The organism is Sphingomonas sp. 22176 (assembly GCF_052045505.1).
Taxonomy (GTDB): domain Bacteria; phylum Pseudomonadota; class Alphaproteobacteria; order Sphingomonadales; family Sphingomonadaceae; genus Sphingomonas.
Genome location: NZ_JBQEPL010000003.1, coordinates 1 through 113,216 on the forward strand (window position 1 = coordinate 1; position 113,216 = coordinate 113,216).

The following is a 113,216-nucleotide window of genomic DNA, read 5'->3' on the forward strand; positions in this document are numbered from 1 at the left end:
GCGCTCGGCAACAAGGACTGCCTCTACGTCACCATGGGTGCACAGGAGGTGATCTTCTCCGGCGAAGGCGCGCGTTTCTATCTGGCGTCCTGCCCGGCGCACAAGGCGTTCACCACCCGGAAGCTCGGCATCGCCGATGCCAATGCGCTGGAGCGCGGGAGCCTCGCCGAGTCCAACGAGCGAACGATCTACCAGCTGGTCATCCCCGGCGTGTGCGACAGCGCGCAGCTGGTGATGGGGCTGACCGTGCTCAAGCCGGGCAGCGTGTGGAACACCATGCCGCCGCACGTCCATGAGCGCCGCAGCGAGATCTATTTCTATTTCGAGCTCGACGACCTGGAGAAGGATCGGGTGATGCATTTCATGGGCGAGGGCGAGGCGACCCGGCATATCGTCCTGGCCAACGAGGAAGCGGTGATCAGCCCGCCCTGGTCGATCCATATGGGTGCGGGCACCAAGGCCTATGCCTTCATCTGGGCGATGGCCGGCGAGAACCAGGATTATACCGACATGCAGGTGCTGGATATCTGCCAGCTGGCTTGAGCGCCTAGCTCCCCCTCCCGCGCGCGGGAGGGGGCTGGGGGGTGGGCCCCCGGCCTTCGCGCGCAGTGGACTTCATGGATAGCGGGGGCCCACCCCCCGACCCCCTCCCGCAAGCGGGCGGGGGAGAGGGATATGCCATGACCAACCCCTTCGATCTCACCGGCCGGGTCGCCATCGTCACCGGCGCGAATACCGGTATCGGGCAGGCGATCGCGGTCGCGCTGGCGGCGGCGGGTGCCGATGTCGCCTGTGTCGGTCGTACGCCTGCCGAGGAAACGGTCGACAAGATCGCCGCGCTGGGCCGCCGCGCGGAGATCGTCTCCGCCGATCTGTCCACCATCGCGCCGGTCGAGCAGGTGGTCGACCAGACGCTGGCGCGGCTCGGGCGGCTGGATATCCTCGTCAACAATGCCGGCATCATCCGCCGCGCCGATGCGGTCGACTTCACCGAGGCGGACTGGGACGCGGTGATCGACACCAACCTCAAATCGGTGTTCTTCCTCTGCCAGGCGGCCGGGCGCCACATGATCGCGCAAGGCAGGGGACGGATCATCAACATCGCGTCGATGCTCACCTTCCAGGGCGGTATCCGGGTGCCGAGCTATACCGCGTCCAAGGCGGGGGTGGGCGGCCTCACCAAGCTGCTCGCCAACGAATGGGCGCGGCACGGGGTGACGGTCAACGCGATCGCGCCCGGCTATATCGCCACGAACAACACGGCCGCGCTGCAGGCGGACGCTACGCGCAACGCCGCGATCCTCGATCGCATCCCGGCAGGTCGATGGGGCGACCCGGCGGATCTGGGCGGCGCGGCGGTGTTCCTCGCGTCCGACGCTGCGGCCTATGTGCAGGGCCACATCCTAGCGGTCGACGGCGGATGGCTCGCCCGGTGAGCCAGGGCTGGACTCGGCGCCGGGCGCTCGGAGCAGGGGCGGCGCTGGTTGCCGCGACGACCGCACGGGCAGCCCCGGACGGCGTGGTTCGCACCACGGCGGGCGACTTTGTCGGTACCCGATCCGGCAGCGTGCGGGCGTTCCGCGGCATTCGCTATGGCACCGCCCCGCGCTTCCGCGCGCCGATTGCCTTCGCGGCGCCGGGGCAGACCTTCGCGGCCGACCGCTTCGGCCCGGTCTGCCCGCAGCGCGGCCCCTATGGCCCGCAGGACGAAGACTGCCTCTACCTTAATATCTGGACCGCCGAAGCGGACACCCGGGCGCGCAAGCCGGTGATGCTCTACATCCATGGCGGCGCCTATTCGAACGGCAGCGTCACCGATCCGCTCAATGACGGCGAGGCGCTCGCGGCGCGGGGCGATGTGGTGGTGGTGACCGTCAACCACCGGCTGAATGCGCTCGGCTATCTCTATCTCGCGCGGTTCGATCCGCGATTCGCCGACAGCGGCAATGCCGGGCAGCTGGACCTGATCCTGGCGCTGCAATGGGTGCAGGCCAACATCGCCGCGTTCGGCGGGGATCCGCAGCGCGTGATGGTGTTCGGCCAGTCCGGGGGCGGGGCCAAGATCGCGACGATGATGGGCATGCCGGCCGCGCAGGGGCTGTTCCACCGCGCCGCGACGATGAGCGGCCAGCAGGTGACCGCGTCCGGCCCGCTCAACGCGACCGCGCGGGCGCGCGCCTATCTTGCTGCGCTGAAGCTTTCGGAGCGCGACCTTTCCGCTTTGCTCGACCTGCCGGTTGCCCGGCTCGTCGAAGCGCTCGACGCGACGGACCCGATCCTCGGCGGCGGCCTGTATTTCGGGCCGGTGCTCGACATGAAATGGCTCACTCGCCATCCCTTCTGGCCGGACGCCAATCCGCTGGGCAACGCGATCCCGATGATGCTGGGCAATGTGCACGACGAGACCAGGGCGTTCCTGTCGCCGGATTCGGAAAAGGTGCGCGGGCTCGACTGGGACAATCTGGCCGCGCGCATGGCGCCCGAGCTGAAGATCGACATCCTGCCCGAATGGGTGGTGGCGCAATATCGCGCGCATTTTCCGGACTGGTCGCCGACCGACATCTTCTACGCCGCCACCACCGCAGGCCGCAGCTGGCGCGGACAGGTGATCGAGGCCGAGGTGCGGGCTGCCGCAGGCGCACCCACGTTCGTCTATCAGGTCGATTTCACCTCGCGCACCGATCCGCGGCGCGGCGCCTTCCACACGATGGACATCCCACTGGTGTTCGGGACGCTCGCTGCCAAGGGATCACAGACCGGCGCGGCGGCCGACGCGCGTGCCGCGAGTGCGGCGATGCAGGATCGTTTCGTCGCCTTCGCCCGGACCGGGGATCCCAATGCTGCGGGGATGCCGCGCTGGCCGCGCTACGATATCGCGACCCGAGCGACGATGGTGTTCGACACGCACAGCCACGTCGAAAACGATCCGCGCCGCTGGCAGCGTGAGCTCTTCGCGCGCGTGCCTTATATCCAGCCGGGTAGCTGACCGGCGATCGCCGGGAAGCGACCGAACGGCTGACACACCGCGGCATCGTGCCTGCGGTGCGATCCGCCCTGTCTACGACGCTCCAAACCAGTGACGGAAAAGACAGCATCCGCTGTGCGAAACGCCTGTTGACACCGGTTACCATAACGCGCAGAAAAGGCGTGGGGACAGCGGGCGAAGACCCGTGGACCCCGGGGAGGATCGAACAGACACGCGGATATCGCGTGCAGAGGCCCTCCTCACGGATTGGACGACGGTAGCGCGCAGGCGCGCGCGGCCGCTTTCAGAACGGACCGTCCTGCGGGGACGAAGGGAGAGAGAAATGGCTGAGGGGTTCTCGGTGCCGGGACAGGCACGCATGCGGCACTTGCGGGGTGTTTCGGCGGGTGCGCTGATCCTGGCGCTGGCCGCGCCGACGGCAGCCGCGGCGCAGGTGGCGTCGGGTAGCCAGCAGACGGACCCGTCGGCTGGGATCGAAAGCGGACAGGCCGAAAATCAGGAAATCATCGTCACCGGCTTTCGTCGCTCGCTCGATGCGGCGCTGAACGTGAAGCGCGATTCGGTGGCCGCGGTCGACGCGATCGTCGCCGAAGACATCGCCAAGTTCCCCGACCAGAATCTGGCGGAATCGCTCCAGCGCATCCCCGGCATCTCGATCCAGCGCGATGCGGGCGAGGGGCGGGCGATCACCGTGCGCGGTCTCGGCGCGCAGTTTACCCGCGTCCGGGTCAACGGCATGGAAACGGTGGCGACCTCGACCGACGGTGCCAGCGCGAACCGCGATCGCGCGTTCGATTTCAACGTGTTCGCCTCCGAGCTGTTCACCTCGATCGTCGTCCACAAGACGGCTGAAGCCTCGCTTGACGAGGGCTCGCTGGGCGCGGTGGTCGACCTCAACACCGGCAATCCGCTGGCCGGCAAGACCGGCTTCACCGCGGTCGGATCGGCCCAGGCCAGCTACAATGATCTCTCCAAGAACGTGCGGCCGCGCCTGGCGGGCCTGCTCTCCTGGAAGAACGAGGCCGGAACGTTCGGCGCCTCCGTGTCGGCGGCCTACAGCAAGACCAACAATCTCGAGTTGGGCAACAACACCGTGCGCTGGGCCCAGGCGCGCTTCGACTCGGTGAACGGCACGCCTTGCTTCTACAACAGCGCGACCGGCACCACGCCGGTGCGCAACAGCGGCGGCACCTATCGCTCCAGCGCGGCGTGCAACCAGGCGGCGCTCGCCTTCCATCCACGCATCCCGCGCTACGGCGAGGTGCGGCACGATCGCGAGCGGCTGGGCATCACCGGCAGCGTCCAGTTCGCACCCAGCGACCGGACCAAGATCTCGATCGACGGCCTTTATTCGCGCTTCAAGGAGACGCGCGAGGAGAAATGGGGCGAGGTGCTCCTGCGCTCCAACGAACGCTCGATCGACCTGCTCAACCCGACCTATGACACCAAGGGCAACATGGTGTCGGCCACGCTCAACGATGCCTGGGTCCGCACCGAGCATTATCTGCGCAAGTCGCAGACCGAATTCTACCAGATCGGCGGCAGCTGGGACCAGGACGTCACCGACAAGCTCCGCTTCACCTTGCTCGGCGGCATCTCGAAATCGGCTGCGAACATCCCGTTGGAGACGACCTTCGTCTTCGACAACCGCACCGCGCAGAATTACAGCTACGACTATACCAACATGTGGCAGCCGAAGCTCACCTTCGGCACCAGCGTCACCGATCCAGCGAACTTCCAGCTGGCCGAGATCCGCGATCGCCCCTCCAACGTCACCAACAAGTTCCGCACCGCACAGCTGCGCGGGGAGTGGGACGTGACCGACGGCTTCCAGGTCAAGGCGGGCGGGGTCTATCGGCGCTTCTCCTTCGATTCCGTCGCATATACCCGTGACGCCGTGGTGTGCCCGACCAATGCGGCCGCCGCGCGCGATGCGGTGCTGGGCAACGTGACTTGCTCGGGATCGGGCCAGGTTTTCGCGCCGGGCGCGGTCTATGGCTATCCGGCGGCGGGGCTGGGCGAGACGTTCAACCTCGGCAATGCCGGCCAGCCCTCGGGCACGACCACCAGCTTCCTCATTCCCAATATCGACGCTTCGGCCAAATATACCGGCCTCTACAATCGCCCGCTGGCGATCGACGCGGGCAACATCCGCAACGTCGTCGAGGCGGTGAAGGGCGGCTATCTCGAATTCGACGTGAAGGGCGACCTGTTCGGCCTGCGCTACGCCGCCAATGCCGGCATGCGCTATGCCCGCACCGACCAGACCTCGACCGGCCTCAACAACGGCGTGGCGGTGACGGTGAAGCGCAACTACGACGATTGGCTGCCTGCGCTGAACGTCGCGCTGTTCCCGACCGAGAAGGTGATCCTGCGCGGCGCCGTCTCCAAGGTGATGACCCGGCCGACACTGGGCAACCTGACCCCGGGCGGTTCAGTCGACGGCTTCAACTACAAGATCAGCTTCGGCAACCCGCAGCTCGATCCGTTCCGCGCGACGTCCTACGATCTGGCGGCCGAATGGTATTTCGCCCCGCAGTCGATCTTCTCGGTCGCGCTGTTCAAGAAGAACGTCGAGAGCTTCCCGGTGTCGGTGACCACCTCGGGCACCTACGCCTCGACCGGCCTGCCGCTGTCGATCATCCCGCCGAGCTCGCCCGCGGCGTCGAATCCGGAGGGACAGCTCTGGCAGATCAGCTCGATCACCAGCGGTAAGGGTGCGTCGCTGAAGGGCATGGAAATCTCGTTCCAGACCGCCTTTCGCTTCCTGCCAGGGTTCCTCAAGAATTTCGGCATGATCGCCAATGCGACCTTCATCGACTCCGATGCCGCCTACACCCAGAGCGGACCAGCAGTTGCGCCCGGCGGCGCGCTGGTCGCGGTGACGCGGACCGAGACGCTCTACGGCCTGTCGAAGCGCGCCTATAACGGCACGCTCTATTATGAGGACCAGAAGTTCAGCGCGCGCGGCTCGGTGAGCTATCGCGGGCCGTATATCGATGGCGGCTCGGGCACCGGCAACATCTTCGAAGGCTATAATTCGTCGCTCAACGTCGATGCCTCTATCCGGTACAAGATCACGCCGAATGTCGAAGTGTCGCTGGAAGGCACCAACCTCACCGACGACTATCGGGATCGCTACACCGATCTCGATGCCAACCGGAACTATGAATATAACCACTTTGGTCGCACGATCCTGATCGGCGCCCGCTTCAAGATGTGAGCGACGCGCGAGGGAGGAACGGCATGCCGGGGATAGACCGCAGAAGCGCCCTGTTCGGAACGTTTGCGCTCGGCATCGGCGGCGTAGCGGCGGCGCAGACAGCGCCGCCTGCGGTGCCCGGCAGGCCGGTGCCGGGTCCGGCGGATCCGCAAGAGACGATCGAACTGTGGCCGGGCGGCGCGCCGGGGGTGCCTGCCGTGCCGCCGGTCGAGTCCGTCGACGAGCGGAGCAAGGACGCGCATTTCGCAGATCGTGCGGTCCATGGGATCACCCGTCCAAGGCTCGTCGTGTTCCGGCCGGAACGGCCCAACGGGACGTCGGTGCTGCTCTTTCCCGGGGGCGGCTATCGCTGGGTGGTGGTCGACAAGGAAGGCTATGAGATGGGCCGCTGGCTGGCCGCGCGCGGCTACACCGCCTTCGTGCTGTTCTACCGGCTGCCGGGCGAGGGCTGGGGTGCGGGCCCGGATGTCGCGCTTTCCGATGCGCAGCGGGCGACGCGGATACTTCGCGCGCGCGCCGGCGACTTCGGCATCCGACCCGACAGAGTGGTTGCCATGGGCTTCTCGGCGGGGGGGCACCTTTGCGGCGACCTCGCGACCCGCTTCGATGTCCCCAGCTATGCCGCGGTGGATGCGGCGGACCGTCTCTCCGCCCGCCCGGACGGCGCGGCACTGCTCTATGCCGTCCAGTCGATGACACTGCCGACCGCGCATTCCGGCTCGCGCACACAGTTGCTGGGCGCGCAGGCCAGCCCCGCGCTGGAACGCGCCCACACGCCTGCGCGGAACGTAACGGCACGGACGCCACCCTGCTTCCTGCTCCATGCCGAGGACGATGCGAGCGTGCCGGTGGAAAACACGCTGGAGATGCGCGCGGCGCTGCGGGCGGCGGGCGTGCTTGCGGAGACGCATCTCTTCCCCGAGGGCGGCCACGGCTTCGGGCTGCGGCTGGCGGCCGGAAAGCCCGTCCAGGTCTGGCCCGAGCTGTTCCGGCGCTGGGCCGAGGCGCGGGGTCTCGCGTGATGCGGATCGGCCGACGCGATTTGTTGGCGGGCGCCGTTGCCGGGGCGGGGGCGCCCGCGCTCGCAGGATCGACGACGCTGCCGCCTGCCGAGGTCGCATGGGCCCGCGGTTTCGACAATCAGCGGAAGCCCGATCTCGGTGACGGGCGCTTCCTCAACCCGCTGCTCGCGGGCGACCATCCCGATCCCGCCATTCTGAAGGACGGCGCCGACTATTACATGACCTTCTCCAGCTTCGACAGCTATCCGGGGCTGACGATCTGGCACAGCCGCGATCTGGTGAACTGGCAGCCGCGCACGTCCGCGCTGACCCGCAACATCGGCTCGGTATGGGCGGTGAGCCTCGAGAAGCATGGCGGCCGCTATTTCCTCTACGTGCCGGTGAAGGCATCGCCCAACACCATCTACGTGCTCTGGGCGGACCATATCGACGGTCCCTGGAGCGACCCGATCGACCTCGGGCTGCACGCGCATATCGACCCCTGCCACGCGGTCGGCGAGGATGGATCGCGCTGGCTGTTCCTGTCGGGCGGCGATCGGGTGCGGCTGGCCGCGGACGGGCTGTCGGTCGCCGGCCCGGTCGAGCATGTCTATGAGCCCTGGCGCTATCCTGAGGACTGGGACGTCGAGAGCTTCTCGCCCGAAGGCCCCAAGATCGTGCGTCGTGGCGGCTGGTTCTACATGATCACGGCGGTGGGCGGCACCGCGGGACCGCCTACCGGCCATATGGTGATCGTCGCTCGCGCCCGATCGATCCACGGACCTTGGGAGAACGACCCCGGCAACCCGGTGGTGCGCACGCGCGACGAGAGCGAGCGCTGGTGGTGCCGCGGCCATGCCAGTCTGGTCGAGGGACCGGACGGCTCCTGGTGGTCGGTCTATCACGGCTATGAGAACGGCTTCTGGACACTGGGGCGGCAGGCGTTGCTCGATCCGATCCGCTGGACTGCGGACGGCTGGTTCCGCATGACCGGGGGCGACCTTTCCGCGCCGATCGCCAAGCCGCGCGGCGGCAGCGCAGTGCCGCACGGGCAGCCGCTTTCGGACCGGTTCGAGACGCTGGATTTTGGAAGGAAGTGGAATTTCTTCCGGCCGGGGCCGGATGAAGCCGAGCGCGTGCGCATGCGCGGCGGTATGCTCGAACTGGCAGGCCGCGGCAGTGCCCCGCACGATTCCGCGCCGTTGCTCCTCACCGCGGGCGACCAGGCCTATCAGTTCGAATGTACGATCGAGATCGACGGGGGCGCCACCGCGGGCTTGCTGCTGTTCTACGACGACCGGCTCTATTGCGGGTTGGGTTTCGATGCCGAGCGTTTCGTGACGCATCAATATGGTGCGGAGCGCGGGCGCCCGCCGCATGCGCATGGCCGCGTGTTGCGCATGCGGGTGGTGAACCGCCGGCACATCGTCTCGCTCTGGACAAGCGGGGACGAGGGGCGGAGCTGGCAGCGCTTTGACCGCGGCATGGAGGTGTCCGGCTATCACCACAATGTGCGCGGCGGCTTTCTCATGCTGCGCCCGGGACTGTACTGCGCCGGCCCGGGCCACGCGCGCTTCCGCGACTTTCGCTTCACGGCGCTCGTGGAAGGGTGAGCCGCTGAGATCCATCGCCATCGCTTCTCGCAGTATGCTTGCGATTGCGCGGCTGTGTGCCGGCACTTCATTGCCGCGACCGTACAGGCGGAACGGTGCGGCGTTACGGCTTCTCAGAGGTTGCAAAGTGGCACGAGATTTCCTGGGGTTGCAGGAATCGAATAACCATATTCACTGTACCCATCAGACCCCACTCACCTGTTCGTAAATCGGGTTCGCAGCAGAAATGCGGGCCCGTTTCAGGCGGGAGATACGCTGCTACAATTTCGCAGTTGGTGGAGGTGTCACGGCCTAAAACCAGCAGGAGCGCGGGGGCATGGGTCTGCCAGGTTCAGGGATTTGCCGGCGGAGCGCCGAACGGTCATTCACACTCAAGACCGATGCTCGCGTGGTCGAAAAACGACTATCAACGGCGCCCCGCTGCTGGCTGAACGATATGCGGACACGAGCAGAAGCGCGAGATGGACGCTCCCCAGGGGCGCCGGCAACAGCGGCAAGGTCTCGGCCGGGCGGGCGCATAGATCCAGGTCGGCGACATGGTCGTCGCCCGGCTGCCCGTCGCCGCAACAACACGCTGCATGCGTTCGGGGAATTGCCGATCGAACTCGTTCCAGCTTGAACGAAGGAAGGCGGCGCTGCCCACCCGTCCTCGAACGCGGCACCGGACCCGATCCGGCGAGCTGGCCGCATGTACTCTGCGTGGGGCATGGCCTGGGTCCTCTATATGCAGACTTTCCCGCCCTACCTCAGGCCGCTGCGTTTGGCGTTCTTGCGATCTTCGCGATGCTGCGAGCTAGCCTGGCGAACCGCGCCAAGGCGTCAGTGCTCATTTCTACCCGCCAGCTTCAGAGTATCGGTCCGCTCATGGTCTCCAGGGCCTCTCGGGTAAGATGGGAAAGCTTTAGCACCTTGTCCGGAACGGCGTATCCCCAGAGCCGATACATGCGCGCGACGATTTCGGCCATCAGTACCAGCTCAGGTGTGTGGTCTTCCGCCCGGTGGCTCATGATGATCGGCGAGGTTGCGACCTCCGCCAGATCATGGAAGTGGACACCGTCGATGTGGGACTTGCGGACCGATTCCGGAACGATGCAGATGCCCTCTTCTGCCGCCACCAACCCTAGCGCGATCTGCAGTTCGCGCGCTTCATGGACCACCCGCGGCGATAGGCCGCGATCGCCGAACAGGCTGACGAGTTCGACCAGCGACAGATCGACGTCCGGCGCGGTGCGGCGGAACTCACGGATCAGCGGCGGCAGGCGGGCATGATGGTCAAGGCGACGAAACCGATCACGAAGCGCCGCTGCTCTGCCCTGACCGCGCGCGCCACCATGTCGCGCATTTCGCCGATCCGCCCGATCAACTGGGTTGCCTGCTCGAACACCAGCCGCCCTACCGGGGTGAGGCGCAGCGGCCGCGCAGAGCGATCGAACAAAGGAGCGCCGATCTCCGCCTCGAGCTGCTGAATCTGTCGGCTGAGCGGCGGCTGGGAGATGTGCAGCCGCTCAGCGGCGTGGGTGAAGTTTCGCGCCTCGGCAACCGCAAGGAAGTAGCGCAACTGGCGAAGGCCATGATGGAACCATACCTGTCAGGTATAGGGTCCAGACTTCGATAGTCTTGGGATCGCGCCGCCCCCAGGCGTAGCTGCGGGGGATGGAGCCCATACCGAGGACCGAAAGTGAGAATCCAGCTCGATCGAGGCCATTTTAGTCGACCTGTCGACCATCCGCCCGAACGTGCTTGCGATGGCAACGATGCGCCATCAGAGCATCGTGCTGGTCCGTATCCGGATGAGCGACGGCATCGAGCGCATCGGCGAAGGCACGACCATCGCTGGCCTGAGCTATGGCGAGGAAAGCGCCGAGGGCATCAAATCTGCCATCGACACGTACATGGCACCGGTGCTCGCGACGTGTGATCTGGAACGTGTCGCCGAAACGATGGCTGCAATCGGCCGCCATGTCGTCGGCAACCGCATCGCCAAGTGCGCGGTCGAAAGTGCGTTGCCGGACGCTGCCGGCAAACGGCTCGGCGTCCCGGTCTCCACCCTTGTCGGCGGCGGTCGCGTTCGCGACACGCTGCCCGTCGCATGGACGCTGGCTAGCGGCGATCCCGGGCGTGACATCGAAGAGGCCGCCGCGATGATCGAAGCGTGGCGGCACAATAGTTTCAAGCTGAAGATCGGTAAGCGCGACGTGCGCGAGGACGTGGCGCATGTCGCGGCGATCAAGCGCGCGATCGGCGATGCCGGCAGCGTTCGCGTCGACGTCAACCAGGGGTGGGACGAAGTGCAGGCCGATCTTGGCATGCAGCTTCTGGCGGATGTCGGCTGCGATCTCGTCGAGCAGCCGGTGGCGAAAGATGCGCTGCCCGCAATGGCACGACTATCTGCCCGGCAGGGTATTCCCTTGATGGCGGATGAGGCGCTGCACGGGCCGCGTTCCGCCTTCGCGACCGCCGATGCCGCGGGCGTGGGGCTGTATGGCGGTACCATGCTGGAGGCAGGTGTAGGGACAGCGGCATCGGCGCATCTCTTCGCGACGCTGCCGCGGCTGGCCTGGGGTACCGAGTTGTTCGGGCCCCTGCTGCTGACCGAGGAGATTCTTGCCGAGTCGCTCGACGATGCCGATTTCGCGCTCCGCGTGTCTGATGGCCCGGGCTTCGGCGCCATCGATCCGGACAAGTTGGCTCATTTCCGGCGCGACCGCACCGCGCCAACCCTGCATGTTGTGGGAGCGGGGCTGATGCTGTTCCTGGTTGAAATGGACGTCGCCATCCCACAGGGGTTCGATGCCGGTGAAGCCGAGCGCCTCAAGGTGGCGGAGAAGGCCCGGTTCCAGGAACTGCAGCCCGCTGGCACTTGGCGTCATATCTGGCGGGTAGTGGGTCGCTACGTCAACGTCAGCATCTTCGACGTCGAAAGCAACGCGCAACTCCACACCTATATTGCATCCTCCGAGTGCGTTCGTCCTCATGGTCGCCGCGGAGATAGGCTCGCCGAAAGCCATTTTTTCTGCATGCAGCGACCTGCCATTCATCGCTCGAAGCTCCGTAAGCAGCGCAAGCACCTGCTCGGAGGGAAGAACCCCGATGCGGGCGTCTGCCAAGTGCTTCAGGTTTCCCTTGCCGCCGCTGGAGCACCGAAGCGCGCATACAGCGTCGGGAGCACGAACAGCGTGAGCAGGGTCGCGCTTACCAAGCCGCCGATCACGACCGTCGCCAGCGGCTTCTGGACCTCGGCGCCGGCGCCATGTCCAAGTGCCATCGGCACGAAGCCGAGGCTGGCGACCAGCGCGGTCATCGCCACGGCGCGGAGGCGCGCGAGTGCGCCTCCGCGGGCGGCTTCTGCCCGATCGGTACCTTGGGCGACGAGTTGCCGGATGGAGGTGACCATCACCAACCCATTGAGCACCGCAATACCGGACAGCGCGATGAAGCCCACCGCTGCCGAGATCGAGAAGGGCATGCCCCGCAGCAGCAGGGCCAGAACCCCGCCCACCAGAGCCAGTGGTACGCCGGTAAACACGATCGCCGCGTCTCGGACATTCCCCAGCGCGCCGTAGAGTAGCATCAGGATCAACACGAAGCAGGCTGGGACAACAATTGCCAGCCGGTCGCTGGCTGAGGCGAGGTTCTGGAACTGCCCGCCCCATTCGAGCCAGCTGCCCGCCGGCAAAGCGAGGTCTCGCGCGATTGCCGCCTGCGCTTCCGCGACCACGCTCGCCACGTCACGCCCCCGCACATTTGCCTGGACGACGACGCGCCTCTTGCCGTTTTCGCGGCTGATCTGGTTCGGGCCGTCGAGCAGACGGATGTCCGCGACCGAAGAGAGCGGCACAAAGGCTCCCGCAGGCGTCGGCACGGTAACCTGGCCGAGCGCCTCCATGTCGGCGCGCATCGCATCGTCCAGACGGATGACGATCGGAAATCGCCGGTCACCCTCGAAAATCACGCCGGCCTGGCGCCCTCCTACGGCAGCGGAGACGGTCTCCGTTACATCCTGCGCTCGGACGCCGAGCCGGGCCGCCGCGTCATGGTTGAATGCGATGTCGAGCATCGGCAGGCCCTCCGTCTGCTCGACCTTCACGTCCTCCGCGCCCGGCACCTTGCGTAAAGCCGCCGCGATCTTCGCCGCGGTCGCGTTGAGCGCGCCGAAATCCTCGCCGAAGATCTTCACCGACACGTCCGACCGCACACCTGCAATCAGTTCATTGAAGCGCATCTGGATCGGCTGGGTGACCTCATAGGCATGACCCGGGACCTGGGCGAGCCGTGCCTCGATCCGCTTTACGACTGCGGTCTTGTCCTCGGACGGATTGGGCCAGTCCTTGCGGTCCTTAAGCATGATGAAGGTATCGGTGGCGTTGGAAGGCATCGGGTCCGAGGCAACCTCGGCAGTACCGGTACGCGAGAAGACGGTGCGGATTTCCGGCATGCCAGCCAGCGACTTCTCGATCTGCGCCTGCATCTTCTGGCTCTGTTCGACGGAGGTACCGGGCACGCGGAAGGCCGAGACAAGCACGTCGCCCTCATCCAGTTGGGGCAGAAACTCCTGCCCGAGCGTGGTATAGGCAGCGCCTGCCAGCGCGAGTGCGCCGAGCGCGACACCGATGGTCCGCTTCGGCCGCCGCATCGCCTTGTCCAGAGCGGGTTCGTAGCGTCGGCGAAGCCATGCGACGATCCGGCCCTCCTTCTCCTCGACCGGCCTGGACAGGGCTACGGCCACTGCCGCCGGTACGAAGGTGAGCGAGAGGAAGAAGGCGAAGGCGAGCGCGATGATCACGGTCAGCGCCATCGGTTCGAAGGTCTTGCCTTCCACCCCGGTCAGGGTGAGCAGCGGCAGATACACGAGCATGATGATGGCCTGGCCGTAGACGGACGGGCGGATCATCTCCCGCGCCGCGGCGGAGATGGTGGCGAGGCGCTCCGGCACGTTGAGCGCGCGCTGTTCGGCATGCTGGTGTTCGGCGAGGCGGCGCAGGGTATTCTCGACGATGATCACGGCGCCATCCACGATCAGCCCGAAGTCGAGGGCGCCCAGGCTCATCAGGTTGGCCGAAACGCCCGCCTGCAGCATGCCGAAGCTCGTGAGCAGCATCGTGACCGGGATCACCATGGCTGCGATCAGCGCGGCGCGGAAATTGCCGAGCAGCAGGAACAGCACGACCATGACGAGCAACGCGCCCTCGACGAGATTCCGCGAGACGGTGGTGATGGTGGCGTTGACCAGCTTGGTGCGGTCCAGCACCGGCTCGATCACGATGTCGCGGGGCAGCGATGGTGCGATCGCCTTCAGCTTGGCATCTACGCCGGTGGAGACCGTGCGGCTGTTCTCGCCGATCCGCATGATCGCGGTGCCGGTGATCACTTCCCGACCATTTTCCGATCCGGCCCCCATGCGGATACCCTGGCCGAGACGCACCTCGGCAACCTGGCTGAGCATGATCGGCGTATTCTCGCGCGTCGCGATCACCGTGGCGCGCAGCTCCGCACGGCTGCGAATGCGGGCATCGGCGCGTACCGCAAGGCCTTCGCCATTGCGGTTCACCGTGCCGCCGCCCGTGGCGACATTGTTGCGTTCGAGCGCGTCGGCGAGATCAGATAGCGACAGGCGCAAGCTCGCGAGCCGCTGGACGTCCGGCACAACCAGATATTCCTTCTCAAACCCGCCGAGCGAGTCGATGCCGGCGACGCCGTTCACGGTTTTCACCTGCGGCGCGACGATCCAGTCCTGCACGGTGTGGAGATAGGTCGCCTTGTCCGCCTCGCTGGCGAGCCGGTCGCCTTCCGGCGTGATGTAGCTGCCGTCGGGCTGGAGGCCGGGCTCGCCCGGGCGATGATCGGTGTGCCCGCGCTCCGCATAGCGTAGCGTCCAGATATACACTTCGCCCAGTCCGGTTGCGATCGGTCCCATCTCCGGGCGGGTGCCGACAGGCAGGTCTTCCTGCGCCTGGGACAGGCGCTCCTGCACCTGTGCCCGCGCGAAGTAGATGTCGGTCGTATCCGAGAAGATCGCGGTGACCTGGACGAAGCCGTTGCGACTGAGCGAACGGGTGCTCTCCAGCCCCTTGATCCCCGAAAGCGCGGTCTCGATCGGGAATGCGACCTGCTTCTCGATCAGCTCTGGCGACAGCGCAGGTGCCAGGATGTTCACCTGCACCTGATTGTTGGTGATGTCCGGCACGGCATCGATGGGCAGGCGCCAGAGCGCGCCGGCACCGACACTGGCGGCGATGAGGGTTAGCAGGAGGACGAGCCAGCACTTGTCCACCGCCCATGCTACGAAGCGATCGATCATGGCCTCAATCCTCGTGCCCGGCTTCGGATGCACCGAGGGCTGATTTCAAGGTGAAGCTGTTCGCTGCCGCGATGGTTTCGCCGCCGGTCAGTCCGGATGTGACGATCACCATCGCACCGTCCCGATGCCCGAGCGAAACCGGCACGGCGCGGAAGCTGTTACCGGTGCGGACGAAAACGATCGTGCGGCTCTCGACGGTCTGCACGGCGGTGTAGGGCACCCGGACCGCGCCGTCGCCATTGCTCGGTAGCGAGACCGATGCGCTGACCGGCTCGCCCGCGCGCCACTTGCCGGCGCGATTGTCGAGTTCGGCAAGGACCGGCACCTGCCGGGTCTTTTCGTCGAGCACGGGGGAAATGAAGCGGATGCGCGCCTGGCCGGTTCGAGCGGCGGCCCGGACCTGCACCGCCGCCCCGACTCGGATGCGCGCCGCATCGGCAGGAGAAACGGAGAGCGACACGCTCAGTCGGTCGAGGCGGGCAATGCGGAACAACTCGGTTTCCGCGGCATCGGCGGCGAAGTTCTGGCCGAGCATAGCAGTACGCGCGATCACCTGGCCAGAAATCGGGGCTGCAAGGATGATGCGGTTGTATTGCCGCCCGCGCGAACCACTCGCGGCGACCTGCTCGCGCGCGAGACGAAGCGCCACGTCCGCCTGTTTTGCGGCTGCACGCGAGATGTCCACCTCGCGCAAGGGACGGAAGCCCTTGGCGTAGAGCGCCTCATCCCGGGCAAGTGTCCTATGGGCAAGTTCGGCGCCAGCGGCCGCACGCTGCACCTCGGCCTGAAGACCGGCCGCCTCGCGGCTTTCGAGCACGGCCAGCGTTTCGCCCTGACGAACGCGTTCTCCAAGGTTGCCGCGCAGCTCGACGATGCGCCCGGGCAGGGTTGCGGCGACGATCCGGGTCGCCTGTGGATCGCTTTCCAGTAGAGCCGGTACCTCGATAGTGCCACCGCTGCGGCCAATCGTCGGATGGGCTAGTTCGATGCCGGCTGTCGTGATCTGCTGTGGGGTCAGCGCAACGAGGTCGGGCTCGGCGTGTGCGGTCTCGGCCGGGTGCGTCGGTTCGGTTCGGTCGGTCTGCGGTTTCCCGCCACCGCTGCCGCAGGCGGCAAGCGTCAGGACAAGCGGCAGGGCCGCGAATAGCGTTCTCATCGATCGGGCTCCTCGGCCGGGCTGTGCCGGCGATTGCGGGCAGGGATGGACGGCGCTGGCGCGCGTCTCAGCCCCTGGGCGGCCGCAAGGCGGGATCGATGGGGAGCGAGATAAGGACGGAGGCACTCGGCGCCACAGTATTGCCCGTCAGCGTCGAATGAAGAATAGGTGCCGACGGAGTGGCTTCGAGGGCAACCGCATGACCGTGGCAGCCGCCATGATGGTGCGGCATATCCTGATCAGCATCGGCTGGCACCTGATCATTGTCGCCATCGGCGTGGGCCTCCCCGCCGCACGCGATCGAGGTATTCGACGGCGCCTCACGGGCATGCACTGCTCCACTCGTCGTCAGTGCGACGGCGAAAAGGACGATCAGCAAAAGCCAAGCGTGGCGAAGCATGGCCACCACCTTAGCGGAGCGCGCCGCGTCTGTCATTCGCTGGCGCTCGCGTCGGTGGAGTCAGGGTGCTTCTCGCACTTTGAAGCCCGACAGAATCGAGTGATGAAGATTGGCTAGGAGCCGAGACTGAGCTATTTTTTTTGACGTCGTGGCGCTTGTAATTTATCCACCAAAGACAGGAGCCGGACGGCGACACGAGCAGAAACAGGCCTAGCTTGTCGTACAGCTTGTAGGCCTTGTCGCCAGTCTTGGCCTTCCGAATTGCGATGTCGCTCAGAGCCATGGTTGGGGCCTTCCGTAGCAAGGGCCCGAACGGGTGAGGCCTCATGCCAAATTCGAGGCCCGTAATCCTGCAAAAAAGGCCCCATTTGGCATTGCGCTTTGATGGAACCAGACGAGCGATCACGAGCCGGACGGCTGAAAATACCGCAGATTTCTGCGGGCTACAAAGCCGCATGGGACTTCCTGGGACCGAGAAATGGTGCCGGTTGCAGGAATCGAACCCGCGACCTTCGGTTTACAAAACCGCTGCTCTACCAGCTGAGCTAAACCGGCCCTTGCGCGTACCGCTGAGCGGAGCTGCACGGCATCTGAGCGGTTTGCCGCGGCGGGTCAAGCGGGAAGGGGCGACGGGCTGGGGGGTATCCACAAAAAACGCCTGCCCACCGAGGTGGGCAGGCGCAGGCTTTTGGAATGGGAGAAGGCGTCAGAACTGGACGGTGGCGCTCACCGCAACCTGACGACCCAGCGAGTCATAGCGTGCCGACAGCGTGTTGTTGCGCGACAGGCCGTAGTTATACGAGTTGGCGAGGATCGGCGGATCCTTGTCGAGCAGGTTGTTCGCCGAGACGCGGAACGAATAGATTTCATTGACGCGGAAGCCCACCGCCAGATCGAAATAGTTGTACGGTGCGATCCGGTAGAAGGTCGTACGGGCATTTGCTGCCGTACCCCCCAGCGCCGGGTCACCCGAATTGGTGGTGTTGGTCAGCGGGCCCAGATAGCGCCAGTTCAGCGAGACCAGGAGCTTCCGGTCCGGCGTGCTGTAGGTGGTGCGCAGGGTGTGCGACCACCGCGGAATGAACTGGCCGCAATTGTCGCCGAAATAGCCGTCCGAGCAATCCTTCACCGGCAGGATCGGCGAATCCTGGCCGCCGAGCAGCGTCGACAGCGAGCCGTTGAAGTCGAAGTCCAGCCTGCCGACGCGATCGCCCAGCCGCAGCGCGTACTGCGCCTGGAAGTCCCAGCCATGCGCCTTGGACTTGTAGTAGTTGGTCGTGCCCTGGCGGATGAAACCCGTGGTCGGGTTGGTGTTGGGATTGCTGAACAGCGTGCCGTCCGCATTGCGCACGAAGGCCTTGCAGAAGAAGTCGCTCGCGGTCTGCGCACAGCCGGCGGAGAAGTAGGAATAATCGTTGAAGCCGATCGAGTTGTTGAGATCGATCAGGTAGCGATCCGCCGACAGCGTCAGGCCCGGGAGGAAGCGCGGGCGCAGCACCACGCCAAAGGTCTTGGTGTAGGCTGTCTCCGGATCCACCGTGAACCCGCCGCTGCGATAGGTGCAGCCGACATCGGTCGGGCAGAGCAGGGTGGTGCTGCCGTAGAGATTGTCGGCAAGACCGGTCGCCCGGCATGCCGCGCGCGAGGCCTGCGGCGCGCCGTAGACGGGGACCTGCTGCCCGGTCTTGGGGTCGACGGTGGTGCTGACCAGCGTCGGTGCGCAGGGGTCGCTATAGGCGGTGGTGATCCGGCCATAGCTGATGTTTGCGCCCTGGTTCGCTTCCACCACGGTCGGCGCGCGCTGGGCGCGGTTCACCGATCCGCGGAACGTGATGTCGCGCACCGGTGCCCAGACCAGTTCGGTCTTCCAGGTGGAGAAGGTCTTCGGGTTGGTGTTGTACTTGGAGAGGCGGAACGCGCCATTGAACTGCAGCGTCTCGGCGAAGGGCTTGTGCTGGACGATCGGCGCCTGAAGCTCCGCCATGCCTTCCCAGACATGCTGGCTGAGATTGGCGTCGCTGCCGCCGTTGAAGCTGCGGAAAACCGAGTCGGCGTAGCTTTCCAGCTTGTCTTCGCGATATTCGGCGCTGAACGCGACCGCCACGCCCTGCTCGGCCCAGGGGCTGGTGATTCCCATCTTGCCCAGGTCGCCCTGCACGGTCGCCACGCCCTGGTACAGGGTGTTGATCGTGGTGCTGGTGCCGTAGGTGCCCTGCGTCAGGTAATTGTACAGCGCGGCGTTGTTGGTGGTCGAATAGGCGCTGAACGGATCGAAGGGCAGGCAGCCGTCCGCCGTCCCGGAAGCGCAGGTCGCCACGCCGTTGACCAGCGTGGTGTCGAGCGACTTGTTCACGCGGCTGAAGTCCAGCGCGCCCGTGGTATAGTCCTGTCGGTTGCGTGCGTAGACGCCGCCGACGTCATAGCTCCAGCCCTCGGCGAAATTGCCGCGGACGCCGCTGCTGATGCGCAGACCCTGGTTGATATAGGTGTCGTCCTGGTCCGGCACGCCCGAAAAGCGATAGCGCAGGTCGACCGGAACCGCGTTCGCCGTGCCGGCTGCCGTGCCGCAGATCGCCTGCGACTGCGACGCGGACATGAACGGGTTGTTGCACTTCACCGTGTAGGGCGTGTCGCCCAGCGCGGTGTAGCTGAACACGCGGGCCGGGAAGCCGTTGGCCGACTTGTCGCGGAACCACATGGCATCGGTGTACAGCGTCGCGGCGTCCGAAATCTCGAACTGCGCGAAGCCGCCGGCGTTCCAGCGATGCGAATCGCGCTGGAACGAGTAGCCGTCATAGGGGTTGGCCGCCTGCGCGGTGGAATAGGGAAGGAAGCTGCGGCTGCCGTCCGGGTTGTTCACATAGGCATTGCCGCTGTTCGGCCCCGAGAGCGGGGAGACATAGCCGGTCTTGGTGTAGGTGGAGGTGCTGCAGCTCAGCGGGCCGTCCTTGACCGACTGGATCAGCTGGCAGCCCGAGGTTTCGCGCGCCGAATAGGGGACGAGGTCGCCCTGGCGATAGTTCACATAGGCCTGCAGGTGGAGGCGATCGTCGAACAGCTTCTTGCCGACGGTGAGCGCAAGGTCTGCCCGGCCGCCATCAACGCCCAGCCCGCGCGCGGGCTGGGCGAAGTTATAGTTGCTAGCAACTTGCGAGACCAGGCCGGGCGTATTCTGGTGGACGTAGAAATTATAGTTGCCGTCCAGCCGGACGCCGGTGAAATCCCGGTCCATCACGAAGTTGATGACGCCGGCCACTGCATCCGAGCCATAGACGGCCGAAGCGCCGCCGGTCAGCACGTCGGTGCGCTTGATCAGCGCGGTCGGGATGATGCCGAGGTCTTCGCCGTTCATCGTGCCCAGGCGCTTGCCGTCGACGAGCACCAGCGTGCGCTCAAAGCCGAGGTTGCGCAGCTTGACGCGCTGGCGGCCGTCTGAATCCTGGTAGTTCTGCTGGCTGTCCGGTGCGACCTGCGGCAGGCGGTTCAGCACGTCCTCGACGTTGACGGCGCCCTGCAGCTTGATCGCTTCCGAGGTCACCGAGGTGATCGGCGCCGCGGCGGTAACGTTCGGCCGGCTGATACGCGAGCCGGTAACGACGATGGTGTCGCTTGCCGCAGCGGTCTGGTCCGCGGGCGTCGTGTCCTGCGCCATTGCCGGTGCTGCAAACAGCGCGGCGAGGCAGCTGGTCGTTACCAGCAGCTTGTCGATTGTACGCATGAAGATCCCCTTTAGTTGTCGCTGGTCGGAGCTTGTCTCCTCCATCGACATACAAAAAAAGGAGCCCCGGCGGTTGCCGCGGCTCCCTTGTATTTCCGAATTACATCCGGAAGCTCGCGCTGAGCGAGAAGGTCCGGCCGTTCTTGTACAAGGCAGTCGGCGCCGAGGGCGTCGAGCTGTACTGGTAATAGGTTTCGTCCAGCAGGTTCGATGCATTCGCCGTGATCGTGAAGTTCTCCAGCACCTTGTACGATGCGGAGAAGTCCAGCTGACGGTACGAGTCGGTATAGTCCGCCGAAGATAGGCGACCGAACACGTAGAAATACTTCGAACGATAGTTGTAGCTCACGCGTGCCTGGAACGGGCCTCTTTCGAAGTACGGCACGATGTTATAGGTGTTGCGCGAGAGATAGGGCAGGCCCTGGCCGCTGAGGCCGGTGTCCGCATCGGCGAAGGTGTAGTTCGCCTGGATGCCGAAGCCGTAGGCGATCGGCGTCTGCGCGGTCAGCGAGAAGCCGGTCACCGATGCCTTGCCGCCGTTGACCGGCTGCGAGATCGCATAGGTGCGGCTCTGCTGGGTCAGCGGGTTGGTCAGCTGGACGTTGAGGTTCACGTTCGAGATGTAGTTCGAGATGTCGCGGTAGAAGATTTCGCCCGAGACATAGCCCGCCTTGGTAAAATACCATTCCGCCGACAGGCCGAAATTGGTCGCCGCATAGGGCTTCAGGTCCGGGTTGCCGGCGCTGCCGGTGCTCTGCGTGTCGTCGAGCGACAGCGCGCCTGCCAGCTGCGAATAGCGCGGACGGGCGATCACCTTTGCGGCGGCTGCACGCAGCACCACGCCGGGGCCTGCATCATAGGCGATGTTGAACGCCGGTAGGAACCGGTTGTCGGTGCTCTCCGAATGCTGCAGCGAGGCCTGGCCGTTGGAGTTGGCGTAATAATAGCTGTCGTCCTTGGTGCTGACGAAGCGACCGCCGATGTTGCCGCGGAACTTGCCGGTCTCGAAGTTCGCCTGGACGTAGCCGGTGTAGATCTTCTCCTTCACCCGGAAATAGCCGCTGGTGTCGAGCGGGCGGGTGACGTTGAGCACGTTCGAGCCGGTCAGCGCCGCGATCATCGCTTCCTTGGTCAGGGTTGCGAAGGGCGTGCCGTTGCCGCTCGTCGACAGGCCGTCATACAGGTCGCTGGCGAGGGTGTACGGGCCCAGATCGGCCAGGGTGAACGCCGCGTTGGTGAAGGTGGCGCCGCCATAGCTCGACTGCTGGTTGCCATGATCGTTGTAGCGGCCGCCGAACATGATCTTCGTCAGCGGGCCGAAGGCGACGTCGCGCTGGAAGTCGATCTGGCCGTACTTCTCGTCGTCGACCGTCTGGTCGGCGTTGGTGATGCCGCCGATCTGCGCGCCGAAATAGCCCGCGCCGTTGGTCGCGGCGAGCACCGCCGGTTCGTCCTGCAGCTTCGATTCACCCGGCGAGGTGCTGACCCAGTTCGAGCCGTCGCTGGCCGGATGCTGCCAGTCGAGCGAGGTGTTGCGGCCGTTGGCGCCGACGGTGAAGCCCTGCAGCGTGCGGAAGTTCAGCAGATATTCCGGCTGCTTGCCACCCGATGCACGGCTGTAGCCGCCGTTACCCGACACGTTCCAGCCGCTCACGTCCCAGTTGAAGGCGAGCGTGCCGCTGTCGTTCTTGATGCGCGTGCGGCGAAAATTGGTGTCGAGTTCGCCGGTCCAGTTGGTGCCGGTGCCCGGGCCGTAGGTGGCCGAGGTGATCAGGCCGTTGCTGACGGTCGCCTGCTGCGCCAGCCCGCCCCGCGTGTTGTAGCTGTATTCGGAGGTGCTGAAATTGTCGTAGTTGCCGCTGATGACGAGACCGGTGGCAGTCAGCGTCAGATTGTCGGCCGGCTTCCACTGCATCGCGCCCGAGAAGCTGAGCCGCTGGCGGGTCTGCTCGAAATATTCGTGCGCCAGGAAAGCGGGCAGGCGGGCGTTGAGCAGATCGGTGTAGCTGCCGCCATTGACCTTCAGCGCCGGGTTAATCGGCACAGGGTTGCCGCTGGCGTCGTTGACGACCTTGCCGGCCGCGTCCTTCTGGAAGAAGGTGTCACCGGTCATGTAGCCATAGACGGCCACGCCGGCGCGGGCGAGATACTGGCGGTCATAGCCGACCGAGCCGAGCACGCCGAAGGTGCCGGCGTCGTTGTGCCAGCTGTACAGGATCGATGCGCGCGGGCTGCCGCGGTTCGATCGATCATTATAGGCATAGCCTCCCGATGCCGTGATCGTGTTCGGCTTCAGGTCCAGCGGCTTGCGGGTGACGACGTCGACGGTGCCGCCGATCGCGCCTTCCTGGAGGCGGGCTTCCGGCGTCTTGTAAACGATCGCCTGGCTGATGATTTCGGGCGAGAGCAGCGAATAGTTGAAGCTGCGGCTCGAACGATCCGAGGGGTTGCCGCCCCAGTCGGCCGAGGCGATCGAGTGGCCGTCGATCAGGATGCGGTTCAGCGCGGGCTCGACGCCGGCGATCGAGACCTGCTCGCCTTCGCCGAACTGGTGGTCGACGGTCACGCCGGGAAGGTGCGACAGCGATTCCGCGATGTTGCGGTCCGGGAACTTGCCGACGTCCTCGGCGCTGATCACGTCCACGATCGCATTGGCCTTGCGCTTGGTCGCGGCCGAATCGGCGAGCGAGCGCGCATAGCCGGTGACCACGATCTGATCGCCATCATCTGCCTGCGCCGGCGCCTGGGCAGGTGCCGAAGCGGTTTGCGCCAGGGCAGGTGCTGCCACGGTGAACATGGCGATGCCGAACGCGGCGCGCGTGCTGCTCGAGCACATCAAAGACTTGCGAAAACCCCTCATATTCTTTTCCTTCCTTCGCCCCCAGGCTGATGATTGCTGCGACGGGATCTATTTATTTCCCGCGCAGACTTTCGGCGCCGAGCACGCTCGTCGCCCCCCCATGATCGGTAACCGCATAGGTAAAGCCGGGCTGGAGCGCATAGGCGCCGACCCGGCCGTGGCGGTCAATGGCGAGGAACGCGACCTGCGCGTCCTTCACGGCATCGCCGCGCAATTTGGCGATGTGCAGCACGGCCTCCCGGCAGGCGGCCATCGGATCCATGCCGGCCCGCATCGACGAGACGACGCGTGCCGAACCGGCGATCCGCGTCACTTCCTCGCCCACGCCGGTGGAGGTCGCAGCGCCCACATCGGGCTCGACCATCAGGCCGCAGCCCGCCTGGGGCGAATCCCCGACGCGGCCGCGCAGCTTGAACGCCATGCCCGAGGTGGTGCAGGCGCCGGCAAGACGACCATTGGCATCACAGGCGACAATACCAATCGTGTCGTGGTCCAGCGCCGAACCGCGCTGATTTTCTATATTGGCGACAGGCTTGTACTTGGCAGTCTTAAGCCATTCGCGCCACGCCGCCTCGGCCTCCGGGGTCAGCAGGCGCGTCTTCGGGAAGCCCTGTTCGAGCGCGAACTGGCGCGCGCCTTCGCCCACCAGGAAGGTGTGCGGGGTCTTCTCCATGACGCGCCGCGCGACCGAGACGGGGTGGAGAATATCTTCGAGCGCGGCCACTGCGCCGACATTGCCGCGATCGTCCATGATGATCGCATCGAGCGTCACATGGCCGTCGCGATCAGGATAGCCGCCGAGACCCACCGAGTGGTTCTTGGGGTCTGCTTCGGGCACCCAGCCGCCGGCTTCGACCGCGTCGAGCAGCGAGCCGCTTTTCTTCCACTGGGCATAGGCGGCGGCATTCGCGGCCGCGCCGAAGTCCCAGGTCGAGACAATCAGCGCGCGCGGCGCCGAAGCCTGCGCCATCGCCTTGCCCGCGGGCAGTACGGCTGCGCCGGCCAACCCCAATTTCAACGCCTCGCGTCGATCCAGTCCCATCGATGCATCCCCCGACAGCGCCGTTGCGCCGCTCTCCTCATTGTGTGCGCCGCAACATTTCAGTCACCTTGCAGAAAGGATGCTGTCATAGGTCCCATCGGTATACAATACCAAATAAAGAAACTGGTTTTATATATGGCAGCGCATGGTCTCATCCGTTACGTTTTCAAACGGGCTGTGGCCTAAACGCAACGGGCCGGAGCGCGATACCCGCGCCCCGGCCCCTCTCGGGCGCTCCGACTCGGCTCAGCGCGGGGCGGTGAAGCCGCCGATCTCGGCGATCGCCAGCTTGGGCTCGGGCAGCGCGGTCTCGGCGAAGCGGAGGCGCAGATAGCGGGCGGCTCGTGGCTGCGCAAAGGCGATGCGCTGGGTGGAGAGCGCATAGGCGATGTTGCCGAACTCGCCGGTCGCCGCCGTCTGCCAGGTCTTGCCGTCGGTGCTGACCTCGGCCGTATAGCCCTTGGGCGGGGCGGCATCGGTCATCACATGGCGCGACGGCGTCAGGCTGAAGCCGGCCAGCGCGGTTTCGCTGCCGAGATCGATCGTCACCTCCACCGGTGCGCCGGGCTTGGGGGCGGGGACGGTCCAGATCGTGCCAGGATCGCGATCGAGCAGCTTCTCGGCGCCCGCACCGGCGGCGCTCACGATCTTCCAGTTGCGCGTGTCGATCACGGTCGGGTCGGACGAGACGATCGGCGCGACCGGCACCGGCGCCACCGAGCGGAACAGCGCGAACTCGCTGATCGCGGGGCAGGCGGGCGCCTCAAGGATGCGCAGCCGCACCCGGCGCGGGGCGATCGGCTGCGGCAGGCGCAGGATGTGCTGGGCCGAGATGCACTCCTTTTCCGCAAGCTGCTGCCATTTGCCGTCGATCTCCGCATCCACCGCGAAGCGGGTCACGCGCACGCCGAGCGGCAGATATTCGCGTAAGCGGATCACGTCGAAGCGGGTGTCGGGCTTGAGGTCCAGCGTCAGCGTCGGCGTGGTCGTGCCGTCGGGCGTGGACCAATAGGTCTCGCGATTGCCGTCGAGCACGCGCGCTGCCGCGAAGGCCGCTCCGCGGGTCGCGCTGGCATGGGCGACCGCGCCCTTTGCCAGATCCGTCGCGAAGGTGGCGCGGATCGCGTCGCCGAAGCTCTTGAGGATCTTCACGTCCTGGTCGGCGACGCGGCCGCGGCGATCGGGGGGCAGGTTGAGGTTCAGATTGGTCCCACGACCCACCGATTCGTCATAGAGCCGGACCAGCCGCTCGGGGCTCTTCACCCGCGAATCCTCGTCGGCATGATAGAACCAGCCCGGCCGGATCGAGACGTCGGTCTCCGCTGGCCACCACAGCGCGCCGCCGCGCACGCCCGCATTGCCCTCGCTCTGGACATAGGGGTGGTTGGGCATGGTCGGCCAGCAGGGATCGCCCGCCACGCCGTCCTCATTGCCCACCCAGCGGATGTCGGCGCCGAGCGGATCGAAGGTGCAGGCATCGGGCTGGAGCTGGTGGACCAGCGCCACGATCGACGGCCAGTTATAATAGGCCGGCGCGTCGATCTTCCGCGTCTCGCGTGCGCCGCCATAATAGCCGTCGCCGCCATTGGCGCCGTCGAACCACACTTCGAACAGCGAACCATAGCGCGTGCAGAGCTCGGTCAGCTGGGCGCGGTAATAGGCGATATAGCCGGGGCGGCCGTATTCCGCGTGGTTGCGGTCCCAGGGCGAGAGATAGACGCCGAAGGGCAGCCCGGCGCGCTTGCACGCATCGGACATCTCGCGGACGATGTCGCCCTGGCCGTTCTTGTAGGGGCTGTTGCGGATGCAATGCTCGGTCAGCTTGGTCGGCCAGAGGCAGAAGCCGTCATGGTGCTTGCAGACCAGGATCAGGCCCTTGAGCCCGCCCGCCTTGGCCGCCGCGACGATCTGGTCGGCGTTGAAGTCGCTGGGGTTGAAGGTCTTGGGATCCTCGTCACCATAGCCCCATTCCTTGTCGGTGAAGGTGTTCATCGAGAAGTGGATGAAGGCGTATTGCTCGCGCTGGTGCCACTTCCACTGGCGGGCGCTCGGCGTCGCGCCATAGGGCTTGGGCGCGGGCGTCTTCGCGGCGGCGCCGGTCGCCGCATGGGCGAGCGCGGGGGTGGCGATGCCGGCAGCGACGAGCGCGCGGCGGGAAAGGGTCGTCATTTGCGTTCTCCGGAGAGGGGTTCTGGAATCAGCCAGGTCTCGGCGACCTGATGGCCACGGCCGCTGCCGCCCATGCCGGCAGGCCGCGTCCAGGCGAGATCGAGCGTGCCGCCGCGCGTGGCGGCAGCGGGGATGGGGATGTCCACCGTCATCGGGTTGGTCTTGCGATCGAGCGGCGGGTGAAGCTCGATGCTGCCATTAGCAACAAGCCGCATCGGCAGCCAATAGTCCTCACCGGCATAGGTGGCGACGAGGCGATAGCGGCGCTTCGGATCGAGCCCGGTGTAGTGGAGCCGCAGCGGCGCGTCGTAGAGGCTCTCGGCATAGCTGATCCACGACATCCGCCAGCCGTCGTTCGGAGTGCGATCGGCAATGCCGTCCACCGCGCCGTCGAAGCGCAGCGGATCGGTGACCGGGCTGCTGCCGCCGACGAGATGCGGCGCGTTCCAGGGGTCGCCGAGATCGTCGTAGAGCGCGCCTTCCTTCGCCCGGGCATAGTCGGCGAGCTGCGCCGGGGTGCGCGTGGCGAGCTGGCGTTCGATCCACATGCGGTCGTTGAGGTCGACATCGACGCGGTCGAGATTGGCGCCGCGCTCGATGTTGGAGGCGCCGTACAGCTTCACGCTGAGCTGGAACCGCGCGCCCTGCCACAGCCGCTCGGCAAGCGCGAACAGCCGGGTGCGAAGCGCCGGCACGGGCGCGGGATCGGCCTCCGCCAGCCTAGCGCGCGCCGTCGCGGCGTCGGGCGCGGCAAGAGCGGCGGCCTCGCGAGCGCGGGCGGCGATCAGGCGGTGGCGGACGATCGTGTCGTACACCGCGCGGTAGCGGAGCGCGTCCGTCCGCCAGTCGGCCCAAGAAGCGGGCTTCAGGCCGTCGACCAGCGCCAGCGTCGCGTCGATGCTCGCGTTCGCGGCGGGGTCGCCGGTCCAGTTGTCTTCCAGTGCGAACAATGCCTTGGCCGCCGCGGGATCGCCGATGAAGTCGGCGGCATAGTCGCGCGCAAAAGCCTCGGGCGTGGTCTGCGGATCCCAGCCGAGGCGGAACCAGAGAAACTGGTTGGCATCGTCGTTGACGCCTTCGGAATAGGTGACGAAGCCGCTGCTGCCTGGATCGAGATGTCGGAACAGGCCGGTCATCGCGCGCGGGCGCGGATCGATCGGCTCGCGGCCCTCGGTGAGCGCGAAGGCGGGGCTCCAGCGATCGACCGGCACCTGCGCGTGCATGGTGTGCGCGATGTCGGGATAGAGCAGCAGCTGATAGCCGGCGGGCAGATGGCGCCGCTGGGTGGCGACGGGGTCGCGGGTCTGGGGCCCGGCAAAGATGCCGGTCAGCCAGCGCGGGCGGCGGGCGAGCTGGACGTAGAAGGCGTCGAGTCCCGCCGCGTCGAAGCCCTGGGTGGAGATCCAGACGCTGGCCGCCGGGTTTTGCGCGCGCAAGGTCGCGGCTTCGTCGGCAACCAGCGGGAACAGCCGGTCGGGCGCGGCATGGCCGGGATCGCCGCCGGGAACATAGAGCGCGTCGACCTGCGGCAAGGCGCCGAGCAGGATGCGAAAGCGGCCGAGTTCGTGGTCGCGCTCGGCTTGCGTCTCATAGTCGTGCAGGTTCGGATAGTAGAGCGCGAAGTCGATGCCCAGCCGGTGCGTGATCTCGCCGATGCCGCGCAGCGTTTCCAGCGGCGGGGCGGGGAAGAGCGGGCTGGTGGCGTCGTCGTCGGAAACCGGCGCGATTACCTGCACGCCGCTCGCGCCCCATAGCGCGAAATCCTCGATCCGGCGACGGAACATCGCCAGCGTCCAGGCATCATAGCTGTTGTTTTTGGCGCGGTAGCCGATCTGGGTGAGCCGCACCGACCGCGCCGGCGCGCTGTCGTAGCGCAGCGGCCTGGCGCCGGTCCGCAGATACCAGCCGGCGCCATAGACCAGCCCGCGCGTGCCCTGCGCGGTGATCACCAGCGTGTCGCCGATCCGCCGGACGGCAAAGCCTTCGCGCGGCAGGCGCTTCGGCGCCACCTTGCGCCACGCCGCGCGGCGCGGGGCGGGAAGGGCGGCTTCCACCGCGTCTTGCGGTGCCAGGAATACCCGGGCGCAGGGCGTGTGCCGCTCCTCCAGCCGTGTGCGCAGCAAGTCGGCCGCCACCGCGCCGCCGGCTCCGGCGGAGACGCAGGGCGACGACGTGGACAGGAGCGCAGCGGCGAGCAGCATCAGGCGGGCACGCGGCCGTTGGATGGCGGGCGGTCGGTGAGCGCGCGCCCGAAGCCGGGGTTCGGTTTCGCCGACATGGTGAAGCGCAGCGTGCCGCCCTTCACCAGATCGGCGTGCGCGATCCAGCTTTTGGTCCACGGCTTGCCGTTCCAGGTCACCGCCGCGACATAGGGCTTGTCGGCGCGGTTGCCCGGTGCCTCGATCACCAGCTTCCGGCCCTTGCCGACGGTCACCTCGGCCCGTTCGAACAGCGGCGAGCCGAACACATAGGCGGCCTCGACCGGATCGACGGGGTAGAAGCCCAGTGCCGAGAAGACGAACCATGCGCTCATCTGGCCGCAATCGTCGTTGCCGATGACGCCGTCGGGATCGTTCTTGTACATCTCGGTGCACAGCCGCCGCACCATCGCCTGCGTCTTCCACGCCGCACCCACAAAGGCGTAGAGATAGGCGGCGTGCTGATCGGGCTCGTTGCCATGGGCGTACTGGCCGACCAGCCCCGAAATATCCGGCGGGGCATTGTCGGGCAGGGTGGACGGCGCGTTGAACAGCGCGTCGAGCTTTGCCTCGAACTTGGCGTCGCCGCCCATGTGCTGGATCAGCCCGTAAACGTCGTGCTGGTTGAGGAAGGTCGCCTGCCAGCCATTCGCCTCGGTATAATCGCGCCACCAGGGCTTGGGCATGTGGCCGAGCTGGACGGGATCATAGGGCGTCCACCAGCTACCGTCGGCGAAGCGCGGGCGCGCGAAGCCGATGCTGCCGTCGATCACGTTGCGCCAGTTGCCCGAGCGCGTGCGCAGCCGCGCGGCATCGGCCTTCTCGCCGATCGCGGCGGCGAGATGCGACGACGCCCAGTCGTCATAGGCATATTCCTGCGTCCGGCTGACGCTCTCGAACCATTTGTCCGCAGGCACATAGCCCATGCGATCGTAGAGATCGCGGCCCTTGCTGTTGTCCTTGTCCGGCGCGGTGAAATCGAAGCTGCGGCGGCGGATCGCCGGCCAGGCGGCGGCATAATCGGCTTCGATCCCCTTGGCGTGCGCTTCGGCGAGCGGCACGACTCCGTGCCAGCCGATCATCGTGCCGGTTTCCTTGCCCTGCAGCGGCCAGACGAGCGGGCCATAGGGCGACTGTGCCGTCTGGCGGATCAAATCGTCGACCAGCGACTTGGTGCGATCGGGCGCGATCAGGGTGAGCAGGGGGTGGAGCGCCCGATAGGTGTCCCACAGCGAATAGGTGCTATAGGCCGCGCCGCCCTTGGGAACGCTGTGGATCTGCCCGTCCATGCCGAGATAGCGGCCGTCGGCGTCGGAAAACAGCGTGGGGGCAAGCTGCGCGTGGTAGAGTGCGCTGCTGAGGATCGTGCGCTGGTCGGCGGTACCGCCCTCGACCTGGACCGCATCGAGGGCCGGTTGCCACCGGGTGGTGGCATCGCGGCGGGTGCGATCGAAGTCCCAATGTCTCGCTTCGGTGACCAGATTGGCACGGGCACCGGCGACATCGACGCCGGAGATCCCGCAACGCACGAGAATCGGGTCCTTTCCTGCGTCCGCATAGTGCAGGACCGCCTTCAGTCGCCGTCCGGTGACCTTGTGGCTGCCGGCGGGCTGCTCGGCATCGTCATCGCCGTAGAAGGTGATGCGATCGGGCTGGCGCGAGAGCTGGAGCGCGAAGAAGATCTTGCGGCCCTTGGCCCAGCGAAAGACTTGTCGCCGGCCGGTGATCGTGCCGTCGGCCTCCACTTCCATCAGCGCGTCGGCGATCAGGGGCGGGCTGTCCGAGCTGTCGAGCACCAGATGCGATAGATCCAGCAGGATGTGCCCGGCGCCTGCCGGGAAAGTGTAACGATGCCAACCGGTTCGCTCGGTAACGGTCAGCTCCGCGCGGACGCCGTTATCCAGCGCGACACGGTAATAGCCGGGCTCGGCATGCTCGTCGTGATAGCGCTGGCGATAGCCGGTCTCGGGCTTTTCGCGGGTGCCGGGCTGCAGGACCACCGGTCCCCGGCCGGGGACGACGAGCAGATCGAGCATGTCGCCGATGCCGGTGCCCGAAAGATGGGTGTGCGAGAAGCCGAGGATCGAGCCGTCGCTATGATAATAGCCCGAGCAGGTCTCCCAGCGTTCGACCCCCGTATCGGGGCTCAGCTGCACCATGCCGAACGGTAGTGTCGCGCCCGGATAGGTGTGGCCGGTGCCGCCGGTGCCGATGAACAGATTGGGTGCGGTGCGGCGCGGCGTCTGCGCCGACGCGGCGCGAGGGAGTGCGGCGGCCGCGAGGCCGATCGCGCTGGAGCCGAGCAGGTGGCGACGGGAGAGGATCACAGCGTTTCCTGAAGCAGCCGGGGTTGTGCCGCGGCGAGGTGGACGAGCAGCTCGCCGAACAGGCCATTGGCCCAGGCGAACCAGTCGCGGGTGAACTTGGACGGGTCATCCTGGTTCACAGCCTCATGGATGAAGCCCGTGCCTGCGTCGCTATTGCTAAGCATTCGCAGAATATTGCGAAGCGTTCGCACATCGCCATCGTAGCTGAAACCGCGCATGATCAACGACATAGGCCAGACTTGGCCCAACCCGACATGCGGCCCGCCGATGCCTTCAACGACCTTGCCGCGCGACCAATAGGGATTTGCCTCGCTCCACGCCGCATCCGCGGTGCGTCTCCAAAGCGGTTCGTTGCGATCGACGCAGCGGAGATAGGCGAGGCTCGAAAGCGACGGCACATTGGCGTCGTCCATGAAGATCGCATTGCCGAAGCCATCGACTTCATAGGCGATCACTTCGCGGCCGTCGCGCAGCCGCATCGTGCCGTATTCGCGCAGCGCAGCCTCGACTTCGCCGGCCAAGGCCGTCGCATCGTTCGCAAGTGCGGAATCCTTGCGCGTCGCCATGGCGAGCACCGCCAGCTCGCGCAGCACGGTGACCGCGAAATAATTCGACGGAATCAGAAAGGGATAGACGCATGCGTCGTCCGAAGGCCGGAAACCGCAATGGATCAGCCCCACCGGACGGCTGGGCGGGCCATAGCCGTCGAGCATCAGCGTTTCGGTCGGTCGGTCGCTGCTGCGCAGGAAGCGATAGGGACCGGGTCCGTCTTTCCGCTGCTGCTCGCGGAAGGTGCGAATAATGGTGCGGGCGGATTCCGCCCATTGCGCGTCGAACGGGGAGGTGTCGCCGGTCGCCTTCCAATAATCATGCGCCAATCGAATGGGATAGCAGAGGCTGTCGATCTCCCATTTCCGCTCGGCGACGCCGGGCTTCATCTCGGTCCTGTCGTGCAGCGCCCAGCTCAGCTTGGTGTGGGCGTGCGGATCGGCAAGGAACGCGTTGGCATAGGGATCGAGCAGGATGCAGCGCGCCTGCCGAGCGATCAGGCCCTGGTAGAGGCGGCGCAGATCGGCGTCTTCCTTCGCCAGATGCAGATAGGGCCGCACCTGGGCCGAGCTGTCGCGCAGCCACAGCGCGTCGATGTCGCCGGTGATGACGAAGGCGTCGGGCTTGCCGTCGACCACGCCCATCTTCACCGTGGTGTCGAGCGTGTTGGGATAGCAGTTGCCGAACATCCAGTGCAGCTTGGGATCGGCGATCTTGCTGGAAACACGCGCGATTTCGCGCTCGACCGCCTTGCTGACGAAGCGGCGGTCAGCCGGTGCGGGGCGCTTGCTGACGAACGCGGGCGTGTCCGCGGCAAAGGCGGGCGTGACGGCGAGCGCCAGGCCCGAGCCGAGCAGGGTCCGGCGGTCGATCATTTCGGCAGCACCTCCGCGTCGCCGTTCAGCGTGAATTCGGCCCATTGGCCGGCGCCGTCACCCGGCTGGCCGCCGCCGACCCATACGCGATAGGTGCCCGGCAACACCCGGCGAGTGCCGTCGCGCGCGACGCTGCTGATCCTGCGCGGATCGAGGCTGAACGACAGGCTGGCCGATTTGCCCGGCGCCAGCGCGGCACGCTTGAAGCCGGAAAGCTGGCGCTGGAGCACCGGCGTCGTCAACCCACCTGGTTTGTTGGCGTCCGGCGTGACGACATAGACCTGGGTCACTTCCTCACCGCTGCGGTTCCCCGCATTGGTGAGCCTGGCGCTGACCTGCACCGGCTGGCCGATGCCCGCGGCCTTCACCGCCACGTCGCCATAGGCGAACTTGGTGTAGCTCAGGCCGTGCCCGAAGCCCCAGAGCGGCTTGCCGGTGAAGAAGCGATAGGTGCGCTCCTTCATGCCATAGTCCACGAATGCCGGCAGGTCGTCGGTCGAGGCGTAGAAGGTCAGCGGCAGGCGGCCCGAGGGATTGTTCTTGCCGGCCAGCGTCTCGGCGATCGCGGTGCCGCCTTCCTCGCCCGGATACCAGGCTTCGAGGATCGCGTCGGCGAGGCTCGGATCGACCGCCACCGCGCTGCCGCTGGTGAGGACGAGGACCAGCGGCTTGCCGGTCTTGCGCAGCGCCTTGAGCAGCTCGAGCTGCGGGCGGGGCAGGGCAATGTCGGTCCGGTCACCGCCGACGAAGCCGGGGATCGAGACGCTGAGCGCCTCACCCTCGAGATCGGGCGACAGGCCGAGCACCGCGACGATCGTATCGGCGTTCTTCGCGACCTCGAGCGCCTGGGCGAGCATCGGTTCGGCCGGCGGCTGCCACATCAGGCGGACGCCGCCATCCTCGCTGCGATGGTCGATCTCCATGCGGAAGGGCACGGGCTTGCCGTCGCTGGCGACCTTCACCGCCACCCGTGCCTTGCCGAGCGGGCCGTCGTGCAGCAGCTTGCCGTCCACCCACAGCCGCACCGCGTCGTGCGTGTTGCAATCCTTCCAGCAGGCGGGGATGTCGATCGCGAGCTCATAGTCGCCCGCACCCGGCGGCGTGAACGCGCCGCTCCAGCGCACCGCGAAGCCGGTGGGGTTGAGCCCTGGCAGCGGCGCCGCGCGGGCATAGTTGAAATCGATGCGGCGATCCTGCCGGGTGGTGACCGGGCTGCCGGTCACCGTCGGCGAGGCGAAATATTCGGCCTTGAGGCCCGGCTTGCCGTCAGCGCGGAACGCGGTTTCGGGCATGATCACCGCGCCGCCCTCGGCCAGCTGCGATCCTTGCGCGTACACGACGCGGTCCGCGCCGAACTGGCGGCGGATGCCGTCGAGAGGGGGCACCGGATCCTTGGCGGTGCCGTGGTAATTGCCCTCCAGCACGCCGAGATCGTCGGCATTGGCGCCAATCACCGCGATGCGGCCGCCGGTCGAGAGCGGCAGGCGGTCGCCGTCATTCTTGAGCAGCACGATCGCCTTGCGCGCGGCTTCCAGCGCGAGCGCGCGCCGCGCCGGGGTGCCGCGTTCGCTGGGCTTGATCTTGCTCCACGGATTGGCGCCGCCAAACGCGATGCCGAGCGCACGGCGGGCGTTGAGCGCGCGCTTCAGCGCCACGTCGACTTCGGTCTCGCTGACCAGCCCGCGCTTCACCGCCTCCGGCAATGCCGCATAGGTGGTGCCGCAGTTCAGGTCGTTGCCGCCCTTGATCGCGACCGCGGCGGCTTCGGCCGCGTCGAGGCTGTAATGGTGGAACAGGTGGATGTTGGCCACTGCGTCGCAGTCCGAAACGGTGAGGCCGGTAAAGCCCCAGTCCTTGCGCAGCCGATCGTTGAGCAGGCCGCCCGAAGCGCAGGCCGGGGTGCCGTGGATCGAGTTATAGGCGCACATCAGCGACTGCGCCTTGCCCTCGGTGATGGCGAGGCGGAAGGCGGGGGTGTAGGTCGATTCCAGGTCCTGCGGGCTGGGATCTACGTCGAAGCCGTCGCGTCCGGCCTCCGGCCCGCTATGCACCGCGAAATGCTTGGGCGTGGCGAGCACCTTGGGGTGCGCCGGATCCGGACCCTGCAGCCCCTGAATGAAGCCGATCGCGAGATGGCCGGTGAGGAACGGATCCTCGCCATAGGTTTCCTGGCCTCGACCCCAGCGCGGATCGCGGAAGATGTTGATGTTGGGCGACCAGATCGTCAGCCCCTCATAGATCTTGCGATCGGCGCTGACCGGCTTGGCGTTGAAGTTCGCGCGCGCCTCGGTGGCGACGGTGTCGCCCACCTTGTGGAGCAACGGCACGTCCCAGGTCGCGGCGAGGCCGATCGCCTGGGGGAACACCGTCGCATAGCCGTCGCGGGCGAGGCCGTGCAGGCCCTCGTTCCACCAGTCATAGGCGGGCAGGCCGATCTCCGGATCGGCGGGCGCGGTGCTCTGGAGCTGCGCGGCCTTCTGCTCGATCGTCATCTTGGCGATGGCGGCGGCGACCGGATCGGGATCGCTGGCGAGAAGCAGCAGGGGAAGGAAGGGCATCAACGGGGTCCCAGCGTACGAAGGGTAAGGGCGCGGGCGAGCGTGGCAGCATTCGCCTCGGACGTGATGGTGAGTGTGCGGCTCTCGCCAGGCAACAGGTCGAAGCCGTTGTCGCTCGGCTGCGCGACGGTGGTGCCGAAATCGAGCATCACCGCGCGGGCCAGCGCGCCGGCCGTGACGGTTACCTGCTTGCCCTGCCAGCGTACCGACAGGCGCGGGGCTGGATAGGCCATGTCCTTGGGCAGCGACTGTTCGACGAGCTCGCGCGAGACCGGCTTGCCGTCGATCCACAGCTCGGCGACCGCATAGCTGTCGCCCGGTGCCGCGGTGCCGAACAGATCGGCGTCCGCGATCGTGGCGAGTTCGAGCGCGCCCGGAGAGAGGTCGAACTTCTCCGCCTTCCTGCCCAGCGGCTTGCCGTCCATGGTGAAGCCGCGGACGCGCCATTCGGCGGCGATCAGCTGCGTCGCGTCGGACACGGCGGCGAGGCGGGTCGCGCCCTCCTTGTGCTCGGCGACGATCGCCTGGGGCGCGAACATCCGGCGCGCCTCGTACTGGAGCAGCTTCCACTGGCCGTCATAGTCGATGCTCGCCCAGCTGATCGCCGGCCAGGCATCGTTGAGCTGCCAGAACAGCGAGCCCATGGTGATCGGCGCGCAGGCGCGGTGGTGGCGTGCGGCCATGCCGATCGCCTGCATCTGGTTCACCTGGGTGAGGTAGACGAGATCGGCGAAATCGGCGGGCTTGCGCAGCCGCTGGTCGAGATAGAGCTGGAGCCGGCTATTGCCTTCGCCGGCCAGGAACTTCTGGTGCGCCTTGAGCACCGGGCTGTCGATCGCCAGCAGGCCCTTGCCCGCGAAGTTGCGGATCGTCGAAAGGTTCGGCATCGCCTGGAAGCCGTACTCCGACATGAACCGCGCGCAGCCGTTGAGATAATTCTCGACCGGCTTGGAGCCCGACCAGACGTCCCAGAAATGGCGGTCGCCGCTGGCATCGGTATCGACCGGGCCGGTATAGTCGTTCGAGGGCGAGCCCGGCCAATAGGTGGTGCCGGGGGCTTCCTTCAGCACTGCGTCGCGCAGGGTGCGATCGAACAGCACGGCCATGCCGGCGCCGATCCGCTCCTGCTCGTCGGCGCCGACCGCCTTCTTGAACGCCTTGCGATCGGACCAGTTTTCCCAGCCCGACAGGATCTCGTTGCCGCCGTTCCAGCCGACGATCGAGGGATGCGGCTGGAGCCGGGCGACCTGCTCCTCGGCCTCGATGCGGACATTCTCCCGGAACGCCGCGTCGGGCGGGGTGATCGAGCCGCCGAACATGAAGTCCTGCCACACCATCAGGCCGAGCTCGTCGGCCGCGGCGTAGAAGGCGTCGTCGAGATAATAGCCGCCGCCCCATACGCGGATCATGTTCATGTTGGTGTCGCGTGCGTCGGTGAGCATGCGGCGCATGCGTGCCTCGGTCACGTTGTTCGGGAACATGTCGAACGGGATCAGGTTCGCGCCCTTGGCGAAGATGCGCAGCCCGTTGACACGGAAGCCGAAGCCGCCGCCCTGGGTGATCAGCTCGACGGTACGCAGGCCGATGCGGTGCGACACGCGGTCGCTGACCGCGCCGTCTTCCTCCAGCGTCGCCTCGACCTTGTAGAGCGGCTGCGCGCCATAGCCCGCCGGCCACCAGAGCTGGGGCTTCGCCAGGGTGAGCGGCACGCTGACCGCGTTCTCGCCCGCGCCGAGGGTGAGCGTGCGGCTCGCCTCGACGGTCTGGCCGTCGGGGCTGGTGATGCGGGTGCGCACGGTGACGGTGCGCGCGCGGTCGCCGACCAGCTTCCAACGTGCCACGAGGCGCGCCTCGGCGGGGTTCAGCGCTTCCTGGTCGACGCGGAAGCCGTCGATGCGGGCATCGTCCCAGGCTTCCAGCCGCACCGGCCGCCACAGGCCGATCTTGACGATGCGCGGCGCCCAGTCCCAGCTGTAATCGTACTTGGGCTTGCGGATATAGGGCGAGGTCTGCTTGCCCTTGGGTTCGTCGCCGAACGCGGAATCATATTCGCCGGGAAGCGGGAATTTCTCCGCCAGCACCATCGGCTGCAGCGTCTTGATCGGCGAGGCGATGGTGACGACCAGCTCGTTCGCGCCCGCCTTGAGCGCCTGCTTGGCATCCACCCGCCAGCGGCGATGGGCGTTGTCGGTCTCGACCAGCTTCTGGCCGTTGAGCGTCACGGTGGCGAAGGTATCGAGCCCGTCGAACACCAGATCGAGATGGTCGCGCGCCAGCATCGCGGGCGTGACGTTGAGCGTGCGGCGGAACTGCCAGCGGGTAAGGCCCGCCCATTGGATCGGCGCCTCGTTGATGCCCTTGTACGGATCGGGCACGCGCTTGGCGGCGATCAGATCCTGCTGGACGCTGCCGGGCACCTTGGCCGGGAACCAGGCGGCTTCCTTGGGGTGGGCCTTGGCGGCGTCGGCGTCGCTGGGATCGATGCGGACTTCCCAGGCACCGTCGAGCGAGACCGACTGCCGGGGATCCGCCCAGGCCGGGGTGACCAGCGCGAGAAGGGGCAGCAGGGCGAGCGCGCGAGCCTTCACTTCGCATTCTCCGTCAGCACAACGCGTTCGACCGTGTAGAACGGGTCGCTGAGCGGGGAGGTGAACTGGAAGCAGATATCCTCGTCGCCGCTCAGCTTGGGCAGCGTGCCGGAGAAGCGGAACTGCTGCGGCGCCTTGGCGGGATCGGGCAGCGGGAAGGTGGCGATGACGATCGGCTTGATCGACGGATCCTTGGCGGCCGCGATGCAGCGCGCGCGGACGATCAGCTCGCCGTATGTGCTGACATTGTAATGCGCCCGCACCTTGTTGAAGTCGTGCGCCAGGCCGTAGTTGCGGGGCGTGCGGGCGACGTCGACGGTGAAGCCCGTTGCGATGTCCATCGGCGCAGCCGGATAGGCGGTGCAGGTGTCGAACAGGTTTACGTTGAACACCGGCGCATTCTCCTGCGCCTCGCTGTTCAGCGGCACGCGCAAGCCGAGCGCGCCCTTGGGGCACGCCACCATGTCCGAGCTGGTGCGGGTGAGCAGCGCGGTGCGGCTGGTTTCGAACGCGCGCGGCGCCGCGGTGGCCGCGCCCACGGCGTCGAACGCAGCGGCGGTGATCGTCGTGCCGGGCTTGAGCGTCAGCGGCGCCTTGTAGACCGGGGACTTGGCGGTGGGCTGCTTGCCGTCGAGCGTGTAGCGGATCGTGCCGAAGCCGGTCTGGGTGGCCAGCGCCACCTTGGCCTGGTTCGCCCGCAGCGCCTCGCCGCGCGTCCCCTGCAGCTTGTAGTCGACCGCGAAGGCGCTGTCGGCGACTTCCATCCCCGAACGGCGCCAGCGCGCGATCTGCGGCTGGAGGCGCTGCACGAAGTCGTCAAAGTCGCGCTTGTCCTTGCCCGACCAGGTGATCTCGGCGATCGCCGCCGCGCGGGGGAACAGCATGTGCTGCACCTGGTACGGCGTGATCAGATATTCGCTCCACGCATTGCCCTGCGCGCCGAGTACATGGCTGGCCTTGGCGGCATCAATGCCTACCGGCATCGGCTCGTATTTGTACACGTCGGCGAGCGTCTGGATCGAGAGGCGGCCCGGCGGCTCGTCGCGGCGGTCGCTCTGTAGGCTGTCGAGATAGAGGGTGGGGGCGGGCGAGAGCACCACGTCATGCCCCTGGTTTGCCGCGTCGACTGCGCCCTTCTCGCCGCGCCACGACATTACCGAGGCAGACTTCGGCAGGCCGCCTTCGAGGATCTCGTCCCAGCCGATCAGGCGGCGGCCATGCTGCTCGAGATAGGCGCCGAACTGCTCGATCATCCAGCTCTGCAGCGCGTTCTCGTCCTTCACGCCGAGCGCCTTCATCTGCGCCTGCACTTGCGGAGAGCGCTCCCACTGGTCTTTCACCGCCTCGTCACCGCCGAGATGGACATAGGTGCCCGGGAACACCGCCATCAGCTCGTCGAGCACTTCCTTGACGAAGGCGATGCCCTTGGGGCCGGGGTTGAACAGGTACGGGTTCACCCCCCAGTCGTGCGACACTTCGGTATGGTCGCCGAAGATGCCGAGTTCGGGATAGGCGGCGACCAGCGCCTGGGCGTGGCCGGGCAGGTCGATCTCGGGGACGATCGTCACCCCGCGCTCGGCGGCATAGGCGACCAGCGCCTTGAGCTGCTCCTGCGTGTAGAAGCCACCGACCTTGGGGCCGGGCGCGCCGCCGGTGCTTGGCGGGGTGCGCCAGCCGCCGATTTCGGTGAGCTTCGGATAGCGCTTCACCTCGAAGCGCCATCCCTGGTCGTCGGTGAGGTGGAGGTGGAGCGTGTTGAGCTTCACCGAGGCCATCTGGTCGACCACGCCGTAGACGAACTCGATCGGCTGGAAATGGCGGGCGACGTCGAGCATCAGCCCGCGCCAGCCGAAGCGGGGGGCGTCTTCGACGCTGAGCGCCGGCAGCTTCACCGGCTTGCCGAAGCCGTGATCGGGGCTGAGCAGCTGGGCGAGCGTCATAGCGCCGTATAGCAGCCCACGATCGCCCGAAGCGGCGATGCGCACGCCCTTGGCGTCGACGGTCATGCGATAGGCTTCGGCGCCCTGAATGCTCGCATCGCGCTCGAAGCGGATCGCGCCGCTGGCGCCGGTGGCACCCAGCGTCAGGCCGCGTTCCACCTTCACATGGGCCGCGAGCAGCTTGGCGGCGGCCGCAGCGGCGGTGTCGCCGGCGGGCACGGCGATCGCGGTGCTGTTGCCCACGGTGAAGCTGCCCTTGCCCAGCGTCACGCTGGCGGGGAGGGGGGTGAGCGGCGGCACGGTCTGAGCGAAAGCGGTCGAGGACAGCAGCAACGCCGCCCAGCCGGAATGCCTTGCCGTTTTCAGGAACGCGCGCATCGGAAACTCCCCTCTCGTCTCGGCCGCCGAACGGGGCCGGAGAAAGGGTGTAACCAATTTAGATCCTATCGGGCAACAGCCTTGCGCGTACGGACATAGTTCTTTGCATTTAGCCTCTTGACCTATACCGTTCAGGCTGTTGGTATCATCGTACCAATGTAAGTCCGTAGGAACGCGGGTACGCGCTGCGGGAAACCTGCCGTAGATACGGTTGTCTGGGCTTGGCAACGGTGTCGGGCAAGGGGGAGAGATGATGACGTTTTCGGACCAGATCGGCCGGTTTCGCGAAGGCAACCCGTCGCCGCTCTATCTGCAGCTGCAGCAACTGATCCGCGAAGCGATCAGCGGCAAGATCCTCAACCAGGGCGACGCGATCCCGCCGGAGCGCGACCTCGCGGTGGAATATGACGTGTCGCGCATCACCGTGCGCAAGGCGATCGGCGGTCTGGTTGAGGACGGCCTGCTCACCCGCCGCCGGGGCGCGGGCACCTTCGTTGCCGAACGCGTCGAGAAGAGCTTCTCCAAGCTCTCCTCCTTCACCGAGGACATGGCCGCGCGGGGCCGCGCCGCCAGCAGCAACTGGATCGCCCGCTCCACCGGCCAGGTCACGCCCGAGGAGGCGATGGCCCTCGGCCTGTCGCCGGGTGCTGCGGTGCTGCGCTTCTCGCGCATCCGCTTCGCCGACGGCGAGCCCATGGCGCTCGAATTCTCGACCATCGCCGGTTATTGCCTGCCCTCGGTCGATGCGGTGGGGGACTCGCTCTACACCGCGCTCGAAGCCGCCGGGAACCGCCCGGTGCGCGCGCTCCAGCGGCTGCGCGCGGTGCCGTTCCTCGGCGAGCATGCCAAGATGCTCGGGGTCGATCCCGGCCATGCCGGCCTGCTGATCGAGCGCCGCGCCTTCCTGCGCGACGGCCGCCCGGCCGAAGTGACCCGCTCCTATTACCGGGGCGACGCCTATGATTTCGTGGCGGAACTCAGCGACGTCTGAACGCCCGCCTGCCTGCCTGATTTTTGGAGATTGCTGCATGGATCGTCGCCAGTTGCTGCTCGGCAGCGCGGGGTTGGGGGCGCTTGCCTCGCTGGGGCTGCCCGAGGCCGAGGCGGCGGCGCGTGCGGTGGAGGGCGACGCCTTCCCGATGCCCGCGCCCAAGACCGCGCTCATGCCGCGCCTGCCCGACGGCGATCCCACCCGCATCCGCATCGAACGCGGCTGGCGCTTTCATGAAGGCGATGTGCTGCCGGCGCCGCTCAAGGACCATGACGATACCTATGGCAGCGTGAAGGCCGGCAACGCCCGCGGCGCGGCGGCGCGCGATTATGACGACAGCGAATGGGCCGAGGTGCGCCTGCCGCACGACTGGGCCTCGTTCCAGCCCTTCGAGCAGACCGCCAATGTCTCGCAGGGCTATCGCAAGCGCGGCATCGGCTGGTACCGCCGCCGGCTCACCCTCGACCCCGCCGATCATGGCAAGACGATCGAGCTGCACCTCGACGGCGTCGCCACCAACGCGACGGTGTGGGTGAACGGCAGCGTCGTCGCGCACAGCTGGTCGGGCTATGCCAGCATTATCATCGACATGACGCCCTTCGCGCGCTTCGGCGATGAGGACAATGTCATTGCGATCCGCGTCGATGCCGAGGCGATGGAAGGCTGGTGGTACGAAGGCGCGGGCCTCTACCGCCACGCCTGGCTGGTCCGCCGCGGGCCGGTGTCGATCGTCACCGACGGGGTACATTGCGATCCGCGCAAGACCGAGACCGGCTGGAACGTGCCGGTGACGGTGACCGCCGGCAATATCGAGCGCGCACCCGTGGCCGTTGCGGTCGAGGCCGAACTGCTCGACCCCAGCGGCAAGCGCGTCGCCTTCGCGACCACCGCCGGCAGCGTGCCGGTGCTCGATCGCGCCGAGTTGGGCATGACGTTGAGCCTGGGCAGCCCCAAGCTCTGGTCGGTCGAGACGCCGACGCTCTACACCGTCCACACCCGGCTGCTGCGCGACGGCAAGCTGATCGACGAGCGGCGCACCCAGGTGGGCTTCCGCACCGTGCGCTTCGATGCCGACAAGGGGCTGTTCGTCAACGACAAGCCGGTGAAGCTCAAGGGCGTGTGCATCCACCAGGACCATGCCGGCACCGGCGTCGAACAATATGACGCGCTGCTCGGCTGGCGGCTGGAGCGGCTCAAGGCGATGGGCTGCAACGCGATCCGCATGTCGCACAATGCGCCCACCGCCGAGCTGCTCGACTGGTGCGACCGGATGGGCTTCCTCGTCATGGACGAGAACCGCCATTTCAACCCGGCGCCCGATTATCTCGCCCAGCTCAGCTGGATGGTGCGGCGCGACCGCAACCACCCCAGCGTGATCCTCTGGTCGGTGTTCAACGAGGAGCCGATGCAGGGCACCGAAGCCGGCATCGAGATGGTCCGCCGGATGGAAGCCGCGGTGCGCAAGCTCGACGACAGCCGCCCGGTCACCTCGGCGATGAACGGGTCCTTCTACAATCCGCAGAACGTCTCCTCGGTCGTCGACGTGATGGGGTTCAATTACTACCAGGGCGAATACGACAAGTGGCACGCGCTGAACCCGACGCGGCCCAGCACCAGCTCCGAAGATACCAGCGCCTTCGAGACGCGCGGCGCCTTCGCCAGCGATCCCGCGCGCCACGTCATTACCTCCTATGACGAGGAGCCCGCGCCATGGGGCAACACCCACCGCAAGGCGTGGCAGCTGATCGCCGCGCGCGAGTTCATCGCGGGCGGGTTCGTCTGGACCGGCTTCGACTATCATGGCGAGCCGACCCCCTATGAATGGCCGACCATCGCCAGCTTCTTCGGCATCATGGATCTGTGCGGCTTCCCCAAGACCGCGTTCGGCATCCACAGCGCCGCCTGGATCGACGATGCGCCGGTGGTGTGGCTCGCCCCGCACTGGACATGGCCGGGCAAGGAAGGGCAGAATATCAAGGTCTTCGTCGCCTCCAATGCCGATAGCGTGACGCTGCTGCTCAACGGCAAGGTCGTAGGCACGCAGAAGGTCGATCGGCTGCAGGGCAATGAGTGGCAGCTGCCCTATGCGCAGGGCCGGCTCGAGGCGCAGGCGATGCGCGGCGGCAAGGTCGTCGCGCGCATGGTGCACGAGACCGTTGGCAAGCCGGTCGCGCTGCGGCTTACCCCGGCGCGGACGGTGATGGCAGGCGACGACGAAGACGTGCAGCCGATCACCATCGACGCGGTCGACGCCAAGGGCCGGCACGTTCCGACCGCCAATCTGATGACCCATTTCACGGTCGAAGGGGCGAGCATCATCGGCGTCGGCAATGGCGATCCGAACAGCCATGAGCCGGAGAAGGGCAATGCCCGCTCGCTGTTCAACGGCCTCGCGCAGATCCTCGTGCAGGCGGGCACGGGTCGCGGCAAGATTACGGTCAAGGCAAGCGCCGAGGGGCTGAAGCCCGCGCTGCTGACGATCGACCGCGCAGACATCGCGCCGCGCGCGCAGGTGGGCGTCACTCCGCCGCTGATGGTTCTGGGCGACTGGCGCCGCTCGGGGCAGACGGCGGACAAGCCCAAGCCGGGCCTGGTGCCGGACAACAACAGCTGGGCGTTCCTGCGCAGCGCCATGCCGACTCCGGCTGAGCCGCAGCCGGGCTGGCGCGTCTACAACAACCGGCTGACGCCGTGGAAGCGCATCGCCGCAGGGGGTGGCACGCTGCGCTTCGCCAGCGTCGGCGGGCGTGCGGAACTGTGGGTGGACGGCAAGAAGCTCGCCGAGAAGACCGATGCCGCGCCGGCACCGCTCGAGGCCGCCTTCCCGGCGGGTAACGGCCAGCGCACCGTCGAGCTGATCGTCCAGGCGCCGGCGGGGCAGGCATCGGGGCTGCTCGGTAAGGTTACCCTCACGCCGCGCTGAGCGGATCGGGGTGGGGCGTTCGGGCAGGACCCCGAACGTCCCACCGCCGCGTTAACCATGGCCGTTCACGCCTGATTGGTGGACGCCCGATAGGGCTGGCCCTCCAGGGGGACGGCATGAATCATCTCATCAGGTGGCTGGTCGGCGAGCGCGTCGGGCGCGCCTTTCGCGCGCATGGTTTCGCGCGCGGCAATGCGCTGTGGGGGCTGTTCCTGTGGTGGGCGGTCGGCTGGCTCGGCGCGACCGCGGCCTTCTACAATCTCGGCAAGGCCTGGGTGCTGCTTGGCTGCATCGGCGCGATGGGCGGCACGCTGCTGCTGTGCCTGCGCCGGCCGCTCGCCTCCGGGGTCAAGCAGGCGATGCTCAACGCGATCGGCTATAGCGCGCGCTGGGTGATGGCGATCAGCGCCGGCTATGTCGCGCTGCGCATCGTCTGCGCCGCGATCTATGGCGAACTGCAGGCGCAGGGGTTGGCCGGGCTGCCCTGGCAGAGCCTGCAATTCGCCTCGCTGCTGTTCGTCGCCGGCGGCAGCGTTGCGATCGCGGTCAGCGGCATCTTCGCCGCCGACCGGCTGCGGCTGGAGCGCGAAGGCAAGGCGCGGCTGCGCTGGCGCGAGGCGGAGCGGCAGGCGTCGAACCGCGCCGAGGCGGCCGCACCGCCGCCGATCGTGGCGGAAGATGCCTGGTGGGTCGTCCTCGAAGTCTCGCCGGAGGCGACCCGGGCGGACGTCGAAGCCAAGGCACGGGCACTGCTCAAGCAATATCACCCCGACCGCTGGGTCTCCGCCCCGCGCCACCTCAAGGCGCAAGCCGAGCACCAGACCATCCGCATCCTCCAGGCACGCGCCGCGGGGCGGGCGGCGCGCAAGGCGGATTGCCCGGCTTGATCTGAGTGTTTCGGGGTTCGGCGTTTAGTCATGTTGCGCCCCAGTTGGGGACATTGCGCTGTAAGGCTGTCGGGCTATGATCGGACCGAATCCAACAGCATAGAGCGTCACCTTGCTGCAGCCTCATGTATCGAGTTTTGAAAGCGCTTCCCGCGATTTCGCGCTGAGCGGGCCATTGTCGGAATGGCTCTTTGTGTCGGGCTTTTGGCGGGAGGCGGGGTCGATTGTAGGCATCAGCTTCGATCAGTATGAAGAGGAAGCCGTTTCACCGGAGATTGCTGAAATCATCGTCAAAATGATCGAGAGGCGAATTGCAGACCTTGGCGTCGCTGATCACACAGAACTAGTTTTTGGCTATGCACACACAGCAAACGGGGAGATGATCAGCACGCGCATTGTCAATGAAGATGCGGCGTCAGAATTGAAGGCGTTGGTGACATTCATGCGGGAGGCGCATGAGGCTGCTGATGAGGTCGTTTTCAGCCTCTAAACCTTCGGCAGTTTTTCACCAAATCGGACCGTTCGCGATGATCGACGGCCGCATCTCCGACCGCCTTAACGCGTCTTGCGGCAGTGGAAGTGTTCCCCATATGTACTTAATCTGCTGCGGTTGGGCGGCCGCTCTTTGACTCCGCTGATACTGCTTTTCCGCGCGCGAAGGGTTGTGCCTTGCGAACGCAGCCCGTCTCGGCGAGCGGTACGCGCCGAATTTTCACGAGCCGCAACTTCCTAAACTTAGCGTGCCCACACCGGCCCATCGAGAGACCCGTTGAAACGCGCGCAGGCCTAAACTTCCGCAACTTCGGTCGGCAGCCGCGGTCCCGGAGCGGCGGTTCTGGCTGCTCGATGCGTCGGACAGCGAGGCTCAGGCGCGCGCCATAGGCTGCGCCTGAGCGCGGCCGCACCTAGGCGGCCGCGCCCGGGTTCAGCCGCGCAGCTTCGCGAGGACGCTGTCGTCGCCGAGCAGGTGCAGCACCGTGGCCGAGGGGCGGGCGAGCCCGCGCAGGCCGAGCGCCAGCAGCGCGTCGCCATCCACTTCGGCCGGGTTGCCGAGTTCGACGCGCAGGCGGTTGTCATGGGCGCTCACCGCCCGGATATTGGCCGCGCCGCCCAGCGCCGCCAGCGCCGCCGGCTGGAGCGCCACCGTCGGCGCGCGGACCGGGGCTGCGGCCGGTGCGGCGGGTGCCGCGACGCCGCCGCGCGCCGTCGCATCGCGGATCTCGACCGCCACGACATCGGCGATCGGGCCGAGCACCACCTGCAGCGCGCGCTCCGAAGGGCGCAGGATGCCGTGGGCACCGAGCGCCTTGAGCGCGGCATCGTCGACCACGCTCTGGTCGGCGACGATCAGGCGCAGGCGGGTGGTGCAGGCGCCGATCTCGACCAGGTTGGCCGAGCCGCCGAGCGCACGGGCGAAGGCCTCGCCGCGGCTCGACGGCGCGGTGCCGCCAACGGCTTCCGCAGTCACAGGGGCCTCGGCTTCGCGGCCGGGGGTCTTCAGGTCGAAGCGGCGGATCGCCCAGCTGAAGATGCCGTAATAGAGGGCGAAATAGACCAGCCCGACCGGGATCAGCAGCAGCGGCTTGGTCGCCTTGCCGAAGTTCAGGACATAGTCGAACAGGCCGGCGGAGAAGCCGAAGCCGAGCTTCACGCCCAGCAGGTCCATCACCACCATCGCCACGCCGGTCAGCACCGCATGGACGACGTAGAGCGCCGGGGCGAGGAACATGAAGCTGTATTCGATCGGCTCGGTCACGCCGGTGAGCAGCGAGGTGAGCGCGAGGCTGAACAACAGGCCGCCCACCGCCTTGCGGCGCTCAGGGAGTGCTGCGCGGTACATGGCTAGGCAGGCGGCGGGCAGGCCGAACATCATCACCGGGAAGAAGCCCGCCATGAACGCGCCCGCATTGGGGTCGCCCGCGAAGAAGCGGCGCAGGTCGCCCGTCGCGCCGTTGTAATCGCCCTGGACGAACCAGAACACGTTGTTGAGGATGTGGTGCAGGCCGGTCACCAGCAGCACGCGGTTGAGCACGCCGAAGGCGAACAGGCCGAAGGCGCCAGCGCCCGCAATGCCATGGCTCAGCCCGTCTACGCCCGCGCTGATGTGCGGGAAGCCGACGCCGACGATCACGGCGATGAACAGGCCCGCCAGTCCGCTGACGATCGGCACGAACCGGCGGCCGCCGAAAAAGGCGAGATAGGAGGGCAGCTTGATCGCCGAGAAGCGGTTGTAGAAGATGCCGCCGATCAGGCCCGAGACGATGCCGATCGGCACGTCGAGCCGGGCGACCGCCTTGGCCTTCCATGCCGCCACGGCGAGCGCCGCCTGGTCCTTGTCGAGGCCGGCGCCGATCGTGTCGGGCACCGCGAGCAGGCTCTTGCCCGCCTCGGTCGAGACGAGGAAGCAGACGATGCCGGCAAGCGCGGCGGCGCCGTTGCCGTCCTTGGCATAGCCGGTCGCCACGCCGATCGCGAAGAGCAGGCCGAGATGCGAGAACAGCGCGTCACCGGCGGCGCTGACGAAGGCGATGTTGAGCAGGTCGGGCTGGCCGAGCCGCAGCAACAGGCCCGCCACCGGCAGCACCGCGATCGGCAGCATCAGCGCGCGGCCGAGCGGCTGGAGCGTTTCGAGGATCTGCTTCATGCGGTGAATTCCCGGGCAAGGCGGCGGACATCGGCGGCGGTGGCGCAGGCCAGCGCGGCGGTGGCATGGGCGCGGGCGCGCTCGAGCGTGAGGGTGGCGAGCAGCGCCTTCACTTCCGGTACCACCGAAACGGTGGCAGAAAGCTCGGTCACGCCGAGGCCGACCAGGATCGGCACCGCCAGCGGATCGGAGGCAAGGCCGCCGCACACGCCGACCCAGCGGCCCTGGGCGGCAGCGCCCCGGCAGGTATCGGCGATCAGGCGCAGCACGGCGGGATGCAGCCCGTCGATGCCGCTCGCCACCGCCGGGTTCCCGCGGTCCATGGCCAGCGTGTATTGCGTGAGGTCGTTGGTGCCGATCGACAGGAAGTCGGCTTCGGCGGCGAGCAGATCGGCGGTCGCGGCGGCGGCAGGCGTCTCGACCATGATGCCGAGCTCGACCTTCTCGCCGATGCCGAGTTCACCGCGCAGGCGATCGAGCACGGCGCGGACCGCGCGGAGCTCGCCGACGCTGGCGATCATCGGCAGCATGATCCTGGCGACGCCAATCGGCCGCACGCCGAGGATCGCGCGAAGCTGGTCCTCCAGCACCTGCGGATGGGCGAGGCCGACGCGGATGCCGCGCAGGCCCAGCGCCGGGTTCTCCTCCGCTGCGATCGGCAGATAGGGCGCGGGCTTGTCGCCGCCGATGTCGAGCAGCCGGATGATCAGCGGGCGGCCCTGCAGCGCATCGGCGATCGCCTGGTACTCGGCGGTCTGCTCGGCGACGCTCGGCGGGGTCTCGCGGTCGAGGAACAGGAATTCGGTACGCAGCAGGCCGCTGCCCTCGGCGCCCGCCGCAACGGCGCGTTCGGCATCGCCGACCGAGCCGAGATTGGCGAACACTTCGATGCGGGTGCCGTCGGCGAGCCGGGCTTCGGCCCCGGCCGCCGCGCGGGCAGCGGCGAGCGCGGCCGTGCGGGCGTCGACACGGGCCTGCGCCTCGCTACGCTGGGTGTCGTTCGGCGCGACGCGGAGCGTGCCGGCACCGGCGTCGAGGATCAGCGTCTCGCCTTCCTGCACCGTGCGCAGCGCCGGTCCCATTGCGACCAGCGCCGGGATGCCGAGGCTGGCGGCGAGAATGGCGACATGCGAGGTCGGGCCGCCGCGGACGGTGGCGAAGCCGCGGACCTGCGCCGGATCGATCGCGGTGACCTGCGAGGGCAGCAGGTCATCGGCGAGCAGGATCGTCCCTTCCGGGAACACCAGGGGCGCGTCCTGCACGCCTTCGATCGCCGAGACGACGCGGCGTTCGAGATCGACCATGTCGTCGGCGCGCTCGGAAAGATGCGAGTCGCCGCTCTGGCGGAGCAGATCGGCCTGCGGGCGGATCGCCTGGCGCCAGGCCTGGCCGGCGCTGGCGCCGTCGAGCACCGCGGCGCGGGCGGCTTCGAGCAGCTCGGGATCGTCGAGCATCGATCGGTGGGCCGAAAGGATCGACCGCATCGGCCCGGCGGCGTGGCTCAGATCCGCCTCGATCGCGCGCATCACCTTGGCGATGCCGTCCTCCAGCCGTGCGCGCTCCAGGCTCGCACCCTTGCCGATCGGGTCGATCGTCAGTTCGGGGAGGCGGAAGAAGCGGGCGGTGCCGATCGCGAGGCCGGGGGCGGCGGTGACGCCGGCGAGCACGCCGGGTTCGTCCGAAACCGGCGTAGCGACGGGGGCAGGGGCGGGAGCCGGGGCAGGCGCTGATGCGGGATCGGCCTTCTCGCCCATCCCGCTCTCGATCAGCGCGGCGAGCGTCGCCGCGGCTTCGTCGGCGCGGCCGCCCTCGGCGGTGATGCGGATCGTGTCGCCCAGCTTGATGCCCAGCGTCATCAGCCGCACCGGGCTGCGCGCATCGGCGCTCTGCTCGCCCTTGGCGATCGTCACCTTGGCGGCGAAGGGCACCAGCACTTCGCGGAGCTTGGCGGCGGGGCGGGCATGGATGCCGTGCGCCAGCGGCACGACCACGGTCCGCGTTGCGGTCTCGCCGACGATCTCGGTGGCGGCCTCGGCGACCGCGCCCGCACGCGTGATGGTGAAGATCGGTTCGCCCGGCGCAACCAGCCCGCTGCCGCGCTTGCCCGTGAGCGTCAGGCCGTCCTGGCTGATCAGCAGCACCGGCGTCACCACCGAGGGCGCGCCGCACACGACGGAATCGAGATCGAAGCGGATCAGCACGTCGCCCGTGCGCACCTGATCGCCCACCTTCACCTGGGGATCAAACCCCGCGCCGGCCAGCTGCACCGTATCGATGCCGATATGCATCAGCAGCTCGACGCCGTCGCCGGCGCGCAGCGTGATCGCATGGCCCGTCGGCTGGAGTACCGTCACTTCCCCGTCGCAGGGGGCGTAGAGGCAGCCCTCGGTAGGATCGATCGCCACGCCGTCGCCCAGCATCCGCTGCGCGAAGACGGGATCGGGAACCTCGTCCAGCGGCATCAGCCAGCCTGCCATCGGCGCGCCGATGGCAAGGGCCCCGGCCGAGGCGTCGTCATGGGAAGAGGGCGGCGCGATCGTGCTCAGGGCGGGTCTCCGTGCGATCAGGGGAAGCGGGTTGCGCCGATCCAGCACCCGGCGGGCTGGAAGTCGCGGGTCATCTGCACCCAGTCGGCGCGCAGCCCGGGGGCGAGCGCACCGCGTTCGTGCGACAGGCCAAGGAACGCGGCAGGGCTGGCGGCGGCCATCATCGCGGCGTCCTCGGGCGAGGTGCCGATACGGGTGACCATGTGGCGGAACGCGCCGGTCATATCGAGCGCCGAACCGGCCAGCGTGCCGTCGACGCCGAGCAGCCGCCCGCCTTCGACGCGGATGTGCTGGCCGTGCAGGTCGAACGAAGTCATGTCCGAGCCTACATTGGGCATCGCGTCGGTGACCAGCAGGAAGCGGTCATGGGGCCGGGCCGCCAGCGCGATGCGCAGCGCTGCGTCATGGACGTGGAAGCCGTCCGGGATGATCCCGCAATAGGCGGTCTGGTTCTCCAGCGCCGCGCCGACCACGCCGGGCGCGCGATGGAGCAGCGGCGACATCGCGTTGTAGAGATGCGTCACGCCGGTCATGCCGGCCTCGAAGGCGGCGACCGCGGTCTCGTAGGTCGCGTCGCTATGGCCGATCGCAAGCAGCACGCCGGCATCGGCCAGGCGGCGGACATCGGCGAGGTCGACCATCTCGGGCGCCAGCGTCACCAGCACCTTGCCGCGGCGCGGGCGGCCGAGCAGTTCGACCATGCCGGCGTCGAGCCCGCGGAACTTGTCCGCGTCGTGGATGCCCTTGCGGGCCTTGTTGAGGATCGGGCCCTCAATGTGCGCGCCGACGACGCCGGGCACGCCCGCCTCGATCGCCGCATCGGTGGCATCGAGCGCCCTGGCGATCACCTCGGGCACGTCGCTGATCAGCGTCGGCAGGAACGCGGTGGTGCCGAACTTGGCGTGGGCCGCACCGATCGCCGCGATGCCCTCAACGGTGGTCGCGTCGTTGAACAGCACGCCGCCGCCGCCGTTGACCTGGACATCGATGAAGCCGGGAACGATCCAGCCGCCGTCGAGGTCGATCGTGTCGGTGCCGCTGCCTTCAGCGGAAATCGAGACGATGCGGCCCTGGTCGACCTGGATCACTGCTTCCGGAAGCGTGCCGGCAGCGGTGACGATCTGGCCGTTGACGAAGCGAAAACTGCTCATCGAGTCTCGGTCACCTTGCGGAGATACAGCGGGGCGTCGGGGTTGTTGCCGCGCGCCAGCGAGAGCGCGTTGACCATCGGATAGAAGCTCTGGACCATCAGGATCGGCTCCACCGCGGGGTGGCCGGCGAGCACCGGCAGCGGTGAGGCGTCACCGGCCTTCGCGTCGACCAAGCACAGGCGGGCGCCGCGCTCGGCGAACTCGGCCGAGGCTTCGCGAACGCTGTCGCCGGCGGTGTCCGAGGTTGCGAAGGCGAGCACCGGGAAGCCCTCGCCGACGATCGCCATTGGACCGTGGCGCACTTCGGCGGCGCTGAACGCCTCGGCGTGCAGGCTGCAGGTTTCCTTGAACTTGAGCGCAGCTTCCTGTGCGACGGCGAAGCTGTAGCCGCGACCGATCACGAACAGGTTGGTCGCATTGCGCAGCGTGTCCACGACCGGTGACCAATCGAAATCGCGCGCCTTTTCCAGCTGTTCGGGCAAGCCGGTGAGCGCGGTGGCGAGCGCCTCGTCCTGCGCCCATTCGGCGACCAGCGCGGCGAAGGCGGCCAACGCGGTGATGTAGGACTTGGTCGCGGCGACCGAACGTTCCGGACCTGCCTTGAGGCCGATCGTGGTGTCGGCCATTTCGGCGAGCGGCGATTCCTCGTCGTTGACGAAGGCGACGACGCGGGCGCCGGCCTGCTGGTACGCCTTGACGGTGGCGAGCAGGTCGGGGCTGCGGCCGCTCTGCGATACCGCGATGCACAGCGCGCGGGCGGTGGAGACGGGCGCCTCGAACACCGACGCGACGGAGGGCGCGGCGGAGGCGACCGGCACACCGAGCATCGTCTCGATCAGATATTTGCCATAGGTGGCCGAATGGTCGGACGAACCGCGAGCGCAGGTGACGACCAGCGCAGGCGGGTCGGCGCGCAGCTCGCGGGCCAGCGCGGCGAGCGCCGGGCCGTTGGCGTCGAGCAGGCGGCGGACCGCGGCACCAGCTTCGGCAGCCTCGGACGCCATCAGCGTCGCGCCACCTGCGGGCTTTTCCATTTCAGCGATCATCGTTCCCCATTGCCTCCACTGGCTATGATGGAACCAGGGATAAGTTACATATTGGTATTGTTCAAGCGCTAGCTGTGTGCGTCGAGCAAATTACGCAGGGTAGAAACTTTGGCGGGGTCGGTGGCGAGCCGCGGGCCGGTCTGGAAGCCGAAGGCGATTTCGCGGGTGTCGGCGCTGCCCTGCGGGCTGCGGCACGAGGCGTGGACCTCGCGCACGCCGGTCTCCAGGATCGGTGGCAGCGTGGTCGCGTCGACGCCGCTGCCGGCCAATATGGTGATTCGGTCGCCCGCGGCCTGTACCAGCGCGGCAAGCGTCTCACGCCCGTCGATCGCCTTAGGGGTGCAGCCGGAGGTGAGGATCCGGTCGAAGCCGAGCGTGATCGCGGTTTCCATTGCGGCCAGCGGATCGGGGCAGAGATCGAAGGCGCGGTGGAGCGTCAGCGACAGGCTGCGCCCGGCATTGCGCGCGACCGATATCCAGGCGGCGAGCATCTCCGCATCGAGCTGGCGGTCGGTGCGGCTGGCGCCGATCACCACGCCGGCTAGTCCCGCCTCGGCGGCCGCGCGGATGTCGGCGGCGACCAGCGCGGCTTCGGCGGCGGTGTAGACGAAGTTGCCGTCGCGTGGGCGGGCGAGCAGATGCACCGGGATCGGCGCCGTTGCGGCTGCGGCGATCAGCGAGTCGGGCGGGGTCAGGCCGCCTACGGCCAGTGCGGCGCACAGCTCGATTCGGTCCGCGCCGCCGGTTACCGAGGCATCGATCCCGGCGACATCTTCCACGCAGACTTCGAGCAAGCGACGCATCAGGTATGTGCCCCCGGGGTCAAGGTTCTAGAAAAGTCCTATTCCTCAGAGCACGCCGAAGGTCCAGCCCTCCGTACGGGCTAGATCGGGTGTGAGGCCGGCCGGAGTCCACAGTCCCGGCTGCCCGGCAGCCACGCGCAGCCACGCGGCGCTGAGGATCGCGTCGGTAGCATGGTCGTCATAGCGGGGAAGCGGTGCGTGCGGCGCCGATCCGAACGCGGCGAGCATCGCATCGAGCGTGTCGGCGTCGCGGATCTTCGAGATGCCCTTGCGCATCCCCGCGAGTCGGGCGGCGAGCGAGGTATAGATTTCCACCAGCACCGGGCCGGTATCGGGCAGCGGGTCGAACGGCCAGAGTCCCACGCGGCCGCGCAGGCGGTGGAGGACGCGCATGCCGGTAAGGCTCGATTTGCCGACCTGGCTCGCCCCGACCAGGTTGAAACAGCTGTACGGCGACAGCGCCATGGCCTCTTGCCCAACCTCGCACACCCGGAACCGCCCGCGCCCGCCGGGGAAGAGGTCGCCGCAGTCGCCCATCTGGCGGAAGTGCCGCCGCGCCTCGTCATGCTGGACGAAGCTGGTCGCGGCGAGGTGCGGATCGGCGGCGGACAGCCGATCGACCAGCGCCCACAGCGCAGGCCCGTCCGCAGGGCTCTCCGCCCAGCCGGGGAAATAGGCCCCGGCATCGGCGAAGGGGAAGGCGGGGGAGAGATCGAGCCCGACCAGCGCGCGCGTTCCGCTATCGGCAAGCTCTTCCAGGAACGCGAGAATATCGGCGCGCGACCAGGGGCGGTCGATCAGCACCGGCGCGGCGTCGCCTGCACGGGCATGCGCGACGGCAAGCCCCTTGGGCCGCTCGACCGCCTGGCCGGACCAGTCGATCGCGATGAAATCGGTGAAGCTCAGGGGCGGGTTTCCCATCCGGCGGCGAGGCGCTGCGCCTTCTTGGCACGATCCCACCAGGCGCGCTGGATATAGAGCGCGATCCGTTCGCGCGCCGGGGTGCCGTAGCGGACCAGCAGCATCGGATAGTTGCGATAATGGTCGGTCTGCCAGAAGGTCTCGGGATCGGTCTCGATCAGCAGTGGCTTCTCGTCCTGCGCGACCATCAGCCCGAAGCTGCCGGGCTCCCGGCTGGGCGAGATCAGCCCCTTGCCGTTGATCTTGGGACAGGGCGTGCCCCACCAGGGCGCTATCGCTACGTCGGGCAGCGTCAGCGCGAAGGCGCAGGCATCCTCCCAATCATCCATCGCGCCGCTCTTCCCGCATCGCCGCCCACCAGGCGAGCCGTTCCGCCACGCGCTTCTCGTGGCCGCGATCGGTGGGCACGTAGAAGGTCTGCGGCTCCATCTCGGCCGGCCAGTAATTGTCGCCCGAGAAGCCGCCCTTGGCATCATGGTCGTAGGTATAGCCGGTGCCATAGCCGATCTGCTTCATCAGCTTGGTCGGCGCGTTGAGGATGTTCTGCGGCGGCATCAGCGAGCCGGTTTCCTTCGCCACCTTCCATGCTGCCTTCTGCGCCTTGTAGGCGGCATTGGATTTGGGCGCTGTCGCCAGGTAGAGACATGCCTGGACGATCGCCAGTTCGCCCTCGGGCGAGCCTAGAAAGTCGTAGGTGTCCTTGGCCGCCATGCACTGCACCAGCGCGTTGGGATCGGCCATGCCGATATCCTCCACCGCCATGCGGACGAGGCGGCGGAGCAGGTACAGCGGCTCCTCGCCCGCGGTGAGCATCCGCGCGAGATAATAGAGCGCCGCCTGCGGGTCGGAGCCGCGCACCGATTTATGCAGCGCCGAGATCAGGTTGTAATGCCCCTCGCGGTCCTTGTCGTACACGGCGACCCGGCGCTGGAGGAAGGCGGAGAGACCGGCGGGATCGAGCGGTGCCTCGAACTGGACCGAGAACAGCGTCTCGGCCTGGTTGAGCAGGAAGCGCCCGTCGCCGTCGGCGCTCGCCACCAGCGCGTCGCGTGCTTCCGGGGTGAGGGGCAGGGGGCGTTCCTCCAGCGCCTCGGCACGATCGAGCAGCTGGCACAGCGCCTCGTGGTCGAGCCGGTGCAGGATCAGCACCTGCGCGCGGCTGAGCAAGGCGGCGTTGAGCTCGAAGGACGGGTTCTCGGTGGTCGCACCCACCAACGTCACGGTGCCGTCCTCCACGTACGGAAGGAAGCCGTCCTGCTGGGCGCGGTTGAAGCGGTGGATCTCGTCCACGAACAGCAGGGTGCGCTTGCCGATGCGGGCATGATCGCGCGCCTCGGCGAACACCTTCTTGAGGTCGGCGACGCCCGAGAACACCGCCGAGATCGCGACGAAGCGCAGCCCCACCGCATCGGCGAGCAGTCGCGACATGGTGGTCTTGCCGGTGCCGGGCGGCCCCCAGAAGATGATCGAGCTGAGCTTCCCTGCCGCGACCATCCGCCCGATCGCGCCCTGCGGCCCGGTGAGATGTTCCTGCCCGACCACTTCGTCGAGCTTCTGCGGGCGCAGCCGATCGGCGAGCGGACCGCCGGCGGGGGTGGAATCGGCGGTGGGTTGTTCGTGGGTCGCAAAAAGGTCGGCCATTGCGGCCAAGATAGGCGGCCGGGATCGGTTTTGCATCCTTCCTTGGCATTCGTCCGGGTTGATCCCGCGCAAGGCATTCGCCTGCGCCCCGCCGCACCCTCCGCGCAGTATCAAGGAGGATCGGGCATGGACTGCGACGTCGTCATCGTCGGGGGAGGGCCGGCGGGCCTCGCCTTTGCGCGCTCGCTGGAAGACAGCGGGCTCAGCATCGTGCTGCTCGAGCGCGCGCCGCTGGAGGCGCTGGCCAGCCCGCGCTTCGACGGGCGGGAGATCGCGCTCACCCATGGCTCGAAGCGGATCCTCGAGGCGCTCGGCGCCTGGGGGCGGCTGCCGGCCGACGAGATCGCGCCGATGCACGCGGCCAAGGTGCTCAACGGCGACTCGCCCTTCGCGCTCAACTTCACCGCAGGGGGCGGGGAAGACGACCAACTCGGCTATCTGGTGCCCAATCACCGCATCCGCGCCGCGCTGTACGATGCTGTGAAGCATCAGCCCGGGCTGCGGCTGGTCACCGGCGCAGAGGTGGTCCATGCTCGCTCGGGTGCCACCGGGCCGCGCGCGGAAGTGCTGCTCTCCTCGGGCGAAGTGGTGCGGGCACGGCTGCTGGTGGTGGCCGACTCGAGGCTTTCCAAGACCCGCGAGGCGCTAGGGATCGATACCGACAGCAACCCGCTCGGTCGCTCGATGATGGTGGTGCGGGTGCGGCACGAGCTGCCCCACGGCGCGACCGCGCTCGAATGGTTCGACCATCGCCAGACGCTGGCGCTGCTGCCGCTGAACGGTAACGTGGCCGGTGCGGTGCTGACCCTGCCCGAGGAGGCCGCGCGCCGCGTCGCTGCGTTCGACGATGCCGCGCTCGGCCGCGACCTCACGCGGCGCTTCCGCCAGCGGCTGGGGCGGATGGAGGTGGTGAGCGATCGCAACGTCTATCCGCTGGTCACCACCTGGGCCCATCAGTTCGTCACCGGCCGCGCGGCGCTGATCGGCGATGCGGCGGTGGGGATGCACCCGGTGACGGCGCATGGCTTCAACCTCGGGCTGAGCGGGCAGGCCCTGCTGGCCGCCGAGGTGCGCGATGCGGTGCGGCGGGGCATGGATCCTGCGCTGCCGGCGGTGCTGCGGCGCTTCGAGAACGGCCACCGCGCGGCGTGCAAGCCGCTCTATACGGGGACCAACCTGCTGGTGCGGCTGTTCACCGACGAACGCCTGACGGCGCGCGCGATGCGGCATGCGGTGCTGCGGCTGGGGGCGGGGCTGCCCTTCGTGCGGCCGACGGTGCGGGCGATGCTCACGCATTAAGTCCCTTCTTAAGCCCCTCCCCTCCAGGGGAGGGGTTGTGGTGGGGCAGTGTCTCGCAGAGACCAGCCAAGGTTCTGGAATCCCTCCACCCCAACCCCTCCTCCCCGGAGGAGGGGCTAAATCCGCTCGATCGCTCTTGCACAATCCCTTTCAAGATATATCTTGTGCGCATCAAGACTCGCACAGGATGCACACTACAATGTTTTTCCACTTCGGCCGTCACGGCCATCATCACCATCATCACGGCCATCAGTTCGGCCCCCGCGGTCGCGGCGGCTGGGGCGGGGGCTTTCCCGGCGGCTTCGACATGGCCTTCGCCATGGGCGAGCGCGGGCCTGGCGGGCGCGGCCGGCGGATGTTCGGCGGCGACGAGCTTCGCCTGATCCTGCTCAAGCTGATCGAGGAAGCGCCGCGCCATGGCTATGACCTGATCCGCGAGATCGAGGCGCGCTCCAACGGCGCCTATGCGCCGAGCCCGGGCGTCGTGTACCCCACGCTCACCATGCTCGACGACATGGACCTCATTGCCGAGCACAAGAGCGAAGGCGCCAAGAAGCAGTTCGCGATCACCGAGGCCGGCACTGCGCATCTCGCGGAGAACGCGGCGGAAGTGGAAGCGCTGTTCCAGCGGCTGGCGGACCTTGGCGAGCGCCATGCCCGCACCAGCGGCGGGCCGGTGCGCCGAGCGATGCACAACCTCAAGACCGTGCTCGCCGCAAGCGTGTTCGACGAGGAGGTGGCTCCCGAACGCCTGCACGCGATCGCCGAGATCCTCGACGAAGCCGCGCGCAAGATCGAGCGCTTGTAAGCAACGATGCCCCGGATCGAGGTGTTACGCCGTCGACTGGGGCTCGTCCCCATCGCGGCCAAGGAGAGAAGAATGACGATCGCCCCGTTCACCGCCCATGCGCTGGTGCCGACCGAGCATGCCAGCCGCTATCTCCAGCAGCTGTGCAAGCACTGGCAGCACAATCTCCAGGTGACGTTCACCCCCGAGAACGGCACCGTGATCTTCCCCAAGGATGCGCGCGGCGCCAATCATCCGGGCGATGCGGCGGTGACGTTCGACGTCGCCGAAACCGGGCTGGAAGTGCGCATTAATGCGACGTCCACCGAGCAGCTGGAGGGGCTAAAGGGGGCCGTCGTCCGGCACCTCGATCGCTTCGCCTTTCGCGAGGGTGCGCTGACCTTCGACTGGCAGTAAGCCACGAAGAAGGGGCGGGAACCGCGTGGTTCCCGCCCCTTCTTTCTGCTCGTCCAAATCAGAAGCTGAAGCGGACAGAGCCGGTGATCGTGCGGCCCGTCAGCGTCTGGGCAGTCGCGATGCCCGAGGTCGGGACCGCGGCCGAGTTGACCGAGACGAAGGCCAGCTTGTCGAACACGTTGTAAACGTTGAGGCCGATCTGCACGCCGTTCACCGGGCGAACCTGCACGAACGGGCTGACGATCGCATAGCCCGGCTGCTTGAGCAGGTTGCCGTCCTGCGCGAAGCTGCTGGTGGTGCCGATCACGTTCGTGCCGATGGTGAATCGCTCCACCTCGAACTGCGGGGTCGCCTGGAAGATCAGGTCCGGCTGGTGGCGCGGGGTGTTGCCGACCAGCGTCTTGTCCGCCTTGTCCGCGTCGATCTTGGCCTTGGTGTAGGTGGCACCCAGGCGCAGGCTGAGCGGACCATGCTCGAACAGGCCTTCGAGCTCGACGCCCTTGGCGCTATAGTCGCGGTCGATCTGCAGCACCACGGTGCCGCCGCTGGCGTCGGCGCCGATCTGCAGATTCTTGTCGGTGGTCGATGCCCAGAAGCCGGTGGCGAACAGCGTCACCCCGTCCTTGCGGAATTTCACGCCCGCTTCCGCCTGCTTCACCGGACCATAGGCCATCGACGGATCCGTCAGCGCGCCCGAAGCCGGGTTCACCGCCGGCGAGAAGTACAGGCGCTCGGCGCTGGCGCGCGCGCCGCGGCTGTAGCGGGCGAACACCGACAGCGGCTCGGCGATGCGATAGTTCACGCCCACCGAGTAGGAGGCGTAGCGATAGCTGTAATCTGCCAGGCCGGGCTGCGACAGCGGCAGCACCGCTACGTTGCGCTCGGGGAGCGAGATGACGCCGTCGCGGTTCATGTCGACCGGCGCGACGCCGATCCGACTACCGCCGAGATCTGCACCGTAGAGCGTGCCGGTGACCTTGCCGAAGTCGTAGCGCATGCTGCCGCCGATCGAGAACGCACCGATCTGGTAGTTTACCGAGCCATAGGGCGCGAACACGCGATAGTGGAGATCGTAGCGGCGGCGATAGGCGCCGGTGCCACGGACACCGTAGCTGAGCACCCCGCCCTGGGTAACGGGCACGCCGCCGGCGGTCAGCACATCTACATAAGCGGAGTTGCCGCCGCTTGCGATGTCGAACACGTCGTCCAACAGGTCGAGATTCTGCACCATCGCCTGCGACGAGGCGTAGAAGCCCGCCGTGGTGGTCAGCTTGCCGTCCGCGACATTCCACACGCGGCTGCCGCGGAAATCATTGGTGAAGTTGTCGAGCTTCTCGATGTCCGAATGGATTTCCAGACCATACATCAGCAGGCCGTTGCCGTTCAGCGTCGTCGGGCTGGCGATCGTTTTGCCGGCATTGGGGCCGGTGGCGTAGCGCAGCGTCGCACCGGGGCCGGCAAAGGCCGGTGCGAGCGCGGCGGCGGGCAGCAGCGCCAGCGAACTGCTTTCATTGTACGTGCCGGAGATCGCCGCGTAGCGCATGCGATCGCTGAACGTCCAACCGGCGATATCGAACTGTGCCTCCAGCCCGATCGAGGCGACCTTGCTGCGATCGCCCTCGTGCAGGTCTAGATTCTGCACGTTGTTGTTGCCGTCCAGCGCGAGGATCGATGCCTTGTAGCGCGAATAGAGCGTATCCTTGCGCGGATCGAAGCCCGGGATCGTGCTGTAGCTGGGGTTGGCGTTGGTGCCGCGCAGCGCTACCGGCACGTTGGCGTAGTTGGGCTCGCGATCGTCAAGATACTTGCCGTACAGGCGGATATAACCGTTCCCGAAGGTCTTGGTTACGTTCAGCTTGATCTGCCCGCCCTTGAATGCGTCATAGCCGGTCGCGCGCGGGCCTTCGCCCTGGCGATAGAAGCCGCCGACGTTGAAGCGCACCGTCTTGCTCAGATGGCCGCCATAATCGAAATCGACGCGGCCGAGTTCATGGTCGATGCCCGAGGAAAGCTGGATCGTGCCGCCCTCTTCCTCGCCGGTCTTGGAGATGAAGTTGACCAGGCCGCCCGGCGAGTTCGAGGCGAAGGTCGATGCCGAACCGCCGCGGATCGCCTGGACTTGCGACAGGCTGAGATCGGTGCGCAGGAACGCGGTAGTCGAGGCGAAGTGGATGTCGCCGAACTCGAGCACCGGCAGGCCGTCTTCCTGGATCTGCAGGAACTTGGAGCCATCCGCCGCCATCGGCAGACCGCGAATGGTTACCGCGGTGAGGCCGTCGGTGCCGGCGGTTTCGGCGCGAATGCCCGGGATGTTGCCCAGCACTTCGGCGATCGAGCGCGTGCCGATCTTCTGGATCTGCTCCTCGTCGATCGAACTCGCCGAGATCGCTGAATCGAGCAGGTCGCGGCCCTTGGCGACCCCGGTAGTGAAGGCCTGCTTCTGCGGCTTGGCCTCGGTCGAGTCACTGTTGTGCGCGGCGGGGCCATCGGCGCCGGCAGAAGCCTGTTGGGCTTGTGCGGGCAGCGCGATCGCAGCAGCGGAAAGCGCCAGCGCCAGGCGGAATCGAGTATTCATCACAACCCCATTTGTCTCGGTTTTTCTGCGGACGCGTTGGGGGTGTGGCAGTTAAGGCTTTGAAAGTGTTGTGCTAGGTACAAGTACGGGGCGTTTTTGCCGTTGGGGAACGTTTGCCTCCCATGAATGTGACTATCTTTCTCGCCGCATCCAAACTTAATATTACCTCGTATATACGCTGACGGCGGAGAATGCGGTCGACCGGCAGGGGAGAGTGCAGCAATGATCGAATCGCGCATCCAGCAGCGGCATGCGAGTAAAAGTGCACCGCAGGAAGCACGCTTGCTCGGTCTTTTGGCGGATTGTGCCGGGAAGATGCTGGGCGCATCCGATCCGACGGCGATGATCGACTATCTGTTCGAAATGGTCCGCGACGAACTGCTGCTCGACGTCTATTTCCACTACCGTGCGGAGCCGGATCACCTGCTGGTGCTGGAGGCGAGCGGCGGGCTGTCCGAGGCGCAGCGGGCTGCCGGCGCGCGGCTTCAGTTCGGGCAGGCGGTATGTGGGATGGTGGCGCGGGATCGTACCCCGCGGGTGGTCGCCCAGGTGCAGGGCAGCGACAATCGGATGACCAATTTCATCCGCGACGTTGGGCTGGACAGCTATGCCTGTACGCCGCTGCTGTACGGCGAGGTGCTGCTCGGCACGCTCGGTTTCGGGCGTCGCAGTGGTGTGGCGTTTACCGAGATCGAACTGCGCTTCCTGCGTACCATCTGCAGCTATGTCGCAGTGGCGAAGAACCGCTTGTTGGTGGAGGCGGAAATGCTGGCGGCGATGAAGGCGCGCGACGCGCTGGAAAAGGCGCAGCGGGCGCTGATCGGCAGCATCTCGCGCAGTGCCGCCGAGGAGGAAGCTGCCACCGCGGCGATGCTCGCCCACGAAATGGTGCAGCCGCTGTCGGCCGCGTCGAACTACATCGCAACCGTGGAGATGGCGCTGCGCGGCACCGGCGGCCCAGACGTGCTGCGGCAACTGGCGCAGGCACGGGCGCAGATCAGCCGCTCGTCCCAGATCGTCGCGCGCACGCGAGCGCTCGTCGAGCGCGGCGAAGTGGATGCGGAGTTCGTTCCTGCCGGAACGCTGTTCGACGAGGCGCGCGAATTGTTCGAGGCCGCCTGGACCGGCGCGTTCGCGCAGATCGACGTGGAGATCGAAGCGGCCTTGGGACCCTTGCTCGCTGACCGGGTGCAGATCGGCCAGGTGCTGGCCAACCTGCTGCGCAATGCCGCGCAGGCGCTGCGTGCTACCCCAGATGCCCGCATCCTGCTCTCGGCGCGTGCTGTGGAGGACGGGGTGGAGATTGCGGTGACCGACAACGGTCCCGGCTTTCCCGGCGGGGTCCTCCCCGAGCGGGGTCGGTCAACCAGCGGCGGGCAGGGGATCGGCCTCACCGTCACCCGCCGCATCCTGGAGGCGCATGAGACCGCGCTGGAACTGCAGGCACCGGAGGAGGGCGGCACGCGGCTCCGCTTCGTGCTCGCTGCGCGTGAGGCCGTGGCCTAGAGCATTTTCAAGTTGACCGTTTACGGTCGACGACTCGGAAAATGCGGTAATCGAAGAAATAGAGCGTCTTCGCTCAAGGTGAAAACGCTTTAGGTCAGCGTGCCCGGCGAGCGAGCACTTCGAAATAGCTCTCCAGCACCGCGTGGTTCACCCGGTCCCACACATAGGCCTGGGCCTTCTCATGCCCCGCCGCGCCGGCCGAGGCGGCGAGTGCCGGATCCTCGATCAGCCGCGCGATCGCGCCGGCATAGGCATCGACGTCGCGCGGCGGCACCAGGAAGCCGTTGACGCCTTCCTCCACCAGATCGATCGCGCCGGTGGCGCGCGCGGCGACGATCGGCACGCCGCAGGCCATCGCCTCGGAGGTGACGTTGCCGAACGTCTCGGTAACCGAGGGGTTGAACAGCACGTCCATTGAGGCGACCGCGCGGGCGAGATCGTCGCCGCGCTGGAAGCCGGTGAACACCGCCTCCGGCACCTGCTCGGCAAACCATTGACGTGCCGGGCCTTCGCCGATCACCAGCACCTTGTGCGGCACGCCGCGCGCGGTCAGCTGGTTGCAAACCTGCGCGAAGATATCGAGTCCTTTTTCCAGCACCAGCCGCCCGAGAAAGCCGACGGCGAATTCTCCATCGCCGATGCCGAGCGACCGGCGCCAGGCGAGATCGCGGCGCGCCGGGTTGAACCGCGCATGGTCCACCCCGCGCGACCAGATGCGGATCGGCGTGGTCACGCCCCAGCCGCGGATGAGGTCGGCCGTGGAGTCGCCGGGTGTCACCACCTGGTCAACGCGGTTGTAGAAGCGGGTCAGCAGCTTGATGATCACCGGCGCGACGAAGCCGAGATGGTAATAGGCCGGGTACGTCTCGAAGCGGGTGTGGAGCGAGGCAAGGGTGGCAATGTCGTGCTTGCGCGCCCAGGTCACCGCGCCGTGGCCGAGGAATTCGGGTGCCGAGACATGCACCATGTTAGGTGCAAAGGCTTTCAGATCGGCGCGGATGCTCTTGGGCAGGCTAGTCGCGAACTTGTATTCGGCGCGGCCGCCCGGCACCGGCCAGGCGGGCACGCTCACCAGGTCGCCGGTCGGCGCGAAGGCGGGGGTGTCGGTGGTCGGCGAATAGATTCGGACCTTCACGCCCTGGTCGAGCAGATAGCCGACGAGCTTGTTGAGCGCCTGGTTCGCGCCATCGCGAACATAGTTGTAATTGCCGCTGAAGAGCGCGACGCGAAGATCCGAGGGTTGCATGTTCGCGCTTCGCATAGTCGCGTGCGCGCGGCCCGGCAAGCGAACGTCATGCCCGCGTCACGGAACAGGCTCGGGGCCTGCCGATTCTGCGATTCATGAGCAAGCATTTCGCGAAGGGCGCCGCGGTGCGCTGGAACTGGGGCGGCCACCAGGCGCATGGCAAGGTCGCCGAGCGCTTCGAGCGGCGCGTGCAGCGCACGATCAAGGGCGAGAAGATCGTGCGGAACGGGACCAAGGACAATCCCGCCTATCTGGTAGAGCAGGAGGACGGCGGCCGCGTGCTGAAGCTGGAGAGCGAGCTGGAGGCGGGGTGATCCCGCTTCTTAGCCCCTCCCCTTCAGGGGAGGGGTTGGGGTGGGGCTGTGTCTCACCGAGACCAACAATTGGTCTGGAATCCCTCCATCCCAACCCCTCCTCCAAGGAGGAGGGGCTTAGATGGTCGCCTCACCGCGTATACAGCACCCGCGCATCGGCCTTGAACGCTTCCGCACTCGCCTTGCGCGAATAGAACATATGGCCGCCCGGGTAGACGCCCAGCTTCACCCGCTGCTCCACACCGAAGCGCGGCATCTGGTCGATGATCAGCCGCGATCCGAAATAGGGGCAGGAAAGGTCGTTATAGCCATGGACGATCAGCACCCCCATTTTCGGGTCGTTGGCCACTGCCTTGCGCAGGTCGCTCACCGGCGCGTCGTCGGGCGTGCCGCGATCCCAGGCGGAGTTCACCGAGAAGGACAGCGCATTGTAGCGCGCGCTGGTCTTCCAGCCCACTTCGCGGGTGATGAAGTCGACCATCGCGCTGGTCGTCGGCGCGATGATGCCTTCCAGGATCGGATCGCCCGACTTGCGTTCGGCGGCATTGGGGAAGGGATCGAACGCATCGACGTTCGAATCGTAGACGCTGCCGATCTTGCCGTCGTCGCGGTGGACTTCGCGCAGATAGGTGCCTTCGTCGACCCGCCCGTCGAGGCGGCGGACCAGCTTGGGATCCAGCCCGGTCAGCTCGGTCACCTTGTCGCTCAGCCGCGCGGTCGCCTGCGGATCGGAGCGGCCGGCGAGCAGGTCGGTGGCGAAGCCGCCGCGCGTATAGGCTTCCACGCCTGCCATCGCCTGGGCAGACAATTTGCCTTCGCGCTCGAGATGTCCGGCCGCCATCGAGGGCAGGGTGATCATCCAGGGCAGTGGCGACAGCGCGTCCGATCCGGCGGTCGCGGCCGGATCGAGATAGGGCGAGACCATCACGATGCCGTTGACGCCCACGCCGAGTTGGGTCTGCAGTTCATAGGCGATGCGCGGCGCGCGATAGCCGCCATAGCTTTCGCCCATCACGAACTTGGGCGAACGCAGCCGCTCGTTCTTGACCAGCCAGTCATAGACGATGCGCGACAGATATTTGATGTCGGGCTCGTTGGCGTAGAATGCTTTCTTAGTCGCGTCTTCGTCGATCAGGCTGCGGCTGAAGCCGGTGCCGACGGGATCGATGAACACCAGATCGGTCATGTCGAGCCAGCTGGCGGGATTGTCGACGAGCAGCGGCGCGTCGGAGGGCGCATCGCCCTTGTCACCGAACTGGACGCGCTTCGGCCCCACCGCACCGAGGTTGAGATAGACCGAGGAGGCACCGGGGCCGCCGTTGAACGCGAAGGTCACCGGCCGCTGCGCGCCGCCGCCGGGCACGACATAGGCGGTGTAGACCACCTCGCCGATCTTCTTCCCCTTGGCGTCATAGACCGGCAGCTTGCCGACGGTCGCCTGGTAGCGGATCGGCTTGCCGCCGATCACTGCGGTCTGGGTGATCGTCTTGTCGTCGGGGAGCGGCGGCAGATCGGTCTTGTCGGCTTTGTCGTCGCTCTTTTCGGCGGCCGCGTCGGCCTTCTTGTCCTGCGCTTGTGCCTGGGGCGCGAGGAGCAGGGCGGCAAACGACGCGGCGATCAAAATACGGTGGCGCAAGAACAGGGTCCCCCCGGAAATGGCTGATGTCCCAGCCTAGCGGTGCCCTTCCGCCGAATCCATGGGGTGCGGCTTACAAAGCGCGCCACATCCACCGCGCGGCCGGGCCATAGTGCGCAACCTTGGCGGCCAGGCGAGGGGGCGGGGTGCCGGCCTCGAAGCCCAGCCCGCGCCAATAGTCCGCTGCACCCTCCACCGCGATCAGTTCCGCCCGTGCGAGCCCCGCCGCGGCGGCATTCCGGAAGGCGGCTTCGACCAGCGTGCGGCCGATCCCGGTGCCGCGCGCAGCCGCCGAGACGGCCAGGTCGTGCAGATACAGCGTGTCGCCGGCCGTCACGGGGTCGAGCACGGCACCGACCGGCGGCGGCGACTCGCGCGTCCAGCCATGCGCCAGCAGATAGGCAATGAGCACACCGTCGCGCTCGGCCGCGAGATTGAACGGCGCGGCGACGCCGAGCCGGCTGGCGAACGCGGCTTCGGGTTCGACGAGGAAGGCAGGATAGGCCTGCGCCTGCAGCGCAAGCGCTTCGGGGAGGTGGCGAGGGTGCAGCGGGAGAAGGATCGGTGCCGACATGCGCCCCGCTGTGCCAGCCAGGGCGCGCCAGGGCCAGTGCGACGGCGTTTTCGGCGCATCTCCGGGCATCGGTGAAATTCCGTAATGATCTTGCTACTTACCCGTAAACGACCGGGAATCTATAGTTAACGAGCGCTTATCCTTACCTGATAACTATAGTTCTGAACCAGTTATTTCCGCCATGCGCGACAGAAGAGCTGCACTTGTTCGGCTGACAACAGCCGGTTGGTGCGGAGCCTGTTGTGTCTTCAGCGCGTGTACTTTGTTGCGCAATCTTGTCTGCAGGCGCCTTGCTGCTCTGTGCGGCAAGTGATTCGCCGAGCCTCGAAGATCAGGTGCTCGACCGAATCAACCATCTTCGCGAGAACCCTGCCGCTTATGCCGATCGTCTTCGCCAGTTGCGGCCCTATTTTCGCGGTAACACGCTGTATTTGCCCGGGCGGCCGCGTGGCCTGATCACGCGTGAAGGCGTCGATGCCGTCGAAGAGGCGATCGCTTTCCTCGAATTGCAGGCGCCGCTGCCGCCGCTGAGCCGGGCCGACCTTCTGGGGCTCGCCGCACGCGATCATGTCGTGGTGCAAGGCGCGCTGGGCACGCGGGGGCATTTCTCGCCCGACGGGGCGTCGCCCGGGGATCGCGTCCAGCGTCGCGGCGGCGGCCGGTTGGTGGGCGAAGACATCTCCTATGGCTATGCCGATGCCGACGAGGTGGTGCGGCAGCTGGTGATCGACGACGGCGTTCCCGACCGTGGCCACCGCGAGCTGCTGTTCAATCGCGAGTTGCGCTATGCTGGCGTCGGCTGCGGCAGCCACAGCGCCTACGGCCATATGTGCGTGATCGATGTCAGCCGTACCCGCAACGGCATGTCCGTCTACGCCACGCTGGCGCAGAACGAGGCGCGGTAAGCACAGCGCTCTGAGCCGGAGGAGGCGGGCGGCACCGTACGGAACCGGCGTGGACTAGGCGGTCGAACTGGCTGCGTCCCGTCGGCCGCGCACGCCCTAGGGACGCTCCGCTCACCACCCGCGGCTACTGATTTCTACCGCCGCCGCTGGGCTGCGCAGCCGATCAGCGCCCCGCCATCGGAAGGGTGCCGGATCAGCGCACCACCGTCACCAGATCGCCGCGCTTGACCACACCGAACAACCGCTGAGCAAAGTCCTGCGGCACGCCGATGCAGCCATGCGTCGCCAATCCCTGGCGGACGTTGCTGCCATGGATGGCAACGCCGTCGCTGGTGAGCCACAGCGTGTAGGGCATCATCGCATCATAGGTGTTCGATCGGTGGTTCCGCTCCATTCCACGGATCGGGAAGTTGCCGATCGGGGTCGGTGTCTCGTCCTGGCCGTACAGGATCACGCTGGTCGCGATCTCGTTCTCGCCGCGGAACACAGAGAGGATCTGGCGCGTCAGATCGATGCGCAGCCAGATCCTCCCCGGGGGAACGCCATGATCGTTCCAGGCGAACTCGCCGAACTGCATTCGGTCGGGTACGCGCAACAGGCTGCGGATCACGCGCGTGCTGCCATCACCAAGCCGTAGCTGTTGCTGATCGCCATCGGAAAACCGAATGCGGTCCGTATCCGCGGGCGCGATCATGCGGCCCGCAGCGCTATCCTGCTTGACGTAGCGCGGAACGAACGCCTTGGCGGCCAGCGTAACCAGCAGCAGCGAGGCCGCGCCCAGCGAGATCCAGATACCGAGCTTGGGCCGACTGGGCATCAGGCCTTGGCTTCAATCCGGTTCCGCCGCCGCATTTCCGCGCCGACAAGGCCAAAAGCGGTGACCAGCATCAGCCATTCCGCCGGTTCCGGAACCGCAGGCGGCGTCGGCGTCGGCGTCGGCGGCGGCGGCGGCGGCGGCGTCGGAGTTGGCGTCGGGCTAGAGGTCGGTGTTGGCGTCGGCGTTGGGCTCGACGTGGGAGTAGGCGTCGGCGTCGGGCTGGCCGTCGGCGATGGCGACGGCGTTGGCGTCTGGATACCGATCGGCGGCGCACCGCCGCCGGAGCCGCCGGTGCCGCTCGGCGGGAGCGAATTGCCCGTGAAGCTGGCCGGGCCCCGCGCAGGCACAATGTCGGCGAAGGGCGACAGCGAGTCGAAGCCGGACGGAAGACCCGCGATATCGATCGGCGCGTCCGAGGGCAGCGGCAAGGATGCCGGGATCGGTGCCTGGTCGGCAGCGAGATCGAAAGCCTTCGGCGTCGCTACACCGTTTTTGGCGAGCGAATCGGGCGTCATCGCCTCGCGTGGATTCTTTGCGACTCGGCTGTACTTGCGCTTGCCTTTGACGCTGTGGGCCCCCGCCTCACGAACGCCCGGCGATCGCGCCGACAGCACGGACAGCGCCTTCGAGGCTTCCTGCACTGCAGCAGCAACCGTTGGTACCGCGATCCCGGCGGAGGTCGCCGAAAGAAGCGAAATGGTTGCGGCAGAGGCGCTTAGCCTACGCATTGCCCGTGATCCGAAGGTTTCCTTCCCTGTTTTCAAGTTACTGCTCCCACCCCCTGTTGCTCGCACATGCGAAAAGCGCCCTTTAACTATTTCGCGACGGCGGCAAATATTAACAAGATTGAACTAAGTCGTAGCTAAATAGTTCCTTTGAGCAGTGACGGCAACACCTAACGGTATGCTTCACCTCTCATCCGTCTCCAGACGTATCAAAACGGCATGCGTGGCGCCATAGTATTTGCGAATTGGTGCAGATATGGACCTATTTCCCCAGGAGGTGATCCACTAAGCTGTTGAGATTTCTATAGTCGGATACACGCAATGGCAGCGGCTCGCCAGCTTTTGCATGGGGTGCGGCGGGCGCCAGCGCGCGTTCGAACCCCAATTTGGCGGATTCGCGCATCCGCAGGGCCGCATGGGCTACCGGACGTACTTCGCCGGAAAGCGCAATCTCGCCGAACACTACCGCATCGGCCGGGATCGGCCGCTCCGACAGGGCCGAAACGAGCGCTGCTGCCACCGCCAGATCTGCAGCCGGATCCTGTATGCGGTAGCCCCCGGCGATGTTGAGATAGACTTCGCATGCCGAAAAGCTGAGCCCGCAGCGCGCCTCGAGCACTGCCAGTACCATCGACAGGCGCGGCGAGTCCCAGCCGACCACCGATCGGCGCGGCGTCGCGCCCGAGGCGAGTCGGACGGTGAGCGCCTGCACCTCGACCAACACCGGCCGCGTCCCCTCCAGCGCGGGGAAGACGACGGTGCCGGTGACGTTCTCGTCGCGCTGGGTGAGGAACAGCGAGGAGGGGTTGGCGACTTCCGCCAGCCCCTCGGTCTGCATCGAGAAGACGCCGATCTCGTCGGTGCCGCCGAAACGGTTCTTCACCGCACGCAGGATGCGATAGAGATGGCTGCGCTCGCCTTCGAAGGCGAGTACGGTGTCGACCATATGCTCGAGAACGCGCGGCCCCGCGATCGAGCCGTCCTTGGTGACGTGCCCGACCATCACCAGCGCGGTGCCTCGTTCCTTGGCGAAGCGGATCAGCTCCTGCGCGCTGGCGCGGACCTGGCTTACCGTGCCCGGCGCGCCTTCGATCAGGTCCGAATGCATCGTCTGGATCGAGTCGATGATCAGCAGGTCGGGCGGGGTGGTCATGCTCAGCGTCGTCAGGATGTCGCGCACCGAGGTGGCGGCGGCGAGCTGCACCGGCGCCTGGCCGAGCCCGAGTCGCCGCGCGCGCAACCGCACCTGGTCGGCCGCTTCCTCGCCCGAGACATAGGCGACCGAAAGCCCACGGCTGGCGATCTTCGCCGCCGCCTGGAGCAGCAGCGTCGACTTGCCGATGCCGGGATCGCCGCCGATCAGCGTCGCCGATCCCTCGACGAAGCCGCCGCCGAGCGCGCGATCGAACTCGGCGATGCCGCTCGGCATCCGCTCGGGCAGCGCCACTTCGGCGTCGAGCCCGGAGAGCAGGATCATCCGGCCGCCCGATTGCAGGTGATGCTTGGCCTGGAACGGCGTGGCGGGGCCGCCGGCTTCCTCGACCAGCGTGTTCCATTCCGCGCAGTCGGCGCATTGCCCCGCCCATTTCGAGGTCGCCGAGCCGCAGGCCTGGCACACATAACGCTTCTGGAGTTTTGCCATGGCGACCCTGTAGCGCGATGGAAACGAAAAGGGAACGGGTGAGGCCGCGCGGGCTGTCGCACGCGGCCTCTTTTCCCGTTGCGCCACGCTGCTATGGAGCGGGCATGACCGGGCTCGACATCGTCACGCTTCTCATCATCGCCGGCGCGGCGATCCTCGGCTTTCTGCGCGGTTTCACGACCGAGGTGCTGGCGTTTCTCGCCTGGATCCTCGTCGTCGTCGCGGTGAAGTTCTTCCATTCGGGCTTCACCGCGCTGCTCGCGCCGATGATCGGCACCGCGGGCGGGGCGGCGGTGCTGGCCTTCGCGCTGCTCGCCGGGATCAGCTATTTCGGCGGGCGGCTGATTGCCAACACGCTGGGCGGGCAGATGCGTAATTCCATGCTCGGGCCGATCGATCGCGCGCTGGGTGTCGGCTTTGGCGTCGCCAAGGGGTTGATCCTGGTCAGCATGGGCTTTCTGGTGCTGATGCTGGTGCTCGACACCTTCGACGGCGGGCGCGCGCACCGGCCCAAATGGATCACCCGGTCGGTCACCTATCCGCTGCTCGACACGACCAGCGCGGCGATCGGGGATTTCGTCGACCGGCGTCGCAAGGGCGAGCCGGTGTTCGGCAGCGACAATGCCGGTGTGGACGCGGACGAAGCGGGCGAGAGCCGGCCGCGCAAGCGGGAAGCGGATTGAGCTACAATCCTCCTTTGCAGGGGAGGATCGAGTCTGCCGACGCGCGTGCCACCGGCGCAACCCATACGAAAGGCGGGCAATTGGCGCTCGCAACTGCGGGACGGCTACCCTAGATCAAGCGGCATGAACGCCCCGCTCTACAATATGGAAATCCTGCGTCTCGCAGCCGCGATCCCGCATCACGAACGGCTGGCGCAGCCCGGCGGTACCGCCGAGAAGCGCTCGCCCGTATGCGGCAGCCGGGTGACCGTGGATATCGCGGTAGACGATGCCGGCAAGGTTGCCGAGGTGGGTATGCTGGTCCGCGCCTGTGCGTTGGGCCAGGCTTCGGCGGCGCTGATGGGCGAGGCGGTACTCGGCCGCACTCCGGCCGAGCTCGCCGCCGCCCGCGACCAGCTTACTGCCTGGCTTGCCGGCGAGCGGGATGCGCCGCCCGAATGGCCCGGCATGCAGCTGTTCGTTCCGGCGCTGCCGCATCGCGGGCGCCATGCCTCGATCCGGCTTGCCTTCGAGGCGGCGGCCGAGGCGGCCGCGCAGGCGGCGGAGGCACGGGTCTGATGGAGCATGCTGCAGACGGTTCGATGCTCGTCGATGCGGTGCCGATGCTCGGTTTCGCGCTGTTCTTCGTGCTGTTGTTCCGGCGGCTCGGGCTTGGTGCGACGCTGGGCTTCCTCGTCGCGGGTGCGCTGGTCGGGCCGCACGTGCTGCGGCTGGTCGGCGACGCCGAGGGCAAGATGGGCATTGCCGAGCTCGGCATCGCGCTCCTGCTGTTCCTGGTCGGGCTGGAGCTGAGCCCCTCGCGGCTGTGGCGGATGCGGCGCGATATTTTTGGCCTCGGCTTTCTGCAGGTGGCGCTGTGCGGCATCGCGATCGCGGGGATCGTTTGGGCAGTGACGGGCTCGACGCTGGCCGCCGCGCTGGCGCTGGGCCTGCCGATGGGGCTGTCCTCCACCGCGCAGGTGCTGCCGCTGCTGCAATCGGCCGGCCGCCTGCGCACGCCGTTCGGCGAGCGCGCCTTCGCGATCCTGCTGTTCCAGGACCTGTCGATCGTGCCGCTGATCACGATCGTCGCGGCGCTTTCGCGCAACCCGGCCGATCAGGGCGGGCCGCCGGGCTGGCTGCTGGGGCTCTATACCGTCGGCGCAATCGTCGGGCTGGTGGTGGCGGGGCGTTTCCTGCTGCGGCCGCTGTTCCGGCTGATCGGCAATCTCGACGAGCGCGAGATGTTCGTCTTTGCAGGCCTCCTGACGGTGATCGCCAGTGCCGCGGTGATGGAGGCGCTGGGCCTGTCGGCGGCGCTCGGCGCGTTCATCGCCGGCGTGATGCTGGCGGATTCGCCCTTCCGGCACGAGATTGAGGCGGACGTGGAGCCGTTCCGCGCGATCCTGCTCGGACTGTTCTTCGTCGCGGTGGGCATGACGCTCGATCTCCACGCGATCGCCGAGCGGCCCTTCTTCGTCGCCGGCATGGCGCTGGCGCTGATCGCGGCCAAGGCGGCGCTGATCATGGGGCTCGCGCTCCTCTTCGGGATGAAACCGCGCGGGGCGTTCGCGCTCGGCGTGCTGTTGTCCCAGGGCGGTGAGTTCGGCTTCGTGCTGTTCGCTCAGGCGCAGAAAGCGCTGCTCATCGAGCCGCAGGCCGCCAGCGTGTTCAGCGCGATCGTCACGCTCTCGATGGCGACCACGCCGTTCCTGATGATGGCGACCAGGCGTCTCCGCGCCGAGCCTGTCAAGGCGGGCGCCACGCCAGACGGGCCGCGCCAGGAAGGCGCCAATGCCGTGGTGGTCGGCTATGGCCGCTTCGGCCAGACGGTGGCGCAGATGCTGATCGCGCAAGGCATCCCGGTTACGATCATCGACCGCGACGTGGAAATGATCGAGACCGCGGGCAGCTTCGGCATGAAGGTCTATTATGGCGACGGCACCCGCATCGACTTGCTCCGCCAGGCGGGGGCAGGGGATGCCGAGCTGATCCTGTTCTGCCAGGACGGCGACGGCATGGACACCGAGATGATGGAAGGGGTCCATGCGGCCTTCCCGAACGCCAGCATCTTCGTGCGCGCCTATGACCGTCGCAGCATCATTAAACTGAAGGGCGCACCGATCGCCGGCGTGGTGCGGGAGGTGCTGGAAAGCGCGGTGGTGATGGCCCGGCGCGCGATGGACTCGGTGGGCGTCGACGGCGCCGAGATCGACCGGACCGAGGCCGAATATCGCCGGACCGATATCGCCCGGCTGAAGGCGCAGAAGGAAACTGGCGACCTTTATGCCGGGCGCGACGGCATGTTCAGCCAGGCCGCGGCCGCTGCCGCGGCGGTGCAGGATCGCGGCGATGGTTGATTGGGGAGCGAACGCATGAACTGGATCGCGGTGCTGGCGGCGCTCTCGGGCGCGATGGCGGTAGCGGCCGGGGCCTTCGGGGCGCATGGCGCGCAGGGCCAGGCGGTCGAGTGGCTCAAGACCGGCGGGCATTATCAGCTGGTGCACGCGGTGGCGGCGCTGGTGGCGCTGCAGTCGGGCGCGCGCGGGCCTGCGGCGCTGTTCGTCGGCGGCGGGTTGGTGTTCGCGGGCACGCTGTACCTGATGGCGCTCGGCCTGCCGCGCTGGCTGGGGGCGGTGACGCCGATCGGCGGGGCGGCGCTGATCGCGGGGTGGTTGTGGCTGGCCTGGGCGGTTGCCTCGAAGGTGGCGAAATGAGCGAGCCGCAGGCGCCCTGGGACCCGGCGCAGGTCCGCATCTGGCTCGAACGGCGGATCAAGGCCGCCCGATCGGATCAGGATGTTGCCGATCGCTATGGCCGCGATCGCGAAGACGATTATGACAAGGCGGCGGCTGAAGAGTGGGTGTGCGAGCAACTTCGCCACAGCGACGCGGTGAACGATCAGGCGCAGCTTGGCGCTGCCCTGAAGTCGCTCCTGGCCAAGGACGACTTCTACCGTGCGGGGGTACGGAGCGATGTACGCTTCGAGCGCGAGGTAAAGGCGTATTTGCGCAAGCTGAGCAAGATGGCGAAGACCAACACCGGCTTCGGCAAGACACTGCGCTATCAATAAGTGCAGTCACGCCGTACCGCAGGTGCCTTGCTTGCGGGTCGGCGCTCGGGCATCGCGGCACGATGTACAGCGTTACCTTCCAGCCGACGCCCGAAGATGTCATCGCGGCCTCTCGCCTGAACTACAGGGCCACGTTGCGATCTCGGCGGGTCGTTCGTGCGTTATTCCTGCCGATCGTCGTGCTGGCGTTGCTGGGTTGGTTCCTGGCAAAGCCATGGTCGCTTGGGCCAGCCCCTTTGGTAGCGGCGATCGCGGGCGGTTACTGGCTGGTCGTCTTCCCACTGATCCTGGGGGTGAACTACCTGCGGATCCCATCCCGAACGCGACGAACCTTCGCGCAACAGCGTGCGCTGCATGATCGCACCACGATCACCTGGTCCGCAGACGGCGTCGCCTTTGCTTCCGATCGTGGCCATACCAATTTCGCCTGGGAGGACTTCGTCGCCATCAAGAAGGGGCGCGACGCGATCGTCCTGCGACAGAGCGATCTACTGATGAACTTCGTGCCGACGCGGGTGCTGTCGACCAAACAGATCGACAGCTTCCCCGAAACCCGCTGAGCCGCTACTTCCCCGCGCGCCGGCAGCGGTCCGAGCAGTACACAACGTTCTCCCAATCCCGCTCCCATTTCTTCCGCCAGGCGAAGGGGCGCTGGCAGACCGGGCAGGTCTTGGTGGGCAGGTCCCGCTTGGCGACGCCGCGCGGCACGGGATCAGTCCGCGCCGACGATCTTGGCCACGCCCGCCGCGACGGTGGGGTGGTAGCTCGCCTTCGAGGCCTCGCAGAGGCGCCGCGCGATCGGCTTGCCCCAGTCGCCCTGCGCCACCAGGTCCTTGTAGATCGGGTAGATCAGCAGCCCGCGACCGACGCTGCCGACCAGCTTCTCGATGCTCGGAACGGCGGGATCATAGCGGTTGGCGATCGCCAGCTCGCCCCAGGCCGAGCGGACATAGGCGTTGTTCGACGCCGACAGCCCCAGCGTCTCGTCCAGTTCCTTCAGCCGCGCTGGCGTCTGCTGGCGGTTCAGCCCGTTGAGGAAGCGCAGCCATTGCTGGGTCGCCCAGCCCTGCGGATGGACCGCCGAGACCGGCCCGCCGGCATTCACGGCCGCAAGCGCGGCATCGACGGCCTTCAGCGTTGCCGATTGCACATGCACGGCGTTGTTCGGCAGCCCCGCGGCATAAGCCCATTTGTCGAGCTGGAGGTTGGCCTCCAGCCCGGCGTCGCCCTTCACCAGATTGGCGCGCAGGTCCGCCAGGAAGCCGGCGGTGGTCTGCGGCTGGAAGGCGTGGCGGTCGAAATAGCCGCGCAGATAGACGTCCCAGCGCTGGCGGCCCACGGTACGCTCGATCGTGCGCAGGAAGGTCGAACCCTTGAAGTAATCGAGCTGGCCGAAGGTCGCACCCGGCTCGCCGTGCAGCCGCGTGGTCAGGGCCTCCATGCCGCCGGCATCGGCGATGTCCTTCTGCAGGCCGTCCCATTCGAGATCGGCGTCGGTCGCGGCGCGTTCCTTGCCGTACACCGCCTCCATGATGCGGTTCTCGAAGTACGTCGTGAACCCCTCGTTGAGCCACGAATCCGACCAGGTCGCGTTGGTGACGAGGTTGCCCGACCAGCTGTGCGCCAGCTCGTGCGCGACCACGTCGACATTCGAGCGGTCGCCGGTGAGGATGGTCGGCGTCAGGAAGGTGAGGGTGGGGTTCTCCATGCCGCCATAGGGGAAGCTCGGCGGCAAGACGAGCATGTCGTAGCGGCCCCAGCGATAGGGGCCGTAGAGCGCCTGAGCGGCGTCGATCATCTTCTCGACATCGGCAACTTCCTTCGCAGCGGCGGCGAGCATGCTCGGCTCGGTCCACACGCCCGCGCGCGGGCCGACGGGCTGGAAGGCGAGGTCACCCACCGCGAAGGCGATCAGGTACGGCGGCACCGGCTTGTCCATCCGGAAGCGGAACTTGTGCCAGCCCTTGCCCGCCGGCACGCCCTTGGCGCCGTCGATGCGCTCGCCGCTCGCCACCGCGACGAGATCGGCGGGAACGGTAAACGTGGCGGACCAGGTCTGGCGGATGCCCGGGCTGTCCTGGGTGGGGATCCAGCTGCGGTTGTTGATCGGCTGCCCCTGGCTGAACAGATAGGGCTTCTTCTTGCCGGCAGTGAGCGCGGGGGCGAGCCATTGCAGCGCCGAGGCACCGGGCGCGGTGGCATAGTGGAGCACGATCTTGCGCGCGCCGTGCAGCTGCACGGTGAGCGGCGCCCCGAGATCGGGCTTGGCCGCGCCTACCGTGAAGGGCAGCGGCTTGCCGGCGGAATCGGTCACCTTGGCGATCACCAGCCCGTCGTCGTCGAGCACGATTTCCGTCGCGCCGGGTGCGGCGAGAATGTCGAGCGTCGCGGTGCCGGACAGCGTCTTGGTCGCGAAATCGGCGCGTAGGTCGAGCGCGACATGGGTGACGCGCGCCACTTCCGGCCGCGCATGGGTCCACACGTCCTTCGCCTCGGGCGTCGTCAGGATCGGCGCGGGCGCGGTCTGCTGGGCGAGGGCGGGGGAGACGAGCATGGTCGAAGCGGCGAGGGCCAGGGCTAGAATGCGCATGCCATGGAGCTAGGCCCTGGCGCTGGACGGGGCAAGGGACTTGCCATGGATCAAGCACTTGGCGCCGGACCCTCTGCGGGCCCGTAACGTTGATGCGGAACGATTTTGTGGGAGTATGCATGGCACTGCTGGTGGCGGAACGACCTGTGGCGGCGGATATGGGGGAGGCGCTCCATGTACTGGTCGCCTTCCTGAAGGCACGCGCCTACCGCTTCATCACCCCCACGCCTGCCACCCACGCACGGGTGCTCGCCCGGGCCGACCGTCAGCGCGCTGCCGACCTGCGCGATGTCTTCGGCTGGAGCCTGCCCTTCGCGCGCGATCTGCTCGATGCATCGCTGCTGGAAGCACTGGAGGCGGCCGGGCTGATCGAGGCGGCGGGTGACCTGCTGCGCAGCAAGGTCCGTGTCTCGACGCTGGGGCCCGACCTGCTGGTGCATTCCGCCTATCCGACCGACGACACCCATGCGGTGTTCTTCGGCCCGGACAGCTACCGCTTCGCGCGCTTCATCGCCGAGGAACTCCGCCGCTGCCCGGAGCGGGAAGGGGCGACGCTGGTCGATATCGGTACCGGCGCCGGAGCGGGGGCGATCGCCGCCGCGCATTGCTGCCCCAAGGTCGACATCGTGATGACCGACATCAACCCGGCAGCGCTGCGGCTGGCGCGGGTGAATGCGCAGGCGGCGGGCATCGCGGCGCGGTTCGTGGAGGGCGACGATCTGTCGGGCATCTCGGGCGAACTTGACCTGGTGCTGGCCAACCCGCCCTATATCATCGACCCTGCCGGACGTGCCTATCGCGACGGTGGCGACCTCCACGGCGCCGGGGTGGCGCTGGCGATGGCGTGCGAGGCGGTGCCGCGGCTCGCTGCAGGCGGACGGTTCCTGCTCTACACCGGCAGCGCGGTCGTTCGCGGGGCGGACGAGCTGCACGATCGGCTGGTGCAGCTCGCCGCGGCGGAGGGCTGCCGGCTGCGCTACGAGGAGATCGACCCCGACGTGTTCGGCGAGGAGCTGGAGACGGCCGCGTATGCGGATGTGGAGCGCATCGCGCTGGTGACCGCGGTGATCGAGCGGGCCCGTTAAATTCCTCCCTGGAACGGGGAGGGGGACCGCGCGGCGTAAGCCGCGTGGTGGAGGGGCCGCGCCGTGAGGCGCGGTGCGGGCTCCACCTGCAGGCACCCCGCCGCTGGCGCGGCGGCCCCTCCACCAAGCCGCTGCGCGTCTTGGTCCCCCTCCCCGTGCCGGGGAGGAATTTAGCGGCGTTGCCCGTCCAAGAACGCCGCGACGTTGGCCAGGTCCACGGTCTTGTCCAAGTACGTCTTCCCGATGCCGCGCGCGAGCAGGAAGGGCAGGGTGCTGCCCTCCATCTTCTTGTCGTGGAGCATGTGGCCGACCAGCGTCGCGCCGTCTGCGGTCACGCCTGCCGCCGCCAGCCCATCGGGCAGCCCCACCGACCGCAGGTGCGCCGCCACCCGCGCGGCATCCTCCGCCGGGCACAGGCCCTGCTGTGCCGAGAAGGCGAAGGCCAGCGCCATGCCCGCCGCAACCGCCTCGCCGTGGAGCAGCTTGTCGGAGAAGCCGGTCTCGGCCTCCAGCGCATGGCCAAAGGTGTGCCCAAGGTTGAGCAGAGCCCGCGTGCCGGTCGTCTCGCGTTCGTCCGCCGCGACGATCCGCGCCTTGGCTGCCACCGAATGGCCGATCGCATGCGCCCGCGCCGCCGGATCGCCCGCGAACAGCGCGGCGGCGTTGGCCTCGCACCAGGCGAAGAACCCCGCATCGTCGATCAGCCCGTATTTCGCGACTTCGGCATAGCCCGCGCGCAGCTCGCGCTGGGGCAGGCTGTCGAGCACCTGCGGGTCGATCAGCACCACCGAGGGCTGGTGGAACGCGCCGACCAGGTTCTTGCCCGCCCTCGAATTGATCGCGGTCTTGCCGCCCACCGAGCTGTCGACCTGCGCCAGCAGCGTCGTGGGGATCTGGACGAAGTTGCAGCCGCGCTTGAGGATGCTCGTCGCGAAGCCGACCAGGTCGCCGATCACGCCGCCGCCCAGCGCGATCACGTGATCGCTGCGGACCACGCCTTGCGCGAGCAGCCAGTCGATGACCGCTTCGAGCTGCGCCCAGCTCTTGGTGCTCTCGCCCGCCGGGAGCGTCAGCACCGGCGCGGTGACGCCCGCGGCGGCGAGGCTCGCCACCAGCGTCTGGCAATGCGCCGACAGGTTGGTGTCGGTGATGATCGGCATCGCACGACCCCGCGACAGCGGGGCGAGGACTTCGCCGGCACGCGCGAGCAAGCCGGGTTCGATGCGCACGTCATAGCTGCGTGCGCCCAGGGCGACGGGGATGGTGGTCACTTGCGCAGGGCCTTCAGGATCGCTTCGACGGTGGTTTCGTGCGGTGCGGCTACGCTGGAGACGCGGATCTGCGCAAGCGCGTAAAACGGGTTTCGGGCCTTGGCGAGCTCGGTCAGCGTCGCCAGCGGGTCCTTGCCGCGGAGCAGCGGGCGCGTGTCCCGCCGCCGCACGCGGTCCGCCAGCACCGAAGGCTCGGCATCCAGCCAGATCGAAATCGCCTGATCGAGGATCAGCGCCCGCGTCTCGTCATTGATGAACGCGCCGCCGCCCGTGGCGATCACCTTGGGCGTGCCGTCGACCAGCCGGGCGATCACCCGCCGTTCGCCGTCGCGGAAATGCGGTTCGCCGAATTTGGCGAAGATGTCGGAGACCGACATCCCCGCCGCCGATTCGATTTCCGCATCGGCATCGACGAAGGGAAGCCGCAGGCGCTGGGCGAGGCGGCGCCCTACCGTGGTTTTGCCGGCACCCATCAGCCCCACCAATACGATGGGCTTGCCGGTCCAGCTGTTCAGTTGCGCATGCGTTTGTAACATCGTGCGAAGGGCTATACAGCGAGGGACCGTCTCGGGCAAAAGGCCCGTATCGCTCAAGGATTGGACTGTTTTTCATGCCGCGTATGCTTGTCGTGTTGCTCGTGATTCTGGTGGTTCTGGTGGGCGGCATGTTCGCGCTGGCCGGCCGCAATACCGTCAAGGAGCCGGTGCGCATGGAGAAGGCAGTCGCGCTTGAAAACCTCGCCAACTAGGGCGTCGCGCCTCGCGATCGCGGCGGCCCTGCTCGCCGCGATCGGGGTTCCGGCGTTCAGCCAGCAGCAGAAAGCCCCCGAATCGCTGTTGCCGCCCGGCTTCGACCAGCCGACGCCGCGACCGCAGCCTTCGGCGCGCCCGAGCCCGACGCCCAGCGCAGCGCCGGCAGCGGTCCCGTCGCCGAGCGGTGACGTGGCGCCCGTCGGCGGCGACATGGGGCCCGATGCCTTCGACGTCGAGGAGAGCAACGCCAGCGTGGCGGTCGCACCGGCGATCGATCTATCGCAATATGACCTGCCCAAGGGCGTGCGCCGGCCGCTCAACCGCATCGGCATCCTGGCGGCAGGCAATGCGCCGTTCCCCGCCGATGCGTTCGGCGACGTGGCGGGCGCCACCCAGGTGACGCTGATGCGGCGGCTCGATGCGCCGGTTGCCTCGCGCTGGGTGTCGATCGCGCTGCGCCGCGCGCTGATGTCGCCGCTCGATACGCCGCGCGGGATCGACGGTGCCGACTATGCCGCTGAGCGTGCCTGGCTGCTGCTCCGCATGGGCGAGGCGACGGCTGCGCGCGGCCTCGTCAGCTATGTCGATATCGACGACTATACCAATGCGCTGGATCGTGTCGCGATGCAGGTTGCGCTGGCGACCGGCGATCCGGCCGCGGTCTGCCCGATCGTCGACGATGCGGCGTCCAACATCCCGGATCGCGGCTGGGCGCTGGCCCAGGCGATCTGCGCGGGGCTTGCCGGCAAGCCGAGCGAGGCCGACCAGCGGCTCGATGCGGCGAGCAAGGGCAAGCCGCGCAACGATCTCGACACACTGCTCGCCACCAAGGTGGTCGGCATGGGTGCCGATTCGCGGCGCGCGGTGACGATCGACTGGGTCGGCGTGCCCGCACTTTCCGCCTGGCGCTTCGGCATGGCGACCGCGGCGGGGGTGGATATCCCCGACAACCTTTTCGCCACCGTGGGGCCGGAGTTCCGCTACTGGCAGGCGCTGTCGCCCGCGGTGTCGCCGGTGAACCGCGCGGGGGCTGCCGAGCTGGCGGCGGCGGCGGGGGTGCTGTCCAACGCCGCGCTGGTCGATCTCTATGCCGAGCTCGACCAGGCGAACGACGTCCCCGATCCGCTGCAGAAGACGGTGCGCGACCTGCGCGCCGCCTATACCGGCTCGGCCGCCGAGCGTGTGCAGGCGATGAAGAGCCTGTGGGACGCGGCCGAAAGCCCGCGGCTGCGCTACGCCCGGCTGGTGCTCACCGCCAAGGCCGCCGCCTGGATCCCGGCGAACAAGAATGCGGCCGAGCCCGACCGGCTGATCGCGGCGATGCTCTCCGCGGGCTATGATTCGGCGGCGCTGCAGTGGCGCGGCGTGGTCGCGCCGGGCAGCGAGGGCTGGGCGCTGCTCGCGCTTGCCGATGTGGGAGGGCCGATCGGCTACAGCGATTTCGAGCGCTATGCAGGCGCCGCAAGCCCGCGCAAGGCCGCGATGCTGCTTGCCGGGCTCGCCGGGCTAGGCCGCCTTTCTCCGAGCGACGCGCAGCGCGGGGCCGAAGCGACCAAGGTCGGCATTGGCGGCGTCAACGTCTGGACCCAGGCGATCGACCGCGCGGGTGCTGCCAACCAGCCCGGCATGGTCGCCTTGCTGGCTGGCGTCGGCATGCAGTCGCCGCGCTGGGACCAGGTGACCCCCGAGGCGCTCTACCACATCGTCGCGGCGATGCGGGCGGCGGGGATGGCCAATTACGCCCGGATGATCGCCGTGGAGGCGGTCACGCGCGCCGAGTGAGCGCCGATCGCGACCTGATCGAGCGCTTCCTGGAGATGCTCCGTGCCGAAACCGGCGCGGCGGCGAACACCATCGCGGCCTATGGTACGGATCTCCGCCTTGCCTCCGAGGCACTGGGCGGTGACTTGTCCGGAGCAGGGCGCGCGGAGATCGAGCGGCTCGCCGGCGGCTGGTCCGAGCTCGCCCGCGCGACGGTCGCGCGCAAGTCCTCGGCCCTGCGCCGCTTCTTCGCCTTCCTGGCGGAGGAGGGGCATCGTGCCGACGATCCCGGAAGCGCCTTGCCCCGTCCCGGCGCCGCGCGGCGGCTGCCCAAGATCCTCAGCACCGGCGATGTCGACGCAATGTTCGCCGCGATCGCCGAGCGCCAGGCGCGGGTGCCGCCCGATCCGCTCGACCTTCGGCTCGCCGCGCTGATCGAGCTGCTCTATGGCTCGGGCCTGCGCGCGACCGAGCTGGTGTCGCTGCCGCGCAATGCCATTCACCCCGACCGCCCCTTCCTGATCCTCAAGGGCAAGGGTGGGCGCGAGCGGCTGGTGCCGATCTCTGATCGCGCGCGTGCCGCCGTGGCGCTGTGGCGGGGGCAGGTGCCGCCGGACAGCCCCTGGCTGTTCCCCTCGGGCAAGAAACACCTGACGCGCGTCCGCCTCTACCAGATCGTCCGGGCGTTGGCGGCAATGGCGGGGATCCCGCCGGAGCGCGCGAGCCCGCACGTCCTCCGCCACGCCTTCGCCACCCACCTGCTCGAGGGCGGGGCAGACCTGCGCGCGCTCCAGGCGATGCTCGGCCATGCCGACATCGCGACCACCGAAATCTACACCCATGTCGACAGCCGCCGGCTGGTCGAACTGGTCAATGCGCGACACCCACTGGGCGAGGCGCTCGTTGACGCGAAGCGCGGCGCCCGGTAGCGCGGCGCGCATGACGACATTCCTCGACTTCGAGAAGCCGATCGCCGAGCTCCAGGGCAAGATCGACGAGCTGCGCAGCGCCGCCCATGACGGCGACGTGGACATCGCCGCCGAGATCGCCCCGCTCCAGGCCAAGTCGGACAAGCTGCTGCTCGACACCTATGCCAGGCTGACGCCGTGGCAGAAGACGCAGGTCGCTCGCCATCCCGAGCGCCCGCACTTCAAGCACTATGTTGCCGGGCTGATCGAAGACTTCATGCCGCTGGGCGGCGACCGCGCCTTTGCCGACGACAATGCGATCATCGGCGGGCTCGGCCGGTTCCGCGGGCGCCGCGTGATGGTGATCGGTCACGAAAAGGGCGACGATACCGCCAGCCGGCTCAAGCATAATTTCGGGATGGGCAAGCCCGAAGGCTATCGCAAGGCGATCCGCCTGATGAAGCTGGCCGATCGTTTCGGTATCCCGGTCGTCACGCTGGTCGACACCTCGGGCGCCTTCCCGGGCGTGCAGGCCGAGGAGCGCGGCCAGGCCGAAGCGATCGCCCGCTCGACCGAGACGTGCCTGTCGCTGGGCGTGCCACTGGTCGCCTCGATCCTCGGCGAGGGCGGCTCGGGCGGCGCGGTGGCGCTCGCCGCGGGCAACCAGGTGCTGATGATGGAGCATGCGGTCTATTCGGTGATCTCGCCGGAAGGTTGCGCCTCGATTCTGTGGCGCACCGCCGATAAGGCCCCCGACGCCGCGGAAGCGATGAAGGTCACCGCCCAGCACCTGCGCGAGCTCAAGGTGATCGACGGCATCGTCCCCGAGCCGCTGGGCGGGGCACACCGTGCACCGGGCCAGGCCGTGCAGGCGCTGGGCGACGCGATCGAGAAGGCGCTGGCCGACCTCGCCGCGATGTCGCCCGAGTCGCTGCGCCAGGCCCGTCGTGCCAAGTTCCTGGCGATGGGTCGCCTCTGAAAACAAAAAAGGGGCTGACGCGGTGCGCAGCCCCTTTTTTCAACCCGCAGGAAGGCGTGCGGTTACGACGCCTTCATATTCGAGCTGACATTGTTGAAGGTGCCGTTGAGGCTGCTGCCCAGGCCCTGCATCGCAGCGATCGCGGCAACGGCGATCAGTGCGGCGATCAGGCCATATTCGATTGCGGTCGCGGCCTTGCGGTTCGCCACCAGCTTGCGAAGCATCTTCATCTGAAGCCCTCCTTCTTCACATCCGGGAGGACGGCGATGCCCGGCAGCGCCCCCGTCCCCGCACGCTCGTACGTTGGGCTTACGAAGCCTTCATGTTCGAGCTGACGTTGTTGAAGGTGCTGTTCAGGCTGGTGCCCAGGCCCTTCATGGCAGCGATCGCGGCGACGGCGATCAGCGCGGCGATCAGGCCGTACTCGATGGCCGTGGCGGCCTTGGAATTCTTGATGAACTTGCGAATCTTAAGCATAGCCGTCTCCATCGTCCCAGAAACTTCAAACACCGGCCCGTCGGGACACCGACGTGGCGAGCTGACCGTAGAGAAGAGGGGTTAAGAAGCGGCTAAATCGCGTGCTTAGCGAAAGGTTTATACGTCAATGGCCGGTGTTTTGGACCTGTTGCGAAACATTGTTCCACATCGCCGTGGCGGTGTTGCCGAACACGCTGAGCGCGCCGACCATCGCCAGCACGACCATGGCGAGGATCAGCCCGTATTCGACAGCGGTGGCGCCGCGATCGGCACGGGAAAGCGCGCGCAGGGTGTGGATCAGGGCTCGCATCGACAACCAATCTCAGTCAATAAACACCGGGAATAGTGTCAGGATTTGGTTGCGAAGTGATTAGCGGGACAGGGATGGTGAACGGGACACGTCCGATGCTGCTGGTGGTGGCAGCGGCGATGATCGATGACGGACGCGTGCTGGTGCAGCAGCGGCCGGAAGGAACGTCGCTGGCGGGCCTGTGGGAATTTCCCGGCGGCAAGATTGAACCCGGCGAAAGCCCCGAGGCAGCGCTCGCGCGCGAGCTGGATGAGGAACTGGGTGTCATCGTCGATCCCGTCTCCCTCGTCCCGCTCGCGTTCGCCAGCGAACCGCTCGCCGATCGACACTTGGTGCTGCTGCTGTACCGGCTGGAGCGCTGGGAGGATGTGCCGGAACCCCGCCACGCCAGCGCGCTTGCCTGGGCGGACATGGCGACGCTGCGGGGGCTGCCGATGCCGCCGGCGGACCTGCCGTTCCTGGAGGTGCTGGCGCCGCTGCTTGCGGGCGGGGCGGTTTAGGAAAGCGATCGGGGGCTAGCGTGGCGTCTGACCTTGGGACGTTCCTGCCCTTCCCACGTGAACCGATGAACGTCGGCTCGAGGTAGAAGCCGACGTTCACGCGTTCGGCGTCGCTATGGCTTTGAACAAGTTAGGTTGAGCCGATTGTGGAGCGGCAGGTTCCAAGTTCAAAATTGGGCCAGGCTGCCGTTCAGCCGGCCCTCGGCACGTGTGAACAACCGCCAACGTGTCGGTCGTTCAAACATGCGCCTCATCGTCCCGGAAGCTGCCGTTGTTCCACATTTGCCGGAATGGCCGATTGTTAGACCGGCCCGCCGTCGGCGCCATCCAGCCTCGTCACCATGACAGGCGGACGCTCAGGGCCCCGTTTATGCCCTCGCCAATGTTGGTCTGGGTCCAGTATTTGGCGTTGAACAGATTGTTGACATTCCCGGTGAAAGTCACCTTGCGTCCATCAATCAGCGTGTCGAACTGGAAGCCCGCGTTCGCCGTAGTATAGGCCGGAACGTAGAGGCTGTTGCTGTCATTGGTGGGTGCCTTGCCGGTATGGCGGACATTACCGTGCAGGCTGAGGCCGGGAATAGCGGGCACATGATATTCGGCATCGCTGGTGAGTTGCCATTTGGCCGCACCGGCCGGCACGTTGCCGCGCAGATCCTCGTTGCCCGCTGACACATTACGAATGCTCGGATCGAGATAGATCACACCCGCCCCCAGCTTCAGATCGTCGCTGAGCCGATAGCTCCCAATCGCCTCGCCCCCCTTATACAGCGTCAGGCCGCCCTGCGTCAGGCGGCGCGCGCCATTGACGAGCCGATCGATCGTGGCGGCGCGCTCGATACGAAAGCCGGCCAGGGTCAGGCTCAGCCGCCGATGCTCAAATTTGGCGCCGACTTCATATTGCCGGCTGAGCGTCGCCTTCAGCACCTCGCCGGCATTGGCATATTCGCCGCCGACCCGGCTGCCCGGCTCCATCGCCTCGACATAGCTGCCATAGATCGAAACATAGGGCGCGGGTTTGTAGATCAGTGCGAGCGTCGGCGTTACCGCCGATGTCCGATAGCCGGAATCGACCGACGCATCGCCGTCCAGATCAAATAGCCTGTATTGCGTATAGCGCGCACCGAGCATCGCCTGGAGATGCTCGCCAAAATGCAGCGTGTCACTCAGGAACAAGGCTTTCTGCCGCTCCCGTGTCGGCCAGCCATCGGTTCCGAAGCTGATCGAACGCGTCACGCGAAATGGCTGATCCTGGTAGATGTTACCATTGAAATCGTTCCCCCAGTAATAATCCTTGTCGCTATAGCCAAATGCGCTGTCCGTGAGCTGGAAGGATGCCCCCGCCACTATGTCATGCCGGATGGGGCCGGTCACGACGTTGCCCTGCACCATCGCTTGCACGAAATGGTTCTTGTCCAGTTCGGCGAAATTATAGGCATAGCCTTCATAGTCGCCGGCAGGATTGCGCATATAGACGAACATCTTGTTCGAGCGATGATATTTGCTCGTGTAGCCATAGGTCAGCCGTGCGGTCCAGCCATCGGCAAACGTCCAGTCGAGCCCGGTGGCCGTGGCCAGCGTCCGTGCCTTGTAATAGCTGTTGGCTACGTTGAGCTTGGAATAGTCATAGGTCGGGCGGGGTAATTCGCTCCCGGCATAGTCTGCCCAGTAGAACTGGAACGGCTCGTGCTGAAGATTGCTGTCCTCATATGTCGCGGTGGCGTGCCATTTGAGGTTGGGGTTGAACGCATAGTCCAGCGCCAGCGATCCGACGAGCCGGTTCACCCCGGCCTGATTATAGGCGGTCCCCTTTTCTCCCCCCAGATTGACCCGATAGCCAAGGCTTCCGTCGCGGGTGAGCGGGCCACCCACATCAGCCCGGGCATAGAAGACGCTGTTGGTGCGATAGCCGATCTCGGTCGTCATCATCGGCTCACTGGTGGGCCGCTTGGTGCGATAGCTGATCACACCGCCCGGTGCGCCGAAGCCGTACATGAAGCCGGTCAGGCCCTTCAACGCAGTGACGCTTTCGATGGGCTCCAGCGGGAAGTCACCGCCCCAGTACAGCAACAACGGTACATCATCGATGTAATAATTGCGCACACCCAGCCCGCGAATCTGCGTACCCCACCAGTTGGTCGATCCCGACGGTGCCGAGGAGAAAACAGACGGATCGTTGGCGAAGATCTGCGCGATGCTGTTGGCCTGCCGCCGGGCAATGTCCTCTGCATCGACGACCGTCACGGAATAGGGCGTGTCCAGCAAGGCTTTCGCGCCCATCGCGCCATTTTCGCCGATCCTGTTCTGGCCCTCATCGGGCTTCAGGCCGGTGACGATGATATCCCCATCGGCACGCCTTTTATCCGCTATTTGTCCGACCTCCTGCGCAGAGGCAGCGGGACAAGCGGCACCTCCTGTCAGCATCATAGCGGACAAGAACGACAGGAAGAATTTATGCGTCATGGAACCCCCTCTTCATCATGGCGGGGCCTCCTATGTGGCAATGCTATTGCGAGTCAATCGCATTGAAAGTGTGGCGAGGGGTTAATACGCCGCTTACGAACAAACTGATCGGCGCGTTGCCGAGTGCATGCTCTTGGCCTTCTGGCAGTAGCGCATGCGCAGCAGTATGGCCGCTTTCGGCCGGAGCGGTCGTTCCCACCCGCTGATGGGAATGGCTTAAGTTGGTCGACAACGGAAGTTGAAACATCCGTCACGACGGACCTCAGGTCCCGCGTGCCACGGCGTCGAAATAGTCGTTGCCCCCAGTATCCCGACGACACCTCACCATCTTCAACCCCGCCGCGGCAAGCAGCGCGTCGTACTCCGCTTCGCCCAGCGATCGCGAACGCCGCCCGGTAAGACTGTCCTCCCAGTCGCAGCGTTCGCGCGGCGCGCTGAACAGGAACCGTCCGCCGGGGGGCAACACCCGCCCGGCCCGGCCGATCACCGCCGTCTGCGCCGCCTCCGGCAGCAGGAACAGCAGCCCGATCGCGACCACGCCGTCGAAGCGGCGGTCGAAGAAGCGGCTGGTTTCCGCCGGCTCGCAGGCTGCGGCCGCCTCGGGCACGTTGGCGCGGAACGCGGCGATCATCTTGGGCGCCGGATCGATGCCGAACAGCGCGAAGCCCTGCGCCGCCAGGCACGCGCCGATCGGCACCCCGGTGCCGCAGCCGATGTCGAGTACCGCGCCGCCGCGCGGCAGCTGGCGGGACCAGCGGAGGACGATGTCGGTGCCGACATCCGAGCGAAGCGCCGCAAAACGTTCGGCAACGGCGTCCCAGCCGGCGGAGGCGTCGTCGCTGGTCACCGACGCCGCGCCACCGCCTAGCCCTTCGGCTTGAGCGCGTCGGCCAGCGAGGCGGTCGCGCTGCCCGGGCGGGCGGGCTTGGGCTGCGAGGGGTCGGGCGCCCAGCCGGTCAGGTAGACGATCGAATATTTCTCCGGCGTGCGGCCGTCCGGATCGGCGCGCTCGGCGAAGGCGGCGGCGGTGCCGAGCAGGGTCTCGCGGCGGAGCGGCGGGGTGTTCGGCAGCAGGTTCGTCGCCGCCATGCCGCGCAGGTCGCGGATCAGCCCGCCCAGCCCGCCATAGCGCACCGTCAGCGTCTCGACATCGGCCACCGGCAGGGTGAAGCCGGCGCGCGAGAGCAGGTCGCCCGCGGCGCGCACGTCGATCTGCGGGTGGAAGCGCGCCACCGGCCGGTCGGCCTCGGCGGCGAGCAGGCAGGCGCGCAGCGTCGCGAGGCTGCCGGCGCCGAGAAAGGCGCCGAGGAACAGCCCGTCGGGCTTCAAGGCACGGCGGGCGAGGGCAAGCGCGCCGGGCACGTCGTTCACCGTGTCCAGCACGCCGGCGGAGATCACCAGGTCGAAGCTCGCCTCGGGGAAGGGGTGCATGTCCTCATCGGCATGGATCGCGCCGCTGGCGGCGGCGAAGGCCGCGCCGGCCTCCAGCCGGCTGACGGTGGCGCCGGGCCAGACGAAGCTGCCGTCGGCGCTGCCGAGGTCGAGCACGGTGCGGAATTCGCGCTTCACGCCCTCCAGCCGCTCGTACAGCCCGTCGAGCATGTGATCGCGCAGGAAGCTTTCATAGCTGCGGGCGGCGCGATCCCGGCGCTTGCGGCGCAGCGCGCGGTCGAAGATTTCGGAGTCGGACACGGCGCGCTTGTGCAGCGGCGCGGGGCTTGGAACAAGAGGGGCGTGGATCCGCGCGCGCCTTTCCTCCGCATCCTCGACCTGGCGCTGCCGCCGCGCTGCCCGGGCTGCGGCGCGATCGTCGAGGCCGATCATCGCTTTTGCGCAAGCTGCTGGGACAGCCTGCATTTTCTCGGACCGCCCTGGTGCGCGACCTGCCATTTGCCGTTCGAGTACGAGCGCGGGGAGGGGGCGCAGTGCGGCGATTGCCTCGCCCATCCGCCGCCGCATGACGGGGTGCGCGCGGCGGTGGCCTATGGCGACGTCGCGCGGCATCTGGCGCTCAAGCTCAAATATGGCGGGCGGCTGGCGGTGGCCGAGACGATGGCGCGGGCGATGGCGCGGCTGGTGCCCGAGGGCGCGGACCTGGTGGTACCGGTGCCGCTGCATCGCTGGCGGCTCTGGTCGCGCGGGTTCAACCAGGCGGTGCTGATCGCGCGGGGCGTGGGCAAGCGGCACGGGCTACCGGTCGAAACCGATCTGCTGCGCCGGGTGAAGGCGACGCCGAAGCTCCAAGGGCTGGGGCGGCGGGCGCGCGCCAAGGTGGTAGCGGGGGCCTTCGCGCTGGCGCCGGAGGCGCGGGCGCGACTGGCGGGAAAGACGGTGCTGTTGGTCGACGACGTCCATACCAGCGGTGCGACGGGCGATGCTTGCGCCCGCCTGCTCAAACGCGGCGGGGCTTCGCGCGTTGTGGTTCTTTGCTGGGCACGCGTCCTCGCTGAGGACGCCATGGATTGACAAGCCGGGGGCCCGCGCACACCTCAGGAAGCATTATGGCAAAGGTCGAAATCTACACCAAGGCGTTCTGCCCCTATTGCACGCGCGCCAAGCAGCTCCTCACCGCCAAGGGCGCGGAATTTGAGGAGTATGACATCTCCATGGGCGGGCCCAAGCGCGCCGAGATGCTGGAGCGCGCGCCGGGCCGCACGACGGTGCCGCAGATCTTCATCGACGGGCAGCATATCGGCGGCTCGGACGATCTCGCCGCACTCGATCGCAAGGGCGGATTGGACCCGCTGCTCGCCGCATGAGCCGCGCCGCGCTGCTCCAGATGACCAGCGGGATCGATCCCGCCGCCAACGCCGAGACGCTGGTCGCGGCGGTGGCGCAGGCCAAGGCGGGCGGGGCGGCGATGCTGTTCACGCCCGAAATGTCCGGCCTGGTCGACGGTAACCGGGAGCGCGCGCTGCCGCACTATCGGCCCGAGGGCGAGGATCCCGTGCTGGCCGCGGTGCGCGATGCTGCGGCGAAGCAGGGCGTCTGGGTGCATTTGGGCAGCCTGGCGGTGCTGCGCGAGGACGGCAAGCTCGCCAACCGCGCCTTCATCATCGACGATGCGGGCGAAATCCGCGCGCGCTACGACAAGATGCACCTGTTCGACGTCGATCTGCCGACTGGCGAGAGCTGGCGCGAATCGAACAGCTACACGGCAGGTGCGGGGCCGGTGGTGGTCGACACGCCGCTGGGCAAGCTTGGCCTCGCCATCTGCTACGACCTGCGCTTCCCGGACCTGTTCCGCACGATGAGCGATGCGGGCGCGACGATCCTGGCGGTGCCGGCGGCGTTCACGCGGCCCACTGGCGCAGCGCACTGGCACGTGCTGCTGCGCGCCCGCGCGATCGAGGCGGCGGCGTTCGCTATCGCCGCTGCGCAGACCGGCGAGCATCAGGACGGCCGCGCCACCTACGGCCACAGCCTCGCCATCGATCCCTGGGGCGACGTGCTGCTCGACATGGGCGATGCGGCCGGACTCGGCTTTGCCGAGCTCGACACCGCGCGGTTGGACGATGTGCGGACCCGCGTGCCGGTGCTTCGGCACCGCCGCGCGATCCCCGAGGCGACGCTCGCGTGATCGTTTTCGACCTCAAGTGCACCAGTGCGCATGTGTTCGAGATATGGTTCAAATCGAGCAGCGCCTACGAGGCGCAGCGGGTGCAGGGGCTGATCGTCTGCCCCCTTTGCGGTGACAGTAACGTCACCAAGGCAGTGATGGCACCAGCGGTAGCCGCCAAGGGCAATCAGGTAGCCGAGAAGCCGCCGGTTTCGCCCGAGGCCTTCCAGGCGGCGCTCGCCGCGATCGCGCAGATTCAGGCGAAGCAGCTCGAAACTTCCGAATGGGTGGGCAAGGCGTTCACGGAGAAGGCCCGCGCCATGCATCTGGGCGAGGCACCCGAGGCGCCGATTCACGGCCAGGCGACGCTGGAAGAGGCAAAGGCGTTGGTGGAAGAGGGCGTGTCGGTCGCGCCGCTGCTGGTTCCCATCGTCCCACCCGAGGCGCGCAATTGATTTGGCCGGCATAGGCCGGTACGAGCACCCGCGTGGCCCGGTAGCTCAGCAGGATAGAGCAAGCGATTCCTAATCGAGAGGTCGGAGGTTCGAATCCTCTCCGGGTCACCATCTCCCTAGCTATGGCGCTGTCTTCATTGGCTCTGTCTCGCGGTTAGACAAACGTGAGGCGACGAGGTTAGACAAATGATGTCGGCGGACATCCCCCGGTCTGCTGCCGCTCAAAAAAGCTTACAATCGAATTCTGTCTGAAACTCCGCCTGCTGCCCGCGTCTGTCGCAGTCCCGCGAAGAACCGTACAATGATCTGGATGTCGGAGTCGCAGAATGGGACAAAGCTGCCATAGCCACGTTGCCGGCCGAATGGCAGATACTGGGTGAAGATCGGTCGACCGCGCCAAGGTTTTCACGCCGAATAGGTAAGACGGAATTTGGCGCACCGGTTCAATCAAGGCACCAAGGTGGCCTGCGAGATACGAAGTTGACCCGGCGATGGAGGAGGAAGCTGCACTCCCCGCGGCCAAGGCGCAATTTCCGCAGCATACCGCGCCTCGGCAGCGCCATACGAACATCCTGCCACCACCGTCAGGCGCTCGCGATCACAGATAGTAAGGCGTGCACGCTCGCAGCGGAGTATCTTCTCACCCTCTAGCACATGGAAGCATTCGGTCACGCTCGCCCGTCGTGTGTGAAGGGCGCGTGCGACCTCGTCATGCGTCAATGACAGCGTGTCGCCTTGGCTGCGATCGTGGAGCATCAATAACCATCGAGCGACGCGGCGTTCCAAGGGATCGATCGTGTTCGAGCCCAGCATCGAGGCCATCTGCTCCAGAAAATTGTCCGCATACCGCAGCAGATTGGCGCGGAGCGTCAGACTCTTCGCGCACGCCTCCAGCAGGGGCCCGGCCGCAATGGACAGGACGGTACCGCCCTGCATCTCCACGGTGGCGCGGGTAGAGCTCTCTTCCACCCCCATCAGCAGCGACCAGCCCAGCATGCCCTCATGGCCGACCAGGCCGAGGGCCGGCTGACGATCGCCGAGAAGCGCCTGGCGAACACAGAAGACCGCCGTCTCCGGAAAGATCAATTGCACCGCCCCGCAGGGCGTGCGGCTTACCCGGTCCTCGCGGTCGACGTGCAGGCGGGAGAGGTGCGGGATCAGCAACCACGCGTCGCTTTGCGGGAGGGATCGCAGCAGCAGATTGCCGCGGATGTCCGGCGCATGGCGGGCGTTCGGTTTCGGCATCGGCGCGACCCTCTTCTCGTTGCCTGTAAGCTTCGCAACGTGCGGCGCCACGGATGCACGAAAACGCCCAGCACGGGACATTTTGTACGACACCGTACCCAGCCCGCGCCGAACCGGAACTGCTTGAAAATGCCCGGGGTTCGAACGTCCGCTACCACCAGGGAGGCATGCGCCGTGAACCAGGAAGTCGAGCTTATCGAAGCATTCGAAAAACAAGCCCAGCGCCGAAAAGACCGCCGAGAATTCTTCAAGGCCTTCGCGCTTACCGCCGTGGCCGGTGGCGGGCTGGCAATGGCGACCAGCATCCAGCGCGCCGCCGCGCAGGCCACCCTTACCGATGGCGACGTACTCAACTTCGCGCTCAACCTCGAATATCTCGAGGCGCAATTCTATTCCTACGCCGCGAACGGCGTCGGCCTGTCCGCCGACCTGCTGACCGGCTCCGGCAAAGTCGGCGCTGCCGTCGGCGCGCGCCAGGCGACCTTCAAGGATCCGGCGGTCGCCGCCTATGCGCAGGAGATCGCAGCCGACGAACGCGCCCATGTCGCGTTTCTGCGCAGTGCCATCGGCGCCACCGCCGTCGGCCAGCCGCAGATCGACATCGGCGTTTCGCCCACCAGCGCCTTTTCCAATGCGGCGCGTGCCGCAGGGCTGATCGGCCCGGGTGAATTCTTCGATCCCTATGCCAACGACGAGAATTTCCTGCTCGGCGCGTTCATCTTCGAGGATGTCGGGGTCACGGCCTATAAGGGCGCCTCGCCGCTGATCACCAACAAGGTGTTTCTCGAAGCGGCGGCGGGCATCCTGGCGGTGGAGGCCTATCATGCGGCGCTGGTCCGCACGACGCTGGACGCCAAGGGAATCGCCGCCCCGAGCCTGGTCGATGCGACCGAGGCAATTTCGACCGCGCGCGACAGTCTCGATGGAACCAGCGAAGATGATCAGGGCATCCGCGCGATCGGCACCGCCAGCAACATCGCGCCGCTCGATGCCAACGGCCTCGCCTATAGCCGCTCGACCGGACAGGTCCTCAATATCGTCTACCTGAACAAGGCAGCGGTCACGGCGGGCGGATTTTTCCCCAACGGCGTCAACGGCACCATCGTCACCAGCGCAGCGAACTGATCGCTCGGCTCCAGGGAGGATTCAGCCATGAACCACGATATCGTTCTCCAAGTCCTGGACGCGTGCGACGCTCGCCGCGCCGAACGCCGGGCCTTCATGAAAAATGCAGGCTTCGCGGTTGCGGGCGCCACCATGCTCGCTGCGTGCAGCAGCAATGACGATGGGCCGGGATCGATGATCACGCCCACGCCTACCCCAACGCCTACGCCCAGCCCCTCCGGCGCGCTCTCCGATCAGGACGTGCTGAATTTCGCGCTGAATCTCGAATATCTCGAAGCGCAATTCTACTCGTTCGCTGCCAATGGCGTTTCGCTGCCCGCCAGCCTGCTCTCCGGGACCGGCCAGGCCGGCACGGCCAATGGCGGGCGACAGGTTACCTTCAAGGACGACGCCGTGGCCCGCTATGCTCGGGAAATCGCCGGCGACGAACAGGCGCACGTCGCCTTTCTGCGCAGCGCCCTCGGCAGCGTTGCGGTCGCACAGCCCATGCTCGATCTGTCCACGGACGTGAACGGCGCCTTCTCAACCGCCGCACGTGCGGCCGGGCTGGTTGGCACCAACCAGGCATTCGACCCCTATGCGAGCGACGAGAATTTCCTGCTCGCCGCCTTCATCTTCGAAGATGTCGGGGTCAGCGCCTACAAGGGCGCCTCGCCGCTGATCACCAACAAGACCTATCTCGAGGCAGCAGCGGGCATCCTGGCCGCCGAGGCCTATCATGCCGGGCTGATCCGCACGACGCTGTACCGCAAGGGTCTGGCCACACCATCGCTCATCGACGCGACCGAAGCCATCTCGAGCGCGCGCGACAGCCTGGACGGATCGAGCGACCTCGACCAGGGCGTCCGCCCGATCGGCAATGCGACCAACATCGTACCGACGGATTCCAACGGCGTGGCGTTCAGCCGCTCCGCCGGTCAGGTGCTCAACATCGCCTATCTCAACAAGGCCTCGGTCGATCGCGGCGGATTTTTTCCCACCGGCGTCAACGGCACGATCAAGCTCAGCTCCGCAAACTGATGCCGCCGTTCGAGGGGGAGATAGGCGCTCCCGGGGGCTCGACCGCGATTCACGCGGCGAGCCTTCCCGGCGCGTTTCGGAGCATCGCCGTGCCCGCCGCCGCGGGGTTCTGGCGCAAACTGGGTGCCTTTGCGGGCCCCGGCTATCTCGTCGCGGTCGGCTATATGGACCCCGGCAACTGGGCGACGGGTCTCGCCGGCGGTTCTGCGTTCGGCTATTCGCTGCTGTCGGTCATCCTGCTTTCCAACCTGATGGCGATGCTGCTTCAGAGCCTGTCGGCGAAGCTGGGCATCGTCACGGGCATGGATCTCGCCCAGGCCTGCCGCGCCCGCTATTCGCTTGTGCCCCGGATCGGCCTCTGGCTGCTCTGCGAGCTGGCGATCATCGCTTGCGATCTGGCGGAAGTCATTGGCACGGCGGTGGCACTCAAGCTGCTGTTCGGGCTTCCGCTCGTGGCCGGGATCGTCGTCACCTCTCTCGACGTGTTGCTAATCCTGATGCTGCAGCGCCGAGGCTTCCGGCAACTGGAAGCGTTCATCGTAGCGCTACTAATCGTCATCGCCCTTTGCTTTGCTGTGGAGCTCGCCTGGGCGCAGCCAAGCATCGCGATGATCGGCGCCGGGCTGCTGCCATCGCCCCGGATCGTCACCGATCCCACGATGCTATACGTCGCGATCGGGATCCTCGGTGCGACGGTGATGCCGCACAATCTCTATCTCCACTCCTCCATCGTGCAAACGCGCGCGTTCGACCGCAGCGAACACGGGAAGCGCGAAGCCATTCGGCTCGCCACGATCGACAGCACGGTGGCACTCAGCCTTGCGCTGTTCGTCAATGCCGCGATCCTGATCCTCGCCGCGGCCGCGTTTCACGGAACAGGCCAGACCAGGGTAGCGGAAATCAGCGACGCCTATGCCTTGCTGGCGCCAGCGCTCGGCGTGGGTTTGGCAAGCACGCTCTTCGCGGTGGCGCTGCTCGCGTCCGGTCAGAACGCCACCATTACCGGGACGCTGGCCGGGCAGATCGTGATGGAGGGCTTTCTCGACCTGCGACTGCCGCAGTGGCTGCGGCGCATGATCACACGCGGGCTGGCCATCGTGCCTGCCGCTGCAGTCGCGGGCGTGTACGGGGACGGCGGCGTGGCGAAGCTCCTAGTGCTAAGCCAGGTGGTACTAAGCCTGCAACTTCCGTTCGCCGTCGTCCCACTCGTGCGCTTTACTGGCGATCGAGCATTGATGGGGCGCTTTGCCAACGGTCGAGTGATCCGCACCGGTGCGCTTTTTGTCACGACCGTCGTGATCACGTTGAACGGCGTTCTGATAACCCAGATGGTCTTTGGTTGATTTCGCGTATTCGACAATTTGCGAGCTGGGTGAGGGATTGAAGAGGCTGGCACTCTCCCGTCATGACCCATCGGAGCGCAGTCAGAGGCGTCTTCTGAACGGCGGATTTTGACGCGACCGGACGGTCAGAGGCCGTAAATCAACGACGCATTCTGGTCGAGAGCTGCCTGCTAATCCTGGGACAACCGTGCCATCTGCAAACCGACGTGCGGTTGGCAAGTTTCAACTGAAGTGGGCAGTCATAGTGGTAGCCGTCATCACGCGGAACACGTTAAGGCGGCCGGTCAAAAAACATGGTACTGTAAACGTCCGCCGCCGTAGCTGCATCCTCGAAGAGACGACAGTTTTCTGGACAATGCTACCCGGCGCTAATCGGGCCGCCGGGACTTTCGGTTATCCTCCCCATCAGTCATAACGATCACGCCCGCGACGTCGGGCAGGTCAAATTCGCGTGGATCTACGCCTTCAGCCAGGCGGTCTTGGAATTCAACCGCCCTAGCAACGACCGGATGCATCTCTGTGAGGAAACCAAGCTGATCCGGTTCGCTTTTTGCCTTCGAGGCTTCACGGGAGAGGCGCCTGCGTTCTCTGAGGACACGCTTCAACGCCGTGGCGATTGCTTCTGGAGATCCGCCAGCACCACGTTTGACCGCGCTTCCGGTGCAAAGCAAGCAATGCAGGGGAATGGAATTCTTGCTGTGGACCTCGAAAGTCAGTTGCGGCAGATTGGCATGCACAACCTCAGCACTGGCGATACTAATGCCAAAGGAGCTGATAAATTTCGGAGAATCTACGGCGAGGGTGCCGCATTCAACGGGGACTCGAGTAGCATCCGTAACATGATTGTAGAATGCATAGAGTGCAGGGATCTTGTATGTGTTGGCGGTTGTCAGCAGCTTTTTGATCTGCAGCTCCAGGGGGGGTGTGGTGCCGATAGTGTGCATAAGCTCGGGATATGTCTTTTCGGCCGCGTCAATCTTCTTAGCTTGGACTAACATGGTGGCTGTTTTAGACCTGTCGGCGCTTGCGAAGGACCAAATCCAGTCGGCCCCACTTTCGCCTTCGACTGGCTTGGTGAAGGGAATGACGACGATATTCCCCGGATAGCCCTTCTTAAGATTTTTGATCAGAGTGTTTGTGATCGTCTCCTCGTCCCAAGGATAGTTGAAGGCTTTAGAATCCTCCAAATCAGACCAGACCTGGCACGCCTGATCCAGGAGAAACAACTGTTCGTTCGTAAGTCCGATCATCCTGTCGTGCCCCCAAATTTCGTGTCTCGGTGCTTGCGGCGTCACCGATCACGTGTTGCCACAAATGGACGTAACATCGCTATTGAGGATCGCCGCCACCTCTCGCTTATTATCTTGCAAGGCAAGTTGCTTTTCCGTGAATGCCATCCGGCTGTGCCAAGATCGCTCAAGGTTTGCCGCCTACAGAGCCGCTGACCGCCTGAAAGATTGGAGATGGTGCAGGACACTGCGGCCTGCATGCGTGCACGACCGCATTCGACGGCTCTGCCTGTAAGAGGCGCGGCTATCATTGCCCTCCCGGCAGCCAGCCGGCGACTAGCGCGACGGCAGGTCAAGTCGTGCGCCGACGTTTCCGCCGTCGTAATCGAACGACGGAATCTGATTGTTTGGTGCGCCACTGAAATTGCTCAGCGGTGACTAAACGTCGTCAAGGCTCCTTGGAATAAAGCCCTGAAATTTGCTGGATGGCGCCCTCGGCGAGAGCCTGCTGATTCGCGGCTTCCGTATACGTTCTTACCTGGCTCGCCGTTTTCCAGCCCCCGACCGCCATCATCTGTTCGTCAGTGAGGCGGCTCTCGGCCATGCGACGGGCGATGGCTTTGCGGAGGCCATGCGCGGTACACTGCGGAAGGCCTGCGTCATCGCACCAGTCGCGAAACTTGTTGCCGAAGCCGTCCTTCGTGAACGGCTTGCCGTGCTCGGTAACCAGAAACGTGTTGATGCCTATGCTCGGCATGGCGTCGATCGCCCGGCGCAGATCTGCCGCCAATGGCATGCCGAGATCCACGTTCGTCTTGGTGGAGCGGAACTGGATGCGGCCGTTCACGATGTGTCGTGGGCCGAACAGACGCGCATCGCTGCGGCGCTGGCCGGTCCATAGGATGATTTCCAGCGCTAGGCGGGCCTTCGTGCCCAGCTTGTGCTTGGCCTGGTAGGCGGCGATGTCTTCCTCGGTCCAGGTGTAGAACCCTTCGATCCGATCCTTGCCGACCTTGTCGGCATCGGCCACGGGGTTCGTCTCGATCCATCCCAGCTTCTTCGCATAAGCGAACAGCCGCATCAGCTGCTTGCGCAGGTTCACAGCAGCGACCTGGCCGCCGACGGTCCGCCCGTTCTTCAGCACCCTCTTTTCCGTCCGCCGCATCAGGACGGCTTCGATATGATCGAAGCGGAAATCCGTGATCCGGTCTTTCCCGAACTCTTCGCGGAAGCTCTCGATGATGCCGCGGCGCCGCGCCCGCGTGACGTCCGTGCCCTTCGCTGCGAAATCGGCGGACCGATAGTAGCGCGTCACCAGGTCGTTGACGCTGCCGGGAGAATGGCGGGTGTCGCTCTGCGGTGCGCCTGCCAGCAGCGCCTTGTATTCTGCATCAAAGCCCGGCTGGTCGGGCAGGGTCTTCATGTACACAGGCGCAAAGCCCGTCTTCCGGAAGCGCGCACGAAGCTTGCCGTGCCGATCAGCCGAGATCGTGACGTTCTTGTAGCGTGTTTTCATCGGCCCTTGAGCAGCCTATCGAGAGGGTTCTGGGTAGCCTCGACGATCGTCGTCTGATCGTCGCTGGCATCGATCACCATATTGCCATTCACGTCAATGCCGACGCGCACGCGCGTGTAGCCGGACTCGCGGGCGCCGGTGAGCGCGCGCTTGATGTCGGTTTTGGTGAAACGGGCGGGGGCAGTCATCGCGTATCGAGACCCAAGCGAAAGCGTTGGATCATGTATTCGGCCCATTCCATGCGGCCAGCGGTGCGATCTTCGTCGCGGTATTGCTGGATCAGGGCGTTGTGCCGGCTGCTGGCCTTCTTCCCGATCTCGCGAGCCTTCGGCGTGCCGCGCGTGCCATTGCGGGTGGTGCGGGCGACGATCGAGAAGGGCGTCAGCACGCGGCCCCGCGCCGTCGCCCAATTGTTCCAGTCGGCGTTGTGCTGGCTGGTGCAGAACAGCTGGTTGGCCCGATTGGGCTCGAACAGCTTGCGGCACTCAGGACACTCGCGCGGCGGCCACCCGCCCGCCTGTTGCCCAGGCATGCGGTTGCTGGCGCGCGGAGAGCACGCTTGTAACAAGGGTGGGGTGCATCGCTTAGACATTTGCGTCACGGGCGCGGCCAGCGGCGGCGCGCATCCTGATTGACGGAGTGCAGGAACAGGATGTGCGGCCGATCGGCGCCGGGCCACCACGGGAAGTGATGGTCGATCAGCGCTTGGACGCGGGCGAGCTGCTCCGCGTTCGCTTCGTCCGACGCACGGGCGGCGCGTTGAGAGAGCGTGTCGCGGATGCCGGCGAGATCCTGGCGGATCTCCGCATGGCTGGCCTGCAGCTCGGGCTCCGGCTGGTGGTCGACGATCGCGCGCCACATGGCGGCGAGGGCGCCGGAGACGCGCGCGCGATCGGCCGCAGGGGTGGCGCGCTCGGTGTCGCCCCTCTTCGCCAGCTGGTCGGCATAGCGCTGGCGCGCAGCGTGGATTCGAGCTGCCTCGGCCGCCAGGCTCGGCCAATCGCGGGCAACGTAATCGGTCCGGTTCATGTCACTCGGCTGCCCCGGCTTCGGTGCGCTCGCCCAACTGGGCAGCGGTACGGGCGTAGGCGCGGGCGGCCTTTGCGGCGGGGCCGTTGGGCTCTGCCGTCGACTTGGTGCCGAGCGCCTTCAGGATGTGTTCGCCGGCGATCTTCGCCGTGCGGGTAAGGCGGCGGCGGCGCGCGCCGAGGTAGCCCCTGCGAAGCAGCTGCGGGACGAGTGCCCAGCAGTCGGCGCAGAGCAGTTGGCGCAGCTCGCGCGCGCCTGAGCAGCCCCGGCGCTTGCAGATGTAGCGGCGCGCGGTCAAAGCGCTGGGCTACAGCCGGTAGCGAGCAGGATCAGCCCGCCCACCGTCATCGTGAGCATCAAGAGCATGGTGCCGCCCAGCGCCCGGCTGCTGCTGCTCGCTTCCGCGGCGAAGTCGCTATCGTCGCGGCGCATCAGAAGGGCGTCCCCGCGATGCCGAGCATCACGAACATGCCGACGATCACGCCCGCGAGCAGGGGCAACGACACCGGGTGCTGGTCTGCAAAGTCCGTCGCGCGGCGCGGGAGCGACGGCGCAAATGGTTCACGCTTGTCAGCTTCGAGGTGGACACGGGTCCATCGGGGATCGGGCATTGTCGCCTCCATGTCTGATGGCGGCGATCAATGAGGTAGATAAAACTAACAGGCAACAGAATTGTTAGACGGAACTACCAGTGCTTCCGACTTGCACCAGCTCCAGCGTCGGCCGCAAGGGCTTAGATGGGGGTATGAATGCCGGCGTACTGCACGGAATGCGGAGCTAAGCTCCCAGAGGGTGCGAAGTTCTGCAGCCAGTGTGGCGCCGCGGTATCAGCGCCCGGTCCCGACGCGAACGCCGAAGTGGAGGTCGCGTCAGAGCGGATGCAGGCGACGGAAGCCGAGGCTCGTGCGGATGCGCCAACTAACGGGGATCGCGAGCAGAAGCGGGATACGTTGACGCCGATAATGTTCGGAGGTGTCGGCATCTTCATGGTCGGGTTGCTCATTGCCGCCCTGGCTTCAAGTATCTCGGCCAACCAAAATGCGGTCGCGAACGATCAAGCCATCCTGTCAGTGGACATCGCCGCGCCAGTTGAGAATGCGGCTGTTCCAGTGGCTGACGCTGCGCCTGCTCGCGCTTGGGAGTATTCGTCCAGCGAGGACAGTATCAGCGGGAAGCAGATCCTCACCGCGAGTGTCCGAAGCGCCAACGAGATACAGCAGGGCATGCCCTATGGTGAAAGCGGCCTTACGGCTACTATCCGGAGGCACCCACGATGGGGGAGGGGCGTGTATTTCACCCTTGGAAGCGGCCAGCTCGTGTGCGGTGTAATGGATAGCTGCTACGCGATCGTCCGCTTCGATGATGGGCCGGCGCGACGTGTGAGCCTTACGGAACCTTCCGACCATAGCTCCAGCACGCTCTTCGCATCGGGTTCGCTAGCGTCGTCGATGCTGAAGGCGAAGAAAATGGTGGTCGAGATCGAAGTCTACGAGGCGGGGCGACCGCAGTTCTCGTTCGATATCGCCAGGCTGGACGCGAAGCGGCTTGGCCTATGATGCTTAGGGCAGATGCCAGATATACGCGAAACCATGTTGATCGATCGACCGTCGCGGAAAAAATGGTCGATCGATCGACAATTCTAATTATACTGTACAACCGGATCCTGAACCGTTGTCAGGGTGTCCCGGCGTACAGTGTGGGCAGGTTTGATCAAATTCGATCTGAACGCACTCAAGAAAGGAGCTGTACTCGGATTGCTGCCAATACTCGGTACACAACCGGTTTACGCGTTCCTCACACGTCGGTTGTGCCTGAGCAGGAGCATTGAAGGTGGCCACTGTTCCCAATACGAACGAGGTTGGCATCAGTACCGATGAGATTGCGCCTACGATGCGACGAGCAATTACCATTGCACTTCTCCAATGCCGGCGATTCGGCCTTCGACCGTAACACCCGCAACAGGGTAGGCGCAATGATGATTGGCGGAAGAAGTGTGTCGGTGAATAAGTTCACGTTGGGGTAATATTTAGCAGCTCGGGTTTTTTGCTGCCCCTAAATTTACGAGAAGAGGGTCCCGTGAGATGAATGCCGCAAACGAGCTCTCGGCTGAGGTGCGGTCGTCGATAATACCTTTAGTCATCGACACCTAGTAGCGCGCGCCCTTCACCTTGTGCATCGCCGCCACGCGGTCAATCTCGACCCGGAACATGGTTGGTGGATTGTACTGCCGCAGTTCGACGAACTCCGAGCTACGCCGTACCAGTTCCTTGACCAACACCATCTTAACGCCTTGGTCCTGGTCGGTGCCGCCGCGCAGCTGGACGATCACCGTGTCGCCAATGCCCACACCCTCGCGCGGGCTGACCCATACTTCGTGACCAGGCTTGAGCGCCGGCACCATCGATTCACCGACGATCCGCAGCGCGTAGGCCTGCGGGTCCTTCGCGAGGAAGTCCGGGCGGCTGACATAATCAAGAACCTGCCCGTAATATAGCTCGGTCAACTCGATATGTTCATCGACTGAGCCGAAATCGCCGCCGATCGCACTGCCCATTAGAGGCACCGGCGGGAGGGGTTCATCCCCGAAAATTGCCAACCGAGTGTCGCGAGAGCCGCGCGCGATGCCAACGACCTCGGAAAGGACGAATTCGCTTTCGGTCTGCTTCGCATGCTCCAGTGACCGCTCGTAATCAGCCCGAGTTGCCGAAATGGCAGAAAGCAGGGCGTCAACCACGTCCTGGCTCGGGTTACCGTGCTTCTCTAGGCCGTTGAAGTAATTACGCGCCAAACCTGCATCGGTTGCCCAGCGGCCCAACGCGAGGCCGTCCGGCTTCAGCGCCATAAGTGCGCGATAGACTGGGGGTTTGGGATAGGCCATCGTGTTAGGCGTATCGAACAACGCCCGTGTGACGGCAACGCTAGTTTGATCTACCATCGTGGCTTGACTGTTAGATATAAATACCGCATCCGATGCGGCCATGCACGTTCCGACCCATGAAGAGGTGCTTCGCACCATCGATGCGTTCCTGGATCGCCACCCGACGATCGGGGAGTCGCGCTTCGGCCGCGATGCGACAGGCGAACCTGGGCTTCTCGGCCGACTGCGCGCGGGCTCCACGCCCACGCTGAAGGTGCTGAACCGCATCAAGTCGTACATGGACGAGAGGGATGCGGCGCTCGGGGCGAGTGTGGCTGAACATGGCGCCCGTGATCCCTCGCAGGCGCAGCATACGTCATCCGGAACCGAAACGAAGATTTCCGATCGATCGGGTCGAGCGAGATCTGCAGTCGGCGTCCCGGGCTCTGTTACGACTGCAGCCGAAAGGGAGGGGGCTTGCTCCGCCAACCGCGCGAAGGCGAGGCTTTGCGCAATCGCGGCGTCCTGCCGCAGCACGTCGATGTGCGGGGGCAGGGCGGTTACGTGATCGGGCCGCCGAGCGTCATTCAAGACGGTAGCCTCTCTGGTGCATCTGAAGGCGAGTATCGGTGGATCAGCCGCGGCGGCGACTGGCGAGACGACGCGGCGATCGCCGACGCGCCGACCGTCCTTGTCGACATTCTGCGGTCGCCGAAGCCGAAGAAGGAAAGTGCTACGGCGGCCCCTCGCGTCGGGTCGCTGGCAAACCCAGCTACCGTGGCGGCCGATGTCGACGACGATCTCCGGCGCTATGCGCTTCGTGCGCTCGACGGGGAATGTCAGGATATTCGAGGCGCTGGCAGCGGCAAGCGAAATGCCCAGCTGAACGAGGGTAGCTTCAAGGTCGCGACCTTGGTGGCGGCGGGCGTGCTGGATGAGGCGGTTGCGCTGGCTTCGATCCGAGCCGCTGCTCGCGCCAACGCTGGGCGCGACGATGACGCCCAGCTGGAAGCCACGATCAATTCCGGATGGACAGCCGGCCTGCAGAGCCCTCGCGATCTCGCAGAGATCGCGGCCGCATCGCGTTCCCGTAGGGAACGCAGGGAAGCGCCGCGCGCCCCGGCCCGCCCCGCCGCGCCCGCCCGCCGGGCGCCGGCGGCTGCGAACGATCAACCCTTCCGTTCCGGAAGGGCGGAAGGCGAGCCAACGCTGGCGGAGGGCGACCGGGTTCGGCTGCGCAAATCCTCGGCCGCTTGGATGCAGCGCCGCCTAGCACGGGTGGAGTGGGCGAAGAAGCCGGTGGAGCAGCTGGCCTACAGCATCGGCCGGCGGATCTCCGCCGGGCTGATCGACGAGGGAGAGGCGCGTGCCGGGCTGATGGGGCTGCTGGTCGACGTGGCAGATCTGCAGCCGGAGGATATCGGTCGCTCCCTCGACGACGGCTATAACCGCGGCTTCGATCCCGAGACGTTGCTGGTGACACAGCGCTGCGCCGCCTATCCGATGACCGACTTTGGCATCGGCGAGCGGTTCCGCGACCAGTTCGGCCGCGACTTCCGCTTCACCACCGCCAAGGGCTGGCTGGGATGGGACGGGCGGCGCTGGCGCGTTCTCGACCAGGAGAAGGATACGCTGCCGGCGGAGCTGATCTCGGCTGTGTTCGAGACGATCCGCCGTATCCAGGACGAAGCCCGATATCTGCGCGATACCGGCGTCGAGCGGCCGCCCATCGAGCGAGAGGAAGGGGAGGAAGCGCAGCCCGGCGATGAAGGCAACCCGTAGGCAGCCCCGCCTTGATCCGGATCCGTTTGTGCAGCTTTTGCATGTAGTCGATGCCGTACGCCTTGCCTGCCCGTGGCAGGAAGCTGCGTAATAATCGCGCTAGGCTGGTAGGTGTCGGGGCGGCCGACGCAGGTGATCACGCTATCTCATATCTTCTCGGGCGCAGTTTACGCGACGTGCCGCGGCGAGCGCTTGGCATGCGGATGTGCTGTGAACCCAGAAAATGATTTGGGGGCATCCTCGGCGGCATCCCGTGGAATGGTGGCTCATAAATGCGCGGAAAACTGCCGGTTTTGCATCTGATCGTGGTAGGCGGCGGACCCACCGATCGCCCCGTGAGTGCGAAGATCGCTTGGCCGCGCCGCGCTACTAATCGGCATGCCAACGTGTGCGCATTCTAGGATTTATCGGTAACCTATTGATAAATGTCGAGCAGTTACTTCATGCCTCCAACACTAGAGGGGTAGCGACAGACCTTTACGAATATTCCGCGCCAGCAGGAGCAGACGAGAACGCGATGGTCGATGCGGTACTATCGGCCGCTGATCAGACGTTTGTGCAGGGGCAGTGCATTTCTGGTGCGCCTTGGCCAAAATTACAGGGAAGATCTTTGAAATTTCTGATCAAGGGCAGTGATGGCAATTGCCTACTCTTTGCTGCTGCTCGCCCGGCGAACCTGAAGCACATCCACCGGTGGTGACCAAGTCCTTAGGAGGAGAGTTCATGCATCCGTTGCAAATACTGGTTCGTGATCACCAAGCGCTATTGAACTGGGCAGCGGGTCGACCCGACCCTAGCACAGCGCAAGTTGTCGGGGCTCTTGGTGAATTGATTGTGTCCACTCACCGTGGAGCTAAGGTCGTCAGCCATGACATTAGTGGGCATGATCTTTCAGACGGCGACGTCAAAGTCGAGGTCAAAACTGCAAGCGGCAGCTCTCTCTCAGGCAAAGATTGCACCGAGGTGGCTTGGGTGACACTTCGACGGACCGCAGAGGGTGGGGTCATCGCTGACATGATCGAGTATCGCCCGCATCCAGATCCAGGTGACGGCATCAATCATTGGGTGTCAGACAGCACCTTCGTTCCATATCAAGTTCTGTAGGTTTCCCTTGGCGCTGCAGCGCCAGCGACGTCAGGCGCTGCAGCAACTAGTCCGTTGGACGGAGCGGTGATAAAGAACCGGGCCCGTTTTGCATTTTGACAAATTGCGGAACGCGGCGGGATGCCGTGGGTGAACGGAACGAGAATATGTCGTAATTCGAATTGAAAAATAAGGATTTCCTCTCGCTTCCTAATCGAGAGGTCGGAGGTTCGTATCCTCTCCGGGTCACCAACGCTCAACGACGACGTGCCTGTTCAGGCCGTCGCTACTTGAGACCATCAAACTAGCCGTCGGGGGATCGGTGAAGAGATGAGCGCGCCTACGGTTCTGCACATCAGTTTCGATTTCCCGAGTCCGTTGGCGGCGCCGCACATGACGCGTGCCGTCGAGCGCCTGGTCGACAGCGCCGACGGGTTTCGCAATATCGTCTACAGCATGACCCGCGTGGGCAATCTCGGTTGCGAGATCGCCGCGCTGCGCTATGCGCCCGATCGAGTGGCCATCGCCTATAGCGCGCTGCCGAAGGGGCTGGGGTTGCGGCGTGCGATGGCGCGGCTGGCGCAGTGGATCGCGGCCGATCTGCGCGCGCACGGCGTCGCCATCGATCTGATCCATGCGCACAAGCTGACCACCGACGGAATCGTCGCCAGCCTGCTCGCCCGCGAATTCGGGGTGCCCTATCTGTGCAGCATCTGGGGCGATGCGGACGGCTGGGTCTGGCGCGGACGCCCCGACCTGCACCGCCAGTGGCGCGAGATCGCCGCGTCGGCGCGCGCGCTGATCGCCACCGCGCCCTGGGCGGCTAAGCGATTTTCGGCGATGCTGCGCGTACCGCCGGAAGCCATCGCGGTGCTGCCGGTGATGGGCGGCGTGGCGGAGCCGACCGCCTCCACCGTGTCCAGCGACCGGATCGTGTCGCTCTTCCACCTCGCGCATTGGCGGCGAAAGGGGATCACCCAGCTGATCGCGGCGATGCAGTCAACGGCGGGTGCGGGGGGCGGCGCGGGCTGGCAGCTCGACATCGTCGGCGGGGGCCCTGCGCGGAGCTATCTCGAGGTGGATCGGCTGATCGCCAAGGCCGGCGCCCGTGCGCGGGTGCAACTGCTCGGGCCGGTTCCCAACGGATCGGTCCGGGAGCTGTTGGGTGCCAGCGCGATGCTGGCGCTACCGAGTCAGCAGGAGACGTTCGGCATGGTCTTCGTCGAGGCGCTGTTCGCCGGAATCCCGGTGCTCTACCCGGCGGGCTGGGCGATCGACGGCTATTTGCCGCCCGAGCGGATCGGCTATGCCTGCCGCGCGGAGGATCCGGCAGACATCGCGCGGGGCCTGCGGCACGTCATGACGAACCAGCAGGCGCTGAAGGAGTCGATCGCGCAGCTGCAAGCCGAGGGCGCGCTGGCGCGGTTTGCACCGCATAGCATCGCCCTCGACTATCGCCGCCACCTGTCAGCGGCGGTCGCCTGATTTCATTTCAGCGCGGTGCACCAGGTGCGCAGGCAGGGCACGAGGTGCTCGAGATAGGGGCGCAGCAGGCCGCTGGCGCCGCCCGCCCGAGCCGCCACATTTTCGGTGAACTCGGCCATCATCGTCAGATAGTCGGCGGGTGCGACCTCGGCCGACAGGCTGAAGATCTCGATCGCTTCCTGGTTGACCATGTGCGCGATATGCTCCTGCCAGATGTTGCGCTGCATATCGCCGGCCTTGCGATGGCCGATCATCGGGGCGCCGACGGTGAGCGTGTCGCCGGCGCGGTCGACCAGCATCTTCAGGATGAAGCCGCCCCAGATGTCGCCATAGCGGTCGATCATCCAGTGCGGCAGCACCGGCACGTGCATCGGCAACTGATAGACCGCCGGGGTCACCTTGCGGCGGAACTGCATGTTCATCGAGCAGACCGATACCAGCGCGCCCGGCGCGATCGCCGCCGAGGGGATGGCGAGGTCGACCTCGGGCCAGCGCCACTGCGGCCCATTGATCTTGTCGATGCCGTTCACGTCGAACGCGTCGGTCCACAGGCCGAGGTTGAAGACCGGGGCCGCCGTATTGGTCGCCTCGCCGATGGACGCGCGCTGATAGGCACCGCGACATTCATAGGGGAAGCCGCGCGGGAACAGATTGTCCGGCGTTCCCGTATACAGGTCGAGGATGTTGAGGTGCCGCATGCCCTCGCCGAGCACCGGGCGCTCCTGCGCGGTGAGTGCGTCGGTCACTTCGGCGAAGAAGTTCGGCGACGTTACTTCGCAATCATCGTCCAGCGCGACGATGATCTCGTCGTCGTCGCTCTCGTGCCAGGCGACGTAGAAGCCGAAGTCGCGGCAGGCGCCGTTGCGGCGCGGGAACCATTCATCGGCGTTGCCCAGCATCCGCTTGCGATCTTCCCATGTATAGATGCGGAAGCTCGGATGATCGACCGTGACGGTGCCCGGCGAATCGTCGACGACGACGAACCGCGCACCCGCGTCGATCAGTGGTGCCAAATAGTCCAGGGATACCGTTCGATTGGAGGGTACCACAATGATCATGGTTCGAGCCCTTTTTGGTGCAAGTTGGTGAATGGTGCGAAGGGCGCACCGCTAGAATTGCGACCCGAAGACGGCTTTTATGCTTTTGATGGCGAGAGGCGTGCGCGGTATGGCACCGAAGAACTATTGGTGGACGCAGGACGCTGTTGGTGGCGACGGCGACGTCAGATCCCGCCGTCTTGGGACGCGACCAGCTTGCCCGGGTTTCCACGGACGGTCGCCCCGGCGGGTACGTCCTGGATCACGACGCTACCGGGAAGCACGACCGCGCCATTGCCGACCTTGAGCCCGGGCAACACGATCGCGCGGGCACCAAGCGTTGCGCCTTCGCCGATATAGGTGTGCAGCCAGACCCGGGCGGCGATGTCGTGGGTCAGCACGACGGCCTGTTCGCCGATGACCGCGCGGGCGCCGATATGCACGCCCTTGGGAAAGGTACGGTCGATAAGCGCGCTGGTCGCGATGTCAGCGCTGGGATGAATATCCATTCCCCAGACGCGCGTTTGGACGAAGCGCCGCCATTTGCGAGCGAACATGTGATCTGGCCCCCCCCCGGAGTAATCGAAAAAGGACCTAAGGCTCTTCCCGAGTCGCCTCAACCCGCAATATGTTGTCACCCATGCTGCGGTCGCTCGATCAACTCGATTTCCTCCGTTTGCCGCTATACGCCCTGCGGCGGTGGTGGCTGCAGCGGCGATACGGCATCGTGATCCATCCCAGCGCGCGCATTTCTTTGCAGGGCAAGGTCATTTCCGGCGGACCGGGCTGCATCCTGGTGGGCCGCGACACGATGATCGCGTTCAAGACGCTGCTGGTCGCGCGCGAGGGGCAGGGCTTTGTTCGGCCGATCATGATCGGGGAGCGCTGCCTGATTGGCGGAGGCGCGATGATTCTGCCGGGTGTCACGATCGGCGATGGCTGCGTGATCGGCGCCGGTGCGGTCGTCGCGGACGACGTTCCGCCCGGCTGCATCGCGGTCGGCAATCCCGCCCGGGTCGTGCGGCGCGGTATCGAGACGGCGCGGTTCGGGCGGCTCCAGGGGGTGATCGGCAACGAGGGGCGGGATCCGCTCGCGCAATAGCGGCGGGTGCGCATCTGAGCGGGGCGGGGCGCCCAATGAAGAAGGGGAGCCGCGCGCCCTAGCACGCGGCTCCCCAGTCAGTTCCCCCGCTGGAGGGGTGAGCGATCGCAAGCGGGGGAAGGCTCCGATCAGAAGCGGGTGCCGACGCCGAAGCCGAACACCAGCGGGTTGATGTCGACCTTGGTCTGGTTGATCACGCCGCCGGTGTTGAGCCGGGCGGTGGTGCCCATGTCGATGTACTTGACGTCGAGGTTCAGGAAAAACTTCTTGTTCAGATCGATGTCCACACCTGCCTGCAGCGCATAGCCGACGCTGTCCTTCAGCGAGAGACTGGTCTGGCCGAGCGCCTTGTTGAGCGAGTCGCTGGTCTTCGTGGAATAGAAGGTGGTGTAGTTGATGCCCGCACCGACATAGGGGCGCACCGCCGTCTTGGGCAGGAAGTGATATTGCAGCGTCAGCGTCGGCGGCAGCACCCAGGTGTGGCCGACCTTGCCGAGCGACGAAATCGCTTCACGGCCCTGGAGGTCGTGTCGGGTGCTGGAGACGATCAGCTCGGCGCCGATATTGTCGGTGGCCATGTAGGTGAAGTCGACTTCGGGCATCACCGCGTCGCCGACGCCCACCTTGCCGGTGGGAATGCCGGGCGTGATGCCGGTCGACGATTCATTCGGGGCGACGACGATGCCGCGCAGGCGGACCAGCCAGTCGCCGGCCGCGATGCCCGCTCGGTCCTGTGCCTGGGCGCTCGCGGTGGAGGCCAGCAGACCGGCAGCGGCCAGACCGACAAAAAGCGAAGTACGCATGGTTCATTTCTCCTCGTGTTCGACGAGGCACCGGGTAGCCGCAAGTTTCCGCCGCGGTTTTGATCCCACGCAACGTTGCGCGTAGGTAATGTTCCTAAGGTGGTCCGTTGCCCGGCTTGGGACCAATACGTAACGACACGCCGCTCGCGCGCGATGCATGCCACGCGCGGAGGCGGATATGTTCATGGATCGAAACCAGCCGGATCTGGGTGCTGCGGAATGGAGCCTGCCGTCGCGTTGCGCGGCGTGCGGCGTGCGGATGGCGTCGCTGTGCGGCGGCATCTCGGCGGGTGCGCTGGAGGCGCTCAACCGCATCGGGCGCAAGCGCGTGCTGCGCCGGGGGGAGGCGCTGATCTGGCAAGGCGACATCGCTGAGCAGGTCGGCATCCTCCATCACGGGCTGGTCAAGCTCTCCGCCTCGCTGGAGGATGGGCGCGAGCAGATGCTGGGGCTCGGCTTTCCGGCGGACTTCGTCGGCGCGATCGGGGAGCGGCCGTCGAGCCACTGCGTCACCGCGCTGACCGAGACCGAACTCTGCGTCTTCCCCCGCAGCGCGCTGCCCGGGCTGGTCGAGGCGCATCCCGAGATCGGGCAGGCGCTGCTGACCCGCGCCTATGACGAGCTCGACCAGCTGCGCAAATGGATGCTGCTGCTCGGCCGCAAGTCCGCCGAGGAGCGGGTGGCCAGCCTGCTGCTGCAATTCGCGGCACGCGGCACCTGCAGCGCGGGCGCGCCGGTCGCGCTGCCGCTTACCCGCCAGCAAATGGCCGAGCTGCTGGGGCTGACGATTGAGACGGTCAGCCGCAAGCTGACCGCGATGAAGCGCGACGGGGTGATTGCGCTGCCCGATCTGCGCAGCTTCGTCATCCTCGACACCGCGGCGCTTGCCGTGCTGGCGGCCGAGACTCCGTAACTAACCGCATGTCGGCGCGCAGTGCATCTGCCTAGCCTCCTTTCATCCAAGAAGAAGACCGGATGAAATGGAGGCGACCATGAAGAATGTACTCGTTCTGATGCATGACGACGCCGGACAGGAAGCGCGGTTTCAGGCCGCGCTCGACTTGACCCGGGGGCTGGAAGGGCATCTGCGCTGCGTCGATATCGCGATGGTCCCGGCCTATGTCGGCGATTATGTCGAATTCGGCGGCGGTGCTGCATTGCTCGCCGACGAGCAGACCCGCGAGGCGGCCAATCGCGTGCGGATGGAAGGGCGGCTCAAGGCTGAGGACGTGCCCTATGACTGGGTGGACGCGACCGGCTTCGCCCGCGAATGCCTGCGCGACGCGACCGCGCTGGCCGATCTGGTGGTGCTCAACCGCGAGCTCGACAAGGTCGACTATCCGGACATGCGCGACCTGATCTGCGACACCATCCTCAAGACCGGCAAGCCGATCGTCGCGGTACCCGAAAAGTCGCTGGGCTTCGACCTGTACGGCCATGCGGTGGTCGCGTGGGATGGCTCGCGTACTGCGGAATCGGCCCTGCAGGCGACGGTGTCGCTGCTCAAGCATGCCGGCACGGTGACGATCCTGGTGGTCGACGAAGGCTCGCTGCGGCTGCCGGCGGCGGAGGCGGCGGAATATCTGTCGCGGCACGGCATCCGACCCGAGGTGCGGGTGGTGCCCAAGACCGATACGGTGGGCGGCGCGATCCTCGGGGTCGTGGAGGCGCTCAGGGCGGCCTATCTGGTGATGGGCGGCTTCGGGCATAGCCGCTTCCTGGAAGCGGCGTTCGGCGGGGTGACGCGGCGGATGCTCGCCGAAAGCCCGGTGCCGCTGCTGCTGGCGCACTGAGGCGGCCGAATCACGGGGGCGTTCGTGCGCCTCCCAAAGAAAAGGGGCAGGCAACCCTGGTTGCCTGCCCCTTTTGCTGTTCGCGCGGTCCGAAAAGACCGTGGCGACCTCGCTTACTTGACGTGCTTGGCGAGGTGCTTGTTCATTTCGAACATGGTGCACTTGTCGCCACCGAAGATCGGCTTCAGCGTATCGTCGGCGAGGATTTCGCGCTTGTTCGCAGGGTTCTGCAGGTTGTGCTTCTTAATGTATTCCCACACCTTGCTGACGATCTCGCTGCGCGGCAGATCGGCGGTGCCCACAATCTTCGCCAGTTCGGGCGACGGGGTAACCGGCTTGGCAATGCCACCGCGTGCTTTGGTCTCGGCCATCGTGTCTAACTCCTGTTCGTACCCCTTGTCGGGGCTATTCCTTCGTCAGCGCCTCGGGATTGAGAGGCTTCCTCCCCCTTGTCGCAACCAACGATGTACTGCGGTTCGTGCGGTGATGCACGCCCCTGTACGCCTTTGACTGCGGGAAAGGGCATCTGTCCAGCGCAGACCGCACCGAAGCGCGGCGAACTGCTGTTTTGCGGCGCTGCGGTGGTGCAGCGGCGCAACACTTTGGCCAAAAACCTACTAATATTGCGCGTTCAGGCCAAGACTCGGGTCTGGACCAGCCCTTCGACGGTGCCACGCACGTCGGGCGCGGCCTCCGCCGCAAGCCGCTGGACGTCCGCGAGGAAGCCCGCGGCGTCGGCACCTGGCGCACGATGCGCCATTTCCCAATGCCCGAACGCACGCCGATCGACGCTCCGGCGAGAGAGCAGCACGATCTCATGATGCCGCGGATCGCGCTGGATGCGGGCAAAGGCAGCTTCCACCGCATCCTCGGGACCCTCCAGCGCCTGGAGGAAATGCGCACCATCGGCGTAGAGCAGCCCGCTGATCCGATCGCGCGCATTGTTGCGGCGGGATATGGTCAGGATGTCCTGGGTGGGGCAGGGGGCCGCGGGGTTGGCGGAACTGATATAGACGAGCTGCAGCATCGAAATCCTCTCCTGCGCGCGCGTTTTCGGCGTCCCTCGCGGCATAGCATAGACAGGCTGCCGATGCGCCCTTGTTTTGCAGGCACTTGGTCCAAGCTGGACAAGATCGTATAATTCCGGCACTAGAGAGAGGTGATCGACGCCCTGCGCCTTACCCTGCGACTTATCCGCCCTTAGGGGCCGATTTCGCACGCGCGCGTCTCCCCTAAGGGCAAACTGGAACTTCCCTATCGCATCACGGCTGCGCTAGGCGCGGCCAGACCTTGAAGAGAGACACGGCCCATGTTGCGCGACCCCAGCGTCAAATATCGTCCCTTCCCGCAGGTGGATCTGCCCGATCGCCAATGGCCCAGCCGCACCATCACCAAGGCGCCGCGCTGGCTCTCGACCGACATGCGCGACGGCAACCAGGCGCTGATCGATCCGATGGACGGCGAGAAGAAGACGCGCTTTTTCGAGCTGCTGGTGAAGGTGGGGCTCAAGGAGATCGAAGTCGGCTTCCCGAGCGCGGGCGCCACCGAGTTCGACTTCATCTCGGGCCTCGTGCGTGAGGGCAAGGTGCCCGACGACGTGATCGTGCAGGTGCTGACCCAGTCGCGCCGCGACCTGATCGAGACCAGCTTCCAGTCGCTGAAGGGCGCGAAGCAGGCGATCGTCCATCTCTACAACGCGGTGTCGCCGGCCTGGCGTCGCATCGTGTTCGGCATGAGCCGCGACGAGGTGCGCCAGATCGCCATCGAAGGCGCCAAGGTGCTGCGTGACGAAGCGGCCAAGCAGCCCGATACCGAATGGCATTTCGAATATAGCCCGGAAACCTTCTCCACCGCCGAACTCGATTTCTCGGTCGAGGTCTGCGAGGCGGTGATGGACATCCTGCGCCCGACGCCGGAGCGCCCGCTGATCCTCAACCTGCCGGCGACGGTCGAGGCGGCGACGCCCAACATCTATGCCGACCAGATCGAGTGGTTCTGCCGCAACATCCGGAACCGCGAGAGCGTGGTGATCAGCCTGCACACGCAT

Annotated in this window: 98 protein-coding genes, 2 tRNA genes and 3 pseudogenes (1 of these 103 running past the window's edge); 46 read left to right on the top strand and 57 right to left on the bottom strand. The window is 66.6% G+C overall.

All coding sequences use genetic code 11. The features are described from left to right. From kduI to ACTJKY_RS12015, 6 genes are all read left to right on the top strand, one after another. The coding region (kduI, locus tag ACTJKY_RS11990) for a 5-dehydro-4-deoxy-D-glucuronate isomerase (RefSeq protein ID WP_440846345.1) at positions 1–543 on the top strand (543 nt) is incomplete at its 5' end. 137 nt (positions 544–680) lie between these two features. Next, a complete protein-coding gene (gene kduD / locus ACTJKY_RS11995; RefSeq protein ID WP_440846347.1) occupies positions 681–1,436 on the top strand; it encodes a 2-dehydro-3-deoxy-D-gluconate 5-dehydrogenase KduD in 756 nt (251 codons plus the stop codon). Further along, on the top strand, positions 1,421–2,986 hold the full coding sequence (locus ACTJKY_RS12000; RefSeq protein WP_440846349.1) for a carboxylesterase/lipase family protein: 1,566 nt from the start codon (positions 1,421–1,423) through the stop codon (positions 2,984–2,986). The genes kduD and ACTJKY_RS12000 overlap by 16 nt, the downstream gene beginning before the upstream one ends. 322 nt (positions 2,987–3,308) lie before the next feature. Then, complete coding sequence (locus ACTJKY_RS12005; RefSeq protein WP_440846351.1) at positions 3,309–6,209, top strand: TonB-dependent receptor; 2,901 nt, start codon at positions 3,309–3,311, stop codon at positions 6,207–6,209. 23 nt (positions 6,210–6,232) lie between these two features. Further along, positions 6,233–7,231, top strand: coding sequence for an alpha/beta hydrolase (locus tag ACTJKY_RS12010; RefSeq protein ID WP_440846353.1), 999 nt, complete (start codon positions 6,233–6,235; stop codon positions 7,229–7,231). Further along, positions 7,231–8,823, top strand: a complete 1,593-nt coding sequence (locus ACTJKY_RS12015; RefSeq protein WP_440846355.1) for a family 43 glycosylhydrolase — start codon at positions 7,231–7,233, stop codon at positions 8,821–8,823. Before ACTJKY_RS12010 ends, ACTJKY_RS12015 begins: the two co-directional genes overlap by 1 nt. A gap of 845 nt (positions 8,824–9,668) precedes the next feature. Here ACTJKY_RS12015 and ACTJKY_RS12020 read toward each other — a convergent pair. Continuing rightward, the gene (locus ACTJKY_RS12020) at positions 9,669–9,980 is read right to left on the bottom strand and encodes a hypothetical protein (protein WP_440846357.1); all 312 of its coding nucleotides are present in this window, start codon (positions 9,978–9,980) and stop codon (positions 9,669–9,671) included. Positions 9,981–10,069: 89 nt separating this feature from the next. Next, on the bottom strand, positions 10,070–10,381 hold the full coding sequence (locus ACTJKY_RS12025; protein WP_440846359.1) for a LysR family transcriptional regulator: 312 nt from the start codon (positions 10,379–10,381) through the stop codon (positions 10,070–10,072). Between the two features lie 136 nt (positions 10,382–10,517). On the opposite strand from ACTJKY_RS12025, the pseudogene ACTJKY_RS12030 reads away from it, so the two are divergent. Both ACTJKY_RS12030 and ACTJKY_RS12035 read left to right on the top strand, forming a co-directional pair. Continuing rightward, positions 10,518–11,564: pseudogene (locus ACTJKY_RS12030) on the top strand (enolase C-terminal domain-like protein); the annotation flags it as partial. Positions 11,565–11,567: 3 nt separating this feature from the next. Continuing rightward, positions 11,568–11,762, top strand: a pseudogene (locus tag ACTJKY_RS12035) (muconolactone Delta-isomerase); the annotation flags it as partial. 173 nt (positions 11,763–11,935) lie between these two features. On the opposite strand, the gene ACTJKY_RS12040 reads toward ACTJKY_RS12035, so the two are convergent. The 15 genes from ACTJKY_RS12040 to ACTJKY_RS12110 all read right to left on the bottom strand — a co-directional run bounded on the left by ACTJKY_RS12040 (position 11,936) and on the right by ACTJKY_RS12110 (position 39,879). Then, positions 11,936–15,121 carry an efflux RND transporter permease subunit gene (locus ACTJKY_RS12040; protein ID WP_440846361.1) on the bottom strand — a complete coding sequence of 1,062 codons (3,186 nt, stop codon included), beginning with the start codon at positions 15,119–15,121 and terminating at the stop codon, positions 11,936–11,938. A gap of 4 nt (positions 15,122–15,125) precedes the next feature. Then, on the bottom strand, positions 15,126–16,277 hold the full coding sequence (locus tag ACTJKY_RS12045) for an efflux RND transporter periplasmic adaptor subunit (RefSeq protein WP_440846363.1): 1,152 nt from the start codon (positions 16,275–16,277) through the stop codon (positions 15,126–15,128). Between the two features lie 67 nt (positions 16,278–16,344). Then, complete coding sequence (locus ACTJKY_RS12050) at positions 16,345–16,677, bottom strand: hypothetical protein (protein WP_440846365.1); 333 nt, start codon at positions 16,675–16,677, stop codon at positions 16,345–16,347. Positions 16,678–16,687: 10 nt separating this feature from the next. After that, on the bottom strand, positions 16,688–17,134 hold the full coding sequence (locus tag ACTJKY_RS12055) for an Arm DNA-binding domain-containing protein (RefSeq protein ID WP_440846367.1): 447 nt from the start codon (positions 17,132–17,134) through the stop codon (positions 16,688–16,690). 22 nt (positions 17,135–17,156) lie between these two features. Further along, a tRNA-Thr gene (locus ACTJKY_RS12060) sits at positions 17,157–17,232 on the bottom strand. A 151-nt stretch (positions 17,233–17,383) separates the two neighbouring features. Then, on the bottom strand, positions 17,384–20,395 hold the full coding sequence (locus ACTJKY_RS12065; RefSeq protein ID WP_440846369.1) for a TonB-dependent receptor domain-containing protein: 3,012 nt from the start codon (positions 20,393–20,395) through the stop codon (positions 17,384–17,386). A gap of 100 nt (positions 20,396–20,495) precedes the next feature. Next, positions 20,496–23,255, bottom strand: a complete 2,760-nt coding sequence (locus tag ACTJKY_RS12070) for a TonB-dependent receptor (RefSeq protein WP_440846371.1) — start codon at positions 23,253–23,255, stop codon at positions 20,496–20,498. Between the two features lie 52 nt (positions 23,256–23,307). Then, a complete protein-coding gene (locus ACTJKY_RS12075; protein WP_440846373.1) occupies positions 23,308–24,297 on the bottom strand; it encodes a N(4)-(beta-N-acetylglucosaminyl)-L-asparaginase in 990 nt (329 codons plus the stop codon). A gap of 246 nt (positions 24,298–24,543) precedes the next feature. Continuing rightward, entirely contained in the window at positions 24,544–26,466 is a 1,923-nt protein-coding gene (locus tag ACTJKY_RS12080) for an alpha-L-fucosidase (protein WP_440846375.1), read from the bottom strand. Beyond that, positions 26,463–28,667, bottom strand: coding sequence for a hypothetical protein (locus tag ACTJKY_RS12085; RefSeq protein ID WP_440846377.1), 2,205 nt, complete (start codon positions 28,665–28,667; stop codon positions 26,463–26,465). Before ACTJKY_RS12085 ends, ACTJKY_RS12080 begins: the two co-directional genes overlap by 4 nt. Then, positions 28,667–30,988 carry a GH92 family glycosyl hydrolase gene (locus ACTJKY_RS12090; RefSeq protein ID WP_440846839.1) on the bottom strand — a complete coding sequence of 774 codons (2,322 nt, stop codon included), beginning with the start codon at positions 30,986–30,988 and terminating at the stop codon, positions 28,667–28,669. Before ACTJKY_RS12090 ends, ACTJKY_RS12085 begins: the two co-directional genes overlap by 1 nt. Then, a complete protein-coding gene (locus tag ACTJKY_RS12095) occupies positions 30,988–32,415 on the bottom strand; it encodes a glycoside hydrolase family 125 protein (RefSeq protein ID WP_440846379.1) in 1,428 nt (475 codons plus the stop codon). The genes ACTJKY_RS12090 and ACTJKY_RS12095 overlap by 1 nt, the downstream gene beginning before the upstream one ends. Beyond that, a complete protein-coding gene (locus ACTJKY_RS12100; RefSeq protein ID WP_440846381.1) occupies positions 32,412–34,973 on the bottom strand; it encodes a glycoside hydrolase family 3 C-terminal domain-containing protein in 2,562 nt (853 codons plus the stop codon). The genes ACTJKY_RS12095 and ACTJKY_RS12100 overlap by 4 nt, the downstream gene beginning before the upstream one ends. Then, positions 34,973–37,561, bottom strand: coding sequence for a beta-mannosidase (locus ACTJKY_RS12105; RefSeq protein ID WP_440846383.1), 2,589 nt, complete (start codon positions 37,559–37,561; stop codon positions 34,973–34,975). The genes ACTJKY_RS12100 and ACTJKY_RS12105 overlap by 1 nt, the downstream gene beginning before the upstream one ends. Continuing rightward, entirely contained in the window at positions 37,558–39,879 is a 2,322-nt protein-coding gene (locus ACTJKY_RS12110; RefSeq protein ID WP_440846385.1) for a beta-N-acetylhexosaminidase, read from the bottom strand. The genes ACTJKY_RS12105 and ACTJKY_RS12110 overlap by 4 nt, the downstream gene beginning before the upstream one ends. A 253-nt stretch (positions 39,880–40,132) precedes the next feature. On the opposite strand from ACTJKY_RS12110, the gene ACTJKY_RS12115 reads away from it, so the two are divergent. The 4 genes from ACTJKY_RS12115 (at position 40,133) to ACTJKY_RS12130 (ending at position 45,170) form a co-directional block, all read left to right on the top strand. Then, on the top strand, positions 40,133–40,870 hold the full coding sequence (locus ACTJKY_RS12115) for a GntR family transcriptional regulator (RefSeq protein ID WP_121079300.1): 738 nt from the start codon (positions 40,133–40,135) through the stop codon (positions 40,868–40,870). Positions 40,871–40,907: 37 nt separating this feature from the next. After that, the gene (gene galA / locus ACTJKY_RS12120) at positions 40,908–43,793 is read left to right on the top strand and encodes a beta-galactosidase GalA (RefSeq protein ID WP_440846387.1); all 2,886 of its coding nucleotides are present in this window, start codon (positions 40,908–40,910) and stop codon (positions 43,791–43,793) included. Positions 43,794–43,909: 116 nt separating this feature from the next. Next, positions 43,910–44,680, top strand: coding sequence for a J domain-containing protein (locus ACTJKY_RS12125; RefSeq protein ID WP_440846389.1), 771 nt, complete (start codon positions 43,910–43,912; stop codon positions 44,678–44,680). A 112-nt stretch (positions 44,681–44,792) separates the two neighbouring features. Then, positions 44,793–45,170: a hypothetical protein gene (locus ACTJKY_RS12130; protein WP_440846391.1), complete on the top strand. Its 378-nt coding sequence runs from the start codon at positions 44,793–44,795 to the stop codon at positions 45,168–45,170. Between the two features lie 435 nt (positions 45,171–45,605). Here ACTJKY_RS12130 and nagE read toward each other — a convergent pair whose 3' ends face one another. The 8 genes from nagE to ACTJKY_RS12170 form a co-directional block, all read right to left on the bottom strand. Continuing rightward, a complete protein-coding gene (gene nagE, locus ACTJKY_RS12135) occupies positions 45,606–47,324 on the bottom strand; it encodes an N-acetylglucosamine-specific PTS transporter subunit IIBC (RefSeq protein WP_440846393.1) in 1,719 nt (572 codons plus the stop codon). Then, positions 47,321–49,801 carry a phosphoenolpyruvate--protein phosphotransferase gene (gene ptsP / locus ACTJKY_RS12140; protein ID WP_440846394.1) on the bottom strand — a complete coding sequence of 827 codons (2,481 nt, stop codon included), beginning with the start codon at positions 49,799–49,801 and terminating at the stop codon, positions 47,321–47,323. The genes nagE and ptsP overlap by 4 nt, the downstream gene beginning before the upstream one ends. Positions 49,802–49,887: 86 nt before the next feature. Next, positions 49,888–51,021: an N-acetylglucosamine-6-phosphate deacetylase gene (nagA, locus tag ACTJKY_RS12145; RefSeq protein ID WP_440846395.1), complete on the bottom strand. Its 1,134-nt coding sequence runs from the start codon at positions 51,019–51,021 to the stop codon at positions 49,888–49,890. Continuing rightward, entirely contained in the window at positions 51,018–52,067 is a 1,050-nt protein-coding gene (locus ACTJKY_RS12150) for an SIS domain-containing protein (protein ID WP_440846397.1), read from the bottom strand. Before ACTJKY_RS12150 ends, nagA begins: the two co-directional genes overlap by 4 nt. Positions 52,068–52,135: 68 nt before the next feature. Further along, a complete protein-coding gene (locus ACTJKY_RS12155; RefSeq protein WP_440846399.1) occupies positions 52,136–52,870 on the bottom strand; it encodes a copper homeostasis protein CutC in 735 nt (244 codons plus the stop codon). Between the two features lie 45 nt (positions 52,871–52,915). After that, positions 52,916–53,791: a hypothetical protein gene (locus ACTJKY_RS12160; RefSeq protein ID WP_440846401.1), complete on the bottom strand. Its 876-nt coding sequence runs from the start codon at positions 53,789–53,791 to the stop codon at positions 52,916–52,918. Then, positions 53,773–54,120 (bottom strand): MmcQ/YjbR family DNA-binding protein, encoded by a 348-nt coding sequence (locus tag ACTJKY_RS12165; protein WP_440846403.1) that lies wholly within the window; start codon positions 54,118–54,120, stop codon positions 53,773–53,775. The genes ACTJKY_RS12160 and ACTJKY_RS12165 overlap by 19 nt, the downstream gene beginning before the upstream one ends. After that, positions 54,113–55,432 carry a replication-associated recombination protein A gene (locus ACTJKY_RS12170; protein WP_440846405.1) on the bottom strand — a complete coding sequence of 440 codons (1,320 nt, stop codon included), beginning with the start codon at positions 55,430–55,432 and terminating at the stop codon, positions 54,113–54,115. Before ACTJKY_RS12170 ends, ACTJKY_RS12165 begins: the two co-directional genes overlap by 8 nt. 126 nt (positions 55,433–55,558) lie before the next feature. On the opposite strand from ACTJKY_RS12170, the gene ubiM reads away from it, so the two are divergent. The 3 genes from ubiM to ACTJKY_RS12185 all read left to right on the top strand — a co-directional run bounded on the left by ubiM (position 55,559) and on the right by ACTJKY_RS12185 (position 57,935). After that, positions 55,559–56,731: a 5-demethoxyubiquinol-8 5-hydroxylase UbiM gene (gene ubiM, locus ACTJKY_RS12175; protein ID WP_440846407.1), complete on the top strand. Its 1,173-nt coding sequence runs from the start codon at positions 55,559–55,561 to the stop codon at positions 56,729–56,731. Between the two features lie 199 nt (positions 56,732–56,930). Beyond that, positions 56,931–57,539, top strand: a complete 609-nt coding sequence (locus tag ACTJKY_RS12180) for a PadR family transcriptional regulator (protein ID WP_440846408.1) — start codon at positions 56,931–56,933, stop codon at positions 57,537–57,539. 72 nt (positions 57,540–57,611) lie between these two features. After that, positions 57,612–57,935, top strand: a complete 324-nt coding sequence (locus ACTJKY_RS12185) for a DUF2218 domain-containing protein (RefSeq protein ID WP_440846410.1) — start codon at positions 57,612–57,614, stop codon at positions 57,933–57,935. Between the two features lie 58 nt (positions 57,936–57,993). Here the strand turns inward: ACTJKY_RS12185 and ACTJKY_RS12190 are convergent, their stop codons facing one another. Beyond that, positions 57,994–60,510 (bottom strand): TonB-dependent receptor domain-containing protein, encoded by a 2,517-nt coding sequence (locus ACTJKY_RS12190; RefSeq protein ID WP_440846412.1) that lies wholly within the window; start codon positions 60,508–60,510, stop codon positions 57,994–57,996. A 315-nt stretch (positions 60,511–60,825) separates the two neighbouring features. Between ACTJKY_RS12190 and ACTJKY_RS12195 the strand changes: the two genes are divergently transcribed. Next, positions 60,826–62,016, top strand: coding sequence for a sensor histidine kinase (locus tag ACTJKY_RS12195; RefSeq protein ID WP_440846414.1), 1,191 nt, complete (start codon positions 60,826–60,828; stop codon positions 62,014–62,016). A gap of 94 nt (positions 62,017–62,110) precedes the next feature. Here ACTJKY_RS12195 and ACTJKY_RS12200 read toward each other — a convergent pair whose 3' ends face one another. Then, the gene (locus tag ACTJKY_RS12200; protein WP_440846416.1) at positions 62,111–63,262 is read right to left on the bottom strand and encodes a glycosyltransferase family 4 protein; all 1,152 of its coding nucleotides are present in this window, start codon (positions 63,260–63,262) and stop codon (positions 62,111–62,113) included. A 95-nt stretch (positions 63,263–63,357) separates the two neighbouring features. Here ACTJKY_RS12200 and ACTJKY_RS12205 point away from each other — a divergent pair, with 95 nt between their 5' ends. Beyond that, entirely contained in the window at positions 63,358–63,576 is a 219-nt protein-coding gene (locus tag ACTJKY_RS12205; protein WP_440846417.1) for a DUF2945 domain-containing protein, read from the top strand. 130 nt (positions 63,577–63,706) lie between these two features. Here the strand turns inward: ACTJKY_RS12205 and ACTJKY_RS12210 are convergent, their stop codons facing one another. Together ACTJKY_RS12210 and ACTJKY_RS12215 are read right to left on the bottom strand one after the other, a co-directional pair. Further along, complete coding sequence (locus ACTJKY_RS12210; RefSeq protein ID WP_440846419.1) at positions 63,707–65,197, bottom strand: S10 family peptidase; 1,491 nt, start codon at positions 65,195–65,197, stop codon at positions 63,707–63,709. Positions 65,198–65,285: 88 nt separating this feature from the next. Further along, positions 65,286–65,786: a GNAT family N-acetyltransferase gene (locus ACTJKY_RS12215; RefSeq protein WP_440846420.1), complete on the bottom strand. Its 501-nt coding sequence runs from the start codon at positions 65,784–65,786 to the stop codon at positions 65,286–65,288. Between the two features lie 275 nt (positions 65,787–66,061). On the opposite strand from ACTJKY_RS12215, the gene ACTJKY_RS12220 reads away from it, so the two are divergent. Continuing rightward, entirely contained in the window at positions 66,062–66,691 is a 630-nt protein-coding gene (locus ACTJKY_RS12220; protein WP_440846422.1) for a CAP domain-containing protein, read from the top strand. 193 nt (positions 66,692–66,884) lie between these two features. Here the strand turns inward: ACTJKY_RS12220 and ACTJKY_RS12225 are convergent, their stop codons facing one another. From ACTJKY_RS12225 to radA, 3 genes are all read right to left on the bottom strand, one after another. Then, a complete protein-coding gene (locus ACTJKY_RS12225) occupies positions 66,885–67,508 on the bottom strand; it encodes a L,D-transpeptidase (protein WP_440846424.1) in 624 nt (207 codons plus the stop codon). Then, positions 67,508–68,272 carry a hypothetical protein gene (locus ACTJKY_RS12230; protein WP_440846426.1) on the bottom strand — a complete coding sequence of 255 codons (765 nt, stop codon included), beginning with the start codon at positions 68,270–68,272 and terminating at the stop codon, positions 67,508–67,510. Before ACTJKY_RS12230 ends, ACTJKY_RS12225 begins: the two co-directional genes overlap by 1 nt. Before the next feature lie 223 nt (positions 68,273–68,495). Continuing rightward, a complete protein-coding gene (gene radA, locus ACTJKY_RS12235; RefSeq protein WP_440846427.1) occupies positions 68,496–69,875 on the bottom strand; it encodes a DNA repair protein RadA in 1,380 nt (459 codons plus the stop codon). A 104-nt stretch (positions 69,876–69,979) separates the two neighbouring features. On the opposite strand from radA, the gene ACTJKY_RS12240 reads away from it, so the two are divergent. The 6 genes from ACTJKY_RS12240 (at position 69,980) to ACTJKY_RS12265 (ending at position 74,170) form a co-directional block, all read left to right on the top strand. Beyond that, positions 69,980–70,558 (top strand): CvpA family protein, encoded by a 579-nt coding sequence (locus ACTJKY_RS12240; protein WP_440846429.1) that lies wholly within the window; start codon positions 69,980–69,982, stop codon positions 70,556–70,558. A 123-nt stretch (positions 70,559–70,681) separates the two neighbouring features. Beyond that, entirely contained in the window at positions 70,682–71,116 is a 435-nt protein-coding gene (locus ACTJKY_RS12245) for an iron-sulfur cluster assembly scaffold protein (protein WP_440846431.1), read from the top strand. After that, a complete protein-coding gene (locus tag ACTJKY_RS12250) occupies positions 71,116–72,897 on the top strand; it encodes a cation:proton antiporter domain-containing protein (protein ID WP_440846433.1) in 1,782 nt (593 codons plus the stop codon). The genes ACTJKY_RS12245 and ACTJKY_RS12250 overlap by 1 nt, the downstream gene beginning before the upstream one ends. Positions 72,898–72,912: 15 nt before the next feature. Beyond that, a complete protein-coding gene (locus ACTJKY_RS12255) occupies positions 72,913–73,254 on the top strand; it encodes a DUF423 domain-containing protein (protein WP_440846435.1) in 342 nt (113 codons plus the stop codon). Further along, positions 73,251–73,610: a hypothetical protein gene (locus ACTJKY_RS12260; RefSeq protein WP_440846437.1), complete on the top strand. Its 360-nt coding sequence runs from the start codon at positions 73,251–73,253 to the stop codon at positions 73,608–73,610. Before ACTJKY_RS12255 ends, ACTJKY_RS12260 begins: the two co-directional genes overlap by 4 nt. A 62-nt stretch (positions 73,611–73,672) precedes the next feature. Beyond that, complete coding sequence (locus tag ACTJKY_RS12265) at positions 73,673–74,170, top strand: YcxB family protein (RefSeq protein WP_440846439.1); 498 nt, start codon at positions 73,673–73,675, stop codon at positions 74,168–74,170. A 4-nt stretch (positions 74,171–74,174) separates the two neighbouring features. Here the strand turns inward: ACTJKY_RS12265 and ACTJKY_RS12270 are convergent, their stop codons facing one another. Next, positions 74,175–74,318: a DUF2256 domain-containing protein gene (locus ACTJKY_RS12270; protein ID WP_440846441.1), complete on the bottom strand. Its 144-nt coding sequence runs from the start codon at positions 74,316–74,318 to the stop codon at positions 74,175–74,177. A 4-nt stretch (positions 74,319–74,322) separates the two neighbouring features. Then, positions 74,323–76,200: a M1 family metallopeptidase gene (locus ACTJKY_RS12275; RefSeq protein ID WP_440846443.1), complete on the bottom strand. Its 1,878-nt coding sequence runs from the start codon at positions 76,198–76,200 to the stop codon at positions 74,323–74,325. Between the two features lie 119 nt (positions 76,201–76,319). Here ACTJKY_RS12275 and ACTJKY_RS12280 point away from each other — a divergent pair, with 119 nt between their 5' ends. Then, entirely contained in the window at positions 76,320–77,285 is a 966-nt protein-coding gene (locus ACTJKY_RS12280) for a methyltransferase (protein WP_440846444.1), read from the top strand. Between the two features lie 170 nt (positions 77,286–77,455). Here ACTJKY_RS12280 and aroB read toward each other — a convergent pair whose 3' ends face one another. Both aroB and ACTJKY_RS12290 read right to left on the bottom strand, forming a co-directional pair. Beyond that, positions 77,456–78,556 (bottom strand): 3-dehydroquinate synthase, encoded by a 1,101-nt coding sequence (gene aroB, locus ACTJKY_RS12285; protein WP_440846445.1) that lies wholly within the window; start codon positions 78,554–78,556, stop codon positions 77,456–77,458. Next, positions 78,553–79,092: a shikimate kinase gene (locus ACTJKY_RS12290; protein ID WP_440846446.1), complete on the bottom strand. Its 540-nt coding sequence runs from the start codon at positions 79,090–79,092 to the stop codon at positions 78,553–78,555. The genes aroB and ACTJKY_RS12290 overlap by 4 nt, the downstream gene beginning before the upstream one ends. A 74-nt stretch (positions 79,093–79,166) precedes the next feature. On the opposite strand from ACTJKY_RS12290, the gene ACTJKY_RS12295 reads away from it, so the two are divergent. The 4 genes from ACTJKY_RS12295 to ACTJKY_RS12310 are packed head-to-tail and all read left to right on the top strand — an operon-like array spanning position 79,167 to position 82,956. Continuing rightward, positions 79,167–79,304 carry a hypothetical protein gene (locus ACTJKY_RS12295; RefSeq protein WP_164521922.1) on the top strand — a complete coding sequence of 46 codons (138 nt, stop codon included), beginning with the start codon at positions 79,167–79,169 and terminating at the stop codon, positions 79,302–79,304. Then, the gene (locus ACTJKY_RS12300; protein ID WP_440846447.1) at positions 79,285–81,090 is read left to right on the top strand and encodes a hypothetical protein; all 1,806 of its coding nucleotides are present in this window, start codon (positions 79,285–79,287) and stop codon (positions 81,088–81,090) included. The genes ACTJKY_RS12295 and ACTJKY_RS12300 overlap by 20 nt, the downstream gene beginning before the upstream one ends. Further along, on the top strand, positions 81,087–81,998 hold the full coding sequence (locus ACTJKY_RS12305) for a tyrosine-type recombinase/integrase (RefSeq protein WP_440846448.1): 912 nt from the start codon (positions 81,087–81,089) through the stop codon (positions 81,996–81,998). Before ACTJKY_RS12300 ends, ACTJKY_RS12305 begins: the two co-directional genes overlap by 4 nt. A gap of 10 nt (positions 81,999–82,008) precedes the next feature. Then, complete coding sequence (locus ACTJKY_RS12310; RefSeq protein ID WP_440846449.1) at positions 82,009–82,956, top strand: acetyl-CoA carboxylase carboxyltransferase subunit alpha; 948 nt, start codon at positions 82,009–82,011, stop codon at positions 82,954–82,956. 62 nt (positions 82,957–83,018) lie between these two features. Here the strand turns inward: ACTJKY_RS12310 and ACTJKY_RS12315 are convergent, their stop codons facing one another. The 3 genes from ACTJKY_RS12315 to ACTJKY_RS12325 all read right to left on the bottom strand — a co-directional run bounded on the left by ACTJKY_RS12315 (position 83,019) and on the right by ACTJKY_RS12325 (position 83,743). Beyond that, entirely contained in the window at positions 83,019–83,186 is a 168-nt protein-coding gene (locus ACTJKY_RS12315) for a Flp family type IVb pilin (protein ID WP_440846450.1), read from the bottom strand. Between the two features lie 79 nt (positions 83,187–83,265). Beyond that, positions 83,266–83,433 (bottom strand): Flp family type IVb pilin, encoded by a 168-nt coding sequence (locus ACTJKY_RS12320; RefSeq protein WP_440846451.1) that lies wholly within the window; start codon positions 83,431–83,433, stop codon positions 83,266–83,268. Positions 83,434–83,557: 124 nt separating this feature from the next. Further along, positions 83,558–83,743 carry a Flp family type IVb pilin gene (locus ACTJKY_RS12325; protein WP_440846840.1) on the bottom strand — a complete coding sequence of 62 codons (186 nt, stop codon included), beginning with the start codon at positions 83,741–83,743 and terminating at the stop codon, positions 83,558–83,560. A gap of 74 nt (positions 83,744–83,817) precedes the next feature. Between ACTJKY_RS12325 and ACTJKY_RS12330 the strand changes: the two genes are divergently transcribed. After that, a complete protein-coding gene (locus tag ACTJKY_RS12330; RefSeq protein WP_440846452.1) occupies positions 83,818–84,243 on the top strand; it encodes a (deoxy)nucleoside triphosphate pyrophosphohydrolase in 426 nt (141 codons plus the stop codon). A 336-nt stretch (positions 84,244–84,579) separates the two neighbouring features. On the opposite strand, the gene ACTJKY_RS12335 is transcribed toward ACTJKY_RS12330, so the two are convergent. The 3 genes from ACTJKY_RS12335 to ACTJKY_RS12345 all read right to left on the bottom strand — a co-directional run bounded on the left by ACTJKY_RS12335 (position 84,580) and on the right by ACTJKY_RS12345 (position 88,398). After that, positions 84,580–86,706, bottom strand: coding sequence for a TonB-dependent siderophore receptor (locus ACTJKY_RS12335; RefSeq protein ID WP_440846453.1), 2,127 nt, complete (start codon positions 86,704–86,706; stop codon positions 84,580–84,582). A 262-nt stretch (positions 86,707–86,968) separates the two neighbouring features. Continuing rightward, positions 86,969–87,553, bottom strand: a complete 585-nt coding sequence (locus tag ACTJKY_RS12340) for a class I SAM-dependent DNA methyltransferase (RefSeq protein ID WP_440846454.1) — start codon at positions 87,551–87,553, stop codon at positions 86,969–86,971. 17 nt (positions 87,554–87,570) lie between these two features. After that, positions 87,571–88,398 (bottom strand): methyltransferase domain-containing protein, encoded by an 828-nt coding sequence (locus ACTJKY_RS12345; protein ID WP_440846455.1) that lies wholly within the window; start codon positions 88,396–88,398, stop codon positions 87,571–87,573. A gap of 42 nt (positions 88,399–88,440) precedes the next feature. Here ACTJKY_RS12345 and ACTJKY_RS12350 point away from each other — a divergent pair, with 42 nt between their 5' ends. The 5 genes from ACTJKY_RS12350 (at position 88,441) to ACTJKY_RS12370 (ending at position 90,831) form a co-directional block, all read left to right on the top strand. Continuing rightward, complete coding sequence (locus ACTJKY_RS12350) at positions 88,441–89,172, top strand: double zinc ribbon domain-containing protein (RefSeq protein WP_440846456.1); 732 nt, start codon at positions 88,441–88,443, stop codon at positions 89,170–89,172. A 35-nt stretch (positions 89,173–89,207) separates the two neighbouring features. Beyond that, positions 89,208–89,465 (top strand): glutaredoxin 3, encoded by a 258-nt coding sequence (grxC, locus tag ACTJKY_RS12355; protein ID WP_440846457.1) that lies wholly within the window; start codon positions 89,208–89,210, stop codon positions 89,463–89,465. Next, the gene (locus ACTJKY_RS12360) at positions 89,462–90,286 is read left to right on the top strand and encodes a carbon-nitrogen hydrolase family protein (protein WP_440846458.1); all 825 of its coding nucleotides are present in this window, start codon (positions 89,462–89,464) and stop codon (positions 90,284–90,286) included. Before grxC ends, ACTJKY_RS12360 begins: the two co-directional genes overlap by 4 nt. Beyond that, entirely contained in the window at positions 90,283–90,720 is a 438-nt protein-coding gene (locus ACTJKY_RS12365; protein WP_440846459.1) for a DUF1178 family protein, read from the top strand. The genes ACTJKY_RS12360 and ACTJKY_RS12365 overlap by 4 nt, the downstream gene beginning before the upstream one ends. Positions 90,721–90,754: 34 nt before the next feature. Then, a tRNA-Arg gene (locus ACTJKY_RS12370) sits at positions 90,755–90,831 on the top strand. A gap of 336 nt (positions 90,832–91,167) precedes the next feature. Here the strand turns inward: ACTJKY_RS12370 and ACTJKY_RS12375 are convergent. Beyond that, positions 91,168–91,965, bottom strand: coding sequence for a Crp/Fnr family transcriptional regulator (locus ACTJKY_RS12375; RefSeq protein ID WP_440846460.1), 798 nt, complete (start codon positions 91,963–91,965; stop codon positions 91,168–91,170). Between the two features lie 174 nt (positions 91,966–92,139). Between ACTJKY_RS12375 and ACTJKY_RS12380 the strand changes: the two genes are divergently transcribed. From ACTJKY_RS12380 to ACTJKY_RS12390, 3 genes are read left to right on the top strand one after another with little or no spacing between them, the layout of a single operon-like run. Further along, positions 92,140–93,090, top strand: coding sequence for a ferritin-like domain-containing protein (locus tag ACTJKY_RS12380; protein ID WP_440846461.1), 951 nt, complete (start codon positions 92,140–92,142; stop codon positions 93,088–93,090). Between the two features lie 27 nt (positions 93,091–93,117). Further along, on the top strand, positions 93,118–94,110 hold the full coding sequence (locus tag ACTJKY_RS12385) for a ferritin-like domain-containing protein (RefSeq protein ID WP_440846462.1): 993 nt from the start codon (positions 93,118–93,120) through the stop codon (positions 94,108–94,110). After that, positions 94,110–95,453, top strand: coding sequence for an Nramp family divalent metal transporter (locus ACTJKY_RS12390; protein WP_440846463.1), 1,344 nt, complete (start codon positions 94,110–94,112; stop codon positions 95,451–95,453). The genes ACTJKY_RS12385 and ACTJKY_RS12390 overlap by 1 nt, the downstream gene beginning before the upstream one ends. Positions 95,454–95,821: 368 nt before the next feature. Here the strand turns inward: ACTJKY_RS12390 and ACTJKY_RS12395 are convergent, their stop codons facing one another. From ACTJKY_RS12395 to ACTJKY_RS12430, 8 genes are all read right to left on the bottom strand, one after another. Continuing rightward, positions 95,822–96,703, bottom strand: coding sequence for a DUF6615 family protein (locus ACTJKY_RS12395; protein WP_440846464.1), 882 nt, complete (start codon positions 96,701–96,703; stop codon positions 95,822–95,824). A gap of 427 nt (positions 96,704–97,130) precedes the next feature. Beyond that, positions 97,131–98,105: a tyrosine-type recombinase/integrase gene (locus ACTJKY_RS12400; RefSeq protein ID WP_440846465.1), complete on the bottom strand. Its 975-nt coding sequence runs from the start codon at positions 98,103–98,105 to the stop codon at positions 97,131–97,133. A gap of 89 nt (positions 98,106–98,194) precedes the next feature. Further along, a complete protein-coding gene (locus tag ACTJKY_RS12405; RefSeq protein ID WP_440846466.1) occupies positions 98,195–98,386 on the bottom strand; it encodes a hypothetical protein in 192 nt (63 codons plus the stop codon). Next, entirely contained in the window at positions 98,383–98,730 is a 348-nt protein-coding gene (locus ACTJKY_RS12410; RefSeq protein WP_440846467.1) for a hypothetical protein, read from the bottom strand. Before ACTJKY_RS12410 ends, ACTJKY_RS12405 begins: the two co-directional genes overlap by 4 nt. A 65-nt stretch (positions 98,731–98,795) precedes the next feature. Then, positions 98,796–99,227: a hypothetical protein gene (locus tag ACTJKY_RS12415; RefSeq protein ID WP_440846468.1), complete on the bottom strand. Its 432-nt coding sequence runs from the start codon at positions 99,225–99,227 to the stop codon at positions 98,796–98,798. Position 99,228: 1 nt separating this feature from the next. Continuing rightward, positions 99,229–99,525 carry a hypothetical protein gene (locus tag ACTJKY_RS12420; protein ID WP_440846469.1) on the bottom strand — a complete coding sequence of 99 codons (297 nt, stop codon included), beginning with the start codon at positions 99,523–99,525 and terminating at the stop codon, positions 99,229–99,231. Then, positions 99,522–99,659: a hypothetical protein gene (locus ACTJKY_RS12425; protein ID WP_440846470.1), complete on the bottom strand. Its 138-nt coding sequence runs from the start codon at positions 99,657–99,659 to the stop codon at positions 99,522–99,524. Before ACTJKY_RS12425 ends, ACTJKY_RS12420 begins: the two co-directional genes overlap by 4 nt. Then, a complete protein-coding gene (locus ACTJKY_RS12430) occupies positions 99,659–99,838 on the bottom strand; it encodes a hypothetical protein (protein ID WP_440846471.1) in 180 nt (59 codons plus the stop codon). Before ACTJKY_RS12430 ends, ACTJKY_RS12425 begins: the two co-directional genes overlap by 1 nt. 138 nt (positions 99,839–99,976) lie before the next feature. On the opposite strand from ACTJKY_RS12430, the pseudogene ACTJKY_RS12435 reads away from it, so the two are divergent. Further along, positions 99,977–100,045, top strand: a pseudogene (locus ACTJKY_RS12435) (zinc-ribbon domain-containing protein); the annotation flags it as partial. A gap of 60 nt (positions 100,046–100,105) precedes the next feature. After that, the gene (locus ACTJKY_RS12440; protein WP_440846861.1) at positions 100,106–100,783 is read left to right on the top strand and encodes a hypothetical protein; all 678 of its coding nucleotides are present in this window, start codon (positions 100,106–100,108) and stop codon (positions 100,781–100,783) included. A 590-nt stretch (positions 100,784–101,373) separates the two neighbouring features. On the opposite strand, the gene ACTJKY_RS12445 is transcribed toward ACTJKY_RS12440, so the two are convergent. Continuing rightward, positions 101,374–102,105 (bottom strand): S24 family peptidase, encoded by a 732-nt coding sequence (locus ACTJKY_RS12445; RefSeq protein WP_440846472.1) that lies wholly within the window; start codon positions 102,103–102,105, stop codon positions 101,374–101,376. 456 nt (positions 102,106–102,561) lie between these two features. Here ACTJKY_RS12445 and ACTJKY_RS12450 point away from each other — a divergent pair, with 456 nt between their 5' ends. Both ACTJKY_RS12450 and ACTJKY_RS12455 read left to right on the top strand, forming a co-directional pair. After that, positions 102,562–103,866 (top strand): bifunctional DNA primase/polymerase, encoded by a 1,305-nt coding sequence (locus tag ACTJKY_RS12450; RefSeq protein WP_440846473.1) that lies wholly within the window; start codon positions 102,562–102,564, stop codon positions 103,864–103,866. Between the two features lie 1,476 nt (positions 103,867–105,342). Next, positions 105,343–106,434, top strand: a complete 1,092-nt coding sequence (locus ACTJKY_RS12455) for a glycosyltransferase (protein WP_440846474.1) — start codon at positions 105,343–105,345, stop codon at positions 106,432–106,434. A gap of 2 nt (positions 106,435–106,436) precedes the next feature. On the opposite strand, the gene ACTJKY_RS12460 is transcribed toward ACTJKY_RS12455, so the two are convergent. After that, a complete protein-coding gene (locus ACTJKY_RS12460) occupies positions 106,437–107,447 on the bottom strand; it encodes a hypothetical protein (protein ID WP_440846475.1) in 1,011 nt (336 codons plus the stop codon). Positions 107,448–107,656: 209 nt separating this feature from the next. After that, positions 107,657–107,980 (bottom strand): DapH/DapD/GlmU-related protein, encoded by a 324-nt coding sequence (locus tag ACTJKY_RS12465; RefSeq protein WP_440846476.1) that lies wholly within the window; start codon positions 107,978–107,980, stop codon positions 107,657–107,659. A gap of 131 nt (positions 107,981–108,111) precedes the next feature. Here ACTJKY_RS12465 and ACTJKY_RS12470 point away from each other — a divergent pair, with 131 nt between their 5' ends. Continuing rightward, on the top strand, positions 108,112–108,573 hold the full coding sequence (locus ACTJKY_RS12470; protein ID WP_440846477.1) for a DapH/DapD/GlmU-related protein: 462 nt from the start codon (positions 108,112–108,114) through the stop codon (positions 108,571–108,573). A gap of 128 nt (positions 108,574–108,701) precedes the next feature. On the opposite strand, the gene ACTJKY_RS12475 is transcribed toward ACTJKY_RS12470, so the two are convergent. Beyond that, positions 108,702–109,376, bottom strand: a complete 675-nt coding sequence (locus tag ACTJKY_RS12475; protein ID WP_440846478.1) for an OmpW/AlkL family protein — start codon at positions 109,374–109,376, stop codon at positions 108,702–108,704. Between the two features lie 178 nt (positions 109,377–109,554). Here ACTJKY_RS12475 and ACTJKY_RS12480 point away from each other — a divergent pair, with 178 nt between their 5' ends. Beyond that, positions 109,555–110,289, top strand: a complete 735-nt coding sequence (locus ACTJKY_RS12480) for a Crp/Fnr family transcriptional regulator (RefSeq protein WP_440846479.1) — start codon at positions 109,555–109,557, stop codon at positions 110,287–110,289. Positions 110,290–110,368: 79 nt separating this feature from the next. After that, on the top strand, positions 110,369–111,169 hold the full coding sequence (locus tag ACTJKY_RS12485; RefSeq protein WP_440846480.1) for a universal stress protein: 801 nt from the start codon (positions 110,369–110,371) through the stop codon (positions 111,167–111,169). 113 nt (positions 111,170–111,282) lie between these two features. Here the strand turns inward: ACTJKY_RS12485 and ACTJKY_RS12490 are convergent, their stop codons facing one another. Both ACTJKY_RS12490 and ACTJKY_RS12495 read right to left on the bottom strand, forming a co-directional pair. Further along, complete coding sequence (locus ACTJKY_RS12490; RefSeq protein WP_125973493.1) at positions 111,283–111,540, bottom strand: SWIB/MDM2 domain-containing protein; 258 nt, start codon at positions 111,538–111,540, stop codon at positions 111,283–111,285. A gap of 260 nt (positions 111,541–111,800) precedes the next feature. Next, entirely contained in the window at positions 111,801–112,196 is a 396-nt protein-coding gene (locus tag ACTJKY_RS12495; RefSeq protein ID WP_440846481.1) for a BLUF domain-containing protein, read from the bottom strand. 282 nt (positions 112,197–112,478) lie between these two features. Here ACTJKY_RS12495 and leuA point away from each other — a divergent pair, with 282 nt between their 5' ends. Next, positions 112,479–113,216: the beginning of a 2-isopropylmalate synthase gene (gene leuA / locus ACTJKY_RS12500; protein ID WP_440846482.1), read on the top strand. It continues 921 nt past the right edge of the window; 738 of the gene's 1,659 nt are visible here — the first part of the coding sequence; the start codon lies at positions 112,479–112,481; its stop codon lies off the right edge, out of view.

What these genes read in the sequence shown, in the direction of transcription:
- kduD (WP_440846347.1), top strand. Translation starts at nt 681, where the DNA reads ATGACCAACCCCTTCGATCTCACCGGCCGGGTCGCCATCGTCACCGGC.
- ACTJKY_RS12000 (WP_440846349.1), top strand. Translation starts at nt 1,421, where the DNA reads ATGGCTCGCCCGGTGAGCCAGGGCTGGACTCGGCGCCGGGCGCTCGGA.
- ACTJKY_RS12005 (WP_440846351.1), top strand. Translation starts at nt 3,309, where the DNA reads ATGGCTGAGGGGTTCTCGGTGCCGGGACAGGCACGCATGCGGCACTTG.
- ACTJKY_RS12010 (WP_440846353.1), top strand. Translation starts at nt 6,233, where the DNA reads ATGCCGGGGATAGACCGCAGAAGCGCCCTGTTCGGAACGTTTGCGCTC.
- ACTJKY_RS12015 (WP_440846355.1), top strand. Translation starts at nt 7,231, where the DNA reads ATGCGGATCGGCCGACGCGATTTGTTGGCGGGCGCCGTTGCCGGGGCG.
- ACTJKY_RS12040 (WP_440846361.1), bottom strand. Translation starts at nt 15,121, where the DNA reads ATGATCGATCGCTTCGTAGCATGGGCGGTGGACAAGTGCTGGCTCGTC.
- ACTJKY_RS12045 (WP_440846363.1), bottom strand. Translation starts at nt 16,277, where the DNA reads ATGAGAACGCTATTCGCGGCCCTGCCGCTTGTCCTGACGCTTGCCGCC.
- ACTJKY_RS12050 (WP_440846365.1), bottom strand. Translation starts at nt 16,677, where the DNA reads ATGCTTCGCCACGCTTGGCTTTTGCTGATCGTCCTTTTCGCCGTCGCA.
- ACTJKY_RS12055 (WP_440846367.1), bottom strand. Translation starts at nt 17,134, where the DNA reads ATGCGGCTTTGTAGCCCGCAGAAATCTGCGGTATTTTCAGCCGTCCGG.
- ACTJKY_RS12065 (WP_440846369.1), bottom strand. Translation starts at nt 20,395, where the DNA reads ATGCGTACAATCGACAAGCTGCTGGTAACGACCAGCTGCCTCGCCGCG.
- ACTJKY_RS12070 (WP_440846371.1), bottom strand. Translation starts at nt 23,255, where the DNA reads ATGAGGGGTTTTCGCAAGTCTTTGATGTGCTCGAGCAGCACGCGCGCC.
- ACTJKY_RS12075 (WP_440846373.1), bottom strand. Translation starts at nt 24,297, where the DNA reads ATGGGACTGGATCGACGCGAGGCGTTGAAATTGGGGTTGGCCGGCGCA.
- ACTJKY_RS12080 (WP_440846375.1), bottom strand. Translation starts at nt 26,466, where the DNA reads ATGACGACCCTTTCCCGCCGCGCGCTCGTCGCTGCCGGCATCGCCACC.
- ACTJKY_RS12085 (WP_440846377.1), bottom strand. Translation starts at nt 28,667, where the DNA reads ATGCTGCTCGCCGCTGCGCTCCTGTCCACGTCGTCGCCCTGCGTCTCC.
- ACTJKY_RS12095 (WP_440846379.1), bottom strand. Translation starts at nt 32,415, where the DNA reads ATGATCGACCGCCGGACCCTGCTCGGCTCGGGCCTGGCGCTCGCCGTC.
- ACTJKY_RS12100 (WP_440846381.1), bottom strand. Translation starts at nt 34,973, where the DNA reads ATGCCCTTCCTTCCCCTGCTGCTTCTCGCCAGCGATCCCGATCCGGTC.
- ACTJKY_RS12110 (WP_440846385.1), bottom strand. Translation starts at nt 39,879, where the DNA reads ATGCGCGCGTTCCTGAAAACGGCAAGGCATTCCGGCTGGGCGGCGTTG.
- ACTJKY_RS12115 (WP_121079300.1), top strand. Translation starts at nt 40,133, where the DNA reads ATGACGTTTTCGGACCAGATCGGCCGGTTTCGCGAAGGCAACCCGTCG.
- galA (WP_440846387.1), top strand. Translation starts at nt 40,908, where the DNA reads ATGGATCGTCGCCAGTTGCTGCTCGGCAGCGCGGGGTTGGGGGCGCTT.
- ACTJKY_RS12125 (WP_440846389.1), top strand. Translation starts at nt 43,910, where the DNA reads ATGAATCATCTCATCAGGTGGCTGGTCGGCGAGCGCGTCGGGCGCGCC.
- nagE (WP_440846393.1), bottom strand. Translation starts at nt 47,324, where the DNA reads ATGAAGCAGATCCTCGAAACGCTCCAGCCGCTCGGCCGCGCGCTGATG.
- ptsP (WP_440846394.1), bottom strand. Translation starts at nt 49,801, where the DNA reads ATGGCAGGCTGGCTGATGCCGCTGGACGAGGTTCCCGATCCCGTCTTC.
- nagA (WP_440846395.1), bottom strand. Translation starts at nt 51,021, where the DNA reads ATGAGCAGTTTTCGCTTCGTCAACGGCCAGATCGTCACCGCTGCCGGC.
- ACTJKY_RS12150 (WP_440846397.1), bottom strand. Translation starts at nt 52,067, where the DNA reads ATGATCGCTGAAATGGAAAAGCCCGCAGGTGGCGCGACGCTGATGGCG.
- ACTJKY_RS12155 (WP_440846399.1), bottom strand. Translation starts at nt 52,870, where the DNA reads ATGCGTCGCTTGCTCGAAGTCTGCGTGGAAGATGTCGCCGGGATCGAT.
- ACTJKY_RS12160 (WP_440846401.1), bottom strand. Translation starts at nt 53,791, where the DNA reads ATGGGAAACCCGCCCCTGAGCTTCACCGATTTCATCGCGATCGACTGG.
- ACTJKY_RS12165 (WP_440846403.1), bottom strand. Translation starts at nt 54,120, where the DNA reads ATGGATGATTGGGAGGATGCCTGCGCCTTCGCGCTGACGCTGCCCGAC.
- ACTJKY_RS12170 (WP_440846405.1), bottom strand. Translation starts at nt 55,432, where the DNA reads ATGGCCGACCTTTTTGCGACCCACGAACAACCCACCGCCGATTCCACC.
- ubiM (WP_440846407.1), top strand. Translation starts at nt 55,559, where the DNA reads ATGGACTGCGACGTCGTCATCGTCGGGGGAGGGCCGGCGGGCCTCGCC.
- ACTJKY_RS12180 (WP_440846408.1), top strand. Translation starts at nt 56,931, where the DNA reads ATGTTTTTCCACTTCGGCCGTCACGGCCATCATCACCATCATCACGGC.
- ACTJKY_RS12185 (WP_440846410.1), top strand. Translation starts at nt 57,612, where the DNA reads ATGACGATCGCCCCGTTCACCGCCCATGCGCTGGTGCCGACCGAGCAT.
- ACTJKY_RS12190 (WP_440846412.1), bottom strand. Translation starts at nt 60,510, where the DNA reads ATGAATACTCGATTCCGCCTGGCGCTGGCGCTTTCCGCTGCTGCGATC.
- ACTJKY_RS12195 (WP_440846414.1), top strand. Translation starts at nt 60,826, where the DNA reads ATGCTGGGCGCATCCGATCCGACGGCGATGATCGACTATCTGTTCGAA.
- ACTJKY_RS12200 (WP_440846416.1), bottom strand. Translation starts at nt 63,262, where the DNA reads ATGCAACCCTCGGATCTTCGCGTCGCGCTCTTCAGCGGCAATTACAAC.
- ACTJKY_RS12205 (WP_440846417.1), top strand. Translation starts at nt 63,358, where the DNA reads ATGAGCAAGCATTTCGCGAAGGGCGCCGCGGTGCGCTGGAACTGGGGC.
- ACTJKY_RS12215 (WP_440846420.1), bottom strand. Translation starts at nt 65,786, where the DNA reads ATGTCGGCACCGATCCTTCTCCCGCTGCACCCTCGCCACCTCCCCGAA.
- ACTJKY_RS12225 (WP_440846424.1), bottom strand. Translation starts at nt 67,508, where the DNA reads ATGCCCAGTCGGCCCAAGCTCGGTATCTGGATCTCGCTGGGCGCGGCC.
- radA (WP_440846427.1), bottom strand. Translation starts at nt 69,875, where the DNA reads ATGGCAAAACTCCAGAAGCGTTATGTGTGCCAGGCCTGCGGCTCGGCG.
- ACTJKY_RS12240 (WP_440846429.1), top strand. Translation starts at nt 69,980, where the DNA reads ATGACCGGGCTCGACATCGTCACGCTTCTCATCATCGCCGGCGCGGCG.
- ACTJKY_RS12245 (WP_440846431.1), top strand. Translation starts at nt 70,682, where the DNA reads ATGAACGCCCCGCTCTACAATATGGAAATCCTGCGTCTCGCAGCCGCG.
- ACTJKY_RS12250 (WP_440846433.1), top strand. Translation starts at nt 71,116, where the DNA reads ATGGAGCATGCTGCAGACGGTTCGATGCTCGTCGATGCGGTGCCGATG.
- ACTJKY_RS12255 (WP_440846435.1), top strand. Translation starts at nt 72,913, where the DNA reads ATGAACTGGATCGCGGTGCTGGCGGCGCTCTCGGGCGCGATGGCGGTA.
- ACTJKY_RS12260 (WP_440846437.1), top strand. Translation starts at nt 73,251, where the DNA reads ATGAGCGAGCCGCAGGCGCCCTGGGACCCGGCGCAGGTCCGCATCTGG.
- ACTJKY_RS12265 (WP_440846439.1), top strand. Translation starts at nt 73,673, where the DNA reads ATGTACAGCGTTACCTTCCAGCCGACGCCCGAAGATGTCATCGCGGCC.
- ACTJKY_RS12275 (WP_440846443.1), bottom strand. Translation starts at nt 76,200, where the DNA reads ATGCGCATTCTAGCCCTGGCCCTCGCCGCTTCGACCATGCTCGTCTCC.
- ACTJKY_RS12280 (WP_440846444.1), top strand. Translation starts at nt 76,320, where the DNA reads ATGGCACTGCTGGTGGCGGAACGACCTGTGGCGGCGGATATGGGGGAG.
- ACTJKY_RS12290 (WP_440846446.1), bottom strand. Translation starts at nt 79,092, where the DNA reads ATGTTACAAACGCATGCGCAACTGAACAGCTGGACCGGCAAGCCCATC.
- ACTJKY_RS12295 (WP_164521922.1), top strand. Translation starts at nt 79,167, where the DNA reads ATGCCGCGTATGCTTGTCGTGTTGCTCGTGATTCTGGTGGTTCTGGTG.
- ACTJKY_RS12310 (WP_440846449.1), top strand. Translation starts at nt 82,009, where the DNA reads ATGACGACATTCCTCGACTTCGAGAAGCCGATCGCCGAGCTCCAGGGC.
- ACTJKY_RS12315 (WP_440846450.1), bottom strand. Translation starts at nt 83,186, where the DNA reads ATGAAGATGCTTCGCAAGCTGGTGGCGAACCGCAAGGCCGCGACCGCA.
- ACTJKY_RS12320 (WP_440846451.1), bottom strand. Translation starts at nt 83,433, where the DNA reads ATGCTTAAGATTCGCAAGTTCATCAAGAATTCCAAGGCCGCCACGGCC.
- ACTJKY_RS12325 (WP_440846840.1), bottom strand. Translation starts at nt 83,743, where the DNA reads ATGCGAGCCCTGATCCACACCCTGCGCGCGCTTTCCCGTGCCGATCGC.
- ACTJKY_RS12330 (WP_440846452.1), top strand. Translation starts at nt 83,818, where the DNA reads ATGGTGAACGGGACACGTCCGATGCTGCTGGTGGTGGCAGCGGCGATG.
- ACTJKY_RS12335 (WP_440846453.1), bottom strand. Translation starts at nt 86,706, where the DNA reads ATGACGCATAAATTCTTCCTGTCGTTCTTGTCCGCTATGATGCTGACA.
- grxC (WP_440846457.1), top strand. Translation starts at nt 89,208, where the DNA reads ATGGCAAAGGTCGAAATCTACACCAAGGCGTTCTGCCCCTATTGCACG.
- ACTJKY_RS12360 (WP_440846458.1), top strand. Translation starts at nt 89,462, where the DNA reads ATGAGCCGCGCCGCGCTGCTCCAGATGACCAGCGGGATCGATCCCGCC.
- ACTJKY_RS12375 (WP_440846460.1), bottom strand. Translation starts at nt 91,965, where the DNA reads ATGCCGAAACCGAACGCCCGCCATGCGCCGGACATCCGCGGCAATCTG.
- ACTJKY_RS12385 (WP_440846462.1), top strand. Translation starts at nt 93,118, where the DNA reads ATGAACCACGATATCGTTCTCCAAGTCCTGGACGCGTGCGACGCTCGC.
- ACTJKY_RS12390 (WP_440846463.1), top strand. Translation starts at nt 94,110, where the DNA reads ATGCCGCCGTTCGAGGGGGAGATAGGCGCTCCCGGGGGCTCGACCGCG.
- ACTJKY_RS12395 (WP_440846464.1), bottom strand. Translation starts at nt 96,703, where the DNA reads ATGATCGGACTTACGAACGAACAGTTGTTTCTCCTGGATCAGGCGTGC.
- ACTJKY_RS12400 (WP_440846465.1), bottom strand. Translation starts at nt 98,105, where the DNA reads ATGAAGACCCTGCCCGACCAGCCGGGCTTTGATGCAGAATACAAGGCG.
- ACTJKY_RS12405 (WP_440846466.1), bottom strand. Translation starts at nt 98,386, where the DNA reads ATGACTGCCCCCGCCCGTTTCACCAAAACCGACATCAAGCGCGCGCTC.
- ACTJKY_RS12410 (WP_440846467.1), bottom strand. Translation starts at nt 98,730, where the DNA reads ATGCCTGGGCAACAGGCGGGCGGGTGGCCGCCGCGCGAGTGTCCTGAG.
- ACTJKY_RS12415 (WP_440846468.1), bottom strand. Translation starts at nt 99,227, where the DNA reads ATGAACCGGACCGATTACGTTGCCCGCGATTGGCCGAGCCTGGCGGCC.
- ACTJKY_RS12425 (WP_440846470.1), bottom strand. Translation starts at nt 99,659, where the DNA reads ATGCGCCGCGACGATAGCGACTTCGCCGCGGAAGCGAGCAGCAGCAGC.
- ACTJKY_RS12430 (WP_440846471.1), bottom strand. Translation starts at nt 99,838, where the DNA reads ATGCCCGATCCCCGATGGACCCGTGTCCACCTCGAAGCTGACAAGCGT.
- ACTJKY_RS12440 (WP_440846861.1), top strand. Translation starts at nt 100,106, where the DNA reads ATGCAGGCGACGGAAGCCGAGGCTCGTGCGGATGCGCCAACTAACGGG.
- ACTJKY_RS12445 (WP_440846472.1), bottom strand. Translation starts at nt 102,105, where the DNA reads ATGGCCTATCCCAAACCCCCAGTCTATCGCGCACTTATGGCGCTGAAG.
- ACTJKY_RS12455 (WP_440846474.1), top strand. Translation starts at nt 105,343, where the DNA reads ATGACGCGTGCCGTCGAGCGCCTGGTCGACAGCGCCGACGGGTTTCGC.
- ACTJKY_RS12465 (WP_440846476.1), bottom strand. Translation starts at nt 107,980, where the DNA reads ATGGATATTCATCCCAGCGCTGACATCGCGACCAGCGCGCTTATCGAC.
- ACTJKY_RS12470 (WP_440846477.1), top strand. Translation starts at nt 108,112, where the DNA reads ATGCTGCGGTCGCTCGATCAACTCGATTTCCTCCGTTTGCCGCTATAC.
- ACTJKY_RS12475 (WP_440846478.1), bottom strand. Translation starts at nt 109,376, where the DNA reads ATGCGTACTTCGCTTTTTGTCGGTCTGGCCGCTGCCGGTCTGCTGGCC.
- ACTJKY_RS12480 (WP_440846479.1), top strand. Translation starts at nt 109,555, where the DNA reads ATGTTCATGGATCGAAACCAGCCGGATCTGGGTGCTGCGGAATGGAGC.
- ACTJKY_RS12485 (WP_440846480.1), top strand. Translation starts at nt 110,369, where the DNA reads ATGAAGAATGTACTCGTTCTGATGCATGACGACGCCGGACAGGAAGCG.
- ACTJKY_RS12490 (WP_125973493.1), bottom strand. Translation starts at nt 111,540, where the DNA reads ATGGCCGAGACCAAAGCACGCGGTGGCATTGCCAAGCCGGTTACCCCG.
- ACTJKY_RS12495 (WP_440846481.1), bottom strand. Translation starts at nt 112,196, where the DNA reads ATGCTGCAGCTCGTCTATATCAGTTCCGCCAACCCCGCGGCCCCCTGC.